Origin of the sequence: Nonomuraea salmonea, assembly GCF_042428605.1 — a bacterium.
Taxonomy (GTDB): Bacteria; Actinomycetota; Actinomycetes; order Streptosporangiales; family Streptosporangiaceae; genus Nonomuraea; species Nonomuraea salmonea.
Genome location: NZ_JBHMCF010000003.1, coordinates 224736 through 339477 on the forward strand (window position 1 = coordinate 224736; position 114742 = coordinate 339477).

The 114742-nt window shown below is 70.3% G+C and carries 103 protein-coding genes and 1 pseudogene (2 of these 104 only partly in view); 41 read left to right on the forward strand and 63 right to left on the reverse strand.

What is annotated here, in order from left to right; translation table 11 throughout:
• Both ACFFR3_RS02295 and ACFFR3_RS02300 read left to right on the forward strand, forming a co-directional pair.
• Nucleotides 1-664 carry the 3' portion of a DivIVA domain-containing protein gene (locus tag ACFFR3_RS02295; RefSeq protein ID WP_345397642.1) on the forward strand. 635 nt of this gene lie to the left of the window's left edge, so only the last 664 of its 1299 coding nucleotides appear in the window; its start codon lies beyond the left edge, outside the window; the stop codon is at nt 662-664.
• Nucleotides 665-807: 143 nt separating this feature from the next.
• Entirely contained in the window at nt 808-2046 is a 1239-nt protein-coding gene (locus ACFFR3_RS02300; RefSeq protein ID WP_345397639.1) for an AI-2E family transporter, read from the forward strand.
• A 45-nt stretch (nt 2047-2091) separates the two neighbouring features.
• Here the strand turns inward: ACFFR3_RS02300 and ACFFR3_RS02305 are convergent, their stop codons facing one another.
• The 7 genes from ACFFR3_RS02305 to ACFFR3_RS02335 form a co-directional block, all read right to left on the reverse strand.
• The gene (locus tag ACFFR3_RS02305) at nt 2092-2505 is read right to left on the reverse strand and encodes a VOC family protein (protein WP_345397636.1); all 414 of its coding nucleotides are present in this window, start codon (nt 2503-2505) and stop codon (nt 2092-2094) included.
• A gap of 5 nt (nt 2506-2510) precedes the next feature.
• On the reverse strand, nt 2511-2936 hold the full coding sequence (locus tag ACFFR3_RS02310; RefSeq protein ID WP_345397633.1) for a helix-turn-helix domain-containing protein: 426 nt from the start codon (nt 2934-2936) through the stop codon (nt 2511-2513).
• A gap of 413 nt (nt 2937-3349) precedes the next feature.
• The gene (locus tag ACFFR3_RS02315) at nt 3350-4093 is read right to left on the reverse strand and encodes an alpha/beta fold hydrolase (protein ID WP_345397630.1); all 744 of its coding nucleotides are present in this window, start codon (nt 4091-4093) and stop codon (nt 3350-3352) included.
• A gap of 379 nt (nt 4094-4472) precedes the next feature.
• Nucleotides 4473-7751 (reverse strand): LamG-like jellyroll fold domain-containing protein, encoded by a 3279-nt coding sequence (locus ACFFR3_RS02320; RefSeq protein ID WP_379482512.1) that lies wholly within the window; start codon nt 7749-7751, stop codon nt 4473-4475.
• Between the two features lie 172 nt (nt 7752-7923).
• Nucleotides 7924-8628, reverse strand: coding sequence for an alpha/beta hydrolase (locus ACFFR3_RS02325; RefSeq protein ID WP_345397615.1), 705 nt, complete (start codon nt 8626-8628; stop codon nt 7924-7926).
• 10 nt (nt 8629-8638) lie between these two features.
• The gene (locus ACFFR3_RS02330) at nt 8639-8929 is read right to left on the reverse strand and encodes an Rv1322 family protein (RefSeq protein ID WP_364378796.1); all 291 of its coding nucleotides are present in this window, start codon (nt 8927-8929) and stop codon (nt 8639-8641) included.
• Nucleotides 8926-10383, reverse strand: a complete 1458-nt coding sequence (locus ACFFR3_RS02335) for a 3-hydroxyacyl-CoA dehydrogenase family protein (protein ID WP_379482513.1) — start codon at nt 10381-10383, stop codon at nt 8926-8928. Before ACFFR3_RS02335 ends, ACFFR3_RS02330 begins: the two co-directional genes overlap by 4 nt.
• A gap of 36 nt (nt 10384-10419) precedes the next feature.
• On the opposite strand from ACFFR3_RS02335, the gene nucS reads away from it, so the two are divergent.
• The 3 genes from nucS to ACFFR3_RS02350 all read left to right on the forward strand — a co-directional run bounded on the left by nucS (nt 10420) and on the right by ACFFR3_RS02350 (nt 13385).
• Complete coding sequence (nucS, locus tag ACFFR3_RS02340; protein ID WP_345397609.1) at nt 10420-11082, forward strand: endonuclease NucS; 663 nt, start codon at nt 10420-10422, stop codon at nt 11080-11082.
• Nucleotides 11083-11225: 143 nt separating this feature from the next.
• Nucleotides 11226-12698: an aldehyde dehydrogenase family protein gene (locus tag ACFFR3_RS02345; RefSeq protein WP_364378802.1), complete on the forward strand. Its 1473-nt coding sequence runs from the start codon at nt 11226-11228 to the stop codon at nt 12696-12698.
• Between the two features lie 144 nt (nt 12699-12842).
• The gene (locus ACFFR3_RS02350) at nt 12843-13385 is read left to right on the forward strand and encodes a TetR/AcrR family transcriptional regulator (RefSeq protein ID WP_345397606.1); all 543 of its coding nucleotides are present in this window, start codon (nt 12843-12845) and stop codon (nt 13383-13385) included.
• Between the two features lie 118 nt (nt 13386-13503).
• Here the strand turns inward: ACFFR3_RS02350 and ACFFR3_RS02355 are convergent, their stop codons facing one another.
• From ACFFR3_RS02355 to ACFFR3_RS02370, 4 genes are all read right to left on the reverse strand, one after another.
• The gene (locus ACFFR3_RS02355; RefSeq protein WP_355429893.1) at nt 13504-13821 is read right to left on the reverse strand and encodes an STAS domain-containing protein; all 318 of its coding nucleotides are present in this window, start codon (nt 13819-13821) and stop codon (nt 13504-13506) included.
• A 78-nt stretch (nt 13822-13899) separates the two neighbouring features.
• The gene (locus tag ACFFR3_RS02360; RefSeq protein ID WP_345397600.1) at nt 13900-15066 is read right to left on the reverse strand and encodes a sensor histidine kinase; all 1167 of its coding nucleotides are present in this window, start codon (nt 15064-15066) and stop codon (nt 13900-13902) included.
• On the reverse strand, nt 15067-16176 hold the full coding sequence (locus ACFFR3_RS02365) for an ABC transporter permease (protein ID WP_345397597.1): 1110 nt from the start codon (nt 16174-16176) through the stop codon (nt 15067-15069).
• On the reverse strand, nt 16173-17069 hold the full coding sequence (locus ACFFR3_RS02370; RefSeq protein ID WP_345397594.1) for an ABC transporter ATP-binding protein: 897 nt from the start codon (nt 17067-17069) through the stop codon (nt 16173-16175). Before ACFFR3_RS02370 ends, ACFFR3_RS02365 begins: the two co-directional genes overlap by 4 nt.
• Before the next feature lie 127 nt (nt 17070-17196).
• On the opposite strand from ACFFR3_RS02370, the gene ACFFR3_RS02375 reads away from it, so the two are divergent.
• Nucleotides 17197-17787 carry a cob(I)yrinic acid a,c-diamide adenosyltransferase gene (locus ACFFR3_RS02375; protein WP_345397591.1) on the forward strand — a complete coding sequence of 197 codons (591 nt, stop codon included), beginning with the start codon at nt 17197-17199 and terminating at the stop codon, nt 17785-17787.
• Here ACFFR3_RS02375 and ACFFR3_RS02380 read toward each other — a convergent pair.
• The 22 genes from ACFFR3_RS02380 to thrC form a co-directional block, all read right to left on the reverse strand.
• Nucleotides 17784-18164: a DUF2550 domain-containing protein gene (locus tag ACFFR3_RS02380; protein ID WP_379482514.1), complete on the reverse strand. Its 381-nt coding sequence runs from the start codon at nt 18162-18164 to the stop codon at nt 17784-17786. The two genes, ACFFR3_RS02375 and ACFFR3_RS02380, sit on opposite strands and share 4 nt — an antisense overlap.
• Nucleotides 18165-18196: 32 nt before the next feature.
• On the reverse strand, nt 18197-18598 hold the full coding sequence (locus ACFFR3_RS02385; protein WP_344876149.1) for a F0F1 ATP synthase subunit epsilon: 402 nt from the start codon (nt 18596-18598) through the stop codon (nt 18197-18199).
• 66 nt (nt 18599-18664) lie between these two features.
• Nucleotides 18665-20113: a F0F1 ATP synthase subunit beta gene (gene atpD / locus ACFFR3_RS02390; protein ID WP_345397584.1), complete on the reverse strand. Its 1449-nt coding sequence runs from the start codon at nt 20111-20113 to the stop codon at nt 18665-18667.
• Nucleotide 20114: 1 nt separating this feature from the next.
• Nucleotides 20115-21017 carry a F0F1 ATP synthase subunit gamma gene (locus ACFFR3_RS02395; protein ID WP_345397581.1) on the reverse strand — a complete coding sequence of 301 codons (903 nt, stop codon included), beginning with the start codon at nt 21015-21017 and terminating at the stop codon, nt 20115-20117.
• A 3-nt stretch (nt 21018-21020) separates the two neighbouring features.
• Nucleotides 21021-22670 (reverse strand): F0F1 ATP synthase subunit alpha, encoded by a 1650-nt coding sequence (gene atpA, locus ACFFR3_RS02400; RefSeq protein WP_364378816.1) that lies wholly within the window; start codon nt 22668-22670, stop codon nt 21021-21023.
• Nucleotides 22671-22693: 23 nt separating this feature from the next.
• A complete protein-coding gene (locus tag ACFFR3_RS02405; RefSeq protein ID WP_345397578.1) occupies nt 22694-23503 on the reverse strand; it encodes a F0F1 ATP synthase subunit delta in 810 nt (269 codons plus the stop codon).
• Nucleotides 23504-23588: 85 nt separating this feature from the next.
• Nucleotides 23589-24137 (reverse strand): F0F1 ATP synthase subunit B, encoded by a 549-nt coding sequence (locus tag ACFFR3_RS02410; RefSeq protein WP_345397575.1) that lies wholly within the window; start codon nt 24135-24137, stop codon nt 23589-23591.
• 28 nt (nt 24138-24165) lie between these two features.
• On the reverse strand, nt 24166-24396 hold the full coding sequence (atpE, locus tag ACFFR3_RS02415) for an ATP synthase F0 subunit C (protein WP_138666586.1): 231 nt from the start codon (nt 24394-24396) through the stop codon (nt 24166-24168).
• A gap of 78 nt (nt 24397-24474) precedes the next feature.
• Complete coding sequence (gene atpB / locus ACFFR3_RS02420) at nt 24475-25272, reverse strand: F0F1 ATP synthase subunit A (protein WP_364378820.1); 798 nt, start codon at nt 25270-25272, stop codon at nt 24475-24477.
• A 67-nt stretch (nt 25273-25339) separates the two neighbouring features.
• On the reverse strand, nt 25340-25555 hold the full coding sequence (locus ACFFR3_RS02425; protein ID WP_242379410.1) for an AtpZ/AtpI family protein: 216 nt from the start codon (nt 25553-25555) through the stop codon (nt 25340-25342).
• Nucleotides 25556-25620: 65 nt separating this feature from the next.
• On the reverse strand, nt 25621-26043 hold the full coding sequence (locus ACFFR3_RS02430; RefSeq protein WP_345397555.1) for a Cg1360 family ATP-synthase-associated protein: 423 nt from the start codon (nt 26041-26043) through the stop codon (nt 25621-25623).
• 131 nt (nt 26044-26174) lie between these two features.
• Nucleotides 26175-27461, reverse strand: a complete 1287-nt coding sequence (locus tag ACFFR3_RS02435) for a glycosyltransferase family 4 protein (RefSeq protein ID WP_364378825.1) — start codon at nt 27459-27461, stop codon at nt 26175-26177.
• Nucleotides 27462-27518: 57 nt separating this feature from the next.
• Nucleotides 27519-28784, reverse strand: a complete 1266-nt coding sequence (glyA, locus tag ACFFR3_RS02440; protein WP_364378828.1) for a serine hydroxymethyltransferase — start codon at nt 28782-28784, stop codon at nt 27519-27521.
• A gap of 71 nt (nt 28785-28855) precedes the next feature.
• Nucleotides 28856-29233 carry a hypothetical protein gene (locus tag ACFFR3_RS02445; RefSeq protein WP_364378831.1) on the reverse strand — a complete coding sequence of 126 codons (378 nt, stop codon included), beginning with the start codon at nt 29231-29233 and terminating at the stop codon, nt 28856-28858.
• A complete protein-coding gene (locus tag ACFFR3_RS02450; protein WP_379482515.1) occupies nt 29233-32112 on the reverse strand; it encodes a hypothetical protein in 2880 nt (959 codons plus the stop codon). The genes ACFFR3_RS02445 and ACFFR3_RS02450 overlap by 1 nt, the downstream gene beginning before the upstream one ends.
• A gap of 109 nt (nt 32113-32221) precedes the next feature.
• Nucleotides 32222-32869 carry an L-threonylcarbamoyladenylate synthase gene (locus ACFFR3_RS02455; protein WP_364378837.1) on the reverse strand — a complete coding sequence of 216 codons (648 nt, stop codon included), beginning with the start codon at nt 32867-32869 and terminating at the stop codon, nt 32222-32224.
• Nucleotides 32870-32989: 120 nt separating this feature from the next.
• Nucleotides 32990-33844, reverse strand: a complete 855-nt coding sequence (gene prmC / locus ACFFR3_RS02460; RefSeq protein WP_345397538.1) for a peptide chain release factor N(5)-glutamine methyltransferase — start codon at nt 33842-33844, stop codon at nt 32990-32992.
• On the reverse strand, nt 33841-34893 hold the full coding sequence (prfA, locus tag ACFFR3_RS02465; protein ID WP_345397535.1) for a peptide chain release factor 1: 1053 nt from the start codon (nt 34891-34893) through the stop codon (nt 33841-33843). The genes prmC and prfA overlap by 4 nt, the downstream gene beginning before the upstream one ends.
• 89 nt (nt 34894-34982) lie before the next feature.
• Nucleotides 34983-35201, reverse strand: a complete 219-nt coding sequence (rpmE, locus tag ACFFR3_RS02470; protein WP_148033924.1) for a 50S ribosomal protein L31 — start codon at nt 35199-35201, stop codon at nt 34983-34985.
• Nucleotides 35202-35388: 187 nt separating this feature from the next.
• Nucleotides 35389-37440, reverse strand: a complete 2052-nt coding sequence (gene rho / locus ACFFR3_RS02475; RefSeq protein ID WP_379482516.1) for a transcription termination factor Rho — start codon at nt 37438-37440, stop codon at nt 35389-35391.
• Between the two features lie 457 nt (nt 37441-37897).
• Nucleotides 37898-38812, reverse strand: coding sequence for a homoserine kinase (thrB, locus tag ACFFR3_RS02480; protein ID WP_364378844.1), 915 nt, complete (start codon nt 38810-38812; stop codon nt 37898-37900).
• 28 nt (nt 38813-38840) lie between these two features.
• Entirely contained in the window at nt 38841-39899 is a 1059-nt protein-coding gene (gene thrC, locus ACFFR3_RS02485) for a threonine synthase (RefSeq protein WP_345397524.1), read from the reverse strand.
• A 210-nt stretch (nt 39900-40109) separates the two neighbouring features.
• Between thrC and ACFFR3_RS02490 the strand changes: the two genes are divergently transcribed.
• Nucleotides 40110-41549: a glycosyltransferase family 2 protein gene (locus tag ACFFR3_RS02490; protein WP_379482517.1), complete on the forward strand. Its 1440-nt coding sequence runs from the start codon at nt 40110-40112 to the stop codon at nt 41547-41549.
• A 646-nt stretch (nt 41550-42195) separates the two neighbouring features.
• Here ACFFR3_RS02490 and ACFFR3_RS02495 read toward each other — a convergent pair.
• From ACFFR3_RS02495 to ACFFR3_RS02520, 6 genes are all read right to left on the reverse strand, one after another.
• A complete protein-coding gene (locus ACFFR3_RS02495; RefSeq protein ID WP_379482518.1) occupies nt 42196-43926 on the reverse strand; it encodes a glycosyltransferase in 1731 nt (576 codons plus the stop codon).
• Entirely contained in the window at nt 43923-44996 is a 1074-nt protein-coding gene (locus ACFFR3_RS02500; RefSeq protein ID WP_364378856.1) for a glycosyltransferase family 2 protein, read from the reverse strand. Before ACFFR3_RS02500 ends, ACFFR3_RS02495 begins: the two co-directional genes overlap by 4 nt.
• Before the next feature lie 86 nt (nt 44997-45082).
• Nucleotides 45083-46378: a homoserine dehydrogenase gene (locus ACFFR3_RS02505; RefSeq protein WP_364378859.1), complete on the reverse strand. Its 1296-nt coding sequence runs from the start codon at nt 46376-46378 to the stop codon at nt 45083-45085.
• Nucleotides 46375-47757 (reverse strand): diaminopimelate decarboxylase, encoded by a 1383-nt coding sequence (gene lysA, locus ACFFR3_RS02510; protein WP_364378862.1) that lies wholly within the window; start codon nt 47755-47757, stop codon nt 46375-46377. Before lysA ends, ACFFR3_RS02505 begins: the two co-directional genes overlap by 4 nt.
• Nucleotides 47758-47877: 120 nt before the next feature.
• Nucleotides 47878-48486 (reverse strand): anticodon-binding protein, encoded by a 609-nt coding sequence (locus ACFFR3_RS02515; protein ID WP_364378865.1) that lies wholly within the window; start codon nt 48484-48486, stop codon nt 47878-47880.
• 62 nt (nt 48487-48548) lie between these two features.
• Complete coding sequence (locus ACFFR3_RS02520) at nt 48549-50396, reverse strand: hypothetical protein (RefSeq protein ID WP_379482519.1); 1848 nt, start codon at nt 50394-50396, stop codon at nt 48549-48551.
• Between the two features lie 71 nt (nt 50397-50467).
• On the opposite strand from ACFFR3_RS02520, the gene ACFFR3_RS02525 reads away from it, so the two are divergent.
• Both ACFFR3_RS02525 and treS read left to right on the forward strand, forming a co-directional pair.
• Nucleotides 50468-52105 carry an asparagine synthetase B family protein gene (locus tag ACFFR3_RS02525; protein WP_364378871.1) on the forward strand — a complete coding sequence of 546 codons (1638 nt, stop codon included), beginning with the start codon at nt 50468-50470 and terminating at the stop codon, nt 52103-52105.
• Between the two features lie 264 nt (nt 52106-52369).
• On the forward strand, nt 52370-54094 hold the full coding sequence (gene treS / locus ACFFR3_RS02530; RefSeq protein ID WP_364379024.1) for a maltose alpha-D-glucosyltransferase: 1725 nt from the start codon (nt 52370-52372) through the stop codon (nt 54092-54094).
• On the opposite strand, the gene ACFFR3_RS02535 is transcribed toward treS, so the two are convergent.
• The 3 genes from ACFFR3_RS02535 to ACFFR3_RS02545 are packed head-to-tail and all read right to left on the reverse strand — an operon-like array spanning nt 54081 to nt 57582.
• Nucleotides 54081-56348 carry an ABC transporter permease gene (locus ACFFR3_RS02535; protein ID WP_364378874.1) on the reverse strand — a complete coding sequence of 756 codons (2268 nt, stop codon included), beginning with the start codon at nt 56346-56348 and terminating at the stop codon, nt 54081-54083. The genes treS and ACFFR3_RS02535 overlap by 14 nt on opposite strands.
• A complete protein-coding gene (locus ACFFR3_RS02540; RefSeq protein WP_355411976.1) occupies nt 56345-57073 on the reverse strand; it encodes an ABC transporter ATP-binding protein in 729 nt (242 codons plus the stop codon). Before ACFFR3_RS02540 ends, ACFFR3_RS02535 begins: the two co-directional genes overlap by 4 nt.
• Nucleotides 57070-57582, reverse strand: a complete 513-nt coding sequence (locus ACFFR3_RS02545; RefSeq protein ID WP_364914519.1) for a PadR family transcriptional regulator — start codon at nt 57580-57582, stop codon at nt 57070-57072. Before ACFFR3_RS02545 ends, ACFFR3_RS02540 begins: the two co-directional genes overlap by 4 nt.
• Before the next feature lie 124 nt (nt 57583-57706).
• Between ACFFR3_RS02545 and ACFFR3_RS02550 the strand changes: the two genes are divergently transcribed.
• The 8 genes from ACFFR3_RS02550 to ACFFR3_RS02585 all read left to right on the forward strand — a co-directional run bounded on the left by ACFFR3_RS02550 (nt 57707) and on the right by ACFFR3_RS02585 (nt 65547).
• Nucleotides 57707-58954, forward strand: a complete 1248-nt coding sequence (locus ACFFR3_RS02550) for an ABC transporter substrate-binding protein (protein WP_364378880.1) — start codon at nt 57707-57709, stop codon at nt 58952-58954.
• A 7-nt stretch (nt 58955-58961) separates the two neighbouring features.
• On the forward strand, nt 58962-60284 hold the full coding sequence (locus tag ACFFR3_RS02555) for an ABC transporter substrate-binding protein (RefSeq protein WP_364378883.1): 1323 nt from the start codon (nt 58962-58964) through the stop codon (nt 60282-60284).
• Nucleotides 60285-60296: 12 nt separating this feature from the next.
• Nucleotides 60297-61673, forward strand: coding sequence for an ABC transporter permease (locus ACFFR3_RS02560; RefSeq protein WP_364378886.1), 1377 nt, complete (start codon nt 60297-60299; stop codon nt 61671-61673).
• Nucleotides 61670-62581 (forward strand): carbohydrate ABC transporter permease, encoded by a 912-nt coding sequence (locus tag ACFFR3_RS02565; protein WP_345397488.1) that lies wholly within the window; start codon nt 61670-61672, stop codon nt 62579-62581. The genes ACFFR3_RS02560 and ACFFR3_RS02565 overlap by 4 nt, the downstream gene beginning before the upstream one ends.
• 91 nt (nt 62582-62672) lie before the next feature.
• Nucleotides 62673-64049, forward strand: coding sequence for a M1 family metallopeptidase (locus ACFFR3_RS02570; RefSeq protein WP_379482520.1), 1377 nt, complete (start codon nt 62673-62675; stop codon nt 64047-64049).
• 70 nt (nt 64050-64119) lie between these two features.
• Nucleotides 64120-64797, forward strand: a complete 678-nt coding sequence (locus ACFFR3_RS02575; protein ID WP_379482521.1) for a uracil-DNA glycosylase — start codon at nt 64120-64122, stop codon at nt 64795-64797.
• 10 nt (nt 64798-64807) lie between these two features.
• On the forward strand, nt 64808-65134 hold the full coding sequence (locus tag ACFFR3_RS02580) for a hypothetical protein (protein ID WP_345397482.1): 327 nt from the start codon (nt 64808-64810) through the stop codon (nt 65132-65134).
• A 122-nt stretch (nt 65135-65256) separates the two neighbouring features.
• Nucleotides 65257-65547, forward strand: a complete 291-nt coding sequence (locus ACFFR3_RS02585) for an MTH1187 family thiamine-binding protein (RefSeq protein ID WP_364378896.1) — start codon at nt 65257-65259, stop codon at nt 65545-65547.
• 214 nt (nt 65548-65761) lie between these two features.
• On the opposite strand, the gene ACFFR3_RS02590 is transcribed toward ACFFR3_RS02585, so the two are convergent.
• Entirely contained in the window at nt 65762-66001 is a 240-nt protein-coding gene (locus tag ACFFR3_RS02590; protein WP_345397479.1) for a heavy-metal-associated domain-containing protein, read from the reverse strand.
• On the reverse strand, nt 65998-66558 hold the full coding sequence (locus ACFFR3_RS02595) for a nuclear transport factor 2 family protein (RefSeq protein ID WP_345397476.1): 561 nt from the start codon (nt 66556-66558) through the stop codon (nt 65998-66000). Before ACFFR3_RS02595 ends, ACFFR3_RS02590 begins: the two co-directional genes overlap by 4 nt.
• Nucleotides 66559-66636: 78 nt before the next feature.
• On the opposite strand from ACFFR3_RS02595, the gene ACFFR3_RS02600 reads away from it, so the two are divergent.
• Together ACFFR3_RS02600 and ACFFR3_RS02605 are read left to right on the forward strand one after the other, a co-directional pair.
• On the forward strand, nt 66637-67221 hold the full coding sequence (locus ACFFR3_RS02600; protein ID WP_345397473.1) for a TetR/AcrR family transcriptional regulator: 585 nt from the start codon (nt 66637-66639) through the stop codon (nt 67219-67221).
• A 250-nt stretch (nt 67222-67471) separates the two neighbouring features.
• Nucleotides 67472-69067 carry an FAD-dependent monooxygenase gene (locus ACFFR3_RS02605; protein ID WP_379482522.1) on the forward strand — a complete coding sequence of 532 codons (1596 nt, stop codon included), beginning with the start codon at nt 67472-67474 and terminating at the stop codon, nt 69065-69067.
• 62 nt (nt 69068-69129) lie between these two features.
• On the opposite strand, the gene ACFFR3_RS02610 is transcribed toward ACFFR3_RS02605, so the two are convergent.
• The 4 genes from ACFFR3_RS02610 to glgX all read right to left on the reverse strand — a co-directional run bounded on the left by ACFFR3_RS02610 (nt 69130) and on the right by glgX (nt 76411).
• Entirely contained in the window at nt 69130-70113 is a 984-nt protein-coding gene (locus ACFFR3_RS02610) for a hypothetical protein (RefSeq protein WP_345397467.1), read from the reverse strand.
• A 383-nt stretch (nt 70114-70496) separates the two neighbouring features.
• Complete coding sequence (gene treZ / locus ACFFR3_RS02615; RefSeq protein ID WP_364378911.1) at nt 70497-72206, reverse strand: malto-oligosyltrehalose trehalohydrolase; 1710 nt, start codon at nt 72204-72206, stop codon at nt 70497-70499.
• On the reverse strand, nt 72196-74325 hold the full coding sequence (gene treY, locus ACFFR3_RS02620) for a malto-oligosyltrehalose synthase (RefSeq protein WP_379482523.1): 2130 nt from the start codon (nt 74323-74325) through the stop codon (nt 72196-72198). The genes treZ and treY overlap by 11 nt, the downstream gene beginning before the upstream one ends.
• Nucleotides 74318-76411, reverse strand: coding sequence for a glycogen debranching protein GlgX (glgX, locus tag ACFFR3_RS02625; RefSeq protein ID WP_379482524.1), 2094 nt, complete (start codon nt 76409-76411; stop codon nt 74318-74320). Before glgX ends, treY begins: the two co-directional genes overlap by 8 nt.
• Before the next feature lie 210 nt (nt 76412-76621).
• Between glgX and mscL the strand changes: the two genes are divergently transcribed.
• The 3 genes from mscL to pip are packed head-to-tail and all read left to right on the forward strand — an operon-like array spanning nt 76622 to nt 78662.
• The gene (gene mscL / locus ACFFR3_RS02630) at nt 76622-77041 is read left to right on the forward strand and encodes a large conductance mechanosensitive channel protein MscL (RefSeq protein ID WP_364378920.1); all 420 of its coding nucleotides are present in this window, start codon (nt 76622-76624) and stop codon (nt 77039-77041) included.
• 39 nt (nt 77042-77080) lie between these two features.
• Nucleotides 77081-77656, forward strand: coding sequence for a hypothetical protein (locus ACFFR3_RS02635; RefSeq protein WP_345397455.1), 576 nt, complete (start codon nt 77081-77083; stop codon nt 77654-77656).
• A 40-nt stretch (nt 77657-77696) separates the two neighbouring features.
• Nucleotides 77697-78662 (forward strand): prolyl aminopeptidase, encoded by a 966-nt coding sequence (gene pip, locus ACFFR3_RS02640; RefSeq protein ID WP_345397452.1) that lies wholly within the window; start codon nt 77697-77699, stop codon nt 78660-78662.
• On the opposite strand, the gene ACFFR3_RS02645 is transcribed toward pip, so the two are convergent.
• Together ACFFR3_RS02645 and ACFFR3_RS02650 are read right to left on the reverse strand one after the other, a co-directional pair.
• Entirely contained in the window at nt 78593-79204 is a 612-nt protein-coding gene (locus ACFFR3_RS02645) for a phosphatase PAP2 family protein (RefSeq protein ID WP_364378929.1), read from the reverse strand. The two genes, pip and ACFFR3_RS02645, sit on opposite strands and share 70 nt — an antisense overlap.
• 83 nt (nt 79205-79287) lie before the next feature.
• Nucleotides 79288-79545, reverse strand: coding sequence for a hypothetical protein (locus ACFFR3_RS02650; RefSeq protein WP_345397446.1), 258 nt, complete (start codon nt 79543-79545; stop codon nt 79288-79290).
• A gap of 139 nt (nt 79546-79684) precedes the next feature.
• Between ACFFR3_RS02650 and ACFFR3_RS02655 the strand changes: the two genes are divergently transcribed.
• The gene (locus ACFFR3_RS02655; RefSeq protein WP_379482525.1) at nt 79685-80464 is read left to right on the forward strand and encodes a universal stress protein; all 780 of its coding nucleotides are present in this window, start codon (nt 79685-79687) and stop codon (nt 80462-80464) included.
• Here ACFFR3_RS02655 and ACFFR3_RS02660 read toward each other — a convergent pair.
• Nucleotides 80461-81579: a glycosyltransferase gene (locus ACFFR3_RS02660; protein WP_379482526.1), complete on the reverse strand. Its 1119-nt coding sequence runs from the start codon at nt 81577-81579 to the stop codon at nt 80461-80463. The genes ACFFR3_RS02655 and ACFFR3_RS02660 overlap by 4 nt on opposite strands.
• Nucleotides 81576-82550 (reverse strand): glucosyl-3-phosphoglycerate synthase, encoded by a 975-nt coding sequence (locus ACFFR3_RS02665; RefSeq protein WP_379482527.1) that lies wholly within the window; start codon nt 82548-82550, stop codon nt 81576-81578. The genes ACFFR3_RS02660 and ACFFR3_RS02665 overlap by 4 nt, the downstream gene beginning before the upstream one ends.
• Nucleotides 82551-82657: 107 nt before the next feature.
• On the opposite strand from ACFFR3_RS02665, the gene ACFFR3_RS02670 reads away from it, so the two are divergent.
• Both ACFFR3_RS02670 and ACFFR3_RS02675 read left to right on the forward strand, forming a co-directional pair.
• Entirely contained in the window at nt 82658-83602 is a 945-nt protein-coding gene (locus tag ACFFR3_RS02670) for a Gfo/Idh/MocA family protein (protein WP_364378939.1), read from the forward strand.
• Nucleotides 83592-84698, forward strand: a complete 1107-nt coding sequence (locus ACFFR3_RS02675) for a zinc-binding dehydrogenase (RefSeq protein WP_379482528.1) — start codon at nt 83592-83594, stop codon at nt 84696-84698. The genes ACFFR3_RS02670 and ACFFR3_RS02675 overlap by 11 nt, the downstream gene beginning before the upstream one ends.
• A 9-nt stretch (nt 84699-84707) precedes the next feature.
• Here the strand turns inward: ACFFR3_RS02675 and ACFFR3_RS02680 are convergent.
• The 3 genes and pseudogenes from ACFFR3_RS02680 to ACFFR3_RS02690 form a co-directional block, all read right to left on the reverse strand.
• Nucleotides 84708-85952: pseudogene (locus ACFFR3_RS02680) on the reverse strand (MGH1-like glycoside hydrolase domain-containing protein); the annotation flags it as partial.
• Nucleotides 85883-86668 carry a sugar phosphate isomerase/epimerase family protein gene (locus tag ACFFR3_RS02685; protein WP_379482529.1) on the reverse strand — a complete coding sequence of 262 codons (786 nt, stop codon included), beginning with the start codon at nt 86666-86668 and terminating at the stop codon, nt 85883-85885. The pseudogene ACFFR3_RS02680 and the gene ACFFR3_RS02685, both read right to left, overlap by 70 nt.
• 2 nt (nt 86669-86670) lie before the next feature.
• Complete coding sequence (locus tag ACFFR3_RS02690) at nt 86671-87699, reverse strand: zinc-dependent alcohol dehydrogenase (RefSeq protein WP_345397415.1); 1029 nt, start codon at nt 87697-87699, stop codon at nt 86671-86673.
• A 113-nt stretch (nt 87700-87812) separates the two neighbouring features.
• On the opposite strand from ACFFR3_RS02690, the gene ACFFR3_RS02695 reads away from it, so the two are divergent.
• Genes ACFFR3_RS02695 through ACFFR3_RS02715 form a run of 5 tightly spaced genes read left to right on the forward strand, consistent with a single transcriptional unit; the run spans nt 87813 to nt 93066 of the window.
• Nucleotides 87813-88700: a sugar phosphate isomerase/epimerase family protein gene (locus ACFFR3_RS02695; protein WP_345397412.1), complete on the forward strand. Its 888-nt coding sequence runs from the start codon at nt 87813-87815 to the stop codon at nt 88698-88700.
• A gap of 32 nt (nt 88701-88732) precedes the next feature.
• Nucleotides 88733-90103: an ABC transporter substrate-binding protein gene (locus ACFFR3_RS02700; protein WP_345397409.1), complete on the forward strand. Its 1371-nt coding sequence runs from the start codon at nt 88733-88735 to the stop codon at nt 90101-90103.
• Nucleotides 90100-91068, forward strand: a complete 969-nt coding sequence (locus ACFFR3_RS02705) for a carbohydrate ABC transporter permease (RefSeq protein WP_345397405.1) — start codon at nt 90100-90102, stop codon at nt 91066-91068. Before ACFFR3_RS02700 ends, ACFFR3_RS02705 begins: the two co-directional genes overlap by 4 nt.
• The gene (locus ACFFR3_RS02710; protein WP_364378950.1) at nt 91055-91900 is read left to right on the forward strand and encodes a carbohydrate ABC transporter permease; all 846 of its coding nucleotides are present in this window, start codon (nt 91055-91057) and stop codon (nt 91898-91900) included. Before ACFFR3_RS02705 ends, ACFFR3_RS02710 begins: the two co-directional genes overlap by 14 nt.
• Nucleotides 91901-91905: 5 nt before the next feature.
• Nucleotides 91906-93066 carry an ROK family transcriptional regulator gene (locus ACFFR3_RS02715; RefSeq protein ID WP_345397396.1) on the forward strand — a complete coding sequence of 387 codons (1161 nt, stop codon included), beginning with the start codon at nt 91906-91908 and terminating at the stop codon, nt 93064-93066.
• On the opposite strand, the gene ACFFR3_RS02720 is transcribed toward ACFFR3_RS02715, so the two are convergent.
• The gene (locus ACFFR3_RS02720; RefSeq protein ID WP_364378953.1) at nt 93059-93805 is read right to left on the reverse strand and encodes a helical backbone metal receptor; all 747 of its coding nucleotides are present in this window, start codon (nt 93803-93805) and stop codon (nt 93059-93061) included. The two genes, ACFFR3_RS02715 and ACFFR3_RS02720, sit on opposite strands and share 8 nt — an antisense overlap.
• 80 nt (nt 93806-93885) lie before the next feature.
• Between ACFFR3_RS02720 and ACFFR3_RS02725 the strand changes: the two genes are divergently transcribed.
• Both ACFFR3_RS02725 and ACFFR3_RS02730 read left to right on the forward strand, forming a co-directional pair.
• Nucleotides 93886-94710 (forward strand): SAM-dependent methyltransferase, encoded by an 825-nt coding sequence (locus ACFFR3_RS02725; RefSeq protein ID WP_364378956.1) that lies wholly within the window; start codon nt 93886-93888, stop codon nt 94708-94710.
• Between the two features lie 3 nt (nt 94711-94713).
• Complete coding sequence (locus ACFFR3_RS02730) at nt 94714-95619, forward strand: TIGR03619 family F420-dependent LLM class oxidoreductase (RefSeq protein ID WP_345397387.1); 906 nt, start codon at nt 94714-94716, stop codon at nt 95617-95619.
• A 4-nt stretch (nt 95620-95623) separates the two neighbouring features.
• Here the strand turns inward: ACFFR3_RS02730 and tpx are convergent, their stop codons facing one another.
• Nucleotides 95624-96124, reverse strand: coding sequence for a thiol peroxidase (gene tpx, locus ACFFR3_RS02735; RefSeq protein ID WP_345397384.1), 501 nt, complete (start codon nt 96122-96124; stop codon nt 95624-95626).
• Between the two features lie 92 nt (nt 96125-96216).
• Nucleotides 96217-99450, reverse strand: coding sequence for a fused isobutyryl-CoA mutase/GTPase IcmF (icmF, locus tag ACFFR3_RS02740; RefSeq protein ID WP_379482530.1), 3234 nt, complete (start codon nt 99448-99450; stop codon nt 96217-96219).
• Nucleotides 99451-99553: 103 nt separating this feature from the next.
• Between icmF and ACFFR3_RS02745 the strand changes: the two genes are divergently transcribed.
• Nucleotides 99554-100603, forward strand: coding sequence for a glucose 1-dehydrogenase (locus tag ACFFR3_RS02745; protein WP_345397381.1), 1050 nt, complete (start codon nt 99554-99556; stop codon nt 100601-100603).
• Here ACFFR3_RS02745 and ACFFR3_RS02750 read toward each other — a convergent pair.
• Together ACFFR3_RS02750 and ACFFR3_RS02755 are read right to left on the reverse strand one after the other, a co-directional pair.
• Nucleotides 100600-101505 carry a CHAP domain-containing protein gene (locus tag ACFFR3_RS02750; RefSeq protein WP_345397378.1) on the reverse strand — a complete coding sequence of 302 codons (906 nt, stop codon included), beginning with the start codon at nt 101503-101505 and terminating at the stop codon, nt 100600-100602. The genes ACFFR3_RS02745 and ACFFR3_RS02750 overlap by 4 nt on opposite strands.
• Before the next feature lie 181 nt (nt 101506-101686).
• Complete coding sequence (locus ACFFR3_RS02755) at nt 101687-102457, reverse strand: PP2C family protein-serine/threonine phosphatase (RefSeq protein WP_355411898.1); 771 nt, start codon at nt 102455-102457, stop codon at nt 101687-101689.
• A gap of 77 nt (nt 102458-102534) precedes the next feature.
• Here ACFFR3_RS02755 and ACFFR3_RS02760 point away from each other — a divergent pair, with 77 nt between their 5' ends.
• The 8 genes from ACFFR3_RS02760 (at nt 102535) to ACFFR3_RS02795 (ending at nt 111838) form a co-directional block, all read left to right on the forward strand.
• Entirely contained in the window at nt 102535-104343 is a 1809-nt protein-coding gene (locus ACFFR3_RS02760) for an N-6 DNA methylase (protein WP_379482531.1), read from the forward strand.
• A 40-nt stretch (nt 104344-104383) separates the two neighbouring features.
• Complete coding sequence (locus ACFFR3_RS02765; RefSeq protein WP_345397369.1) at nt 104384-105274, forward strand: serine/threonine-protein kinase; 891 nt, start codon at nt 104384-104386, stop codon at nt 105272-105274.
• 176 nt (nt 105275-105450) lie between these two features.
• Nucleotides 105451-106746 (forward strand): ABC transporter substrate-binding protein, encoded by a 1296-nt coding sequence (locus ACFFR3_RS02770; protein ID WP_379482532.1) that lies wholly within the window; start codon nt 105451-105453, stop codon nt 106744-106746.
• The gene (locus ACFFR3_RS02775) at nt 106743-107705 is read left to right on the forward strand and encodes a carbohydrate ABC transporter permease (protein WP_364378977.1); all 963 of its coding nucleotides are present in this window, start codon (nt 106743-106745) and stop codon (nt 107703-107705) included. Before ACFFR3_RS02770 ends, ACFFR3_RS02775 begins: the two co-directional genes overlap by 4 nt.
• Complete coding sequence (locus tag ACFFR3_RS02780; RefSeq protein WP_345397360.1) at nt 107702-108505, forward strand: carbohydrate ABC transporter permease; 804 nt, start codon at nt 107702-107704, stop codon at nt 108503-108505. The genes ACFFR3_RS02775 and ACFFR3_RS02780 overlap by 4 nt, the downstream gene beginning before the upstream one ends.
• Nucleotides 108502-109872, forward strand: a complete 1371-nt coding sequence (locus ACFFR3_RS02785; protein ID WP_379482533.1) for a GH1 family beta-glucosidase — start codon at nt 108502-108504, stop codon at nt 109870-109872. The genes ACFFR3_RS02780 and ACFFR3_RS02785 overlap by 4 nt, the downstream gene beginning before the upstream one ends.
• Before the next feature lie 32 nt (nt 109873-109904).
• Nucleotides 109905-110900 carry a LacI family DNA-binding transcriptional regulator gene (locus tag ACFFR3_RS02790; RefSeq protein WP_345409582.1) on the forward strand — a complete coding sequence of 332 codons (996 nt, stop codon included), beginning with the start codon at nt 109905-109907 and terminating at the stop codon, nt 110898-110900.
• A 56-nt stretch (nt 110901-110956) separates the two neighbouring features.
• Entirely contained in the window at nt 110957-111838 is an 882-nt protein-coding gene (locus ACFFR3_RS02795) for a phosphotransferase (RefSeq protein WP_345397354.1), read from the forward strand.
• A gap of 3 nt (nt 111839-111841) precedes the next feature.
• Here ACFFR3_RS02795 and ACFFR3_RS02800 read toward each other — a convergent pair whose 3' ends face one another.
• The 3 genes in view from ACFFR3_RS02800 to ACFFR3_RS02810 are tightly spaced (at most 26 nt apart) and all read right to left on the reverse strand, a layout consistent with a single transcriptional unit that may run on beyond the window.
• A complete protein-coding gene (locus tag ACFFR3_RS02800) occupies nt 111842-112369 on the reverse strand; it encodes a carboxymuconolactone decarboxylase family protein (RefSeq protein WP_345397351.1) in 528 nt (175 codons plus the stop codon).
• Nucleotides 112370-112395: 26 nt separating this feature from the next.
• Nucleotides 112396-113910 carry a glycoside hydrolase family 13 protein gene (locus tag ACFFR3_RS02805; RefSeq protein WP_379482534.1) on the reverse strand — a complete coding sequence of 505 codons (1515 nt, stop codon included), beginning with the start codon at nt 113908-113910 and terminating at the stop codon, nt 112396-112398.
• A gap of 4 nt (nt 113911-113914) precedes the next feature.
• A protein-coding gene (locus ACFFR3_RS02810) for a carbohydrate ABC transporter permease (protein WP_364378994.1) crosses the window boundary here: on the reverse strand, nt 113915-114742 show its 3' portion. 105 nt of this gene lie beyond the right edge of the window; only the last 828 of its 933 coding nucleotides appear in the window; the start codon falls outside the window, past its right edge; its stop codon occupies nt 113915-113917.

Consider the following 114742-nt stretch of genomic DNA (forward strand, 5'->3'; position numbering starts at 1 on the left):
CGACGAGGTGCTGACCACCGCCAAGCGGCAGGCCGACGAGATGCGCGCGCAGGCGCAGCGGGTGCTGGAGGAGTCCGAGGCCAAGCGGGCCCAGGACGAGGCCGAGTTCGAGATCCAGCTCGCCGCCCGCCGCGAGGAGGCCGAGCGCCAGGAGGCAGAGCGCCACGCCACCGCCCAGGCCGCCACACAGAAGCTGGTCGCCGAGGCCGAGCAGCGCGCCGCCACCGCCGAGTCGCGGGCCACGAAGGCCACGCAGCAGGCCGAGCAGACCCGCCGCGAGGCCGACCTGCACGCCAAGCAGCTGGTCGCCAACGCCCGCAAGAGCGCCGATACCATCGTGGCCGAGGCCAAGACGAGCGCCGAGACCATCGTCACCGAGGCGAAGAACGAGGCCGAGCGCACCCGCACCGCCATGCAGCGCCAGGTCGACGAGCTGACCCGCCAGCGTGACAGCATCACCAGCCACCTGGCCCAGCTCCGCCAGCTCCTCGGCGGCGCCGCGCTGCCGGGCATGGAGTCCTCCGAGGCCGCGGTCACCGCGGCTCCGCCGAAGCCCGCTCTCGCCGCCGCGGCACCGGCCGCCGAGCCGGCCGCTCCGGCGACGACGCCCGCTCCCAAGGCTGAGGCCAAGGCCGAGGACGACGCGGAGTGGTGGCAGGAGTAACGACCGCGCACGGGGGCTGAACGACGGCTGGGGAGAGCCTGGCGATCACACGGTCGCTAGGCTCTCTCTTTGCCGTCGGGCGTGTACGAACCGGTACGAGCCCGTCATGCTGCGTTGTCACCGAGCCTTTCTGGAGTTCCCCGTTGTCGGCAGACGCCGGACCCGCGACCGAGCGGGACGAAGCCCGCACCCCTTCGGCCGATCCCGTGCCCGACGCGGACGGCGGCTCCCGCGACGGCGGTTCCGGAGGCCCCTGGCACGAGGACTTCGAGCGCTCCCCAGCGCGGAAGCAGGCGCGGGAGCAGGCGCGGGAGCAGGGCGCCGACGGCGGCGAGACGCCGTACGGACTGCCGGGGAAGCCGCTGGCGCGCGGCCCGTTCCTGTTCGGGCTGGTCGGCGGGCTAGGCGTGCTGACGGCGCTCGCGCTCGCCCAGATGATCGTGGCCTCGCTGAGCACGATCATCCTGGTCGTCGTCGCGATGTTCCTGGCCGTCGGGCTCAACCCGGCGGTCGAGGCGCTCCAGCGCCGGGGCCTGGCCAGGCGGGGCGCGATCGCCATCGTGTTCATCGGCGTCATCGTGGCGTTCGTGCTGTTCGGGCTGGCGATCGTGCCGCCCGTCAGCAAGCAGCTCAGCGAGTTCGTCGACGCCGTGCCTGGTTACATCACCGAGCTGAGCAACCATCCGACGTTGCGGCAGCTCGACGCCGACTATCAGATACTCCCCCAGATCCGCACGTTCGTGACGGCCACACTGGGGCCGGCGCTGGCCAGCGGCATCATGGGCGCGGGGCTGGTGGTGCTCAACGGCGTCTTCACCACGGTGACGCTGCTGGTGCTCATGCTGTACTTCCTCGGCTCGCTGCACACGATCAAGGAGTATCTGCTCAAGCTCGTCCCGGCCTCGCGGCGGGCGCGTACGCGGGCGATGAGCGAGGAGATCCTCGGCGGCATCGGCGGTTACGTCGCGGGCAACGTGCTCATCTCCCTGATCGCCGGCGTGCTGGCCTGGATCTTCCTGTCGATCATCGGCGTCCAGTACGCGCTCGCGCTCGCCCTCGTCGTGGCGCTGACGGACCTGATCCCGCTGGTCGGCGCCACGATCGGCGCGGTGATCGTGACCGGGGTCGCGCTGCTCGACTCACTGCCCGCCGGCATCGCCTGCGCCATCTTCTTCGTGGTCTACCAGCAGGTCGAGAACTACTTCGTCTATCCCCGGGTGATGAAGCGCTCGGTCGACGTCACGCCCGCGGTGACCGTGATCGCCGCGTTGTTCGGCGGCGCGCTGCTCGGCATCGTCGGCGCGCTGGTGGCCATCCCGGTGGCGGCGGCCATCGCGCTGGTCATCAGGGAGGTCGTGGTGCCCCGCCAGGACCGCGCCTGACCGGACGGTCGTGGTGCCCCGCCAGGATCTGCCTGACCGGGCGCGCTACCTGGCCGCCTGGTTGATGCGCAGCAGGTTGCCCGCCGGGTCTCGGACGGCGAAGTCGCGCACGCCGTACGGCTGGTCCATCGGCTCCTGCAGCACGTCGCCGCCGGCGTCCCTGATGCGCTCGTACGTGGCGTCGCAGTCGTCGACCTCGAAGATGACCGCCCGCAGCAGGCCCTTGGCCAGCAGCTCCGCCATGGCCTGGCGGTCGGCGGGCGAGGCGTCGGGGTCGGCCAGCGGTGGCTCGAGGACGATGTTGACGTCGGGCTGGGACGGCGAGCCGAGGGTGATCCAGCGCATGCCCTCGAAGCCGACGTCGTTGCGTACCTCCAAGCCGAGGACGTCGCGGTAGAAGGCGAGCGCTTTGTCGTGGTCGTCGACCGCGATGAAGCAGGTGTTGAGTCGGATGTCCATGCCCGTCACGTTACGTGGCGGTCGGCGGTCTTGCCCGGATGACGGCGGACCGGCCGCAGGTAGATCTTCGCGTAGCAGGACGGGACGGCGGCCAGCTCGTGGTGGTCGCGGGCGCGGTAGGCGCTCGGGCTCTCGCCGACCAGCTCGGTGAAGCGCGAGCTGAACGAGCCCAGCGACGTACAGCCGACCGCGAAGCACACCTCGGTCACCGACATGTCGCCGCGCCGCAGCAGCGCCTTGGCCCGCTCGATGCGGCGCGTCATGAGATAGCTGTAGGGGGTCTCCCCGAAGGCCGCGCGGAAACTGCGCGAGAAGTGGCCTGGCGACATGAGGGCGACGCGCGCCAGCGCGGGCACGTCGAGCGGCTCGGCGTAGTCGCGGTTGATCACATCCCGCGCTCGCCGCAACCGAACCAGGTCCTCAAGCGTCACGCCGCCAGCATGCCACACCCCACCGACAACCCCCGGCCCCCGCACCCCGACGTCCTGGGAACAGACCCCGCCGCACAACTGCACGTCCTTCTTGGGGGTGGGCGGATGCACAGCTCCGCACCCGGCCGACGCCACCCACCCCACACCATCCCGCCCCAAAGGGCGATGGGGCAGAGCCCACCCAGGCAGGAGCCACCCGCCCCACAAGCGCACGTCCCGGTCGGGGGCGCGATTCCGCGCGCGGGCCAGGCCGCGCAGCCCCGTGCTCAGGCCAGGCTGCGCGGTTCTGTGCGCACGTCGGGTGGCGCGCAGCCCCGTGCGCGGGCCAGGTCGCGCGGTTCTGTGCGCACGTCGGGGGTGGGCGGAGCGTGACCGCGCAGGTTGGCGGAGATGGGCGGTGCGTATGCCTGGGGTCAGGGGCGGGGGGCGGGGAGTTCTGTGCGGAGGAATTCCGTGACCGCGGTGTTGAAGGCTTCTGGTTGTTCGACGGCGGTCAGGTGGCCGGCCTTCGGGATGATCTCCAAGCGGCCGTCAGGGACTGCCTTGGCCATGGCGGCGGCGTCGGACGGTGGTGAGAGCTCGTCTTCCTCGCCCACGATGACCAGCAGCGGCACCTTCAGCGCGGTCAGGGTGTCGGAGGAGTCGGGGCGGGCGGCCATCGCGCGCTGGGCCCAGGCGACCGCGCCGGGTGGCGCCGACTGGACGAGGCCCTTGACGCGGCCGAACACCATGGCACGGCGTTCCTTGGTCGTCGGCCCGATGAGCGCGGGCAGGACCTCGCTGACCAGCACCTCGCTGCCGGACTCAAGCACGGCCTGCGCGATGCGCTCGCGGTTGTCCCTGGCCGGGGGCGGGTCGGGGCTGGCCTTGGTGTCGGCCAGGATGACGCCGAGCACCCGGTCGGGATGCCGCCGGCAGAACGCCATGGTCACGTAGCCGCCCATCGACAGTCCGCCGATCACGGCCTTGTCGATGCCCTCCGCGTCGAGCAGGGCGGCGACGTCGTCGGCCATCAGGTCGAGTGACGGCTCGTCGTCGCCCAGCCGCGACCCGCCGAAGCCGCGCAGGTCAGGCGTGATGACGCGGCAGACCTTGGCCAGCCCTTCGCGCTGGGCCAGCCACATGGCGGACGAAAGCGGGAACGCGTGAAGCAGCACAAGCGGGATTCCGGTCCCGGCCGATCTCGTGTAGAGCTGCACGGACCTCACGGTAACGCGGTTCACGGCGACATTCACTCAATGGCCCATGCCAAATATCTCGCTAAATGCCGCACACAGCTAATGTCCGCCCTAAAAGTGACATTGCCCGCCGCATAAAACACCCGCACAATCCAGGCACGACCGTCCCGGGCCCCCCGAGGTGAAACCTGGCAGGAAAGCGTCCCGCCCTTCCCGACGCCACCAACGCCGGCCCACCAACGCCGGCTTCCTCCTCGACGCGCTGCACGCGGTCAACGCCCGCCGCGCCGAGGGCCCGGCGGCGTACGAGACGTACCTCGTCTTCGTCTTCGAGCCGCCGGGCCCTCAGATCAGCCGATCACTGGGCGGCGAGCGCGGCGATCTGCTCCGCGCTCAGCGCCCCGTCATACGCACGGACGTCGTCCACGGCCCCCGGCCAGTAGCCGGTGAAGGCGCCCGCCAGCTTCGTCCGCCCGAGTTGCACGGGCCCGGTGGCGTTCCACGTGCTCAGGTGGCTGGTGACGGTGGTGGAGGCCAGCCGCCCGTTGACGTAGACCCGCAGCTGACCGGCGAGCGCGTCGTACACGCCGGCCACGTGCGTCCACTCCATCGGGTTGGGGATGGCGTCGGAGCGCGTCCGTACGAGGGCGGCGGCGTCGGTGTCGGCGGCCGCCATGCCGAGCGTCCATCTGCCCTGCTCCTTGTCGAAGCCGAGCTGGAACCCGGCGGCCCTGCTGCCGGGCTGGGCCACGGCCGCGCTGTCGCGGGCAGGAAGGTAGTCGAGCTGGGTCCAGGCGGTGACGGTGAAGCTCGACCTGGTGTCCACCACGGGACCGCCGGTCTGGGCGTGCCCGTTGACGCCGTCGAGCGCGAGTGCCCCGTCCAGCCAGCCCGACGTCCACGAGGCGGCTCCGGACAGCGACGCGGCGGTCGCCCGGCCCGAGGAGTCGGCCGCCGACGAGCCGGACTCCTCGTCCAGCTTCCAGTGGCCGACCAGCGTGGCAGCGCTGTTGACCAGATCGGCGACCTCGTCGGCGAACAGCGCGCGGTCATAGACGCGCACCTCGTCGACGTCCCCGGGCCAGTGGCCCGAAGCCGCCCCGGCGACCTTTCCGCGGCCGATCGTCAGGGGGCCTGTGGCGTTCCATGCGGTGGTGACGGCGGCGGTGCCCTCCAGCCTGCCGTTCACGTAGAGCGAGATCCGGCCCGCCGCGGAGTCGTGGACGCCGGTCAGGTGGACCCATTCGTTGAGGCGTGGCGCGGCGGCCGACAGGGCACGGGCGGCGGGTGCGCCGTCCGTGTCGGAGCCGGGCGCGACCAGCGCCCAGCGGTTGTCGGCCGTGGCGTACTGCAGCGCGAACGCGCCCGTCCTCGTGCCCTCCTGGGTGAGGACGGTGGCGTCGCCGGCGGTGCCGGTCAGGCGGGCCCACGCGGCGACGGTGTAGTTGCGGGTGGTGTCGACGACCGGCCCTGACGCCTGGGCGTAGGCGCCGGCCAGCCGGAGCGCGCCGCCGGTGCGGCCCGAGGTCCAGGTGGCGCCGTACAGCGTGGCGGGGTGCGCCCCTGTGGCGTCGGCGGCGGCGCCGCCCTGGCCGTCGTCCATCGTCCAGTGGGCGGCGGGCGCCCGCCCAGGGTTGACGTTGAAGACGTAGATGCGGATGGGGCCGAGCTGGCCCGCGCGGTCCTTGCTGCGCACGGCCAGCACGTTGGGGCCGTCGTGCGACGGGGTGAGCCGGATCGTGGCCCGGCCGTCGGCGCCCGCCGCCACCTCGGTCTTCGGCGTGGTGTCCAGGCCGTAGACGTAGGCGACCACGTCGGTGACGCCGTCGGGGTCGAAGGTGAACGCGCCCGCCAGACCGGCGCCGTCGCTCCAGCCGTTCTCCGTGTAGTCCGTGGAGGTGACGACCGGCTCCCTGCCGGGGGCGGTGGCGTCTACGGTGGCCTCGCACCACGGGCTCCACGCGCTGTTGGCCTTGCCGTCCTCGGCCCGCACCCGCCAGCGGACGAGCGCGCCGTCGGCGAAGAGCGCCTGCGGGATCGTGGCGGAGAAGGCGGTGCCCGACGAGCCGGAGGGGGTGACGTACTCGCCGGTCTTGGTGCCGGCCTCGTCGTACCACTCGAAGCGGCCCTTGACCGAGTTGTCGGCGTCCTTCAGCCTGGCCCACAGCTTGGGCGTGGCGGTGCTGATGACCGGCCGGTCGTCACCGGAGACGCAGGGGCCGCCCGGGTCCGACCACACGTCGGCGGCCGCGGGGACGCCGGGGTAGGAGTTGTACTCGATGTTCAGGCTCGGGTTGTTCCTGAACTTCTTCCACGCGTAGACGTCGGTCTCGCTGGTGGCGCGCAGGCCGATCGTGACGTTCGCCCAGTTGTTCGCGGCGGCGTTGACGACCTGCGGCGTGACGTTGAACTCCACGCCGCCGGGCTTGCAGCTCGTGCCCCAGCCCTTGGCGACGTTCTTGGTGTCCAGCTTGGTCACCCAGGAGGGCTGCTTGTTCCAGGTGGTGGACTTGCTGATGGTGTTGGTGGCCCACGCCTCGACCTTGCGGGCGCTGCAGGAGTACGACCACGTCTCGTACGTGCGCAGCGTCGCCGAGATGATCTGCTTGCCGTGGATGGTCGAGCCGGTGTTCATCTGGAAGAACGAGCGGTTCTTCTGCGACTCGACGTGCCCCACGCGGGCGACGTCGCTGGAGTTGAGGTAGTTGGAGTTGGGCCAGTTGCTCCACACGGCCGTCCAGGCGTTGCGCGCGGCCGAGAAGTACGGGTCGAGGTAGATGGGGAACTTCGTGCCGGGATCGGTCATCATCCTGCGATCCGGCCGCAGCCGCAGCTTCTTGTCCTTCAGCTCCACGTCCATGACGGCCTCGCGGGCCTCGGGTGAGCGGCCCTCCTTGAACGCCTTCTGGTCGGGCAGGCCCTTCGAGTCCCACATCTTGGGGGTCGGCGCGATGAACAGCGTGCCGCCGTTGCCGTCGATCGCCTCCAGGTTGCCGGCCGCGTCGGTTTCCAGCTCCAGCCCTTGTGCGGCGAGCGGGTACGCCAGCTCGGTCAGGCTCTCGGCCGCGGCCCGCGACTTGACGACCAGCACGTGGGAGAAGCCGTCCACGTCGGCGGTGACCTGGAGGTCCACGCCGGGCCTGACCTCGGCGTAGGTGGCGGTGTCGCCGCTCAGCGTGGGGGTGGGCAGCGGGCCGGTCCAGCCCAGCTCCATCGACTTGCCGCCGCGCGAGAGGCGGGCGAGCGCGCTGTCGCCGCCGCCGGAGAACGTCAGCCCTACCGCTGCGGCGACCGGCTCGACCGCGCCGTCGGGGCGCAGGTGCAACGTGGTGTCCACGGGCACCCAGCGGTCGTCCTTGCGGACGCGGACCGGGCGCACGTTCAGCTCCATCTTCATGGTGCCGTCGGGCTGGGCGAAGACCGTACGGGTCTCGCTGCGCAGCGCCTCCACCTCGACCGGCAGCCCGTCACGGCGGGCCCGCGCGGCCGCGGCCCGCTCGGGGTCGGCCGGCTGCGGCGGAGCAGCCCGCCCAGCCGGGGGGCTGGGACTTGGTGCCTCTTCCGCCACCGAAGGTGGTGCCACCGCCAGAGTCGTGATCGATAACGCCGCCGCCACCAGCCCGTGCACTAATCGCATACGTGCCTCGCCCATGCTGAGCAGGGATGACGCGCGGACATGCGAACGCCCGGCGTCTCCACGATCTTCACGTGATGATCGGATTTTCACCCGCGTCGATCGCGAACACCAGAGTTCTGCTCATAATGCTCAAAATTCTCTTCAGCGCAGGCGGGCACGATGGAGAGAACCGTCATACCTCCGTGGGCAGCGGCGACGCGGCGGGGTTGACCCGCCGGACGATCTCGTCGAGCACGATCCGTACGTACGGCTCCCCCACCCACAGGTGCTTGGCCCCGTCGACGCCGATCACCTCGGCCTGCGGCACCCGCGCGAAGCGCGCCTTGGCCTCGTCGGGCCGCAGGTAGTCGTCGAACTCCGGCACCAGCGCCACCAGCGGCCGCCCGAACTCCGCCCACTTGTCGAGGTCGGCGTCGGTGGCCCTGTGCAGCGGCGGCGACAGCAGGATCGCCCCCTCGACCAGCGGGTCGTGCGCCCACTTCAGCGTCAGCTCGGTGCCGAACGACCAGCCGACGACCCAGACGCGGGGCAGGTCGTGGAACTCGGCGTATTCGAGGGCCGCCGCCACGTCGAACCGCTCGCCCTCGCCTCCGTCGAACGTGCCTTGTGAGGTGCCGCGCTCGGAGGAGGTGCCGCGCGTGTTGAAGCGCAGCACGGCCAGGTCGGCCAGCGCGGGCAGCCGGTTGGCCGCCTTCTTGTAGACGTGGCTGTCCATGAACCCGCCGTGGGTGGGCAGCGGGTGCAGGGTGACCAGCGTCGCCACCGGCGGCCGGTCGAGGGGCTGGGCCAGCTCGCCGACCAGGGTCAGGCCGTCGGCCGTGTGCAGCTCGATCGGCTCGCGCCGGGCGGGCAGCACGGTCGCCGCGCGAATCTCCACATCGATCCCTTCAGTAGCGGGTGCGGCCCGGGCCGCGGTCGAGTCTCTTACGCCAGCAGGCCTGGTGCCAGTGGCGGCGCTCCTCGTCGCCGCCCGGCCAGTTGGGCCAGGCCACCAGGTGCGGCTGCCCGCTGCGGATCTCCTGATCGCAGCCGGGACAGCGGTAGTTCTTCGTCGAGGAGGCGCCGGTGAGCACGCGGACCTTCCACTCGCCGTCGGGCCACTCCTCCACCTTGTCCAGCCCGGTCGGGAAGCCGAAGGGGCGGGTGGACTCCCTGCGGCGGGCGCGGCGGGGGCTCATGAGCGGGGGAACGTGCTCGCGCCGGCGACGACGAGCTGATCGAGCAGGGGGGCGGGGGCGAAGGCGGGCTCGCGGTACTCGGCGTAGAGGGCGCGCAGGCCGTCGCGTACGCGGGCGAGGCCCATGGTCTCCATGGTCGCGAAGGGCCCGGCGGGGTAGCCGCAGCCCAGGCGCATGGCGGTGTCGATGTCGGCGATGGAGGCGTAGCCGGCGTCGTACATGCGGACGGCGTCGTTGAGGTAGGGCAGCAGCAGCGCGTCGGCGACGAACCCGGCGCGGTCCTTGCACGGCACGGCCGCGAGGCCCAGCACCTTCATCAGGTCGCTCGCGGCGGCCACGGCGGCGGGCGAGGTGAGCGCGGTGACGGCCAGCTCGGCCGCCCGGTCGCCGTGCAACCGCACGCCGACCAGCTTGGCGGGGTCGCGCAGGCGTACGGCGTGCTCGACCACCGGCCGGTCGGCCAGCCGCAGCACGACGTCGGGATCGTCGCCCGACCGCTTGAACCCGGCCGCGCCGAGCCGCTCGGCCAGTTCGTCGGCCCCAGGCCCGGCCACCTCGAACGCCGTCACCCCCGGCCGCGACCCGCCGTCAGGGGCACGTGGCGGCTCGCCGGAGTAGAACCCGGCGCCCGACTTGCGGCCCAGCCGCCCGGCGGTGACCAGCTCGCGCAGCAGCGGCGACGGCGCGTGGCGCCGGTCGCGGGTCTCGTCGTGGAGCACTTCCATGATCTCGTACGCGGTGTCGAGCCCGATCAGGTCGAGCAGCGTGAACGGCCCCATGGGCAGCCCCGCGCCGAGCCGCATGACGGCGTCGATGTCGTCCCGGGTGGCCACGCCCAGCTCCAGCAGCACGGCGGCGTGGTTGAGGTAGGGCAGCAGGAGCCGGTTGACCACGAACCCGGCCCGGTCGCCCACGGTCACGGCGGTCTTGCCGAGCCGGCCCGCCAGCCCGGCGACCTCGTCGACGACGCCGGGCTCGCTCAGCACGGTGCGCACCACCTCGACCAGCCGCATGACCGGCGCGGGGTTGAAGAAGTGCAGGCCGACGACGCGGCCTGGCCGCCCGGTGGCGGCGGCGATCGCCGTCACGGACAGGGACGAGGTGTTGGTGGCGAGCACGGTCTCGGGCTTGCAGATGCGATCGAGGTCGGCGAAGAGCGCGAGCTTGAGGTCGAGGTGCTCGGGGATGGCCTCGATGACGAGATCGGCCTCGCGCAGGTCCTCCCTGGAGGTGGTCAGCGTGACCCGGCCCAGGATCGCGGCGCGTTCTTCCCCGGTGAGCCTGCCCTTGTCGAGCGCCCGCCCAGTGGAGCCCTCCAGCAGCGAGCGGCCGCGCGCGAGCGCCTCTGCGTCGGCCTCGACACCGAGCACGCGCAGCCCCGCCCGTGCGAACACCTCCGCGATGCCGGCCCCCATCGTGCCCAGGCCGACCACACCCACCCGTTCGAACGCCATGCCTTCAGTTTTCCAGAGGCACTAAGGTGGACGGTCATGCGGCTGGTCATCGCGCGCTGCAGCGTGGATTACATCGGACGGCTCACGGCTCACCTGCCGATGGCCCCAAGACTCGTGCTCATCAAGGCCGACGGCAGCGTGAGCATCCACGCCGACGACCGCGCCTTCAAGCCGCTCAACTGGATGAATCCGCCGTGCAAGCTCAAAGAGGACGGCGAGACCTGGACGGTCACCCACGGCAAGACCGGCGAGAAGCTGGTGCTGACGATGGCCGAGATCCTCCACGACTCCAGTCACGAGCTGGGCGTCGACCCGGGCCTGATCAAGGACGGCGTCGAGGCCCACCTGCAGGAGCTGCTCGCCGAGCACATCACGACGCTCGGCCCCGGCTACTCCCTCATCCGCCGCGAATACATGACGGCCATCGGTCCCGTCGACATCCTGTGCCGCGACGCCTCGGGCGCGACGGTGGCGGTGGAGATCAAGCGCCGGGGCGAGATCGACGGGGTCGAGCAGCTCACCCGCTATCTGGAGCTGCTCAACCGCGATCCGCTCCTGGCGCCCGTACGCGGGGTGTTCGCGGCCCAGGAGATCAAGCCGCAGGCCCGCGTCCTCGCCGCCGACCGCGGCATCGGCTGCGTCACCCTCGACTACGACGCCCTGCGCGGCATCGAGCCGGAGAACCCCACGCTGTTCTGAGCTCCCCTGCACGGCGCTGCACGCGCCCCTGCGGGCCGAACGCCCACCGGCCAGGCCCTCTACGGCGGCCCCGCCTTCAGCGGCCGCCACGGACGTCTCCGGACATTCTGGTAAGCGGTGGCTTACCGGATTATCGTGACGCCATGACGACCCTGACGTTCGACTCACTCAACCCGGCGACCGGCGCGGTCGTCGGGAGCCACCCGAAGGCCACTCCCGAGGCCGTGCACGAGGCCGTGGGCCGGGCGGAGACGGCCGCCGCGTGGTGGGCCGCGCTGGGCCACGCCGAGCGCAGGCGCCGGCTGCTCGACTACAAGGCGGTGCTCACCCAGCACATCAGGGAGCTGGCCGCGCTGGTGCACGAGGAGAACGGCAAGCCCGTCGGCGACGCCACGCTGGAGCTGGTCCTGGCCGTCACCCACCTCGACTGGGCGGCCCGCAACGCCGCCAAGGTGCTCGGCCGCCGCCGGGTCAACACCGGCATGATCGGCCTCAACCTGGCCGCCACCCTCGAATACCTGCCGCTCGGCGTCGTCGGCGTCATCGGCCCGTGGAACTACCCGGTCTTCACCCCCATGGGCTCCATCGCGTACGCGCTCGCGGCCGGCAACGCCGTCGTGTTCAAGCCCAGCGAGCTGACCCCCGGCATCGGGGTGCGCCTGGCCGAGCTGTTCAGGGAGTCGGTGCCGGAGCACGACGTCTTCCAGACCGTCACGGGCCTCGGCGAGACCGGCGCGGCGCTGGCCGGCGACCCCCGGGTGAAGAAGGTGGCCTTCACCGGCTCCACCGCGACGGCCAAGCGGGTGATGGCGGCCTGCGCCGAGAACCTCACCCCGATCGTCGCCGAGTGCGGAGGCAAGGACGCCTTCATCGTGGACGCCGACGCCGACCTCGCCGCCGCCGCCGACGCCTGCCTGTGGGGCGCCATGTCGAACGCCGGCCAGACCTGCGTGGGCGTCGAGCGGGTCTACGTGGTGGACGCGGTCTACGACGGCTTCATGCGCGAGCTGACCGGCCGGGCGGCCCGGCTGAAGGCGGGCGAGGACTACGGCCCGATCACCATGCCGGGCCAGGTGGACGTCATCAAGCGGCACATCGACGACGCGGTCAAGGCGGGCAGGACGGTCACCGGCGGCTCCGGCGCGGTCAGGGCGCCGTACGTGGATCCGGTGATCGTCGAGGACGTGCCCGAGGACTCCCCCGCCGTCCGCGAGGAGACCTTCGGCCCGACCATCACCGTCCGCCGCACCCGCGACGCGCAGGAGGCGCTGGAGCTGGCCAACGCCTCGGCGTACGGGCTGGGCGGCACCATCTTCAGCCGCAACGCCCGCCGCGCCACCGAGCTGGCCCGGCTGATGCGCAGCGGCATGACGGCCATCAACTCGGTCATCTCGTTCGCGGGAGTGCCCTCGCTGCCGTTCGGCGGAGTCGGCGACTCGGGGTTCGGCCGCATCCACGGCGCCGACGGATTGCGGGAATTCGCCAGGCCCAAAGCCATCTCGCGGCAGCGCTTCGCGATGCCGGGGATGAACATCACCTCGTTCAACAGGGGCCCCGCCGAACTTGAGCGACTGGTCAGGCTTGTCACGTTCTTGCATGGAAGACGTAAAAGGTAATCTTCTTACCCTTTCCCAGATCCGATCATCCGTCCATAATTGTGTGCTCTGGGGGCCACGATCATGTTGGACGGGTGGAATGTGAACCGGTCTTACCGGGGAATGTCGGCTGAGCAAAGGCTGGCAGACAGACGAGAGCGGCTGATGACGGCCGCGTACACGCTATACGCGAAGCCGGGTTTCGCGGCGACGACCATCGAAAGACTCTGCTCGGAGGCGCGGATCTCCAACAGGGCCTTCTACGAATGTTTCGGCGGCCGCGAAGAGTTGCTGCAGGCGTTGCACGAGCGCTGCGTGGACGAAAGCCTGGCCGTCGTCGCCAAGGCCGTTCAGGACGCGCCTGCCACGCTCGACGGCCGGGTGACGGCCGGCATTCGCGCGTATATCGAGTTCGCCACCGCCGACTGGCGGCGAGCGCGCATCATGCACGTCGAAGTACGCCGATCAGGCGACGTCCTGGCCCTGTCCCGCCAGCGTGCGATCGGCTCCTTCGCCAAGCTCGTCGAGGAGGCGTCCGCCGATTTCCCGCTCGCCGGCGGCCTCAATCGGCGGCTGGTCGCGCTGGGCGCCATAGGGGCCTTACAAGAGCTGCTCATCGAATGGCTGCTGGCCGACGATCAACCGGAGATCGACGAACTCGTCGAGGTCGCGGTGCACATCTTCAACCGCGCACTGGGCCCCACCTGATCGTCCGTTCAATACCATTGCACATTTGCAGCCGGAGTGACCCGGCCGAAATCGCCATTTAGTCAATGCAGAAAAAGAGCGGGCGACGGCTGATCGTCGCCCGCTCCGATATGTCACATCAGGCCACCGCGGCCTCGGGAACCTCCACGTTCAGCACCCGATTCAGCCGGGTCACCGCGAGGATCCGCATGATCCGCGGTGGCACCCCCCGAAGGACGAGGCGGCGTCGCACGCTGATCGCGCGCCGATGAGCGCCCACGAGCACACCGAGCCCGGTCGCGTCGATCATCTCCAGCTTGGAGAGATCGAGGATCAGGTCTCCTTCGCCGGAGTCGAGCGCCTCGTGCAGCCGCTCGCGCACCCCCGCCGACGTGCCGGCGTCGAGCCGGGCACCGATCCTCACCACCTGGGCCCGCGGATTGCCCCGGACGCGCATGCCACCTCCTCAGTCACGCACACGGCGTGGTCACAGCGCTGCGTACAGCGCATGACGAGGTAAAACCTCACCATCTCCCTACCCAGCTATCGGGAGTGACACGACCGCTCGTAGCAGGAAATGTCCGTCTCCTGTCGGCTGGGCGGTCATCGCGCCTCCCACGGCCGCCAGCCGCTCGCTCAGCCCCGCCAGGCCACTGCCCAGGTCGGCCGCCTTCCTGCGGGCCACACCGTCGTTGCGCACGGTCAGCTCGGCCTCGTCCGCAGTGAACCGGAAGGAGATGTCGCAGAAGGTCGCCGTGCTGTGCTTCAGCACGTTCGTCACCGCCTCGCGCACCGCGAACGCGAACACCGGCGCCACTCCGTCCGGTGACTCGCGGTGGGGCAGCGCCACCTCGCAGCGGACCCCCGCCGCTTCGAGCACACTCTTCACGCTATTCAGCTCAGCGGTCAAGTCAAGCTCGCGGTAGCCGCGCACGGCCTGCCGCAACTCCTTGAGCGCCTTCCTGGTCAGCGCGTTCACCTCGGCCATCTCGGCCTTGGCCGCGCCGGCGTCCACGTCCGACAGGCGTACCGCCAGCTCGGTCTTGACCGCGATGGCGGAGAGCTGATGTCCGACGAGGTCGTGCAGGTCGCGGGAGAAGCGCAGCCGCTCCTCGGCCAGCGCCAGCCTGGTGTGCGCCTCCTTGCCCCGGTGCGCCTCGACGGCCAGCCTCCAGATCCACATCCACACCCGGTTGGAGGGCGGGATGATCACACACAGCAGGCCGTACGCCATCGCGTCCAGCAACAACCGCTGGATCAGGGTCATGCCGGAGAACATCTCCGACAGCATCGTCCCGCCGCTGAGCGCCGACAGGCCCACCCCGGTCACCCACGTGCCGGCCGCCACCACGTACGACCAGCGCTTGGGGATCTCCAGCACGGCGATCGACAACCAGCACAGGAGCAGGAAACCCCACCCGACCGGCTCGGCCCCGCCCAGGGCTGCCGCGAGCACGGCGAGGACCGCCGCCATCCCCACCTTCCTGGTGGGGTAGCGGCGGTCCAGGAGCTCGTCCACCACCTGCCAGGCGACCCAGGTGAAGCCGGCCGCGGCGACCGCGCCCAGCGCCACCCGCCACCCGACGAACTGACCGTCGGCGAGTGCGCTCAAGACGGCCAGGCCGATCAGGATCCAGGAGGCGAGGAAGGCGAACCCGAGCACCCTCTTGGTGATCGCACGCGCCTGTTCGATCGTGTCCATCTACCGCGTACGGAGGACTTCGGTGAGCTTGAGCCGCGCCCCCGTCCGCAGCACGGCCCGGCGGTACACCGTCGCCCCGAAGGCCAGCACGCCGGCCACGCCCAGCATCATGAGCCCCATGGACGCGGCCACCTGCCACACCGGCACCTCGGTCGCGGCCATCCGCACCGGCATGATCATCGAGGAGAAGGGCGGGATGAACGACCCGACCGTGGCCAGCGTGCTCGTGGGCTCGTTGCCGGCGTAGAAGGCCACGAAGTACGTGCCCATGATGACCATGGTGAGCGGCGTCATCACGGTGTTGACCTCCTCCTGCCGGGAGACCAGCGAGCCGGAGGCCGCCGCCAGCGTGGCGAAGAAGGCGTAACCGAGCACGAACCAGAGCACGACCGCCACCACGAGCCCGGTCATGCCGGGCGGGAAGTCCGCGGCGAGGCCCGAGGCCGAGGCCGCGACCAGGCCGACGACCAGGATCGTCACCAAATTGATCAGACCGACCACGCCCAGGCCGAGGATCTTGCCGCCGAGCAGCTGCCACGGCCGCACCGAGGCCAGCAGGATCTCGACGATGCGGCTGCCCTTCTCCTCGACCACGCCCATGGCCACCATCACGACCTGACCGATGATCATGAAGAAGAGCACGAAGACGAGGACCGTCGCGATGCCCGTCCTGGCCGCCTCGTAACGCGTGTCCGCGCCCACCGACTGGACCTGCAGCGGCGGGATGTTCACCCCCGCGGCGCCGAGCTTGACCTCCCGGTTCACGCTCTGCATGAGCACGCCGAGCTCCTGGTCGATCTCGCCGTCCGTGAGCACCCTGGTGCCGTCGACCAGCACCGCGTCCACGTCGCCCGCCAGCACGGCGGTCTTGGCCGCCGCCTCGTCGGCGAACTGGCGCCACTCGAACGTGATGTCCGGCGCCGCCCGGTCCAGCGGCAGCTGCTCGGAGTTGACGGTGCCCACCGTGTAGGAGTCCCCGCCGTCGAACAGCTTGGGCGCGTACGACAGCAGCCCCACCAGCACCGCCGTGATGATCAGGCCGATCACGAACCCCTTGGTCCTGACCTGCGTGGTGATCTCACGCCCGGCGACCAGCATCAGTCCGTTCACGCCACGGCCTCCTTGAAGATCTCGGTGAGCGACGGGTGCTCGGCGCCGAAGCGCTCGACCGCGCCCGCCTTCATGGCGCGGCGCAGCAGCTCCTGGCCGTCACCCGTGTTCGTGCGAAGGATGTGCAGATCGCCGTCGACCGTGACCGTGCCGGGCAGGCCGTCGGCCCAGCCGGGCGCCGGGTCCCGGACGGCCACCACCGTCGTGCCGCCCTCGGCCGCGCGCAGCTCCTCCACCGTGCCGGTGGCCACCATGCGGCCGGACGAGACGATGCCCACGGAGTCGCACAGCCGCTCCACCAGCTCCAGCTGGTGGCTGGAGAAGATCACCGGCACGCCGCTCCTGCAGCGCTCCTGCAGCGCCGCGGCGAGCGCGTCCACCGCGATCGGGTCGAGCCCGGAGAACGGCTCGTCGAGGATCAGCACCTCGGGATCGTGCACCAGCGCCACCGCGAGCTGGACCCTTTGCTGGTTGCCCAGCGACAGCGCCTGCACGGCGTCGTTCCTGCGCTCGATCAGTCCCAGGCGCTGCAGCAGGTCGTCGGTGGCCTTCTTGGCGGCCGTGGCGCTCAGGCCGTGCAGCCGGCCGAAGTACTCGATCTGCTGGCCCACCCGCATCTTCTGGTACAGCCCGCGCTCTTCCGGCATGTAGCCGAAGCGCTGGCGGGCGTCGTAGCCGAGCGGCCTGCCCTGCCAGCTCACCGAGCCGGAGTCGGCCTGGAGCACGCCCATCACGATGCGCATCGTCGTGGTCTTGCCGGCGCCGTTCGCGCCGACGAAGCCGTACATCTCGCCCGGCCGTACGCTGAAGCTGACGCCGTCGAGGGCGAGCTTGCCGCCCGGGGCGCCGGGACCACCCGCGAAAGTCTTGCGCAGCTCGCTGATCTCGAGCATCAGGTCATCTCCTTCGTCATGCGTCCATGGTGGCGTTTGCCCCATTGGCCCGGCCAGTCGGAGAAATCACCGGCCCGAGGTGCATCCCGCGTCCGATCCCGATGACATTTGTCATTACGCTGTGCCCATGACGCGCGCCGACAAGGACAAACCGGTCGTACTCTCCCGCATCTACACCCGTACCGGTGACGACGGCACCACGTCGCTGGTCGATGGCAGCCGCACCCACAAGACCGACCCCCGGCTCGTCGCCTACGCCGACGTCGAGGAGGCCAACGCCCACCTGGGCGTCGCGCTGTCACACGGCACGCTGCCCGCCGAGCTGGCGGAGGTGCTGGTCAGGGTGCAGAACGAACTGTTCGACGTGGGGGCGGACCTCGCCACGCCGGTCGTGGCCGAGCCCGAGTTCCCGCCGCTGCGGGTCGAGGCGTCGTACATCGAGTGGCTGGAGGAGCAGTGCGATCGCTTCAACGCCGGCCTCAAGCCGCTGCGGAGCTTCATCCTGCCCGGCGGCGACCCCGCCACGGCCGCCCTGCACGTCGCCCGCGTCACCGTACGCCGTGCCGAGCGCTCGGCGTGGGCGGCCATGCGGGCGCACGACGACACCAACCCGCTGACCGCGAAATACCTCAACCGCCTGTCGGACCTGCTGTTCATCGCCTGCCGCGTCGCCCACGACGGCAGGGAGATCCTCTGGAAGCCAGGCGGCACCCGCTAGGCGACGTCCAGATAAGCGCTCGGCGGCGCCGACTCCAGCCAGGCCAGGAACCCGGTCATGGCGTCGGCGCTCATCGCCAGCGAGATGCCCCGGGTGCTGCCCGAGCAGTCGACCGCGAACAGGCCGCCGTCAACCTCCCTGCGGGCGGTTACGACAAGGCCGCGCCTCGCGATAGCGTGACGCGGCCTGAGTCGGACGCCCAGCAGCGGGATCCAGTGGAGCTCCCCGTCGGCGTAGCGGGCCACCCCGCTCTGCCATCCGCGCTCCCCCACGCGCAGCCGACACGGTACGCTCCCACGCGCGCGGGACAGCATGGCCCCCCGCACGACGATGAGGGCGGCAAGTAGCACTACGAGAATCACAACCGTCGCCACCATGCCGCCCCCCTGAGCCCGCTTGATAGGTGCTATTAAACCTCTTCGCCCGCCGCACGCAGGCGGGCCCTGGCACGCTTGGCCTCGACGGCCGCGTCGGCGTCCTCCTGGTTGGCCTCGATCGAGGCCTGGGCCCGGTCGAGAGCGTCACGAGCCGCCGCCACGTCGACCTCGGAGCCGAGCTCGGCCACCTCGGCCAGCACGGAGACCTCGTCGTCGGCGACGGAGATGAAGCCCCCGTGCACCGCCGCCACCAGCTCCGGCTCGCCTTCCCGCTTCACGCGCAGCACCCCGCCCTCGACGAGGACGCCGAGCACAGGTGCGTGTTGCGGCATAATACCGATCTCGCCGTCCACGGTCTTGGCAATCACCATGTCGGCCTCGCCCGACCAGATCTCACGCTCGGGTGAGACAACCCCTACGCGTAGCTTCGCCACTTGTGTAGGTTCCTTTCCGATCAGGTGGTGGCACGGCGCTCCTGCCGTACCACCACCGTGGGGCGATTAGCGACGCTCGAGTTCCTTGGCCTTGGCGATGGCCTGCTCGATGCCACCGACCATGAAGAACGCCTGCTCGGGCAGGTGGTCGTACTCGCCGGCGCACAGGCCCTTGAACGAGGCGATGGTCTCGTCCAGCGGCACGGTCTCGCCCGGCTGGCCGGTGAAGGCCTCGGCCGCGTACATCGGGTGCGACAGGAAGCGCTCGATGCGGCGAGCCCGCTGGACGGTGACCTTGTCCTCTTCGGACAGCTCGTCGATACCGAGGATCGCGATGATGTCCTGGAGCTCGCGGTACTTCTGCAGGATCCGCTTGGTCTCCTGGGCCACCGCGTAGTGCTCCTCGCCCACGATCTGCGGGTCGAGGATGCGGGAGGAGGAGTCGAGCGGGTCCACCGCGGGGTAGATGCCCTTCTCGGAGATGGGCCGCGAGAGCACGGTCTGCGCGTCGAGGTGCGCGAACGCGTTGTGCGGCGCCGGGTCGGTGATGTCGTCCGCGGGGACGTAGATCGCCTGCATGGAGGTGATCGAGTGACCACGCGTCGAGGTGATGCGCTCCTGGAGCACACCCATCTCGTCGGCCAGCGTGGGCTGGTAACCCACGGCGGACGGCATACGGCCGAGCAGCGTCGAGACCTCGGAACCGGCCTGCGTGAAGCGGAAGATGTTGTCGATGAACAGCAGCACGTCCTGCTTCTGCACATCGCGGAAGTACTCCGCCATCGTCAGCGCCGACAGGGCGACCCGCAGACGGGTGCCCGGCGGCTCGTCCATCTGGCCGAAGACGAGCGCGGTGTCCTTGAGGACGTCCGCCTCCTCCATCTCCAGCCAGAGGTCGTTGCCCTCACGGGTGCGCTCGCCGACACCGGCGAAGCACGACGTACCGCCGAAGTTACGGGCGACACGGCGGATCATCTCCTGGATGAGCACCGTCTTGCCCACGCCGGCACCGCCGAACAGGCCGATCTTCCCACCCTGCACGTAGGGGGTGAGCAGGTCGATGACCTTGATGCCGGTGACCAGCAGCTCGGTGCGGGACTCGAGCTGGTCGAAGGGGGGCGACGGCCGGTGGATCGGCCAGCGCTCCTCGACCTTCAGCGAGGAGGTCGGCACGTCGAGCGTCTCGCCCAGCGCGTTCCACACGTGGCCCTTGACGACGTCGCCGACCGGCACCGAGATCGGGGCGCCGGAGTCGCTCACCGCCTGGCCGCGGACCAGGCCGTCGGTGGGCTGCATGGAGATGGCGCGCACGAGGTTGTCGCCCAGGTGCTGGGCGACCTCGAGCGTCAGGGTCTTGGTCTCGCCACCGAGGGTCACCTCGACGTTGAGCGCGTTGTAGATGTCGGGCATCGCATCGACGGGGAACTCCACGTCGACGACGGCGCCGGTGACACGTGCCACGCGGCCAGTGCCGGCCGCGGGGGCTTCCACAGTTTCTACAGCCTCTGCAGTCATTTCACTCTTTCCCCGCTGCGGCGTCAGCGAGCGCGTTGGCGCCACCGACGATCTCGCTGATTTCCTGGGTGATCTCGGCCTGGCGAGCCTGGTTCATCTGCTGGGTGAGCACCCGCATCAGCTCGTTGGCGTTGTCGGTCGCCGACTTCATCGCGCGCCGCCGCGCGGCCTCCTCGGAGGCCGCGGACTGCAGCAGCGCCGTGAAGATGCGCGACTCCACGTAGCGCGGCAGCAGCGTCTCCAGCACGTCGCCCGCGGTCGGCTCGAACTCGAAGTACGGCGGGATCACGGTGGACTCCGTCGCCTCGGTCTCCTCGACCTCCAGCGGAAGGACGCGCTTGACCGCGACGTTCTGCGTCAGCATCGAGACGAACTCGGTCGAGACGATGTGGATCTCGTCGATGCCGTTGTCGTCCTTGAACGACTCGATCAGCGTGTTCGCGATCTCCTTGGCGTCGGCGTAGGCCGGCCGGCGGGTGAAGCCGGTCCAGCTGCCGCCCATCTCCCTGTTACGGAAGGTGTGCCAGGTGACGCCCTTGGTGCCGGTCACGAACGGCACGACGTCGAGGCCGCGGCCCTCCAGCAGGCCGCGCAGGGCCTCGGCCTCGCGCAGCACGTTGGCGTTGAAGCCGCCACAGAACCCGCTGTCGCTGGTGACGATGAGCACGCCCGCCTTGGCGGGGTTCTCCTTCGCCACGGTCAGCGGATGGTCGACGCTGGCCGCGTTGCTGACGACGCCGGTGACGGCGCGAGTGATCTCACGCTCGTACGGCAGCGCCGCCTGCATCCGCTGCTGCGCCTTCACGATCCGTGAAGAGGCGATGAGCTCCTGCGCGCGCGTGATCTTCGCGGTGGACTTCACCGAGGTGATCCGCCGGCGCAGCTGCCTTAGCTGGGCACCCATCTGCTACTTCTTCTCCGCCGGACGGACGACCTTCTTGATCTTCTCCTGGCCGACCTCGTCGGCACCCAGCGGAGCGACCGGCTCGTCCTTGACCAGCAGCTCACCCGAGGAGGTGGTGAAGCCCTTCTTGAACTCCGTGATGGCGTCCTTGAGAGCGGTCACCGTGTCGTCGGACATCTCGCGGGTCTCGCGGATGGTGTCGAGGATGCCCTTGTGCGAGGACTGCAGGTAGTCGAGGAACTCGCCCTCGAACCGGCGGATGTCCTCGACCGGCACCTCGTCCAGCTCGCCGCTCGTGCCGGACCACACCGACACGACCTGACGCTCGACGGGGAACGGCGCGTACTGGGGCTGCTTGAGCAGCTCGACCAGCCGCTGACCGCGCTCCAGCTGAGCGAGCGAGGCGGCGTCGAGGTCGGACGCGAACGCGGCGAACGCCTCGAGGTCGCGGTACTGCGACAGCGACAGCTTCAGCGTGCCGGAGACCTTGCGCATGGCCTTGACCTGCGCGGAGCCACCGACTCGGGACACCGAGATACCGACGTTGATCGCCGGGCGGACACCGGCGTTGAACAGGTCGGTCTCCAGGAAGCACTGACCGTCGGTGATGGAGATGACGTTGGTCGGGATGAACGCCGACACGTCGTTGCCCTTGGTCTCGATGACCGGCAGGCCCGTCATCGAGCCACCGCCCATGTCGGCGGAGAGCTTCGCGCAGCGCTCCAGCAGCCGGGAGTGGAGGTAGAAGACGTCGCCGGGGAAGGCCTCACGGCCCGGCGGGCGACGCAGCAGCAGGGACACGGCGCGGTAGGCGTCGGCCTGCTTGGTCAGGTCGTCGAAGACGATCAGAACGTGCTTGCCCTGGTACATCCAGTGCTGGCCGATGGCCGAGCCGGTGTAGGGGGCAAGGTACTTGTAACCGGCCGGGTCGGAGGCCGGGGCGGCGACGATGGTGGTGTACTCCATCGCGCCCGCCTCCTCCAGGCGGGCCTTGACCTGCGCGATCGTCGAGCCCTTCTGGCCGACGGCGACGTAGACGCAGCGGACCTGCTGCTCGGGGTCGCCCGACAGCCAGCCCTCACGCTGGTTGAGGATGGTGTCCACGGCGATCGCGGTCTTGCCGGTGCCACGGTCGCCGATGATCAGCTGGCGCTGGCCGCGGCCGATCGGCGTCATGGCGTCGATCGCCTTGATGCCGGTCTGCAGCGGCTGCTTCACCGGCTGCCTCTGGACGACCGAGGGGGCCTGCAGCTCAAGGGCACGGATGCCCTCGGCCTCGATGGCTCCCTTGCCGTCGAGCGGGTTGCCCAGGGGGTCGACCACGCGGCCGAGGAAGTTGTCGCCGACGGGCACGGACAGGACCTCGCCCGTCCTGCGGACCGTCTGGCCCTCCTCGATGCCGGCGAACTCGCCGAGGACCACGGCACCGATCTCACGGGTGTCGAGGTTGAGTGCCAGGCCGCGCGTACCGTTCTCGAACTCGAGCAGCTCGTTCGCCATCGCCGAGGGAAGGCCGGAGACATGGGCAATGCCGTCGCCGGCGTCGACGACGGTCCCGATCTCCTCGCGCGCGGCGCCTTCCGGTTCGTACGCCTGGACGAAGCGCTCAAGCGCGTCCCGGATCTCGTCCGGCCGGATCGTAAGCTCCGCCATCTCTACTCTGTCTCCCTATTCGCCTAGCCGGCCAACCGGCGGCGGACTTCTTCGATTCGTCCCACAATGGTGGTGTCGATGATCTCGTCGCCGATGCGGACCGAGAACCCACCGAGCACTCGCTTGTCCACCTCGACGTTCAGGTGCACATCACGCCCGTACGAGGAGCGCAGCCACGTGGCCAGGCGCTCCTTCTGCGCATCCGACAGCTCGACCGCGCTGCGCACCACCGCCACGAGGCGCTGGCGCTGCTGGGCCACGAGCTGGCCGACTTCTTCGAGACCGGCTTCCAGACTACGTCCTCGCGGATGCACGACGAGCTGCGTGACCAGGCGCAGGCTGGTCGGCGCGACCTTGCCGTCGAGCAGGTCGTGCAGCAGCGCGCGCTTGCCCTCCTCGGAGGCGCCCGCGTCGGTGAGCGCCCTGCGCAGGTCGGGGTTGGCGGCGACGATGCGGCCGAAGCGGAAGAGCTCGTCCTCCACCTCGTCGAGCCTGGACTGGCCCTCCGCCTCCGCCGCCGCGGCCACGACACCGAGCCGCTCCAGCACGTCGGCCAGGTCGCCCGTGCGCGACCAGCGGGCCGCGACCGCGGCCTCGGCCGTGGCCAGGGCGGCCTCGCCGACCTTGCCCTGCAGCAGCGAGCGCAGCACGCCCGACTTCTGCCCGGCCGGCCTCGCCGGATCGGACAGGGCGCGGCGCAGGCCGTGCTCGCGGTCGAGCAGATCCGCGACCGCGAACAGCTCGTCGGAGAGCGCGCCGAGCTCGGCGCTGCCCGCGACCGCGTTGAACCGCTCTTCGACCTCGGCCAGCGAGGCCCTGCTCAAACCCCTCATCGCGCGCTCACCCGCTCCTCGTTCGCCGCGCGGACGCGCACGCTCGCGTGTCCGCTCCGCTCACCGCGGGGGGTTCGCTCCAGCATCAGCGCACCGCCTGCGCGTTGCTGTTCTCCAGCTCGTCGAGGAACCGGTCCACGATGCGGCTCTGGCGCGCCTCGTCCTCCAGCGACTCGCCGACGATGCGGCCGGCCAGCTCGGTCGACAGGCGGCCGATCTCGGTGCGGAGCTGGGCGAACGCCGCCTGGCGGTCGGCCTCGATCTGGGCGTGCGCGGCCTCGACGAGACGGCGGGCCTCGGCCTGCGCCTCCTCGCGAAGCTCGGCCTTGATCTGCGCGGCCTGCTCACGGGCCTCCTCGCGCAGCCTGGCGGCGTCGCGACGGGCCTCTTCGAGCTGCTCGGAGAAGCGCTTCTGCAGGGCCTGCGCCTCGGCCTGCGCCTCCTCTGCCCGCTTGATGCCACCCTCGATGGCGTCGGTGCGCTCGGCCAGCGTCTTCTGGATGCGCGGGACGAGGATCTTGCCGACGACGAGGAAGACGACGAGGAACGCGAAGATACCGACGACGAGCTCGTACGTGTGCGGAATGAGCGGACTCGATTCCGCCGCAAGGAGCGTAGCTGCCTTGATGATCATATTGCAGCCTTCCGTCAGCTAGGGGCGATCAGATGCCCTGGAAGATGAACGGCGCCACCAGGCCGATCAGGGCGAGGGCCTCGGTGAGGACGAAGCCGAGGAGCATGTTCTGGCGGATCAGGCCGTACGCCTCCGGCTGGCGCGCGATGGCCTGCACGCCCTGACCGAAGATGATGCCGACGCCGATGCCGGGGCCGATGGCGGCGAGACCGTAACCGATGGCGGTGACGTTGCCGGAGACCTCAGCGAGAACGCTCATTGTTCGTATTCCTTTACTTAACGGCCGGTGGACTGGGTATCACCGGTCATGGACATTCCGTGAGTCGTGCGGTGGTTCTCAGTGCTCCGCGTGGAGCGAGTTGCCGATGTACATCGCCGCCAGCATCGCGAACAGGAAGGCCTGCAGGAACTGGATGAACATCTCGAAGCCGGTCAGGATGATCGTCATCACCACGCCGATCACGCCGACGGGCGCGCCCAGCGGGGTCAGCTTCTCGAACAGGAACCAGAAGCCGACCATGCTGAAGAAGGCCAGCAGCATGTGGCCCGCGAACATGTTCGCGAAGAGTCGTACCGCGTGCGTGAAGGGGGCGATGATCAGGTTCGACAGGAACTCGATCGGGGCCAGCAGGACGTAGATGAACTTGGGCAGGCCCGGGGGGAACATCATGTTCTTGAAGTAGCCGACCGCGCCCTGGTGCTTCATGCCGAGATAGATCTTCAGGATGTAGATGATCAGGGCGAGCACGGCGGGGAAGGCGATGTGGGAGGCCACCGGGAACTGCAGCACGGGGATGACGCCCATGAAGTTCCACAGCAGGACCACGAAGAAGATCGAGACGAGCAGACCCATCCACTGGTCGGCGTCCTTGCCCAGGAAGGGCCGGGCGACCTGGTCGCGGACGAACATGTAGCCGTACTCGACGACGTTCTGCAGGCCCCTGGGCACGATCTTCGGGTTACCGAAGGCGCCCCAGCACAGACCGATCACCACGAGCGAGGTGAGGATCGCGAGCAGGACCGGCTTGGTGAACCAGTCGACCCCCGCGATGATGGGGGGCAGATCGAACAGCTCTTCTGGCGTAGGCGCCCCGAACTGATCGCCAGGAGGAGCGAGGACCGTCAGCGCACTCACGCGGCGTTCCCTTCAACGTCGTAGTGGATCACAAGAGTTACCTCGGCGAAGTGATCGCTGCGCCGGGTTAGCGACTGAACTTCCGGTAGGCCAGGTAGCCGGCGAGCACAACCCCCAGAACCACGCCTATGGGGAAGAACGCGGACATGTCCAGCCACCGGTCCAGCAACCACCCGAGACCGCCGTAGATGGCCATCCCCGCGAGAAGATAGCTGGGGACTGACCACATGGCGTCGGCGAAGTCGCGACCGTCTTCTTCCGGTCGGCGTTCCTGTGCGCTCATCGCGGCCCCGACGATAGCAGGCGGACAGAGGGCTAGTCATATCGGGCCCCACCCGGCCACCGGCATCATGAGTCGCCTCTGCCGGGGACCCGGGCTTCGGGGTCGACGTACAGCATCTTGGTCTTCATGAAGGCGCGGACCTCGAAACCGGTCCACACGATGGTGCCGATCACCACCGACCAAGCGAAAGCAAGCGTGTTCCACGCCGTGGTGTCGCGGAACGCGTTGAGCACGAGCATGATGACGACGACCTTGACGAGGTAGCTCAGCATCGCCGCGATGGCCATCACCTGAGGGGAGACCCGGGCGGCGTAGGACACCGCCACCACGCTGATGCTGAAGAAGACCCCGACGAGCAAGGTGCCGAGTGCGGCTCCGAGCGCTCCCTTGCCACCCGCCAGCAGGAGGGACACGAGCACGGCGACCAGCCCGACCGCGAGGGTCGGAATCGCGGCGCTCTTGAGTACGCGCACGTCGTTGGCCTGCATCAATGCTCCATCGGCAAGTTATCAAGCGAGCGTTTGCTACCTCCAGAACCGGTACATCTGGAGGCCCCTGCTCGTGAAAGATATCACAAGCTCACGGAAGGCCGCTTTTACCTGCCGTTTCTAGTTCGCTGTCACGGACGGTGCGGAAATGCGGTGATGACCGGATTGCCCTCTGTGCTCGCGCGTTCGTGCGCGGCGCCGCCCGGCGGCGGCATCTGCCGCCTGACCTGCGGGTCCGGCAGGATCGGCGGCATCGGGCCGGTCGGCGGGCCGTCGTCGTCGGGCTCGTCACGCCGCGACGCCGGGCGCGAGCCGCCCCTGCCGCGCCAGCGCGGAGCCGCCATCAGCACCAGCACGGCCAGCGCCAGCACGATGAAGACCGGGAACAGCAGCACCGGCACACCCTGGCGGGACATCAGCACCACGACGAAGGCGAAAAGGAACGCCCACGCGTACATGATCAGGACCGAGCGGCGCTGCGAGTGGCCGATGTCGAGCAGCCGGTGGTGCAGGTGGCCGCGGTCGGGGGCGAACGGCGACAGGCCCTGCGACGTGCGCCGCACCACCGCGGTGATCAGGTCGACCAGCGGCAGCACCAGCACGGCGGCCGGCAGCATCAGCGGCAGCAGCACCCCGAACTTGTTCATGTCCTCGATGGCCGCCGGGTCGAGCGGCGTCACGGTGACGATCGAGGAGGCCAGCACCAGGCCGATCAGCATGGCGCCGGTGTCGCCCATGAAGATCTTCGCCGGATGGAAATTGTGCGGCAGGAAGCCCACGCACGTGCCGATGAGCACGGCCGCGATGGCGGCGGTCGTGGTGATGTTGCCGACGCTCATGCTCTGGGCGAGGAAGATCGAGTAGGCCCAGGTGGCCATGGCCGCGATGCCGACGATGCCGGCCGCGAGCCCGTCGAGGCCGTCGACGAAGTTGACCGCGTTGATGGTGACGACCACGACCATGATGGTGATGATCGTGCTGAGGGTGTAGTCGAGGCTGGTCGAGCCGCCCCAGTCCTTCGGCAGCGGGATGTAGAGCAGCCGCAGGTCGTAGGCGACCAGCACGCCCGCCGCCGCGATCTGCCCGCCGAGCTTGATGAAGGCGTCCATGCCCCACCAGTCGTCGAGGAAGCCCGTCACCGTGATGAGGCCGCCGGCCACGATGAGCGCCGTGACCGCGTTGGCGTCGGACTCCGACAGCGCCGCGCCGCTGTGGGGCAATCGGCTCGCGCACAGCAGGCCCACCACCAGGCCGCCGTACATCGCCAGGCCGCCGAGCCTCGGCGTCGGCGTGGTGTGCACGTCGCGCTCGCGAACCTCGGGCATGGCGCCGATGCGGATGGCGAAGCGGCGCACCAACGGCACCAGCAGGTAGGTCACCGCCGCTGAGATGAGCGCCATGAACAGGTATTCGCGCACGACCCTAGTTTCCCGGATACACCGGCCAGCTGTGACCGGAAAACGACACAGACCAGCTTAATATCTGCTGAGATATGGGCGATGGATGGCCAGAAGGGCCGCAACTCTTTCCCTGACCTCGGCCGATGCCTCCGGCCCGCGCACCGCCCTGGCCACCAACTTTCCCACTTCCGCCAGGTCCTCCTCGCCCATCCCCTGGGTCGTCACGCACGGCGTGCCCACCCTGATGCCCGACGTCACCGCCGGAGGTTCCGGATCGTACGGGACCGCGTTGCGGTTGAGCGTGATGCCCGCCGCCGCGCACCTGCGCTCCGCCTCGGCGCCCGACACCCCCACCTCGCGCAGGTCGATGAGCGCCAGATGCGTGTCCGTGCCACCCGACACGGGCCGCATCCCCTCCGCCGCCAGCGCCGCCGCCAGCGACCGCGCGTTCGCCACCACCCGGCGCGCGTAACCGGCGAACTCCGGCCGCATCGCCTCCCCGAACGCCACCGCCTTCGCCGCCACCACGTGCATCAGCGGGCCGCCCTGCACGAACGGGAACACCGCGCGGTCGATCCGCTTCGCCAGCTCCGACGTGCACAGGATGGCGCCGCCGCGCGGTCCCCTCAGCGCCTTGTGCGTGGTGAACGTCACGACGTCCGCGTACGGCACCGCCGACGGGATCGCGCCGCCCGCCATCAGCCCGATCGGATGCGCCACGTCCGCCATCAGCCACGCACCCACCTCGTCCGCGATGCCGCGGAAGACCCCGTAGTCGATCAGCCTCGGGTACGCCGTCGCCCCGCACACGATCAGCTTCGGCCGCCGGCGCAGGGCCAGGTCGCGCACCTCGTCGTAGTCGATCAGCTCGGTGTCGCGGCGCACGCCGTACGAGACCACGTCGAACCACCGGCCGGAGAAGTTGACCTTCGAGCCGTGCGTCAGGTGACCGCCGTGCGGCAACGCCATCGCCAGCATCGTGTCGCCCGGCTGGAGCAGGGCGGCATAGGCGGCCAGGTTCGCCGACGCGCCGGAATGCGGCTGCACGTTGGCGTGGTCCGCCCCGAACAACCTCCTGGCCCGCTCCACCGCCAGCCGCTCCGCCCGGTCCACGACCTCGCAGCCGCCGTAGTAGCGCCGGCCCGGGTAGCCCTCGGCGTACTTGTTGGTCAGGGTGGAGCCCAGGGCGGCCATGACGGCGGGCGAGGTGAAGTTCTCGCTGGCGATGAGCTGGATGCCGCCGCGTACCCGGTCCAGCTCGTCGAGCAGCACCTGCGCGATCTCGGGGTCACGCTCACGCAGCTGCCCGAAGTCAGGGCCGTAATAGGGCTCCGCACCCATTTCCCCACTGTACGACCGGATGTCCGTTTTTCCCATACACGATGGCTGCCCCGAAATCCGGCCTCATGACCTCACGACGGGTAGGCGTGCGGAGCGTTCGCCGTCGTCTGGACCCAGCGCGGGGTGTCGGCGGCCTCATCGCTGATCGACGTCAGGACGGCCTGCCGGTAAAGGGCCAGCCTGTTGCGCCACTCCCTGATGTCCTCCACGTACCGCTCGCCCACCGGGGCGTCCCACGTCTGCGGGCTCTTCGCCAGCGCGAACGCCTTGTCCAGCACCACCCTCAGGTCGTCGAGCTGCGGCTTGACCGTCTCCCATGCCGTGACCAGGCGTTCGTAGTCGGGATTGAAGCGCCAGGCGCGCTGCGGGTCCTCCAGCGGGCCCGTGGAGGTGATCGGGGGCGCCTCGTAACGGCCCTTCGCCCTGGGGGCCGGCGGGTCGACGTACATCACGCTCTCCTCTCCGGGGCCACCTCACCGGGCGGGCCGTCCGGCCTGATGTCCTCGGGCGCCCACTCCCCCTTGCCGTACTCGCCCGGCGGCACCTGCACGGACGGCATCTCCTGCGGACGGATGTCGCGGTGGTGCTCGATCACGGTCCCCATGGCCTCCAGGCTCGGCGGCCGCACCCCGGCCGACACGACGTCGTCACCGTCATTCGCCCACCTCCCGCTGTCGGAGCCGGGCGTCACCTCGTAGCCCGGCTCGACGTCGTACGCGATCAACACCTCGTACGCACCGGCCGCACTGACCTGCCGCTCCCCCGCCACCGCCCCAGGCGCATTACCGCCCGAGCCGTCGTGCCGCTCCCCCGCCACCGTCCCAGGCGCATTACCGCCCGAGCCGTCGTGCCGCTCCCCGGTTACCGTCCCGGGCGTGTTACCGCCCGAACCCTCGCGCCGCTCCCCGGCGATCGCCCCAGGTCCGCCACCGCCCGAGCCCTCGTGGCGCTCCCCGGCCACCGTGCCGGACCCACCGGCTCCAGGCTGGGCTCCCCGGTCGGAGCCGGCGGACCCGCCGGCTCCGGGCTGGGCTTCACGGCCGGAGCTCCCGCCGTCGCCCCCGTCGCCCGGAGCGCCGTACGCCGCCTCCGCTCCGTAACCGACCTCCTGCCCTGCGCCGAACGCGTAACCGGCCTCCTGAGCCACCACGGCGCCATTTCCGGCCCCTGGCGGGTTACCGGCCCCCGAGCCCTGTGACGCCCCGACAGGACCGGCACCTTGAGCTCCACCACCGGCGACCCGGTCAGGCGCTGTGGTCGGAGGGTCGGTGGCGGCGCCGTTGGGGGGATCGACGGACGGACTGGTCGGCGGAATCGTGACGGGCCTGCCCCGGCCATCCGCACTCTGGCCGTCGCTCCCGCCACCGGCACCTTGACCACCCGTACCGCCCTGTCCCCCGCCCCCACCGGCACCCTGACCCCCGCCACCACCCGCACCCCGATCCCCATTCCCACCGCCAACGCCACGCTCCCCGCCACCACCGGCCCCCTGCCCCCCTGACCCAGCACCACCCGTGCCCTGACCCCCATCGGACCGATCCCCGGCTCCCGAGCCGGCGTCGCAATCGCCACCTCCGGCGCCCTGACCCCCGGCCCCAGCACCACCGGAACCCTGGCCGCCCGCGCCCCGCTCCCCTGAACCGCTCCCGCCGGCACCTTGATCCCCGGCCCCGCTACCACCTGCACCACGCTCTCCCATGTCCTGGGGTGCGTCCTTGGAGGGTGGGCAGGGTCCGTCGGGTTGGTTGCCGGCACCTGGGTCTGACGGTGTGGCGCCTGTGCCGGGTGCGTCCGGGGTGTAGCCTCCCGCGATCGTGCCTGCGCTGCCCGCTGCGGCGCCGCTCGTCGATGTGACCTGGCCGTCTGTCGTCAGGCCGCCTGAGGTGGCGTCGATCGGTGGGAGGGTCTGGGTGATGCCGGTGATCGGGGCGCCGGGGGCGATCGAGCCGGTGGGGCCGTCGGGGCGGATGTCGCGTTCGGCCCACTGGCCCTGGCCGTATTCGCCGCGCGGGACCTCCACGCCCTGCATCTCCTGGGGGGCTACGTCCCGGTGGTTCTCGATGACCGTCTTGAGGGCGTCCAGGTCCGGTGGGCGGGCCTCGGCCGAGACGACGTCGCTGCCGTCGTTCGCGTAGCCGTTGACGTTCGCGTAGCCGTTGACGTTCGCGGTGCCGGTCGCGTTGGACGAGCCAGTGCCGTTCGGTGAGCCGGTGCCGTTCGGTGAGCCGGTGCCGTTCGGTGAGCCGGTGTCGTTGGTGTTCGGCGGGAGCGTGGCGTGGTCGGCGGGGAGTTTCGGCATGTCGGCCGGTTGGACCTTGTCGGGGTTCCGCAGCATCTCCTCGATGGCTGCGGCGGACGGCGGGTCCAGAGGGACCTGCAGCACCTTCACGCCATCGACCACCACGACCTGGGGCTTGGACGCGTCCTGACCGTCGCCCACAGGCGTTCCGGCCGTCCCGTTGTCCGAGGCTCCGGTGTCCGAGGCCCCGTTGTCCGTAGCGCCGGTGTCCGTGCCTCTGGTGTCGGCGTCGTTGCCGCGGTCGCGGCGGCTGTCCAGGTCGTCGTCCTTGGGCTGGCTCACAGGCTGGTCGCCGGCTCGATCACCGGTCCTGCCGTCGCCCCCGGTCCCGTTGTCCCGACCGGTCTCGTTCCCCTGGCCGGTCCCATTGTCCCGACCGGTTCCATTGTCCCGACCGGTCCCGTTGTCCCGACCCGTCTCGTTCCCCTGGCCGGTGCCCCGGTCGCGGTTGTTCCCGTTGTCCTGGTCGGGGCGGGGGTTCTTGTCGTCGCAGTTCTGGTCGCCCACATCCGGCTTGTCGCCGGTGCCGGTCTTTCCGGATGAGTCGGGTCGCTCGTTCGCGTCAGGCCGCCCGCCGCCGGGCTTGTCACCCACGTCGGGCTTGCCGTCGGAGCCGGGGTTCCCGCCGGTGCCGGTCTTTCCGCCGGTCTCGGCGCGCCCGTTCGACCCGGCCCTGTCGTCGGAACCAGAAGGGGAGCCGGGGCTGCGGGGGTTCTCGTACCGGTCCCGATCCCCACGGGACTCCTTCGGGGTGGAGTTCGCGTCCTCGCCGGCCGAACCCGAGCCCGCCTTCGGCGGCGGATCCACCCGCTTCTCCAGGGTGGCGAGCCGCTTGTCGACGTCGCGCACCATGACGTCCACCGCGTCGGCGACCTGCACGGGACGGTGGGTGCTCTGCAGGGGCAGCCCGGCCTGCTGCATGGCGAGGCGGACGCGCTCCTCCGTCGTACGCATCTGCGCAGCCGCCCGCTTGACCTCGGCCAGCAGGTCACGGACCAGCTTGGGGTCCATGCCGTCGTACTTGCCCATGCGCCACTCCCCGACGTCTAGCCGCTCCGCGCCCACGTAACCACGACGGGAGCGGCTTGGCAGCCGGAATAAGCAGCGGGTATACGACTAGTCGTCAGTCAGTCGTCGGTCAATCGTCGGTGGCGACGTAACCGATGATGCCGCGCAGCTTCTCCACGGGGATCGCGCCGCGCCGCAGCAGCCGCGGCACGGCGGTGGTGAGGTCGAGGATGGTGGACGGGGTGTTGTCGGTGGTCTTGCCCCCGTCGAGATAGACCTCGATGGCGTCGCCGAGCTGCTCTTCGGCCTCGTCCACGGTGGTGGCGGCGGGCGCGCCGGACCGGTTGGCACTGGAGACGGCCATGGGCCCGGTCTCCTTGAGCAGGTCGAGCGCGACGGGGTGGAGCGGCATGCGTACGGCGACCGTCCCCTTCGTGTCGCCCAGGTCCCACGACAGCGCCCTGTTGGCCTTGCAGACGAGTGTCAGCGGCCCGGGCCAGAAGGCGTCGATGAGGTCCTGCCCGTACGGCCCCAAGTCGTCCACCAGCGCGCTCGCCGCGCGTACGGTGCCCACCAGCACGGGCGGCGGCATCTCACGCCCGCGCCCCTTGGCTTCGAGCAGTTTGGTGACGGCTTCTGGTGTGAAGGCGTCGGCGCCGATGCCGTAGACCGTGTCGGTCGGCAGCACCAGGAGATCGCCACGGCGAGCGGCGGCCGCGGCCTCCATCAGCCCGATGGTCCGCTGGTCGGGGTCGGAGCAGTCGAAACGTCGTCCCACGATAGGTTGCCTCGTTCCGCTCAGCGGGTGAACGGCGCTGTCGAGGCCTCCTCCTTCCTCCAAGTACGGTCGCCGCGGCCCCCGGCGGTCAGGAGCAGGTAGCGCCGCTTCGCGTGCATCCTAATCCTGGCCCAGCCTGGCCGTGACGAAGCGGTCTCGTCTGGTGAGGTCTTGGCGCAGGCGTACGTCGCGCCAGCCGTTGTCCTCGGGGAACGTGAGGTAGACGGCCCTGCCCTGCTCGTCGGCGTGCTCGACGGCCACCCACCCGCCGGGCCGCAGCAGCCGGCGCGCGGTGCGCTCGACGGCCCGCACCTCGCCGAGCCCGTCGTCGCCCGAGCCGTAAAGAGCCCGGGTGGGGTCGTAGTCGCGCACCTCGGGGTCGCGCGGGATGGCGCCGGGCGGGATGTAGGGCGGGTTGGAGATGACGAGGTCGACCTTGCCGTTGAGCTCGGGCAGCGCCTCGGCGAGGTCTTCCGGGTGCAGGTGGGTGCGCCCCTGGCCGAGCTCGGAGATGTTGCGCTTGGCCCACGTGTACGCAGCGGGGTCGACCTCGACGGCGTGCACCTCGGCCAGCGCCACCTCCTGGGCGATGGACAGCGCGATGGCGCCGGAGCCGGTGCCGAGGTCGACGACGAGCGGCGCGGTGACGTCCATCTCGCGCAGGGTCTCGATGGCCCAGCCGGCCATCACCTCGGTCTCGGGCCGCGGCACGAACACGCCGGGCCCGACGGCCAGCTCGAGGTAGCGGAAGTAGGCGTGGCCGGTGATGTGCTGCAGCGGCTCGCGGGCCTCACGCCTGGCCACGCCCTCCCAGAAGAGCGCGTCGAAGTCGGAGTCCTTGACGGTGTGCAGCTCGCTTCTGCGCACGCCGTGGACGAAGGCCGCGATCTCCTCGGCGTCGGTGCGCGGCGAAGGAACGCCTGCCTCGGCCAGCCGGGCAGTGGCGAGCGCGATCTCGTCCAGCAGAAATGTCATGAGTGTTGTGCGAGCTTCTCCGCCATCTCGGCGTCGATGAGGGCCTGGGTGACGGCGTTGAGCTCGCCGTCGAGCACCTGGTCGAGGTTATACGCCTTGAAGCCGACGCGGTGGTCGGAGATGCGGTTTTCCGGGAAGTTGTAGGTGCGGACGCGCTCGGAGCGGTCGACGGTGCGGACCTGCGACTTGCGCTCCGCCTGGGCGGCGGCCTCGGCCTCCTCCTGCGCTATGGCCAGCAGCCGGGCGCGCAGGATGCGCAGGGCCGACTCCTTGTTCTGGAGCTGGCTCTTCTCGTTCTGGCAGGAGACGACGACGCCGGTGGGCAGGTGGGTGATGCGCACCGCGGAGTCGGTGGTGTTGACGCTCTGGCCGCCGGGGCCGCTGGAGCGGTAGACGTCGATGCGCAGGTCGTTGGGGTCGATCTGGACGTCGACCTCCTCCGCCTCCGGGTAGACGAGCACGCCCGCGGCGCTGGTGTGGATGCGGCCCTGCGACTCGGTGACGGGCACCCGCTGCACGCGGTGGACGCCGCCCTCGAACTTCAGCCGCGACCACACGCCCTCGTCGCCCTTGGCCCTGATGCCGACCGTGACGTCTTTGTAGCCGCCGAGGTCGGAGGGCTGGCTGTCGATGATCTCGGTCTTCCAGCCGAGCCGCTCGGCGTAGCGGAGGTACATCCGCAGCAGGTCGCCCGCGAACAGCGCGGACTCCTCGCCGCCCTCGCCCGCCTTGATCTCCATGATGATGTCCTTGTCATCGTTGGGATCGCGCGGGATGAGCAGGTGGCGCAGCCGCTCTTCGAGCTGCGGGATGCGGGCTTCCAGCTCGGCGGCCTCGGCCGCGAACGTCTCGTCCTCGCCGGCCAGCTCCTTGGCGGCCGTGAGGTCCTCGCGGACCGACTCGAGCTCGCGGTAGGTGCCGATGACGGGCGTGAGCTGGGAGTAGCGCTTGCCGAGCGTGCGGGCCCTGTTCTGGTTTGCGTGCACGGCGGGGTCGGCGAGCTGCGACTCCAGCTCGGAATACTCCTTGAGCAACTCGTCGAGATTCACCGTGGATCCTTTGTATCGAGAAGTACGGGCCGTTCACCAACAACGCCGACCCGGCGCACGCGTGTGCGTCCGGGCCGGCGTACGTGGAGCTACTTGCCCGAGGCCTTCTTGCCGAAGCGCTTCTCGAAGCGGGCCACCCGGCCGCCGGTGTCGAGGATCTTCTGCTTGCCCGTGTAGAACGGGTGGCAGGCCGAGCACACGTCGGCGTGGATCACGCCGTTCTTCGCGGTGCTGCGGGTGGTGAACGTGTTGCCGCAGGAGCAGGTCACCTGCGTCACGTGGTAGTCAGGGTGGATGTCGCGCTTCATCGCTGTCCTTTCGGGGTGCGGCCGCCGGGTCGCCTTCACGCATGGCGTGAACCGGAACCGCAAAATGGTCAGCTACCAGTGTGCCAGATCGTGAAACCATCCCAGGCCATCGCTCATTCCTCATGAGCCCGGCACGGGAACGCGTGAGGGGTGGCGGACGACACCGCCACCCCTCACGACGCAGCCGCTAGCCGCGGTCGTTGCTCACCGTGGTCGTCTGGACCTGCATGAGGAACTCCGCGTTGGACTTGGTCTCCTTCATCTTCTCCAGGAGCAGCTCCAGCGCCTGCTGCATGTCGAGTGCGTGCAGCACCCTGCGCAGCTTCCAGACGATCTGCAGCTCCTCCTTGGCCATGAGGATCTCTTCCTTACGCGTGCTGGACGCGTCGACGTCGACCGCCGGGAAGATCCGCTTGTCGGCCAGGGACCGGTTGAGCTTGAGCTCCATGTTGCCGGTGCCCTTGAACTCTTCGAAGATGACCTCGTCCATCTTCGACCCGGTCTCGACCAGGGCCGTGGCGAGGATCGTCAGCGAGCCGCCGTTCTCGATGTTGCGGGCGGCGCCGAAGAAGCGCTTGGGCGGGTAGAGCGCCGTGGAGTCGACACCACCCGACAGGATGCGCCCGGACGCGGGGGCCGCGAGGTTGTACGCGCGGCCGAGCCGGGTGATCGAGTCGAGCAGGACGACGACGTCGTGACCCAGCTCCACCAGGCGCTTGGCCCGCTCGATGGCGAGCTCGGCGACCGTGGTGTGGTCTTCGGCGGGACGGTCGAAGGTCGAGTGGATGACCTCGCCCTTGACCGACCGCTGCATGTCGGTGACCTCTTCAGGCCGCTCGTCCACGAGCACGACCATGAGGTGGCACTCGGGGTTGTTGCGGGTGAGCGCGTTGGCGATGGCCTGCAGCACCATCGTCTTACCCGCCTTCGGCGGCGAGACGATGAGACCGCGCTGGCCCTTGCCGATCGGCGAGACGAGATCGATGATCCGCGTGGTGAGGATGTTGGGCTCGGTCTCGAGGCGCAGGCGCTCCTGCGGGTAGAGCGGCGTCAGCTTGTTGAAGTCGGGCCTGTTGCGGGCCTGCTCCGGGTCCATGCCGTTGACGGTGTCGAGGCGGACCAGGGCGTTGAACTTCTCGCGCCGCTCACCCTCGCGCGGCTGCCGGACGGCGCCGGTGATGACGTCGCCCTTGCGCAGGCCGTTGCGGCGGATCTGGGCGAGCGAGACGTAGACGTCGTTGCTGCCGGGCAGGTAGCCGCTGGTCCTGACGAACGCGTAGTTGTCGAGGATGTCGAGGATGCCGGCGATCGGGATGAGCACGTCGTCGTCGCCGATGACGGGCTCGCCGCTGTCGAAGCGGTCGCGGCCACGGCCACGGTTGCGCTCCCTGAAGCGGCCCCTGCGGCTGCGTCCGCCGCGCTCGTCGTCGTCGCCGCCGCGCTGGTCGTTGCGCGGGTCGTTGCGCTGGTCGCCGCGCTGGTCGGAACGGCCGCCCGCGTCGGCTGCGACGCGCTCGCGCTGGTCGCCGCGACCCCCATCGCGACCGCCGTCACGACCACTGTCACGGCCACTGTCACGGCCGCCGTCGCGACCGCTGTCACGACCGCCGTCACTGATGCGGTCGCCACGGTCGCCACGGTCGCCACGGTCACCGCGGTCGCTGTTACGGTCGCTGCCCCGCTCGCCGCGCTCGCGGCGCTCGCCACGGCTGCGGCGCTCGCGCCTGCTCTCGCCGCGCTCGGAGCGCGACTCGCCCTGTCCGGCGTCCGCGGGCTGCGACTGCTGCTCCACGACCGGCTCCGCCACGGCGGCGGCGACCGGCTCAGGCGCTGCGGCCACGGGCTCGGGCGCGGCGGCGGCGGGCTGCTGCGCGGGCTCTTCCACGGTCTTGGCGCGGGAACGTTCCCTGCGTGTACGGGTGGGTCGCTCCGCCGCGGGCGCCGCCTCTGCGGGGGCGGCCGCGGGGGCCTCGGCCACCGGCGCGGCCGTCGCTGCGCCGTCTCCGGAACCGCCACCCTGCTTCTCCTGGATGGCCGCGATGAGCTGGCTCTTCCGCATGCGCCCGGTCCCGCTGATGCCCAGCTCCGCTGCCATCTTCTGCAGCTCGGGCAGCACCTTGGCGGACAGGCCGGTGCCGGAGCGACGCGCACGCGGCTTGGCCGCTGCGCGGGTGGGGGTGTCGCCGGACGCCGGCTCAGCGCCTGATGCGTCGGAGAGGAGTTCGGTGGTGTCGCTCAACTAAAAGGTCCTTCCCAGGGGTCGGGCGCCGGATTTGTTCTTCCGGGCGTCCCGGAGGTGCTTGCGATCCGGCGGGACAGACCGGGTCGGGGTGCACTTTGCGATCTTCGGCTGTCGCTTGAGACGGCCGCCACTCTTGGGGAGGGGTTCGTCCACGCCGCCGATGGCCCTTGGCGCGTGGCTGACACCCCCCAGATTGCTGTCGCCAACCAGATGTCGAGATGATTCGAACGCGCAGATCCCCGTCGTCGCCACCTCGCGTTGCGCCAACCGGGTGTGGGCCAACCGGAGGCAACGGATTCCGGGGAGACAGCCGCGCTGCTCACGCCTCGCGACGTGAAGCATGATGCAGCGATGTATGGCTGACAAGCACGCACCCACCAAGGGGGCATCTGGTGCGGCTATCAGCCTAACATCACCAGCGCACACGGCTATTCCCTGAAGGTCTAAAGAGGCATCAGCGTGTCTCGGGGAACTGAACGTTCGCACCAACCGGGTCGACGTCCATTTGCTGGATGTGCCAGTCATTACCCACTTCTGGCGCGATCAAATCCTGCGAATCCGATGTCGAAAACGCAAGAACCGTGGGACCCGCTCCCGAAACGACCGCGGGCACGCCCACTGCACGGAGACGTTCTACCAGATCCGCACTCTGCCGCATGGCAGGCGCGCGGTATTGCTGGTGGAGCCGATCTTCTGTGGCGGCGAGCAGGAGCCCCGGCTCTGGCCGCTGGGTCAGCGCCGCGATCAGCAGCGCGGCCCGGCCGGCGTTGAAGGAGGCGTCCTCGTGGGGCACGTCCTTCGGCAGCAGCCCCCGGGCGGCCTCCGTCGACAACCGCGTCGAAGGGACGCAGACGACCGGACGGATGCGCTGGTCGGGAACTAGTTTCAGCCTATGCGGCAGCCCGGTGTGGTCGGACCACGAGACCGTCAGCCCACCGGAAAGACAGGGCGCGACGTTGTCGGGATGGCCCTCCATCTCGGTGGCCAGCGCGTAGACGTCGTCGTCGCTCAGCGCGTTCTCCCCCGAGTCCGCGAGTGCGCGCGCGGCCAGAATGCCCGCGCACACCGCGGCCGACGACGACCCGAGCCCCCGTGCGTGCGGGATGCGGTTGCGGCAGTGCAGGTGTATGCCCTCCGGCTGGGGCACGCCCATGCGGTCGTACGCCACCCGCATGGCTTTGACGACCAGATGCCCCTCGCCGGGATCGACCTCCCCCGCCCCCTCGCCCTCCACGACGACGTGGACGCCGCGCTCCCCGGTGAGCGTGGCCGTGACCTCGTCGTGGAGGCTCAGCGCGAGCCCGAGCGCGTCGTAACCCGGCCCCAGGTTGGCCGACGTCGCGGGCACGCGAATGTCAACGGTCCTCATTCGTTCACTTTTCCCTCGTCACTCCCCGTCAGGCGAGGTTGAGCGCCGCAGCGGCGGCGTGGACGTCGATGGGGATGACCACCGGCGCGGGCGCCCCCGAGATCGCCCAGTCAGGGTCCTTCAGCCCGTTGCCCGTCACCGTGCACACGATGCGCTGCCCCGGATCAACCATGCCCTGCGCGTGGGCCTGCAGCAACCCCGCTACGCTGGCGGCGGAAGCGAGCTCGACGAACACGCCCTCCTCCTGCGCCAGCAACTTGTACGCCGCCGCGATCTGCCGGTCGGTCACCGCCTGGATCACGCCGCCCGACTCGTCGCGGGCCGCGGTGGCCAGCGACCACGACGCCGGGTTGCCGATGCGGATGGCCGTGGCGATCGTGTGCGGGTGGGTGACGGGCGCGCCCTGCACGATGGGCGCCGCGCCGCTGGCCTGGAAGCCGAACATGCGCGGCCGCTTCGTCGCCACCCCGTCGTCGGCGTATTCGCCGTAGCCCATCCAGTAGGCCGAGATGTTGCCGGCGTTGCCGACGGGGATGCAGTGGATGTCGGGGGCGTCGCCGAGCGCGTCGACGATCTCGAACGCGGCGGTCTTCTGGCCCTGCAACCTGTACGGGTTGACGGAGTTGACCAGCGCGATCGGATAGTTGGACGACAGCTTGCGCGTCATCTCCAGGCAGTCGTCGAACGACCCCTCGACCTGCAGCAGCGTGGCACCGTGCACGAGCGCCTGGGCCAGCTTGCCCATCGCGATCTTCCCCCGTGGCACCAGCACGGCGCAGGTCAGCCCGGCGCGTACGGCGTAGGCGGCGGCCGAGGCGGAGGTGTTGCCCGTGGAGGCGCAGATGACCGCCTTGGCGCCCTCTTCGACGGCCTTGCTGATGGCCATCGTCATGCCGCGGTCCTTGAAGCTGCCCGTCGGGTTGGCCCCCTCGACCTTCAGGTAGACCTCACACCCCGTGAGCGCCGAGACGCGGTGCGCGGGCACCAGCGGCGTGCCGCCTTCGAGCAGCGTGATGACGGGCGTCTTCGCGGTGACCGGAAGACGCTCGCGGTACTCCTCGATGAGGCCACGCCACGACCTGCTCATGATGACTCCCTACCTGCGCTGTTGGGCACAGAGTGTACGGGGTGCCGGGGACCGTCGCGGAGCGGCGTCCACGGGTCGGACACCCGCCGAACTCCTGCATTGGACAGGAGCACTATTCAGGAAATTCTCAGCATCTCCCGATAAGGTCTCGGCCAGGGGGTCACGACCATGAACGCGCGTCCTGCTCTGAGGCAGAACGACTATTCACCGGTGACGGCACCGCTGCTCGGCGCCTGGTCACCCGCCCTTTCCGTCAGCGTGGTGATACCCGCGCGCGGCGGGCAGGACAAGCTCGACCTGACGCTCGCGGCGCTGGCCGCGCAGACGTACCCGGAGCACCTCATGGAGGTCCTGGTCGTCGACGACGGCAGCGACCCGCCCATCCGCCTGCCCGAGATCCGGCCGTTCAACACCCGTCTCGTACGCGTGCGCGACGGCTGGGGCATCTCCAACGCGGTCAACACCGGGGCGAAGGCCGCCGACGGCGAGATCATCCAGCGGCTCGACTCCGACATGGTGGCCTGCAGGGAGCACATCGAGGCCCTGGCGCGCTGGCACCACCAGACCGACTACCTGGTCACGATCGGCATGAAGAAGTTCGTCGACGCGCCGCCCGTCACCCCCGAGCAGGTCTTCCTGGCGGGACACCTGGGAGAGCTGTTCGACCTGGAGACGGCGGTGGCCAGCTCGACGGAGGCGACGATCGCCAAGACCGACGGGCTGCGCAAGAGCCGCAATCCGTACCACGTGTGCACGGGGCCGACCTTCGCCCTTCCCAGGGAGGTCTTCCACGCCGTGGGCGGGCTCGACCCTACGGTCGCGCGTGGCGAGGACACCGAGTTCTCCTATCGGCTGGCCATGCACGGCGTGGTCTTCGTGCCCGACATGGACGCCCAGGCCGTCCACTTGGGGCTGCCCTCGCAGCATCGCGACAGGGAGCGGGCGGTGCGTGCCGTGGAGCCTTTCCTGGCCCATCGCATCCCGCTCCGCCGTGACCTGCGCAAGGACCGGGGGCGGCGGTGGCTGGTGCCGTACGTGGAGGTCGTCCTCGACGTCTCCGGCGCCTCCGAGACCGCTGTGCGGCAGGCGGTGGCGGCGGCGCTGGACGGCAAGGTGCAGGACGTCGTGGTGACGCTGGTCGGGCCGTGGTCGCGGCTGGCCGACGGGCGCCGCTACTCGCTGTCCGACCCGGACTTCGAGCTGCGGCTGCTGCGTGACCTGTTCGCGCACGACGAACGCATCCGCCTCATCGACGAGCCCGCGTCCACGCCGGCCCCGATCCCGTTCCGCTACCGGGGGCCCGTGGATGTGCCGCTGCACCGGGCGACGCTGGAGCGGATGATCGAATCGGTGCAGAAGGACCTGACGGGCGTGCTGGTGGTGAACCTCCCGGACGGACGCACGGCCCGCCTCGAACGCACCTCCGCGCTGGGCCGGGCCGTGCTGCTCACGGGCGCGGGCGATGACGTGGACGAGGTCATCGCGGCCACGCACGGCGTACGTCACGAGCCGCCCGACCGTTTCTGGCCCGCGCCCGCACAGCCGGACCCGGTCACGATCCCGGCCCCGCAGGCGACCGTGCAGGTCTCATCGGACCCGCCAGACAAAACCCTCCTACGCCGCCTCAAATCAGCCCTCCGCCCCAACTAACCCACCACACCAGCTGGGGGTCCTTTGGGAAAGGAACCCCACGCCGGCTGAGGTCTTTCGGGGAGAAGGGGGAACCCACGCCGGCTGAGGTCCTTCTGAGGAGGGGGAACCCACGCCGGCTGAGGCGCCTTTAGGGAGGAGGGAAACCAGCTACGCCCGCCCCCACCCCACACGGTGATGCCAGCGGCTACGGCGGAGAAGGTGGGTCGGCGGATCCGCCAGCGAAGAGCGCATCCGCTGCGCGCTGAAGGGCCGACTGAGCGTCCGGCCGCTGCCGCCTCGCACCCCGTGGGGTGAGTCACCGTTGAAGGGCTCGCTTGTGGCCCCGCCCCCACCCCCCCTCACACGGTGAGGCCGGCGGCTGCGGAGGAGGTGGGTCGGCGGTTCCGGCCGCGAAGAGCGCGTCCGCGCGCGCTGGAGGGTCGGCTGAGCGTTCGGCCGCTGTCGCCTCACCCGTGAATCTGGCGGTGCTCCCAACCGAGGGCCTGGCTGTGCCCCCAGCCTGTGGGCCCGGCAGTGCCCCCACCCCGTGGTGGCCGGCTGTACCCCCATCCTGTGGTGGCCGGCTTTATCCCCATCCCGTGGTGGCCGGCTTTATCCCCATCCCGTGGTGGCCGGCTGCACCCCCATCCCGCCCCGAGCGGGGTCAGCGGGTGCGGCGGAAGGCGCGTTTTACTGTTGTCGACACCAGCGAGCGGAGGTCTTGTTGGGGGCGGTTGGCGGCGGCTATGCGGCGGCGGAGGGTGCCTACCTCGCGGCGGAGTTCCACGGCCGACTTGCGCCAGGTGCCTGCTTCCTCGCGCCACTTGGCCACCTGGGCGCGCAGGCGTTCGGCCTCCTTGGCCAGCCGGGCCGCCTCCGCCTGCGCGGCCAGTTTCTCCTTGTACGCGCTGCGCCGCCCCTGCGGCGGCTCGGCCTCGGTGGTGAAGCCGTAGGTGGCGCCGTCGGCCCACAGCACGCCGGCGACCTCGTCCACCACGTCGTCCAGGTTCTCGCCAGCGGCGGCCACGATGCGGGCCCTGGCGAAGGCGGAGGCACGTTCGAGCCGGGCCGCCACGACGCCGCCTGAGCTCTCGTCCAGGAGCAGGTTCACCAGGCCGAGGCCCTCGTCGCGGGCCAGGTCGAGCAGGCGGGCGAGCGTGTCGTGGCCGGGGATCCAGCCGGCGGGCAGGTGCAGCGTGTACGGCACCGCCGGGTCGACCGAGGCTGAGGCAGAGACAGAGGCCGAGGCGGAGCCCGAGACAGAGGCAGAGCCCGAGGCGGAGGCGGAGGCGGAGGCGGAGGCGGAGGCGGAGGCCCAGCCCGAGGCGGAGGCCGAGGTCACCAGGTGTACCCGGCCCTCGTGCCGGTAGTGTCCCTCGATCAGCACCAGGTCGAGCGACGGGTCCTTCAGGGGCGCACGGCGGTCGTGGTCGAGGGTGTCCCAGGGGCCGACGAGCAGCACGGACACGTCGGGCACGGTGCCGGCCAGCAGCGCGTCGACGGTGGCCCGCACTTCGTCGTAGCCGGTGGTCGTCGCGGAGACGACGGCGGTGACGTACGGGACCTTCCACTGCCGCCCGGGATGCCCGCGCAGCCACCGGTAGGCCGGGATGCGGTCGGCGACGAACGCGTGGCTGACCCGGTCGATGGGCGCCTTGTCGCGCATGCGCATGGTCGGCCCGAGGTGGTAGCCGCGCGCGGCGGGCTCGGGGACGAAGACCGCGCCCGCCTGCCACAGCCGGTAGCCGAGCTCGGTGTCCTGCCCGAGCACCAGGTCGTCGTCCATGGGCCCGGCGGCTTTGATCAGGGCGGCGTTGACGGAGGTGGCGCCGCCCACGTGCAGGCTGAAGGGCCGCTGGGCGTTGTCGGTGAGCCCGTCGGTGCGCTCGACGAGGTCGACGAGCCAGGCGTGCGGCTCGGCGGGCTCGAAGGCGGCCTCCAGGTCGGACGGCAGCTCGGCGGGCACGGGCGCCTCGGTGAAGCGCAGGTAGCCGGTGACGACGAGGTAGGGGGCGGCGTGGTGCCAGCGCATGTGCGCCTCGATCGCGCCGGGGGTGAGCAGCACGTCGGAATCGAGCCAGTGGATCACTTCGCCGGTGGCGGCTCCCAGTCCGGCGTTGCGGGCGGCGGCGCGTCCTGGGCGCTCGCAGCGCACCAGCCGGGTCAGTTCGGGCCGTTCGGCGGGCAGGCGCAGCGGCGGCTCGCTGCCGTTGTCGACGACGATGACCTCGATGAGCTCGGCCGGGTACGTCTGCCTGGCCAGCGCGGCGAGCACCAGGTCCAGCTTGTCCTGGCCGCCGTACGCGGGCACGACGACGCTGACCGTGAGCCGGGGTTCGAAGGGCTCGCCGGAGGCGAGGACGCGGTAGTCGTTGCCGCGTACGCGGGCGGTCACGCGGCTTCCATCAGCAGGCTCGGGCGGAAGCCCCGCCACTGGTTGGCGGCCACCTTGAGGAAGTGGGCGAGCGGAAGCTGCCAGGTGTGCTCGCCGCTGAGCCCGCGGCGCAGGACGTAGCCGAGGCCGTGGGTGCGGTAGATGCGGGCGTCCGCGCTCTTGGCCGCCTTGAGGAACTCGAGATCGACGGCCCGTGGCAGCGCGGGATATCCGCCTATGTCGTGGAATTTCGACCGGGACACCATGATCGTGCCGCCCGCCACGTGATCGGCGTGGACCTCGCTCGGATAGCTCGCCCCGCTGGCGAACGTCGTGCGCCTGATCGTCGCCTCCAGCGGCTCCAGGTAGAAGAACTCGGCCGTGGTGCCCACCACGTCGGCCCCCGCGTACGTCAGCGCCATGAACAGGTCGGCCAGGTGGCGGGGGCCGTACCAGTCGTCGTCGTCCCACTTCGCCAGATAGTCGCACTCCGCCAGGGCTGCGGCCTGGTTGAGCACCTCGCCGAACGGCACCGAGGCGTCGGCCTCCACGTGGCGCACGGGCAGCGCGCAGGAGCCGACGGCCTCGCGTACCTCGTCGAAGGCCACCCCGTGCAGGCCGAGCAGCACCTCGGCGACGACGTCGCGCTGCCGCTCCATCTGCGCCAGCGCGGCGGGCACCATGGCGGGCCGTTTGGTGGCCATGACGATGCTGACGTGCGGGATGGCCGTGGGGTGGGCCAGGCGGCGCAGGCGTACGCTGTGCTCCTCGCGCCGCAGGTCGGCCAGCGAGCGCGCGGTGCCGTCGGCCGGGTGGGCGAGCCAGTCGCGGTCGGTGAGCAGCGCGGCGAGGCCGGCGGGCACCCACGCGGGCGCGTCGGCGGCGGTCAGCGGCACGCCGGCCGCGGCCAGCCGCATGAGCCCGTCGAGCGGCACCTCGCGCTCGGGCCACTCGACCTCCAGGCCGCGCAGCGGGCGCAGCTCTGGCACCTCGGGCGGCCCGCCCTCGACCGCCCATGCGCCGGTGTTCCAGTGGAGGCGGGCCAGCCCCTTCTCCGGCGTACGCGCGAAGCCACAGGGGGTCTCGGACATCGCAGGCTGCTCCTCGGGCGCAGGGACGGAATCGGCGGCGCCTACCTTACGCCCGTTTCGGGAGCGATCTGGCGATTACCGCCCCTTCAGCCGACCTCGTCGCCCTCCACGCGCATCACGCTGGCGACCGCGCGGACGATGTCGAGCTCGCGCAGCCCCTCCATGGTGGCCGAGAGCGCGGCGTCGGTGGCACGGTGGGTGACGATGACGAGCTGGGCGTCGTCGCCCCTGCCCTCCTGCCGGACGGTCTGGATGGACACGTCGTGCTTGGAGAACAGCTCGGCCACCCGGGCCAGCACGCCCGGCTTGTCGGCGACGTCGAGCGCCACGTGGCAGCGCGTGACGGTCTCGCCCATGGGGTGGACGGTCAGCTCGGCGTAGGTGGACTCCTCGGGGCCGCGGGTGCCGGCCAGGCGGTTGCGCCCGACGGCCACCAGGTCGCCGAGCACGGCGGACGCGGTGGGCGCGCCGCCCGCGCCCTTGCCGTAGAACATGAGCTGCCCCGCCGACTCGGCCTCCACGAAGACCGCGTTGTACGCCTCGCGCACCCCGGCCAGCGGGTGGCTGCGCGGGATCATCGCCGGGTGCACCCGCACGCCGAAGGAGCGGCCGTCGTCGGAGCGCGCGCAGATGGCCAGCAGCTTGATGACGTAGCCCATGGCCTTGGCGGAGGCGACGTCGGTGGCGGTGATCTCGGTGATGCCCTCGCGGTGCACCTCTTCGGCCCGTACCCGGCTGTGGAAGGCGAGCCCGGCGAGGATGGCGGCCTTGGCGGCGGCGTCGAAGCCCTCGACGTCGGCGGTCGGGTCGGCCTCGGCGTAGCCGAGCGTCTGGGCCTCCTCGAGCGCGTCGGTGAAGGAGGCGCCGGTGGAGTCCATCTTGTCGAGGATGTAGTTGGTGGTGCCGTTGACGATGCCGAGCACCCGCTTGACGTGGTCACCGGCCAGCGACTCGCGCAGGGGGCGCAGCAGCGGGATGGCGCCGGCGACGCTGGCCTCGAAGTAGAGGTCGCCGTTGCCGGCCCTGGCCGCCTCGTGGAGGGTGGCGCCGTCTTCGGCCAGCAGCGCCTTGTTGGCGGTGACCACGGACTTGCCCCTCGACAGGGCGGCCGTGATCAGCGAGCGGGCCGGCTCGATGCCGCCGATGACCTCGATGACGATGTCGATGTCGTCGCGGGTGACGAGCGACTCGGCGTCGGTGGTGAGCAGCGCGGGATCGACCTCGACGTCGCGCTTGCGGCCGAGCCTGCGCACGGCGACGCCGGCCAGCTCGAGCGGCGCGCCGACGCGGGCGGCGAGGTCGGGGGCCTGCTCGTGCATGAGCCTGATGACCTGGGAGCCGACCACGCCGCAGCCCAGCAGCGCCACTTTCAGCGGTTTCACAGCTGCCCCCTCAACAGGTCGTCCTCGGTCTCGCCCTGCACGATCACGCGGGAGGCGCCGCCCGAGACGGCGACCACGGCGGGTCTCGGCAGGTAGTTGTAGTTGCTGGCCAGCGAGCGGCAGTAGGCGCCGGTGGCGGCGACGGCGATGAGGTCGCCTGGCGCGAGGTCGCTCGGCAGGTGGAAGTCGCGCACGATGATGTCGCCGCTCTCGCAGTGCTTGCCGACCAGGCGGCTGAGCATGGGCTCCGCCTGGCTCGCGCGGCTGGCCAGGGCGGCGGAGTATTCGGCGCCGTAGAGGGCGGTGCGGACGTTGTCGCTCATGCCGCCGTCGACGCTGACGTAGGTGCGCAGGCCCTCGACGTCCTTGATGGTGCCGACCTCGTAGAGGGTGATGCCGCCGGGGCCGACGATGGTGCGTCCAGGCTCGATGGTGAGGCGGGGCACCGGCAGGCCGGCGTCGGTGCAGACCTTGGTGACGATCTCGCGCAGCCCGTCGGCCAGCTCCTTGATGTCGGGGGCGTCGTCGCCCTCGACGTAGGCGATGCCGTAGCCGCCGCCGAGGTCGAGCTCGGGCAGCACGACGCCGTGCTCCTCCTTGATCTCGACGAGCAGCCCGGCCAGGCGCCGCGCGGCGACCTCGAACCCGGCCGTGTCGACGATCTGGGAGCCGATGTGGGAGTGCAGCCCGACGAGCTGGAGCTGGGGCAGGGCCAGGATGCGGCGTACGGCCTCGGCCGCCGCACCCGAGTTGAGCGACAGCCCGAACTTCTGGTCGTCGTGGGCCGTGGCGATGAACTCGTGGGTGTGGGCCTCGACGCCGGTGGTCACCCGGATCATCACCTTGGGCCGCTTGCCGTGCTCCTGGGCGAGGTGGCCGAGCCGGGCGATCTCGTCGAAGGAGTCGACCACGATGTGGCCGACGCCGGCCTCCAGCGCCCTGCGCAGCTCGGCGGTGGACTTGTTGTTGCCGTGCATGGTGATGCGCTCGGCGGGGAAGCCGACGCTGAGCGCGACGGCCAGCTCGCCGCCGCTGGCGACGTCGAGGCCGAGGCCCTCGTCGAGCAGCCAGCGCACGATCTCCTTGCACAGGAACGCCTTGCCGGCGTAGTGGACCTCGGAGCCGGCGAAGGCCGTGGCGTAGTCGCGCATGCGCGAGCGCACGTCGTCCTCGTCGATGACGTAGAGCGGGGTGCCGTGCTCGCGGGCCAGGTCGCGTACGTCCACCCCGCCCACGGTCAGCGCCCCGTCGGCCCGGCTCGACGTTCGAGGCCAGATCGCGGGGTTGATCCGGTTGAGGTCGGCGGGCGCCTGCGGCGGGCGCTCGTGGGGCAGCATCTCGGCGTGCCGGTCCCCGGCGGGATGGGCGAATCGACTCACCCGATCGAGGCTATCGGAAGCGCAAGTAAGCCATGACCCTGTGACCACGTATCGAGACGCGATCAAGGTCTGGCAGGGTAATTTTTACTCTTTTTCGCCGTTTCACCGGATATTTTCTGCTCACAGCCGGTCTGGGCCGGGAAGCACCGTACGTACCACATCGGCCACCCGCACGCGGGCCGCGTGCGCCGGCGACGGCTCCTCGTCGCCCGCCGGAACGGCGGGCGCCCGCTCGTGCGCGTCGTGGTAGGCCAGCGCCAGCCGCACCAGGTACGCCTCCCACCCGGGGTCCCTGCTCGACCGGCGTCCCGGGAGCTCGGCCAGGACCCTGAGCACGTGCCGGTGCGCCGCGTCGTCGGGCAGGCCCGCCGGGCCGGGCACCCCGAGGTCCGCCGCCCACCTCAGCACGGCGCAGGCGCGCGCGTGCGCGTAGCGCACGACGAAGCCGGGGTTGTCCCAGGTGCGCGGGAAGTCGGGCCAGGACGGCTCGTACGGCACCGGCGCCGCCTCGATGAGCAGGAAGGGGTCGTCCACGACGATCCGCAGGAACCCGGCCCCCGCCACCTCGGCGCGGACCACGCCCCCGAGCGCGCGCACCCGCTCGGCCAGCTCACCGGGCGGGATCCGGCGCCGCAGGGCCGCCGCGGAGACGTAGCGGATCTCGTGCTCCCACGTGCCGTCGGGCACGGGCGGCTCCCCCAGCACGGCGACCAGCTCATCGGACGTCACTCCGAAGACCTTATGCGCATGGCACCCGGCTCGTTCCTCCCCGACGAGCGGACGGGGGCGGCTCAGATGAGCGCGTGGGGCTCGGCGGAGCCGTACTCGACGAGCTGGGCCGCGCCGAGCAGCCAGCGGTCCTCGTCGCGCACCCGTACGTAGCCGAACCGGTCGGCGGAGAAGACCTTGACGCCGTCGGTACGGCACTGCCGCATGAGCACCTCGTCCCAGCCCTCGGTGAGGTCGGCGAAGCCCAGCTCGCGCAGCGCGTTGCGGCGGGCGAGCAGGGTGCCGCCGGCGATCTCGGGCAGGTAGCCGTACTCGGCCTCCGGCTGCTTGAGCAGCGTGGCCTGCGGCTTGCGCAGGTGGGCGTAGAAGGCGGCCTTGCCGACGATGTCGGCGGTGCTGAACAGGAACGCCCTGCGCAGGTCGGACAGGTAGTGGGGGCCGTAGACGTCGCGCGGGTCCATGACCGCGACCAAGTCGGCCTCGCACAGGTCGATGCCGGCGTTGAGCATCGCGCCGACGGTCATGGACGGCGCCGGCCGCCGGTGGATGACCTCGACGTCGGGCAGCACGTCGCGAGCCCGCAGCTCGGCTTCCGGCGGCCCGATGACGATGACCTGGTCGACGCCCGACTGCCGGGCGACCTGCGCCAGCGCGTGCTCCATCGTGTAGGGGTCGACGATGGGCAGCAGCACGGAGGTGTTGAGCGTGGGCCGCGCGCTGGGCAGGCCGATCGCGTCGAGCATCTCGTCGATGCGCTCGCTCATCGTGCCCATCGCGTACGCCCGCCGCAGCGCCACGTGCGCCCGCCGCGAGTCGGCCTCGGTGCCGATGGGCGTGCCGCAGGCGGCGATCTCGGCGAGACGCCACTGCGGGGTGCCCGGCGGGCAGTCGGCGGCGGCCGGCCAGCGGTAGGAGGTCAGCACGTCGGGGTAGGTCAGGTGCTCGGGCAGGAGCTGGTCGAGGGTGAGCACGCGGTCGATGCGGCCACCGGACAGCGGCAGCGGGTTGTGCACCCGGGGCTGCACCCCGAACTGCAGGCGCGGCCACGCCACGGTCAGGTCGGCGGTGAAGCGGTGCTCGAACAGGTCGGCGGCCTGCGCGTACGCGGAGACGTCGCCCTTGGTGTGCCAGAAGACCGTGCGGATGCCGCGCTCGGCGCACCACGCGAGCAGCGACTTCAGCCCTTCGCCCGGCTCGCCGATGATCTCCTCGGCCCACGGGCCCTGCGTGACGGACTCCACGACCAGCAGGTGGGGCACCTCCAGCGGGAGCACCCTGGCGAAGTCGCGGGGCGTGAAGCCGGTGGTCTGCCGCCACTCGTAGCGCAGCAGCGCCTCGGCGTGCGGGTCGGCGATGACGGCGGCGGTCAGGTGCGGCCTGGTGTTGGGGCCGGTGGGCACCCGGAAGGGCTTGAGCTTGAACTGGGCGCCGCCCAGCGTCCTGGTGCTGGTGGTGGCCTGGAAGGCGGCGCCAGGGCGCTCGTCCTGGGCCTTGTTCGCGGTGGCGACGGGCTTGCGCTTGGGCGCCGTGGGGCGCTTGACCGGCTTGGCGGCGCCCTTGAGGCCCCGGGCCAGGCGTACCGGGTTGCTCTTGCCGCTCTTGATGGCGTCGCCCAGCCGGTTCCAGCGGGCGACCTTGATCGACGAGAGCTTCCAGTTGGCCACCTCGGCCTGGAAGCGCTGCTCGGCCAGCTCCTTGCGCAGCTTGTCCGCGGCGGCCTGCTCGGCGGCCAGCCGTTCCTCGGTCTCGCTGAGCTGCTCCGCGAGCGCCTTCGCCTCCTCGGCGCGCTGCTCGGCCTCGGCCAGCCTGGCCTGGGCGGCGTCCAGCAGCCTGGCCAGCTCGGCGGCACGCTCGGCCTGCGCGACGGCGTCACGCAGCGCTCTCCGCGTACTCTCTAGCTCAGTCGACAAACCGGACCTCCACTCTCTCAGCCCGGCAAAGGATACTCTTTTGCGGAAGCGTCTCGAAGGGATGAGATCCGGTGCAGTTCAACGTAAGGCCCTACGTCTGCGGCGCTCTCGGCCGGATCGATACCGCACTGCTCGGCAAGCTCACCGCCGCGGGACCGAAGGTCTGGCCCGCGCTGCAGTCGGCCGACGCGGCGCTGTTCAGCTCCACGCCGCTGCCGCCCTACCACCGCTCCGGTGACGCGTACGCGTTCGCCTGGGGCGAGCGCCGGCCCAAGGCGGCCGAGGACGAGTGGATCACGGTCGCGGAGACGTACGAGACCCCCGGGCTGATCGGCGACGGCGGGCGGGTGGCGCTGCACACGGGCGCGCTCGGCCTGGTGGACGTCTACTACGTGCGGGTGGACGACGCGGTCTACTTCTCGTCGCTGATCCAGCCGCTGCTCACCCTGGTGCCCGTCGCGATCGACTGGTCGGCGTGGGCCTCGATCCTGCAGGTGACGTTCCCGCTGGGCGAGGCGACGCCGTACACGGAGGTGAAACGGCTGCCGGGGGCGAGCGCGCTGGTGTGGGAGCACGGCAGGCTCACCACCGAGCGCCGGTTGCCGCGCTGGCTGCGCACGGAGCCGTACGAGGCGTGGATCAGCCCTCAGGAGATCGTCGAGCTGCTCGACCACGTCTACGCCGACTACGAAGGCCGCCCGCTGCTCGTGCCGGTCAGCGGCGGCTACGACTCCCGGCTGCTGGCCGGCGTGGCCAAGGCCAGGGGCGCGGACGTCGAGTCGTGGACGACCAGCCCCGACGACGGCACCGACACCGACATCGCGTTCGCCAGGGCGATCACCAGGGAGCTGGGCATCCCGCACCGGGTGGTCCCGCAGGACGCCGCCTCCTACCCGGCCGACGCCATGGAGGTGGCGCGCAGGCTGGAGTACCTGACGCCGCACCACGCCTGGTACGCCCCCTTCGCCAAGGAGGTGCACGGCGCGGGCCGGATCCTGGTGGACGGCCTGGCGGGCGGGCCGCTGCTGAAGAACTTCATGGTCAGCGGGGCCGCGCTGGAGGCCAGGACGCAGGCCGAGCGCTCGGCGGCGGTGCTGGGCTCGCTGTCACTGGGGCAGCCGTCGCAGCCGTTCCTGTCGAAGGCGGCCGCGCAGTGGATGGAGGAGACCGTACGCGAGCAGTTCCTCGCGGCCACCTCCATGTTCCACGGCCACCGGGCCGAGCTGCCGCTGTCGGTGCTGCACACCAGGACCGTGCGGGGCATCGCGCGCTCGGCGGTGAACCTGGTGGGCCCCGAGGCGTCGTTCCTGGCGCCGTTCATCCATCCGGAGTTCTTCGACGCGGCGCTGTCGGTCGGGGTGGCCCGCAAGCACCAGGGCCGCTTCTACCGCGAGGTGCTGCACGCGGCCAATCCGAGGGTGGCCGCTCTGCCCTCGACGAACGTGGTCAAGCAGCCGCTCATGAGGGTCCCGCTGCGCTCGACCGCGGCTCCTGCCCGAAATTATGCGCACCGGATGCTGGAGGTCGTGGTGAGCCGGGTGCCGGGGCTGCTGTCGGATGAGCTGCACGAGGTGGTGGCCGGCGGCCCCGATGCTCTGACCAGGTTCAACGGCTGGAACGACCGCTTCTGGGTGCGCGGTCTCGTGCTGTTCGGGCTGTGGCTGAACGACTTCGAGAACGACCTCTCGGACGTCGCTCCACCTTTTTAGTGAACTCTGGGTAACAGGGCGATTACATACGGATCTCTCGGGTATTAACCGTCGCACAGCAGAAGCGGGTTCCGGAAAGCCAACGGGCTGGTAGTGTTCGGCCCGTAAGCGCCGCACAAACGGGCACCAGATCACAAATCCGGTCTCGTTCGAGGGCAGTGGAGTTCGCAGGGATGACGACTCCACGCGGCGCGGTCACCAGATAGTAACGCCGGGGCAACCGGTGACTTCGTCCTGCCCACATCTCTTCCTGTGAGCGACATCATGATCAACGCATCCCCAACGCCGGAGCCGATCTCCGAGGCCTTCGTCTCGGAAGACCCAGCCTGGTACAAGCGGGCGGTGTTTTACGAGGTTCTCGTCCGGGGGTTCAAGGACTCCAACGGCGACGGCACCGGCGACCTACGTGGTCTCATCGAGAAGCTCGGCTACCTCGAGTGGCTCGGTGTCGACTGCCTGTGGTTGCTGCCGTTGTACGAGTCGCCGCTGCGCGACGGCGGGTATGACATCTCGGACTATATGAAGATCCTTCCCGACTTCGGGGACTTGGGGGACTTCGTCCAGCTGATCGAGGCCGCCCACGAACGCGGCCTGCGGATCATCACCGACCTCGTGATGAACCACACCAGCGATCGGCACCCCTGGTTCCAGGCGTCCCGGCACGACCCCGAGGGGCCGTACGGCGACTTCTACGTGTGGTCAGACCATCCCGGCGGCTACCCCGACGCACCGATCATCTTCATCGGCGCCGAGGAGTCCAACTGGACGTACGACCCGGTGCGCAAGCAGTACTACTGGCACCGTTTCTTCCACCACCAGCCGGACCTGAACTATGACAACCCGGCGGTGCAGGAGGCCATGCTGGAGGTGCTGCGGTTCTGGCTGGACCTCGGCATCGACGGTTTCCGTCTTGACGCGGTGCCCTACCTGTTCGAGCGCGAGGGCACGGCCTGCGCCGGGCTGCCCGAGACGCACTCGTACCTGAAGAAGATCAGGGCCGAGGTCGACCGCCTCTACCCCGACCGCGTGCTGCTCGCCGAGGCCAACGGCTGGCCCGAGGACGTCGTCGAATACTTCGGCGACCCCACCACGGGCGGCGACGAGTGCCACATGGCCTTCCACTTCCCGCTGATGCCGCGCATCTACATGGCGGTGAAGAAGGAGACCCGCGAGCCGATCTCCGAGATCATGTCACTCACGCCCAAGCTGCCTGAGCACGCGCAGTGGGGCATCTTCCTGCGGAACCACGACGAGCTGACGCTCGAGACGGTCACCGAGGAAGAGCGCGACTACATGCACAAGGAGTACGCCAAGGACCCGCGCATGCGGGCCTACCTCGGCATCAGGCGGCGCCTGGCCCCGCTGCTCGACAACGACCGTGACCGCATCGAGCTGTTCACGGCGCTGCTGCTGTCGCTGCCCGGCTCGCCGATCATCTACTACGGCGACGAGATCGGCATGGGCGACAACATCTGGCTGGAGGACCGCGACTCGGTCCGCACGCCGATGCAGTGGAGCCCCGACCGCAACGCCGGCTTCTCCTCGGCCGACCCCGGCCGCCTCTACCTGCCCGCCGTCATGGACCCGATCTACGGCTACCAGGCGGTCAACGTGGAGGCCCAGCAGCGCCACGAGGGGTCGCTGCTGCACTTCACCCGCAAGATGCTGGAGATCAGGCGCAAGCACCCGGTGTTCGGCGTCGGGGCGTACACCGAAATGTGGTCGTCCAACCCGTCCGTGCTGACGTACGTGCGCGAGGACGGCGACGACGTGATGCTGTGCGTCAACAACCTGTCGAAGTTCCCGCAGCCGGTGGAGCTCGACCTGCGCCGCTTCGAGGGCATGATCCCGGTCGAGGCGCGCGGCGGCGTGCAGTTCCCGCCCATCGGGGAGCTGCCCTACCTGCTGACGCTGCCCGGCCACGGCTTCTACTGGTTCGCCCTGAAGAAGGACGAGCAGAGCGAGCGCAAGGCGATCAGCGAGACGTGACCGGCACCTGGGCACGGGCCGCGCGGCGCGCTGGGATCAGCGCGACCGCGAGGGCCGTGCCCACGGCTATGAGCACGGTCACCGTCAGGGTCACCGGCGACGGCGCGCGGCCGATGCCCGCGCCGACGCCGCTGGTGTGACCCTGCAGGTCGATCAGGCCGGTGACCACGCTGACCCCCGCCACGGCGCCCACGCCCACACCGAGCACGACCAGCAGGCCCGTGCCGGTCACCAGCGTGGCCATGACCTGACGCGGGGTCAGCCCCATGGCCTTGAGCACGGCCAGGTCGAAGGCGTGGTCGCGCAGGCCGAGCGCGCTGGCGGTGAGCAGGTTGGCCAGGCCGATGAGGGCCAGCACGGCGATCATCGCCACGATCACCACTCTGATGATCGACAGCCGGTCGGCCGGGTTCACCGCGGCCTGCACGTCGAGGCTCTCGCCCGACTCCGCGAGCAGCCTGCCCCGCACCTCGCCGGGGTCCGCGCCCGGCTTGAGCGCCACCGCGTAATACTCCGGCGGCACGGAGTCCTTCGCCGCCAGGCTGTCGATGCCGACCGAGAGCACCTCGCCGTCCTGCTCCGGCTCGACGGTCCTGCCGACGATCCGGACGATCAGCGGGGTGCCGCCCACCGTGAGCCGCACCCGGTCGCCGATCTTCACCCCCAGCAGGTCGAGCAGGCCCTGCCCGGCCACGGCCTCGCCCTGGCGGGTGTACATGCGGCCCTCGACCACCGGGAACGGGTAGGGGTCCGTCGAGCTGCCGATCGCCCGCACCCTCACCGAGCGGGCCTCGCCCGGAGCCAGCGCGTTGACGTCGGTGCCCGCGTAGACGGCTTTGACGTCGCGGTCTCGGCCGGCCAGCTTCTCGGCGGCGGCCGCTTCCAGTTTGCCGGGACGTACGTAGAGGGCGGCGTGCTGGCCGACCTGCTCCGGGTGGGCCAGGAAGTTGTCCAGCGTGGCCCAGACACCGAGCCCGATGGTGATCATCATCATCGGCACGGCCAGGCCGAACGCCGTCAGGAACGCGGGCACCCTGCGAGTGAAGGCGTCGCGGGTGCCGAGCACGAGGGCGGGCGGCAGGCGTACGAGGAGGGCCAGGCGGGCCAGCCTGGACAGGCGGCCACTCGGCGGCGCCGCGGGCGCGGCCGGGATCGGCGGCGTGCGCCCGCCCCGCCAGGCCGGCACCCCGACGGCGGCCAGCACCAGCAGGGCCGTGCCCGCCACGATGGCCAGCACCGGGATGGGCGCCACGGACGTCGGGCCGAGCACGGCCGCCATCACGCCCCAGCCCGCCACCGTACCGATGGCCACGCCCAGCAGGCCGAGCGCGCCGTGCTCGACGAGGAGCAGCAGCGCGAGCTGGCCCCTGGTGAAGCCCATCGACTTGAGGGTGGCGAGGTCGCGCAGCTGCCCCAGCACCCGGCCGCCGGCCGCGTTGGCCAGCGCGAGCGCGGCGGCCACGATGCCGACCACGCCGAACAGCGCGAGCAGCGTGCCCAGCAGCCGGTTGTCCAGCTCCATGGCCGCCCTGACCTCGCGCCAGGTGTAGACGCGCTGCAGGCGGTCCTCCAGCATGACCACGACGCGCTGGGAGACCACCTGGGAGGCCTCGGCGTCGGTCAGGCGCAGCCCGGTCACCCACTCGCTGCGGCCCAGCATGGGCTCGATGCGGTCGAGCATGAGGGGCAGCACGTACGCCAGGCCGGGCGTCCACTCGGGGTAGAAGCCCTGCTCGGCGGAGTCGGCGATGCCGCGTACGTAGAGGGTGTGGCGCTGGCCGCTGAGCGCGATGATCGAGAAGGGCGCGCCGATGCGCAGCCCCAAGGAGTCGGCGAACGACCGCTCGACCACCACCCCGTCGGGCTGGGACGGGTCGAGCCACCTGCCCTCGGCCACCACGGGGTGTGCCACGGCCGGCGGCGTGGCCGGCATGGCGCGCAGCGCGGCCGGCTCCTTCTTGCCGTTCTGAGCCACGGTGACGGGCGCCGAGCGGTAGGGGCCGGCGGTCTGGGTGACGCCCTCGATGCCGCCTAAGGCGACCTGAGGGCTGTCCTTGGTGTAGAGCCAGACGTGGGCGCCGTCGGTCTGGGCGAACAGGCTGCGCCACGGGTTGGTGCCGTCCTCCAGCAGGGTCGCCGCGGTGATCAGCGCGGCGACGATGCCGGCCACGGCCAGCACGGTCAGCGCGGCCTGGCCCCTCCTGGCGCGGAGGTCGGCCCTGATCCACCGGCTGCCGGCCAGAGACGTGCTCATCGGAGGTCGATCACCTCGCCCGCCGTGCGGGTGCGGCGGCGGGCGATGCGGCCGTCGTCGACGATCTCGCCGTCGAACAGCGACACCAGCCGGTCGGCCAGGCTCGCCACGCGGGCGTCGTGGGTGACCATGACGATGGTCTGTCCCTCCTTGTGCACCTTGCTGAGCAGGTTGAGCACGTCGCGGGTGTTGCGGCTGTCGAGGTTGCCGGTGGGCTCGTCGGCCAGCAGCAGGCTGGGCTGGTTGGCCAGCGCCCTGGCCAGCGCGACCCGCTGCTGCTCGCCGCCGGAGAGCTGGGCGGGGGCCGCCTCTGCCCGGTCGGTGAGGTTGAGCGCCTCCAGCAGGCTCTCGCGGCGCTCGCGGGCCACCTTGGGCGAGGCGCCGCTCAGCAGCGCGGGCAGCTCGACGTTGTCGCCGACGGTCATGTTGGCGACCAGGTTGAAGAACTGGAAGACGAAGCCGATCTTCTTGCGCCGCAGCAGCGCCCAGGCGCTCTCCGACAGGGTGTCGACGCGCTTGCCGTCGAGCCAGATCTCCCCGCTCGTCCGCGCGTCGAGCCCGCCCAGCATGTGGACGAGCGTGGACTTCCCCGAGCCGGAAGGACCCATGATCGCGACGAACTCGCCCGGCTCGACCTGGAGATCCACCCCGCGCACGGCGGGCACCGGCACCGCGCCATCCTGGTAGATTTTGACCAGATTGACCGTTTTCACAACCGAGCTCATGCCAGATCCTCCTGGCAGCGCTCGAGCCAGTCAAGATCAGCCTGGAGATGCAGCATGGCTCCTTCGATGAGCAGCATCGCCACGCGGTCCGTCGGCGGGGTGGCGGCCAGGAGTTCGTTGAGATCGCTCATGAGTGACAAGTAGTGGCGGCGCTGACGGCTGATCAGCACCATGCGGTCGGCGATGCCGGTCAGCGGGGCGAGCACGAGCTTCATGAAGAACTCGTCGCGCACCCGGGGACCCTCGGTCGGCTCGTCGACCCAGTCCTCCAGCACCTCCCGGCCCTTGGCGGTCAGATAGTAGACCTTTTTGTTGGGCCGGTTGGACTGCTCGACGTCGACCACCCGGATGAGGCCGTCCTTCTCCAGCCTGCCGAGCGTGACGTAGACCTGCCCGATGTTGGGCGATGGATAGGCACTGCCGAAGGTCTGCTCCAGTGCCTGTTTCAGCTCGTAGCCGTGAGCCGGCTCTTTGGCCAGGAGCGCCAGCAGGTGAAGCCGCACCGCCACCTCCCCGCGTCCTGTTACGTATGCGTTACAGAGCAATCCGTTGACCTACAGATTACAGGTGTGCATAACATGAATGCATCTACCTAACACGTATGTAAAACACTCTGAACACGGAGGAAACAGGGTGCTTCGCTCGCTGCCGCTGCTCCTGGCCGTGACTCTCGCGGCCGGTTGTGCGGCGACGGGCAACGAGGGCGGAGGCGAGACGGGAACGGGCGGAACAGGCCCGATCACGTTCGCCACCGGACGCGACACCACGGCGTACCTGCAACCCCTGCTGGATCGCTGGAACGAGGCCCACCCGGCCGAGAAGGTGACGCTGCTGGAACTGCCCGAGGCCGCCGACGAGCAACGTGCTCAGATGGCGGCCAACCTCCAGGCCCAGAGCAGCCGGTACGACGTGCTCGGGCTTGACGTCTTCTGGACTGCCGAATTCGCGGAGAACGGCTGGATCATCCCCCTGGAGCGCGGGTTGTTCCCGCTCGACAGGTTCCTGCCGCCCGTCGTGGAGACGGCCGTCTACAAGGACAAGCTCTGGGCCGTCCCGTACACCAGTAATGCGGGGCTGCTCTACTACCGGGCCGACCTGGTCAAGAAGCCGCCCAGGACGTGGGCCGAGCTTCGCGCCGAGTCACGCCGAATCACGAAAAAGCACAACATAGGAGGCTATGCCGGGCAGTTCCTGGCCTACGAGGGGCTCACGGTCAACTTCTCAGAAGCCGTGCACTCGGCCGGCGGCGAGATCGTCAGCCGCGACGGCACCGAGGTGACCCTCGACCCGGCCAAGGGCGCGACCGCGATCGAATTCATGCTCCAGGGACTTCGCGAGGGCTGGATCCCGCACGAGTCGCTGAGCTACAAGGAGGAGGAGTCCCGCCTGGCCTTCCAGGAGGGACGGCTGGCCTTCGCCCGCAACTGGCCGCACGCGTACGGACCGGCCAAGGCCAAGCTGGGCAAGAAGCTGGGCGTGACCCGGCTGCCCGGCCTGGACGGCCCCGGCTCCAGCACGCTGGGCGGCGCGAACCTGGCGATCAGCGCCTACTCCAAGCACCAGCAGACCGCGCAGGAGTTCATCCGCTACTTCACGAGCCTGGAGAACGAGCGCCGGGTCCTCACCGAAGGCTCGTTCCCGCCCGTGTGGACCGAGCTCTACGACGATCCCGAGCTGATCAAACGCTTCCCCTACCTGCCCGTGCTCAAAGAGAGCATTCTGGCCGCCCACCCTCGGCCGGTGAGCGCCAACTACACCCAGCTGAGCCTGGTGATCGCGAGTTCGGTCGCCAAGGCGCTCAGCAACCCCTCCCCCGGGGCCGCGCAGGACGTGGCGGCCTCCATGAAGTCCGAACTCCAAGAGATCATCAGAACCCAGTGAGGCAGCCATGCGAAAAGGCAGAGCAGCAGCGATCCTGGCCGGGCTCGCGGTAGCCGTCGCCGCCTGCGGTAACGCGCCGACGACCACCGAGCCCACGGCGTCGGAGTCGGCTCCCGCGTCCGACGGCGCCAAGACGCTCCAGGGCGTGAAGCTCGAAGTCGCCGCCAAGTGGACCGGGGCGGAGCAGAAGAACTTCGAGCAGGTGCTCAAGGCTTTCTCCGACAAGACCGGCGCCGAGGTCACCTACGCCTCCACCGGTGAGGACACCGGCGCCTACCTCGGCCCGCGCATCCAGGGCGGCAGCCCGCCCGACGTGGCCATCCTGCCGCAGCCGGGTCTGGTGCAGCAGTACGCCGAGCAGAACGCGCTCAAGCCGCTGAACGACGACGTGGTCAAGGAGATCGACGCCAACTACACGCCGTACTGGAAGGAGCTCGGCTCCGTCGACGGCAAGGTGTACGGCGTGCTGGTCAAGGCCGCCCACAAGTCGCTGGTCTGGTACCGCTCGCAGGCGTTCGAGGACGCCGGCGTGCAGCCGCCCACCAACTGGGACGAGATGGTCAAGGCCGCTCAGACCATCGCCGACTCCGGCACCCCGCCGTTCTCCTTCTGCGGCGCCTCGGGCTGGACGCTGACCGACCTGTTCGAGAACGTCTACCTGTCCACCGCCGGCCCGGAGAACTACGACAAGCTCTCCAAGCACGAGATCCCGTGGACCGACGACACCGTCAAGGCGGCGCTGGAGAAGATCCAGCAGATCGTCTCCAAGAGCGAGTTCCTGGTCGACGGCACCTCCGGCACCATGCAGACGGACTTCCCGACCTGCGTGAGCAAGGTCTACGGCACCGACAAGGCGGCCATGGTCATCGAGGCCGACTTCGTGGCCGTCGAGGCCGACCAGTCGGGCGCCAAGCTGGGCGAGGAGGCCAAGTACTTCCCGTTCCCCTCGGCCGGTGACACCGCCCCCGTCGTGCTCGGCGGCGACGTCGCCGTGGCGATGAAGGACAACCCCGGCGCGATGGCGCTCGTGCAGTTCCTCGCCTCCAAGGAGGGCGGCGAGGTCTGGGCCAAGCTCCCCGGCTACCTGTCGCCCAACAAGAACGTCTCCCCCGACAACTACCCCGACCCGCTGACGAAGCAGCTCGGCCAGACGATCGTCTCCGCCGGTGACGCGGTCCGCTACGACATGTCCGACCTGGCCCCCAGCGCGTTCGGCGGCACGGACGGCAAGGGCGAGTGGAAGGTCCTGCAGGACTTCCTGCGCGACCCCAGCGATGTCAAGGGCACCCAGGAGGCGCTCGAAGCCGAGGCCAAGAAGGCCTGGAAGTAAAGAGGTAAGGCCGTGACCGAACGGTTGGACGGCCGGCAGGACTCGCCCGCGGCCACCGCGGGCGAGCCCCCCACCGGACCGGCTGAAACCCCCCGTACGAGAAAACGCCTCGGCCCCTCGCCGGCGGTCGCCATCGCCTTCCTCCTCCCAGCCGCGTTGCTGCTGGGCATCTGGGTGGTCTATCCGATCGTCTACTCGATTTTCCGGAGCCTGTTCGACGCGGCGGGCACCGGATTCGTGGGCCTGGGCAACTACGCCACGATCTTCAGTGATCAGGGCATGCTCACCACCATCCGCAACAACCTCATCTGGGTCGTCGTCGCACCGATCATCGTCACCACCCTGGGACTGATCTTCGCGGTGCTGACCGAGCGCATCAGGTGGGCGACCGCGTTCAAGCTGATCGTGTTCATGCCGATGGCCGTCTCCCTGATGGCGGCGGGCGTCATCTTCCGCCTCGTCTACGAGGAGAACCCCGACAAGGGCCTGGCCAACGCCGTCCTCACCACCGTGAGCGACACGTTCTCCTCCTCGCAGGGCTACCCCGAGGCCAGGCCGCGCGAGGGCGACCAGTCGCCCGTGGCCGACGAGGCCGGCTCGGTCGTCACCAAGCAGCCCGTGCAGAGCGGGCAGCCGGTGCTGATCCCGATCGTCGGCGTCAAGCCGGACGTGCTGCCCTCCGGCGCCCAGCCCGCCAAGGCCGCCACCGGTCCTGGACTGTCGGGCACGGTGTGGTTCGACTTCACGCCGGGCGGCGGCGGCCAGAGCGGCGCCGTGGACGGCACGGAGAAGGGCCTGCCCGGCATGACCGTCGAGGCCGTGCAGCAGAACGGCGAGGTCGCGGCCACCACCACGACCGCCGCCGACGGCACGTTCCGCTTCGACGGGCTGGCCGACGGGACCTACACCGTACGGCTGCCGAAGGACAACTTCGAGGCCTCCTACAACGGCCTGACCTGGCTCGGCCCGACCCTCATCACCCCGGCGATCATCGGAGCGTTCGTCTGGGTGTGGGCAGGTTTCGCCATGGTGCTGATCGCGGCGGGCCTCGCGGCCATCCCGCGTGACTCGCTGGAGGCCGCCCGCATCGACGGCGCCACGGAGTGGCAGGTGTTCCGCAGGATCACCGTGCCGCTGCTGTCGCCGGTCCTGCTCGTCGTCTTCGTGACGATGATCATCAATACCTTGAAGGTGTTCGACCTGGTGTTCATCATCGCCCCCGCCTCGGTGCAACCCCAGGCGAACGTGGTCGCGCTGGAGATGTGGCGCGTCTCCTTCGGCGGCGGGAACAACCAGGGGCTGGGCAGTGCGCTGGCCATCTTCCTGCTGATCCTGGTCCTTCCCTTCATGATCATGAACATCCGACGGTTCCGGAGGGGAGACTCATGACCACCGCGACCGCCACCGCATCCTCCGGCGCCTCGTCGGGGCTGGAGTCGGGCACGCCGCGCAGGAGCGTGGTCGGCAAGATCGTCGATCGCGTGGGCGGCGGCGCCGTCCAGGTCGTCATGGTGGTGCTGGGCCTGTTCTGGCTGGTGCCTACCCTGGGCCTGCTGGTCGTCTCCATGCGTACGACGCAGGTCAACAACGCCGAGGGCTGGTGGACCGTCTTCACCAAGCCGGCCGAGCTGACCCTGCAGAACTACGCCAACCTGCTCGGCAGCGGGTTCACCGCCTCGTTCTGGAACACCGTGGCCATCACGGTGCCCACCACGGTCCTGGTGATCGGCATCGCGGCCATGGCGGCGTACGCGTTCGCCTGGATGGACTTCCCCGGCCGTGACGTCAGCTTCCTCGTCGTGGTCGGCCTGCTCATCGTGCCGATCCAGATCGCGCTGATCCCCATCGCGTCCTTCTACGGGTCCACCGGCATCTTCGGCTCGATCCCCGGCGTGGTGCTGTTCCACGTGGCGTTCGGCCTGCCGTTCGCGATCTTCCTGCTGCGGAACTTCTTCGTGGGCATCCCCGCCTCGCTGCTGGAGGCCGCCCGCATGGACGGCGCATCGGAGTGGAAGATCTTCATGTCGGTGGTCTTCCCGCTGGGCAAGCCCGCCATCGCGTCGCTGGGCATCTTCCAGTTCCTGTGGGTGTGGAACGACATGCTCATCGCGCTGGTCTTCGCCAACACCGGCAACCAGCCGATGACCAAGTACCTGCAGTCGCAGATGCGGCAGTTCGGGTCGAACGTCGACATCCTGTCGTCGGGCGCGTTCATGTCGCTGATCATCCCGCTGGTCCTGTTCTTCGCCTTCCAGCGGTACTTCGTCCAGGGCATGATGGCCGGCTCCGTGAAGTGACCGGCCTGATCTGACGGGCGCCCGTTCACCCGAGGGGGTGGGCGGGCGCTCGCCCGCGTAACGGCGGCCGCCGCCGTCCCGATGTGCGTCCATGAAGCGTCTCCTCGCTCTCACCGCAGCGGCCTTCATCACGCTCCCCCTCACCCCGGCGGCCGCCTCCCCCGTGCACGGCGCCCGTCCCGGCGCGCCGGGCGCCGGCGACCCGTACTTCCCCGAGCAGGGCAACGGCGGCTACGACGCCGCCCACTACGACCTCACGCTCGACTACGACCCCGCCACGGGACGCCTGCAGGGCCTCGCCCGCATCACCGCCCGTGCCACGCAGGCGCTCAGCCGCTTCAACCTCGACCTCGTCGACACGCTCACCGTCCGGTCCGTGACCGTGGACGGCCGGGCCGCCGCCCACGCGCAGAGCGGCTCCGAACTCGTCGTCACGCCCGCACGTGCACTCCCCCGCGGCCGCGCCTTCACCACCGCCATCCGGTACGACGGCGAGCCCGTCCACGTCGTGGACCCCGACGGCTCCATGGACGGCTGGATCAAGACCTCCGACGGCGTCTACAACGCCAACGAACCCCAAGGCGCCAAGAGCTGGTTCCCCGGCAACCACCACATGACCGACAAGGCCACCCACCGGTTCACCGTGACCGTGCCGAGCACCCGGGTCGCCGTCGCCAACGGCGACCTCGTACGGCGGACGTCGAGAGCCGGGCGCACCACCTACGTGTGGAACTCCTGCGAGCCCATGGCCAACTACCTCGCCACCGTGACCATCGGCGCGTTCTCCCTCACCGACACCAGGATCGGCCGCTACCGGGTCACCACGGCCGTCGACCCCCAGCAGTCCGCGCCGGGCTTCGCCGAGCGGCACCCGCCGGTGCTCGACTACTTCAGCGGACTGTTCGGGCCGTACCCGTACTCCTCGACCGGGGGCATCGTCGACCACGCGCCCGAGGTCGGCTACGCGCTGGAGACCCAGACCAGGCCCGTCTACCCCGGCGCGCCCGGCGAGTCGCTGCTCGCGCACGAGCTGGCGCACCAGTGGTTCGGCAACTCGGTGACGCCGACCTCATGGCGCGACATCTGGCTCAACGAGGGCTTCGCCACGTACGCCGAATGGCTGTGGTCCGACAAGCTCGGCACCAGGACCGTGCAGGAGTCGTTCGACGAGGCGTACGCGCGGCCCGCCGACGACGACTTCTGGCAAACCCCGACCGCAGACCCCGGCGGCCCCCAGAACCTCTTCCACGCCCCCGTCTACGACCGCGGCGCCATGACCCTGCACGCCCTGCGCGGCACGGTCGGCGACCGCACGTTCTTCGCCATCCTGCGGGCCTGGGCCCGCGAGCACCGCTACGGCAACGCCGACACCGCCGCCTTCGCCTCCCTCGCGGAACGCGTCGCCGGCCGGCGACTCGGCGCTCTCTTCGACGCCTGGCTCCACCAGCCCGGCAAGCCGTCCCTGTGATCATTCTGGTACGGCTCGTCCCCGACGTTTCGGCGGCAAGCCGTACCAGACCTGACTAAGCTCAACACCCATGGCCGGTCGTCCCCTGAACGAAGTCGTCGAAGCCGGATGGGCACGCGCGCTCGAGCCCGTCACCGAGCAGATCTCCCACATGGGCGAGTTCCTGCGCAAGGAGATCTCCGAAGGCAGGCAATACCTGCCCGCGGGCGCGAACGTCCTGCGCGCCTTCAACCAGCCCTTTGACGACGTCAAGGTGCTGATCGTGGGCCAGGACCCCTATCCCACCCCCGGCCACCCGGTCGGGCTGTCGTTCTCCGTCGCCCCCGACGTGCGGCCGCTGCCCGGCAGCCTGGTCAACATCTACAAGGAGATGGAGACCGATCTCGGCCTGCCCCGCCCCTCCAACGGCGACCTCACCCCGTGGGCCGAGCAGGGCGTCCTGCTGCTCAACAGGGTGCTCACCGTCATGCCGGGCAAGCCCGCCTCCCACCGGGGCAAGGGCTGGGAACAGGTCACCGAGCAGGCCATCCGCGCCCTCGTCGCGCGCCAGAAGCCCATGGTCGCCATCCTGTGGGGCCGCGACGCCCGCAACCTCGCCCCCATGCTCGGCGACATCCCGCGCATCGAGTCCGCCCACCCCTCCCCCCTCTCCGCACGCAGCGGTTTCTTCGGCTCGCGGCCCTTCAGCCGCGCCAATGAGCTGCTCGTCCAGCAAGGCGCCGCGCCTGTCGAGTGGAAGCTGCCCTAGCATCGTCGCCATGACTGATGAAGAACCGAAGTTCCTGCGTCTCACGGTCGAGCTGACCGTCGAGGTGCTCGACATGGACGCCCTACAGGCGGCGGCGCTGCGTGAGATCAGGCACCCCGACGCCGACCTGACCGACGAGGAGCGCACGGAGCAGGCCGAACTGGTCGCCTCCGACGACAGCGGCGCCTCCGCCCTGCAGTGGCTGATCGAACCCGACCACGTGCTGCAGCTCGTCGACCACATCGACGAGATCGAACCCCGGGAGGCCGTCCTCGGCGTCGAGCCGTCCGAGGGGCCCAGCGAGGAAGAGGACGAGGAAGAGCACGACCACGCGTGACCCGTACGGCGTCAGCCACGACGTCACCGAACGTCGTGGCTCTCCGCCCTCACCCAACCCCCCATCCCCCCACACCCGCATCTAGGGTCTCTCCACCGCCGACTTCCCAAAGAGGGAACCTCATGATCGTCGCATTCTCCATCACCCCGCTGGGCGTCGGCGAAGGAGTCGCCGAACCCGTCGCCCGCGCCGTCAAGGTCGTCCGCGAAAGCGGCCTCCCGAACCGCACGGACGCCATGTTCACCACCATCGAGGGCGAGTGGGACGAGGTCATGGACGTGGTGAAGCGCGCTGTGGACGCGGTGGCGGAGGTCGCCCCCAGAGTCAGCCTCGTCCTGAAGGCCGACATCAGGGAAGGCGTAACAGACGGCATGACCTCAAAACTCGAATCCCTGGAAAGCCACCTCACCTGACCCTGGGACGTCGCGGCCAGACCACCCAGACCACGCAAGCGACGGCCCGCTCAGCCCACTTCCCTGGGCCAGCACCTCAGCGCCCGGTCGCCAAACCGCTAACAGAAGTGCTCAGCCCTGCGCTCAAGTGGACTGCTCAGACCGGAGACCGCCCCCTGCGTCCAAGGCCGATGGCCGAGACCGAACGTCCACATCAGCTGGCTGGACCGCCTTCTCAGACCGCCTCGTCAGCCCCTTGCTCAGGGCCGGGGTCGGTGAGCTCGTAGCCTGCCTCCTCGACGGCGGCCCGCACCCGCGCAAGATCCAGCTCCCGATCGCTGGTCACCGTGACCCGATCCGCCTCGACGTCCACCCGCACGGCAGTGACGCCGGGGACACGTTCGAGCTCTTCGGTGACGGCGTCCGCACAGTGCCCACACGCCATACCGCTCACCACGTACGTACTGGTGCTCACGCCGGCACCTCCCCACCGGCGCCTCCACCGAAGCGCTCCCCAGAACGATCCTCAGAACGATCCTTTGAACGATCGCCGTAGGGCCCATCCGAGCGCTCACCTGAATCCCCGCCAGGACGCTCGCCGAGCTTTTCGCCGGCCACCCGTGTCACCGAACCGCCCTTCCTCTCCTCGTCAGGAACCGTGCGTGTGAGCATGTGCGCCTCGCGCATCCGCCCATCGCTCGCGAACCGCCCGAAGAAGTACACCTCCATGGCGAACTCCTTCTTCCGCTGCTCCACGTGCATCGTGTAGCGGGCGGCGAGCCGATCTCCATCGGCCACCGCCTCGTGCACCTCCAGGCGGCTGACGGGCCGGTTCTTGCGCACAGGGCGGGTGTGCGCGATCAGCTTCTCCCGATCCATCCGGTGACCGTCGGCTGTCTCGACGATGTCCGCCGTGTGGTAGCGATCCACGATCACCGCCGGATCCTCGTCGTCCCGCAGGAGATCCTCTGTGAAGGAGGCGAAGAACTCGGTGATGAACTCTTTGGGGTCGCTGTCGCTGAGTGGACGCATGCTCACTCCGGTCCGCTGTAGTAACTTTGACAGTACGTCAAAGATACATACGTACTCAACTTTGGCAAGGTGTAAGAATTGAGCTCCCCACCGGCCCGCGCTCGTCGCGCCGACGCCCGACGCAGCCGTGCGGCCATCCTCGACGCCGCGATCAAGCTGCTCGACGCCCGGCCGGACGCCAGCGTCGACGCCATCGCCACCGCGGCAGGCGTGACCCGCCAGACCGTCTACGCCCACTTCCCCTCACGCCAACGGTTGCTGACGGCAGTGCTCGACCGACTCACGGAAGAGGCAGTGGCGGAGATGGACGCCGCCGACCTCGACACCGGCCCAGCCGCCGACGCCCTGCTGCGCCTGATCGACGCCGGCGCCAGAGCCGCCGGCCGCCACACCAAGCTGATGCAACACCTCAGCACTCTGCCCGTCCCTCCGGACGAGGACCAGACCCGCCACACCCCGGTAGCCGACCGGCTGAGACGCGTCATCGAACGCGGCCGACAAGCAGGCGAGTTCGACAACCACCTCCCGGTGGACTGGCTGATCGCAGCCGTCATCACACTGAGCCACACCGCCGGCGAAGAACGCATGGCCGGCCGCCTCCCCGCCGCCGAGGCCGACGAAGCCCTCCGGATCAGCCTCCTCCGCCTCCTCCACCCGTCCTGACCACCCTCCCGCACCAGCGACCGCTTGACCACGCTCCCCCACCAGCGACGATCACCACACCCCGCCGGGACAACATCCCGCCCCGCCTCCGTTGTCGTCGCCGAGAGGCCGGTGTGCGGGCCCATAAGGGTGGTGCTGGGGGCGGCGTGTCCTGAGGGTGGATTTCGAGATATATCTTGACCCGCCCTTAGACGCGACATATCTTGTTGCGTTGTAGACGCGATAGTACGCGACTCGGGAGGTGGGGGCAATGGAGCAGGAGCGGGTGCCGGTTCTTGTTGTTGGTGGGGGGTATGCGGGGCTCAGTGCGGCGGCGCTGCTGGCTTGGCGGGAGGTGCCGGTCATACTGGTTGAGCGGCATGCCAGTACGTCCGTGCAGCCCAAGGCGTTCGGGGTCGGGCCCCAAGCTCTGGAGATGCTGCGGTCCGTGCCCGGCGTCGAGGAGGAGCTGACTGCCATCTGGGCGGGCATCGGGGAGAACATGCGGATCGCGATCGCCGGTAGCCTGGCCGATCCTCAGCCGCGCATGATCGTGCACGATGAGCAGGAGGAGTTCGCCTTCATGGCTGAGCTCACGCCTGTGCCTGCGGTGGGGGCGCCGCAGGCGGAGATCGAGCGGATTCTGCGTACCAAAGCCGAGGATCTGGGCGCTGATCTGCGCTTCTCCACTGAGCTGGTCTCTCTGGAGCAGGACGCCGCCGGGGTCAGTGCGGTGATCAGGGACAAAGATGGTGAGCGGCTCGTACGGGCGGAGTACGTGATCGCCGCCGATGGGTATCGCAGCCCGCTGCGGGCGGCGCTGGACGTTCCTACCTCCGGTAAGGGGTCGCTGGGCGAGCTGTGCTCGATCATGTTCGACGCCGATCTGTCGGGGCTGGTCAGGGAGCGGGAGGTCACTCTCTGGTATCTGCAGAACGACGTCTTCACCGGCGTGATCGTCACCGGCACCGGGACCGGGAGTCACGTGCTCGGCGTCAATCTCAAAGAGGGTGAGAGCGAGGCCGACTTCACCGAGGAGCGCTGTGTCGAACTCGTACGGCTGGCCACTGGGCGGCCTGAGCTCGACGTACGGGTGCTCGACCGGCCCCTGGTCGGGATCTCCCATGTGCTGGCCGACACCTACCGTGCTGGACGGGTGTTCTTCGCCGGGGACGCCGCTCACACCATGCCGCCTACCGGTGGGCAGGGCGGGAGCACCGCGCTCGAGGATGGATGTGAACTGGCGTGGCGGTTGTGGCTCGTGCTCAGCGGCCAGGCAGGGCCGGCCTTCCTCGACACCTACGATGCCGAGCGCCGGCCCATCGGCAGGCTGATGGCCGACTCGCAGCTCGCCAACCTCGGTGTACGCATGCCGCCCGCCGCCCGTGTCGGGTATCCCGAGCCTCTTGAGGATCCGATCGGTGTGCTGCTCGGGCGCCGGTATCACTCCTCCGCCATCATCGATGAGCCCGGCGATGACGGGTCGATCCTGGAAGACCCGCGTGTCCCTACTGGGCGGCCCGGCAGTCGGGCCCCGCACGTCGTTCTCGACTGGGACGGGCAGCTCATCTCCGCCATCGACCTGTTCGGCACAGGGTTCGTCCTGCTGGCCGCCAAGCCCGGTGGTCAGGTGTGGATGGACGCCGGGCGGCTGGTCAAGGATCGGCTCGGGATCCGGCTCACTCGGCTGCTGGTGGGTGACGAGCTTGTCGATGTGGAGGGACGCTTCATGGAGCGGTACGGCGTGCGCGAGGGCGGCGCCGTTCTGGTGCGGCCCGATGGGTACGTCGCCTGGCGGTCCCCCGACGCCGACCCGGACCCGCTGGGGACGCTCGAACGTGTCCTCCGCCGGATCCTCAGCCGCTGACGGCCTACGGGGGCCGGCGGCTGAGCCACGGTGAGGGCAGGCGGTGATCTGCGGGGTGATGGTCATGCGGCCATCCGGGTGGTTTCAAGGGCTCCAAGGTCCCGGGCTCCGAGGCCCGGGGTGGTGTGGCGGGGGGCTTGGGTGGCGCAGAGCCAGCTGTTGAGGGAGCCGGTGAAGCCTGAGGGCGGGCCCACCTTGAGGCAGGTGACCACTCCTGCGCCTGGGGTGGGGCCGATTTTGAGTCGCCGGATGCTGCCCGTGCGGCCCAGCTCGCCGGCGTCCGCGTCGTACGGGGTCAGCTGGACGGCGAACGGGAGGCCGCCGTCGGGCTGGTCGGAGGGGTGGATGCGGAGGAAGTCGTCGATCTTGCGGGTGGCGGCTCCCGGGTGGGCGTTGAGGTAGGACAGGTGGTCGGTCACCAGGCGGTTGGCGACCGTGCGGAGGAGGTTGGTCGCGCAGAGGTTGTGGGCGCAGGCGGCGCCGTCGAGGGTGATTTCGGGGAGGGCGAAGCGGCGCAGGCCCCTCGACGTGACGCGCAGGCAGTCGCAGGCGCCCATGTCGGCAGGGTCCCAAGGTGGGCAGGTGGCGGCGTCGTGGACCTGGACGTCCCAGGACAGCCAGTCGTCGGTGAGGCGGAAGTGGGTGGGCTCGCCCGAGCAGCGGCCGCAGGTGAGGATGGTGGAGGCGGTCAGCGGGTCGATCAGCAGGCCGTCGCACTCCTTGGCCATGGCTCTGGCGGCGGCCCTCGCCACTTGGGCGGCGGTGGGCAGCCGGTGCGGGGGTGCCGCCGAGGTGACCACCAGGTGCTGTTTGGTGCGGCGCAGGCGGCGTCTCTCGTCGTCGGTGAGGCCGGCGCCCGCGGGTCTCCACTGGGTGGTGTGGTGGGTGACCGCCAGCATGCCGGCGGCCGCTGCGCTGATCGCCGCCCGCCTGTAGGGGGAGCCGATGCGCCAGGGAATGAAGGACGTGGGGTCGAACGGCAGGTGTTCCATGGCGACGATGAAGCGGGAGGTCGTGGTGGCCGGCAGGGGGAGGGTGATCTTCATGGGTCGGGGCCTTCGCGGAACTGGGGGTGGATGTTGGCTGCGGCGATCCGGTGAAGCGATGGATCAGGCGGCAACCAGGATGAGCGAAGGCGGGTCGGGTTCGGGGATTGGAATGCGGTTCTGTGGATGGGGGGATCCACGGCGTGCCGGTCTGTGGATAACCTCGCGTGACCGAAGCACAGAGGGCTGAAAGGGCCGGGGGCCGAGAGGCCAAGGGAAGGCCAGGGGGCCGCGGCCTGAAGGCCCAAAGGGCGGCGGGCCGAGGGTGAGGGCTGGAGCCGGGGGCCAGGAACCGAAGGCTAGGGGTCGGAGCCGGGGGCCAGGAACCGAAGGCCAGGAGGTGGGAGCTGGGGGCGCCGGAAGCTCGGCGCCCCCATGAGAGGTCAGGCGGGGCGGGTGATGACCATGGATTGGGCCGGTAGGCGGAGGCCGTCCGTGTCGGTCGATATGGGCTCGTCCGACGCCAGCAGCACCGTTCCCTTGCCCACCGGCACCGTCACCGTCTCCTGCGCGAAGTTCACCGCCACGGCCAGCTCCCCCCTCCACATCACCAGCCACCGCGCCAGCGGATCGACCTCCACCCGCACCCGGTCGAGTCGCGGGTCGGACAGTTCGGGCAGGGCTTTGCGGAGGGCGATCAGGTCGCGGTACCAGCACAGCAGCGACCAGTGCGCCTCCTCCTTGACCTCGCTCCAGTCCAGCTTCGACCGCAGGAACGTCTCCTCATCGGACGGGTCGGGCGCGTCCCAGCGGTAGCCGTACCCGACGAACTCGCGGGCGCGCCGCGTCCCCTCGCTCCCCCGCAGTTCCTGGTCGACGTGGTCGGAGAAGAACAGGAACGGCGAGCGCGACCCCCACTCCTCCCCCATGAACAGCATCGGCGTGAACGGCGAGGTGAGCAGCAGCCCGGCGCCGAGCTTGAGTGCGGGCAGCGGGAGGCGGTCGCCGAGCGGGCGGTTGCCGATCTGGTCGTGGTTCTGCAGGCAGGCGACGAGCCGGTGTCCCGGCACGCCGGCGAAGGAGTGGCCGTGGGAGCGGGCGCGGAAGCTGGAGTACGTCCCGTCGTGCACGACCCCGTGCGTGAGCACCTTGGCCAGCGCGGAGAGGTCGGCGAAGTCCTGGTAGTAGCCGTGGCTCTCGCCGCTGACCGCGCAGTGCAGGGCGTGGTGGACGTCGTCGTTCCACTGCGCGGTCATGCCGAGGCCGCCCGCGTCGAGCGAGCGGACCATGCGCGGGTCGTTCAGGTCGGACTCGGCGATCAGCGACAGGGGACGCCCGACGGCGCAGGCGAGCACGTCCACCTCGGCGGCGAGCTCGGCCAGCAGGTGGGTGGCGCGCCGGTCGTGCAGCGCGTGGACGGCGTCGAGGCGCAGGCCGTCGATGTGGTAGTCGCGCAACCACTGCAGGGCGTTGCCGATGAAGTAGCGGCGTACCTCGTCGGAGTCGGGCCCGTCGAGGTTGACCGCCTCGCCCCAGTAGCTGCCCTCGAAGCCGGCGAAGTACGGGCCGAAGGGCCGCAGGAAGTTCCCCGACGGCCCGAGGTGGTTGTAGACGACGTCGAGGATGACGCCGATCCCGGCCCGGTGGCAGGCGTCCACGAACGACTTGAGCCCGTCGGGCCCTCCGTACGTCTCGTTCACGGCGTACAGATCGACGCCGTCGTACCCCCAGTTGCGCATGCCGGGAACGGGCGCGACCGGCATGATCTCGACGAAGTCCACGCACAGCTCGATGAGGTGCGGCAGCTTCTCGATGGCGGCCGAGAACGTCCCCTCCTGGGTGAAGGTGCCGATGTGCAGCTCGTAGACGACGCCGCCGCGCAGGTCACGGCCCTTCCAGTCGTGGTCTGCCCAGGTGAAGCGGTCGTGCTCGTAGACGGCGCTCGGCCCGAAGATGCCCTCGGGCTGCCGCCGGGAGCGCGGGTCGGGGTAGGGTCCTTCGCCGTCCACCGTGAAGGCGTACCGCGTGCCGTGACCGGCCTCCGCGACCTCCTGCGACCACCACCCTCCGTCGCCGCGTGTCATCGCCCGGCGGGAGCCCATGGTGTCGACCTCGACCGCCGTCGCCTTCGGTGCCCAGACCTCAAAGATCATGTCTCTCCAGGAGTGCGACCGGGTACTGACCGAGCAGGTGTGCGAGGGGGATGCGGCCGCTGTGGCGGCCGCCGGTGAGCAGGTCACGCCAGTTGCCGGGGGGCAGCGTGAGCGTGGTGGCGCCCCAGCCGGTGGCGGCCAGGCGTACGGGCAGCCGGGTCGCGACGGCCACGGCCTGCGGGCGGTCGCCGCGGGCGAAGGCGATCACGTGGCCGGCGCGCTCGCCCTCGGCCCGCAGCGGCAGGTACGCCGCGTCGCCGTCGAGCCGCCGCCGCAGCCGCAGCGCCTGGGTGGTGACGAGCAGCTTGGCGGAGTCCCAAGCGGTCTCCGGTTTGCGTGGGTACGTCACCGGCCGCCGGTTGTCGGGATCGACCAGCGAGAAGTCGGTGGTCTCGTTGCCCTGGTAGACGTCGGGCACCCCGGGCATCATGAGCTGCACCAGCTTGGCGCCGAGCGAGTTCGCCATCGCGTACGGGTCGATGCGCTCGGTGAACCCGCCCACCGGCAGCCGCACGGCGGCCTCGGCGAAGGCCCGCAGCCGCCGCTCGTAGGCGGGGTCGGGGTCGACCCAGGAGATCGCGGTCTTGGCCTCGCGCGCCGCCTTCAGCAGGTAGTCGGTGAACCGCTCGGCGGAGATGGGCCAGGCCGCCATGAGGTTCTGCCAGGCCAGGTAGTCGAGGTGCGGGTCGAAGCTGACCTGCGCCGACCACTCGGCCACGGCCGCCGCCCACTCCCCCGGCATCTCCGCCAGCACCGACAGCCGCGCCCGCACGTCCTCGGAGCGTTTGGTGTCGTGGGTGGACAGCGTGGTCATCGTGTACGGCCACATCCGCCCGCAGAAGTCGTGGAACTCCTCCACCGGGATCCCGAACACGTCCGGCTCGCCGCCCACCTCGTTGAGGCAGGCCAGCGGGAACCACCGGTAGAGCGCCGTGTCCTCGACGCCCTTGGCCATGACGGCACCGCACGCCTGCTGGAAACGCACGATCGACTCGGCGGAGCCGTACAGGACCTCCTGCACGAGCGGCCGGACGGCGGGAGAGCAGGTCGCGGCGGCCCGCTCGACGATCTCGACCGACTCGGGCGGCGGCGGCTCGCCCGGCACCACGTACGCGCGATAGACCGGCATCGCGGCGAGCAGCTCGCGCACGGCGTCAGGCGCGCACGAGGTGATCCTGGCCAGCCGGTCCACCTCGGCGCCGAAGAACAGGTCGAGCACCTCCCGCTTGGCCCGCGCCATCACCGGCCGGTAGTCGGCGGGCTGCCCGGTCAGCCGGGTGAACAGCTCGACCAGCGGCTCCTTGCCTTGGGGGTCGACGAACAGGCCGTTGACCCGGTTGAGCACGTCGTAGCCGGTCGTGCCGTCGCAGGCCCAGTCGGCGGGCAGCCGCTCGGGCCCGATGAGGATCTTCTCGACCACCGTCCAGGCGCCGCCCGTGCGCTCGCGCAGCCGTTCGAGGTAGCCGCGCGGGTCGGCCAGGCCGTCGGGGTGATCGACGCGCAGCCCGTCGACCAGCCCTTCGTCCAGCAGCCAGAAGATCACCTCGTGGGTGGCGAACATCACCGCCTCGTCCTCGACGCGCAGCCCGATCAGCGACGAGACGTCGAAGAAGCGCCGGTAGCCGGGCCCCTCGCGCCAGTCGACCAGGCGGTAGTGGCCGGGGTGGGGGTAGGCGTGCTCGTGGTAGCGCAGCACGTCGCCGTCCACGACGGGCCGCACGTCGTCGCCGATCACGGGCAGCGCGACCGTGCCGTCGGTCCAGTCGATGTCGAACCAGCTCGCGTACCGCGACTCCGGCCCGTCCTTCAGCACCGACCAGAACGCGGCGTTCACGGTGTTCATGTGGTTGGGCACGATGTCGAGCACGATGCCGAGGTCGTGCGCCGCGAGCTGCTGCGCCATCTCCCTGAACCCGGTCGCGCCGCCGAACTCCTCCCTGATCCTGGAGTGGTCGGTGACGTCGTAGCCGTGCCGCGACTCGGGCGTGGCCTGCAGGACCGGCGACAGGTAGACGTGGCTGACGCCGAGGTCGCGGAGCTGGCCCGCGATCTCGGCCACCTCCGCGAAACCGAAGTCGGGGGTGAGCTGCACCCGGTAGGTCGAGGTGGGCCTAGACACGGCGCAGCACCCGTACGCTGCGGCCCGGCACCTCGATGGCGTCCCCCGCCTTCACCATGCGCGCGTCGAGCCTGATCGGCATGGCCGTGTCGATCTCGGTGTGCCACATCTCGCCGTAGTCCTTGGGGATCGTGAAGGTGATCGTGTCGTGGTGGGCGTTGAACAGCAGCAGGAACGAGTCGTCCCTGATCGGCCGGCCGCGCCGGTCGGGCTCGGTGATGGCGTCGCCGTTGAGGAAGACGGCCAGCGACTTCGCGTAGCCGACGTTCCAGTCGCCGTCCGTCATCTCCTCCCCTGACGGGGTGAGCCAGGCGATGTCGTTCAGGCCGCGTACCGGCTTGCCGTAGAAGAAGCGGCGCCGCCGGAAGACCGGATGTTTCTTGCGCAGCTCCGCCAGCGTCTGGGTGAACTCGAGCAGCAGCCAGTTCTCCCTGACGTCGGACCAGTCCACCCAGGTGATCTCGTTGTCCTGGCAGTAGCCGTTGTTGTTGCCGCGCTGCGTGCGGCCCAGCTCGTCGCCGTGGGAGAGCATCGGCACGCCCTGCGACAGGAACAGCGTGGTGAGGAAGTTGCGCTTCTGCTGCTCGCGCAGCGACTCGACGGCGATGCCCGCGGGCCCCTCCTCGCCACAGTTCCAGGACCGGTTGTCGTCGGTGCCGTCGCGGTTGCCCTCCTTGTTCGCCTCGTTGTGCTTGTTGTTGTACGACACCAGATCCTGCAGCGTGAACCCGTCGTGACAGGTCACGAAGTTGATCGAGGCGGCTGGGCGGCGGCTGTCGTCCTTGTAGAGGTCGCTCGATCCGGTGAAGCGGGAGCCGAACTCCGGCAGCGTGGCCGCCTGCCCCCGCCACAGGTCGCGGATGGTGTCGCGGTAGCGGCCGTTCCACTCCGTCCAGCGCGAGGGGAAGTTGCCGACCTGGTAGCCGCCGGGCCCGACGTCCCACGGCTCGGCGATGAGCTTGACCTGCGACAGCACCGGGTCCTGCTGCACCAGGTCGAAGAACGCGCTCAGCCGGTCGACCTCGTGCAGCTCCCTGGCCAGCGTCGAGGCCAGGTCGAACCTGAACCCGTCCACGTGCATCTCGATGACCCAGTAGCGGAGCGAGTCCATGATCATCTGCAGGACGTGCGGCGAGCGCATGAGCAGGCTGTTGCCGGTGCCCGTGGTGTCGACGTAGTAGCGCTTGTCGTTCTCGACCAGCCGGTAGTAGTTGACGTTGTCGATGCCCCTGAAGCCCAGCGTGGGCCCCAGGTGGTTGCCCTCGGCCGTGTGGTTGTAGACGACGTCGAGGATCACCTCGATGCCCGCCTCGTGCAGCGAGCGCACCATCGCCTTGAACTCCAGCACCTGCCCGCCGCGCTGCCCCTGGCTGGAGTAGCGGTTGTGCGGGGCGAAGAAGCCGATCGAGTTGTAGCCCCAGTAGTTGGCCAGGCCGCGCTGCTCAAGGATGTGGTCGGTGACGAACTGGTGCACCGGCATCAGCTCCAGCGCCGTCACGCCGAGCTTGGTGAGGTGGTCGAGGATCTCCGGGTGGCCGAGCGCCGCGTACGTGCCGCGCAGGTGCTTCGGGATCTTGGGATGGCCGATCGTCAGGCCCCGCACGTGGGCCTCGTAGATCACCGTGTCGTGGTACGGCGTCGCCGGCGGCCGGTCGTGGCCCCACCCGAAGAACGGGTTGATCACGATCGAGCGCGGCACGTAAGGGGCCGAGTCGGCGTCGTTCCTGCTGTCGGGCTGGCCGAAGCGGTAGCCGTAGACCGCCTCGTTCCAGTCGACCCCGCCCTCGATGGCCATCGCGTACGGGTCGAGCAGCAGCTTGGCCGGGTTGCAGCGCAGCCCGCTCGCCGGGTCGTTGGGCCCGTGCACCCGGTAGCCGTAGCGCTGGCCTGGCCCGATGCCCGGCAGGTAGCCGTGCCAGATGAACCCGTCGACCTCCGTCAGCGGCACCCGGGACTCGACGTTGTCATCGTCGAACAGGCACAGCTCGACCTTGTCCGCGACCTCGGTGTAGAGCGAGAAGTTCGTGCCGGCCCCGTCGTACGTCGCCCCGAGCGGGTAGGGGTCTCCCGGCCAGATCTCGATCATCGAGGCTCCCTTGCGGTCTTTCCCCATGTTCCGTTCCCCCGCTCCACGCGACAACCCCGCCCCCTGACCACCCTGTTCCTTCCCACGCCACGCCCGTAGTTACTCCGGCCGAGGTCAAAGGGGTGGGCCGTCCCCGACGGCGCGGTATCGGAGACGGCCCACGTCTCCAGCATCGTTTGCCACCGCCTGTTCGGGCTACATGCTGATGTCATGGGCGGTTTCAGACAGTTCTTACTGCGCGGCAACATCGTCGAACTGGCGGTCGCGGTCATCATCGGCGCCACGTTCAGCGGCCTCGTCGAGGCCCTCGTCACCGACCTCGTCACGCCGCTGATCGGCGCCGTGACCGGCGGCCGGCAACCCGACTTCGCCGACTACTCCTTCACGATCAACGGCAGTCGTTTCCTGTACGGCGACTTCCTCAACCACCTGGTCACCTTCCTGATCATCGCGGCCGTCGTCTACTGGCTGATCGTGGCTCCGATGACCCGGCTCGTGAAGCTGTTCGAGCGGGACAAGGCGGCCACCACCAAGCAGTGCCCCGAGTGCCTGTCGGAAATCCCCGCCGAGGCGCGCCGGTGCGCCCACTGCACCGCCCACCTGGTGCCGGATTCGGAAAAACCCAGGTAGTGACGCACGGCACGGGTGCGGGTCCGTCAAGATGGACCGATGAGCGTTGAGTTGATGGTCTGGGACGAACCGGTGCCGATCAGCAGGGACCAGGCGCGCGCGACGTACCTGGCGGTCAAGCGGACCGAGCCCGGCGACGGCCCCACACCCGACGTCGCCAAGGAGCTGCCGGGAGAGGTCACGCTCTATCCCGGCCACGTGCTGGTGACGATGGACCTCGACACCATGGACGAGGTCTCCGCGCAGGTGTTCACGGTGGCCCGCGCGCACGGCATGGTCTGCTACGACCCGCAGCGCGACCTGGTGCACAACGTGGCGCCGCTCGGGGTCTACGAGGGCATGCAGCTCCACACCGGAGACGGCATGACCGTCAACGACCCCGACCTGGGCCTCGTGCACGACGTCCTGGCCACGATGTCCCCGCAGAACCCGTTCGTCGCCCTGGTCAACTTCGGCCGGCACTTCCTCCAGGTGTCGCCGGGGTACGAGCTGGAGTACAAGGAGGGCACGCTGATCCGCACGATGGTCGAGGACCTGTCAGAGGTCCAGCAGTCCTTCCACGACTACGCGACCGGCGACCGCGCCTTCCTCAACCGGCACACCTGGTCTCAGTAGACGACGACTCGCCGGGAGGAATGCGGCAGGATCAGGTCGCATGAGAACTCTGTACCCGCCCATCGACCCGTACGACTCCGGCCTGCTCGACGTGGGAGACGGCAACCAGATCTACTACGAGGTCTGCGGCAACCCCGAGGGCAAGCCCGCGGTCATGCTGCACGGCGGGCCGGGCGGCGGGTGCAACGCCGGGCACCGCCGCCAGTGGGACCCGGAGCGGTACCGGATCGTGCTGTTCGACCAGCGCAACTGCGGCCGCAGCCGCCCGCACGCCTCGGACCCGGCGACCGACCTGAGCACGAACACGACCTGGCACCTGGTCGCCGACATGGAGCGGCTGCGCGAGCACCTGGGCGTCGAGCGGTGGCAGGTGTTCGGCGGGTCGTGGGGCAGCTCGCTGGCCCTCGCGTACGCCCAGACGCACCCGGACAGGACGTCCGAGCTGATCCTGCGCGGCATCTTCACGCTGCGCCCGCAGGAGCTGCGCTGGTTCTACCAGGAGGGCACCTCGTTCCTCTTCCCCGACCTGTGGGAGACGTTCGTGGCGCCGATCCCCGAGGACGAGCGGGACGACCTCATCGGCGCCTTCAGGAAGCGGCTTGAGGGCGACGACGACGCGGCCCGGCTGGCGGCGGCCCGCGCGTGGGCGCAGTGGGAGGGCGGCACGGTCACGCTGATGCCGGACCCCAAGCTGGTCGAGCACTTCGGCGAGGCGGAGACGGCGGTCGCGTTCGCCAGGATCGAGAACCACTACTTCACCCACGGCGGCTGGTTCGAGCCCGACCAGCTCATCAGGAACGCGGACCGGATCCGGCACATCCCGGGCGTGATCGTCCAGGGCCGCCATGACCTCTGTACGCCCATGGCCACGGCCTGGGACCTGCACAAGGCGTGGCCCGAGGCGGAGTTCCACGTCATCCCGGGGGCCGGGCACGCCTACTCGGAGCCGGGCATCCTCGACCGGTTGATCGCCGCCACGGACGGGTTCGCGGACTCGGGGAAGTAGCGCGGCAGGCGGGCGCGCAGCAGCCGTACGGCGGGGGTGATCGCCCCCACCAGGAGCAGCGCGAACAGCGGCGCCAGGGCGAGGCCGAACAGGAAGCCGCCGGCCACGTCGTGCGGGTAGTGCACGCCCACGAACACCCGCGAGAACGCCATGAGCGCGGCCAGCGGGAACACCGCCCAGGCCAGGGCACGCCAGCACAGCACGAGGGTGGCCGCCGCGCCGGCCGCGATCACGGAGTGGTTGCTGGGGAAGGACCAGTCGTCGAGGGGCGGGCACGCGGCGATCGTCGCGATCCCGCCCCGGCACGGCCGGTCCTCCTTCACGAGCACCTTGACGACCTCGCTCAGCACGTACGCGAGCACGATCCCGGCCGGCCCGGCGACGACGAGCGCCAGGTCGCGCGCGGGACCGCGCCAGGCCCGCACCGCCGCCACCACGAAGAGCAGCGCGAACAGGAAGAGCCCCGCGTCCGTGCCGACCTCGGCGACGGTGTGCAGCCATGCGGGTGTGCTGAGAGCGAAGTCGACGATGTCGTGGTACACGCCTGTCCAATCGATGAATGTCCGATGGACAGAACCTTACGAACAGGAAGCCTCTGGCGCCTCCACCATAAGGCGGAAAGTCATCAGGTCAGGAGCTGACGCGCCAATGCGGCCTGTTTCGACTCCAGCTCGGCGCGGGTGATCAGCCCGCGGTCGAACGCCTCGGTGGTGGCGTCGCGCTCGGCGACGTAGTAGGCGGCCATGATCTCGCTGCGCAGCGGGGTGAAGCCGCGCTCGACGCAGTCGGCGAAGACGGTCACCTTCTGCTCCAGGGCGTCGGCGGCGACCGTACAGGCGAGATCCCGTGCCCTGAGCTGCTGAACCGCTTCACGAAGGGTCACGGGGCCGAGAGACCCGTGGAAACGGGTATCAAGAGTGATCTTCACGTTCTTTACGCCTCCGCACGTTGACAACGTTCGGATCAAAGCGGCGTATTCCCTGGTGAGAGTGGGTAAGAGGGCCGTCGTGATCGGAGCGCACGTGATCGTCGGATATGCGAACGACCCAGGCGGGCGGGACGCGCTCGCCCTCGCCGCCGTGATCACCCGTGTCACCGGCGGCGAGCTGACGGTCGCCACGATCTACCCTCCGGGCAGCCCAGGGCTGGCGGTCGAGGCGCAGGCCAACCTCGCGCACGCGGCCGAGGAGCTGGGACCGGTGCCGGCCGAATACCTCACGTTCGAGAGCAGGGGAACGGGACGCGGGCTGTCGGTGCTGGCCAGCCGGATCAAGGCCGATCTGATCGTGGTCGGCTCGGGCGGTGGCGGGCAGCACGGCCGCATCTCCATCGGCGCCACCGCCGACCACCTGCTGCACATGTCACCCGAGGCGGTCATGCTGGCGCCGACCGACTACGTCCCGCCCGACGAGCTGACCAGGCTCACGCTGGCCTACGTGCACCGGCCCCAGTGCGACGCCGCGGTCGAGCAGGTGGCGCAGGCCGCGCTGCGCTTCGGCGTGCCGCTGCGGCTGCTCACGTTCGACCTGCGCACCGAGGACCAGGGCAGGCTCCGCGACGACCTCGCGCTCGCCGTGCGCCTGGCCTGGGAGAGCACCGGCATCGAGGCGGAGGCCGAGGTCGCCGAGGGCCACGACGTCGCCGCCGCGCTCGGCGACGTCGAGTGGCTGGACGGCGAGCTGCTGGTCTGCGCGGCCAGCGAGGACGCGCAGCCGCACCGGGTGTTCCTCGGCGAGCTGGCCATGAAGGTGCTGCGCGCGTCCCCGCGTCCCGTCACCGTGCTGCCGCGCGGCTTCGGCTAACGCCGCTTGATCACCTGCTCGTACAGCTCCAGGTAGCGGTCGGCCATCACCGACGGTGAGAAGCGGCGGCGCGCCTCGCGGCGGCACTCCTCGGGGTCGATCTCGTCGGCCCGCAGCACCCACTCGGCCAGCTCCTCCTCGCTGTCGGCGAGGAAGCCGGTACGTCCGTGGTCGATGATCTCCGGCAGGCAGCCCCTGCGCAGCCCGATCGGGGGCACCCCGAGCGCCAGGGCCTCGACGACGGCGGTGCCGCCCGGCTCGTCCCACTGGATGGGGAACAGGGCGGCGCGGGCGGAGCCGTACAGGTCGTCGCGCTCCTGGCCGCCGACCGCCCCGACCCACTTCACGACCTCGCCGTCGAGGTAGGGGGCCACGTGGTCGAGGTGGTAGCGGACGTCGGGATGGCTGTGCAGCGGGTGGTAGGGGTTCTGGGCGACGATGTCCAGCTCGGCCTGCGAGTCGCGGGCGCTCACCGGACCGGCCAGCACCAGCGGCAGGCCCAGCTTCTGGCAGATCCTGGCGGCCACGTGCTGGCCCTTGAGCCCGCAGATGCGGCCCATCACCACCAGGTGCTCGCCGCGCGGCACCCGCACGTCGCGGGCGGCCAGCGGGGTCGCCAGGTGGATCGCGCCCAGGGAGGCGGCACGCAGCGCCCCGGGGGCGCGGGCGAGCTGCGACTCCGACACGCCGTTGACCGCGATCTCGCCGGGGAAGGCGCCGTAGAAGGCCGGATGCTTGCGCAGGTCCCAGTGCAGGGTGTGCAGGACGGGCGGGCCGCCGTACGCCGAGAGCACCGCGGGGCCGACCACCTCCACGTGGTCGTGCACGAGGTCGATGTCGTCGCGCCGCCGCAGCTCGGCCACGACCCGGGCGAGATGGGCGTGGGTGATGCCCATGACCTGGTTGTACGGCTTCTGCAGCTCGCTGAAGCAGCCCTCGTCGTACGCGGAGACCAGCTCGTCCACCTCCAGCGTGCTGGAGCCGACGGAGGCCAGCACCACGCTCACCCCGCGCTCGCGCAGCGCGGGCACCAGCGTGGCCACCACGTTCTCGATCCCGCCGTAGCCCGCCGGCGGCACCTCCAGCCACGGCCCCGCGTTCATCAGGACTCTCATGCCAGATCCTCCTCCAGGACGAGGGAGGCCAGTGGGGGACGCTCCGCCACGGCCACGTCCACCAGGCCCGCCTGTCCTTCGAGCCCGAACTGCAGCAGCGTGTGCCCCGGAGGCTCCGGGGCGAGCACGCGGCCCTGACGCTCCAGCCGCGACCAGGCGGTCTGCATGATCTGCCCGGCCATCCTGCCGAGCGCGGCCATCGACTGGTGGGTGTGGGTGCGGTGTCCCAGGTCCACCTGGGCCATCGCGTCAAGACCGACGAGGTGCAGCAGGTCGACGAGCAGGCCGAACTCGACGCCGTACTCGGTGACGTAAGGGACCTGCTCCAGCACCTCGCGCCGGGCGGCGTACTCGCCGCCGAGCGGCTGGGAGAAGCCGGCCAGCTCGGGCCAGAACATGTTGAGCAGCGGCCGCGCGACCAGCTCGGTGACCCGCCCGCCGCCGCCGCGCTGGACGACCCCGTCGGCCCCGGTGTAGGGCCGCTCGTACGTCGCCTTGACGAAGTGCGTGTGGGCGTCGACCAGCAACGGGCCGACTAAGCCCGACACGTAGTGGGGGCCGAAGCTGCGCAGGTCCGCGTCGATGTACACGACGATGTCGCCCTTCGAGGCGGCGAGCCCCTTCCACAGGGCCTCGCCCTTGCCGGTGAGCGGTTCGAGGTGGGGCAGCACCTCGTTCTGTGCGACGACGCGGGCGCCCGCCTCGCGTGCGCGCTGGGCGGTCGCGTCGGTGGAGTTGGAGTCGACGACGAGGATCTCGTCGACGAGCGGCACGCGCTCGACGAGGTGGCGGCGGATGGCGGTGACGATGCCGCCCACCGTGCTCTCCTCGTCGCGGGCGGGCAGCACCACGCTCACCGTGGTGTTCCCCTTGGCCATCAGCAGGGCGTCGACCGGCCATTCGGCCGCCGTACTCGAATGCGGTCCGTACCATTCACGGACTCTGGCCAAGGCTCGCAGATCTTTTTCCATGTATCAGCCCCGATCTATAGAGGTCCCGACCTCTGCCCGATCTATAGGCGCTTGAACATGTTTGTTTGATTAAGCCCACAAGTGGCATATGCCGGGTTGTGTCCCCAATGACCCGTGTCGGCATCATAGGTGCCGGAAATGTCGCCGCTCGCCATGCAGATGTCCTGTCCGGCTTCCCCGATGTGACCATCGCCGGGATCGCCGACACCGATCCCCACAGGGCCGAGGCTCTGGCCTCGAAGCACGACTCCCCCGCCTATGGCGGCCACGCCGACCTGCTCAGCGCCGGCGGCTTGGACGCTGTCTACGTCTGTGTGCCTCCTTTCGCGCACGGTAACCCGGAACAGGACGTTCTGTCGTGTAATCTCCCGATTTTCGTGGAAAAGCCACTGTCTCTTGACCTCCAGACCGCAGAAAACATCGCATCCGAAATCGAACGGAGATCTCTGCCCTCAGCAGTCGGACATCACTGGCGATATCTAGACATTGTCCGACAGGCGCATGACCTGCTCGCCGGCCGTCCCGTCCACCTCGCGCTCGGCCACTGGCTGGACAAGGTGCCGCCGGTCGCCTGGTGGCTCGACCCCAGCAGGTCGGGCGGCCAGATCGTCGAGCAGGCCGTGCACGTGCTGGACCTGGCGCGGGTGCTGGTGGGCGAGGTGTCCATGGTGCACGCGGTGCCCGGCGGGACCCCCGTGGACGGCGAGATCGACCGGGCCACCTCCGCCGTGCTGCGCTTCTCCGGCGGCGCGGCCGGGCTGCTCGCCACCTCCTGCCTGCTCACCCGCAAGCACCGGGTGGGGCTGGAGGTGTGCGCCGACGGGATCGCGCTGGAGCTGAGCGAGACCCGGCTGCTCGTGGACGGGCACCGCGCCATCGAGGACGACGGGCGGGCGAAGACGCGGGTGGATCGCGAGTTCATCAACGCGGTGCAGGGCAAGGCGGCCGACGTGCGCGTACCGTACGGGGAGGCGCTGCGGACCCACCGCCTGGCGCTGGCACTCGCCCGATCCGCAGCCGAGCAGAGGCCGGTGATGCTCGATGACCAGTGAGACCCTCAGCATCGAGGCGCCTGGGGAGGTGTGCCTGGTCGAGGAGAAGCTGCCCGACCTGCCCGACGGCGGGTTCATGGTCGCCACCGCTCACAGCGGCGTCTCGGCCGGCACCGAGCTGACCTACGTCAAGGGCACCAACCCCTACCTCGGCGCGAGCTGGGACCCGGCGCTCGGGCTGTTCCTCGACGGCGCGCCGTCGGTGGCGTACCCTGTGCGCGGCATCGGCTACATGCAGGTGGGGCTGGTGGTCGAGACGCGGACGCGGGCCGTGCGCGAGGGCGCGCTGGTGGCGATGGCGTACGGGCACCGCACGGCGTACGTGGCCGACCCGATGACCGACCGCTTCGTGGAGCTGCCCGACGACCTCGACCCGCTGCTCGGCATCTACGTCGCCCACATGGGCCCGATCTGCGCCAACGGCCTGCTGCACGCCGCCCATGACCTGCACGGCCCGGCGGTGCGCGACCTGGGCGACGGCGTGCGCGGCCGGCGGGTCGCGGTGGTCGGCGCCGGCGTGGTGGGGCTGCTGACGGCCTGCTTCGCGATGTACGCGGGAGCGGCCGAGGTCGTGGTGGTGGACGAGACGCCGTCCCGGCTGGAGATCGCCGCCGCGCTGGGCGCCGGCACCATGGACGCCGCGCAGGACCCGGCGGTGGAGCTCAAGCGGCGCTGGCGGCACGGGCCCAACGACCGCGGCGCCGACGTCGTCTTCCAGTGCCGCGGCCAGGCCAGGGCGCTGGCGCTCGGCCTGCGCCTGCTGCGCCCCCAGGGCACGCTGATCGACCTGGCCTTCTACACCGGCGGCGCCCCCGAGGTGCGGCTCGGGGAGGAGTTCCACCACAACGGGCTCACCGTGCGCTGCGCCCAGATCGGCCGGGTGCCGCGCGGTCTCGCGCACGCCTGGGACAGGGAGCGCCTGTCGCACGAGACCATCGCGCTGCTGCGGCGGCACGGCCCGGCACTACGCCGGCACGTGGTCACCGATCTGGTCGGATTCGGCGAAGCGCCACGTCTCATGACAGAGCTCGCGGCCGGACGGCTGCAGTGCGTTCAGGCCGTACTCTGCGACGAGGTCGAGGATGAGGGCGGCTGACCAGCTGAAGTCGCGCGAGCCGTGGCCGCGCAGGCTGACCGGGTCGAAATACTCACGAAAGCCCGACCTGCACACCGCGCGCCGCATGGAGTCGGCGAGGTCGGCGGCGAGGTCGGGCCGGCGGTCCTTGAGCCCGTGCCAGACCAGCCAGCCGACGTTGATCCAGCTCGGGCCGCGCCAGTAGCGGGCGGGGTCGAACTCCGCGGCGTCGATGGCGTAGCTGGGCAGCGGCAGCTCCTTGAGCCCGAACCGGTCGAGCGCGGTCCTGACCAGCGTGTCGGCCACCTCGTCCGGCAGCCCCGGCAGCACGAGCGGGGTCAGCCCGGCCGCGCTCGCGGACTCGGTCGGCTTGCCGGTGCGCACGTCGCGGGCCTGGAAGAGCGCGCCGTCCCACAGGTGCTCGACCATGGCTCGGGTGACGGCCGCCGCCTCGCGCTCGTGCGGCTCGGGGTCGAGCCCGAGCGTCCGCGCGATGTCCGCCAGCGTCGACTCGGCCAGCCCGTACGCGGCGTTGAACAGCGGATCCTCGACCTGGAACGCGCCCGGCGCGGTGTAGCCGGACTCGCGGTAGGCCTCGGCCAGCGCGATGTAGAGCTGGTAGTCGCGGTCGGTGGGCCGCTCGTCGGCACTGACGCTCTGCAGATCCCTGCGGACGAACCCGCCGGGCGCCGCCTCGACCGCGGCCAGCGGCACGTCCCAGGCGGGGCTGTTGTCCATGCCCGACTCCCAGGGGTGCACGATCGCGATCAGCCCTTCGGGCGAGCGCCGCTGGGCCCGCAGGAACTCCTGCTGCGCCACCAGCCGGGGGTAGACGCGGTCGAGGAACCCGAGATCGGGCTCGGCGAGGTACGTCTTCCACGCGGCCAGCGCGTGCACGGGCGGCTGGACGATGCCGGAGGTGCGCACGCCCGACGGCGCCCGCGCGGCCCAGAAGGCCGGCCCGGGGAAGTAGGCGCCCTCGGCCACCTCGGGATTGAACACGATGTGCGGCACCCGGCCGTCGCTCCACTGCGCACCGAACAGGGTCAGCAACTCCGACCTGGCCCTTCGCGGCGACAGGCGGGCGTTGCCGATCGCCACGAAGGCGGAGTCCCAGCTCCACTGGTGGGGGTAGAGGCGACGGGAGGGGACCGTGTAGCTGCCGTCCCAGTTGCTCACCAGAACGCGCACGGCGTCGCGAAGGATCATAGATATTTCCTGACGAAGGCGGCGGTCTGGGGGAGGACGATCTCGGGCTCGCCGCGCAGGCGGCATTCGAGGGCGAGATAGCCGTCGTAGCCCACGGCGTCGAGGGTGGCGAGCTGGGCGCCCCAGTCGAGGTGGCCGGTGCCGGGCTGGTGTCTGTTGGACTCGCTGATCTGCATGTGGGCGAGGTAGGGGGCCGCCGCGATGAGGGCGCGGCAGGGGTCGTCCTCCTCGATGTTCATGTGGTAGGTGTCGCCGACGATCCTGATGGAGTCCATCGAGCAGTACGAGACGGCCTCGGCCAGCGTGTTGACCATGTGGTTCTCGTACCGGTTGAGAGGCTCCAGCATGATCAGCACCCCGTTGCGGTGGGCGTGCTCGCCGAGGATGCCGAGCGCCTCGGCCAGCACCTCGCGGTCCTCCTCCGGGCTGCGCGGCGGCTCGAACGGGGGCAGCCGGCGGGAGAACTGACCCCAGGAGGCGGGGGTCATGACGCCGATGCCGCCGAGCTCGCCGATCACGGTGAGCTGCGATCGGAGCTGCTGGATCGCGTCCTTGCGTTTGGCCGGGTCGAAGTCGCCGATGAAGTGGGGCATGTCCACGCAGACCGTCGGCATGACGACGCCGTCGGCCCGCGCGCGCTTGAGCTCCGTGAGCCGGCCCGCGAAGTGGAAATCGCCCTTGCCGCGAAGCTCGATGGCGTCGAAGCCGGCGTCGAGTGCGAAGGCGAACTTCTCCTGCAGGCTGCGGCCAGGCAGCAGCTGCTCCTGTACGGCGAGCTTCACTGTCACTCCTTGAATTCGAAGACGAGCTGAAGCACCTCGGACTGGTGCTTGTCGAGCAGGTCGAAGGCTTCAGGGGCCCGGTCGACGGGCACGACGTGGCTGATGAGAGCGCGCGCGTCGACCTCGCCGCGGTGCACGAGCTCCATGAACGTGCGCTGCAGCCGCTCGACGTCCCAGCGGTGCGCCAGCCACGAGGCGACGCCGCCGATCTGCGAGGAGACGAGCTGGACCTGGTTGTGGTGGAACTCCTCGCCGAGCCGCAGGCCGACGCCGTCGCCCTGGTAGAACCCGGCGGCGACCACCCGGCCGCCCCTGCGCACGGTCCTGATCGCCTCGTGCAGGCCGGCGTTGCTGCCGCTCAGCTCGATGACGCCGTCGGCGCCCTCGACGCGCTTGCGCATGAACTCGGCCACCGAGCCCGAGGCGATGTCGAAGGTCTCGGCGGCGCCGAAGCGCCTGGCCAGCTCCAGCCGGTCGGCGATGGCGTCGGCGGCGACCACGCGGGCGCCGCTGAGCACGGCCATCCGGGTGGCGAGCAGCCCGATGACGCCCTGGCCGAAGACGGCGATCTGGTCACCGAGGTGCACGTCGGCGGCGTGCACGGCGTTGAGCGCGATGGCGCCCACGCGGGCGAAGACACCGGTCAGCGGGTCGGCGCCGGGCGGCAGCACGTGGCCCTCCAGCTTGGCGGCCGGGACGACCGCCTCGGCGCGGTGACCCCAGATGCCCCAGACCAGGCTGCCGAGCGGCGGGTCGGCCACGTCGGGCGCGGCCTCGATGACCTCGCCGACCTCCTGGTAGCCCCACCCGGCCAGCGGGTAGGCATGCGTCTGCCCCTCGACGAAGAGCCGGCGCTCGGTGTCCCATCTGCGATTGAGGTACGGATTGGTGCCGCGGTAGGCGGTGAGTTCGGTGCCCGCTGAGACTCCTGAATAGAGAGTGCGTACGCGCACTGTGCCCGGGACGAGATCGGCGGGCGACTCCAGGCCGACGCGGACATGGCCTGGCTCTTCGAAGGTGATGACGCGCATTCTCCACACTTACGCTTAATGATCAAACAGAAGTCAAAGATTTAGTGATTCTTGGTACGCAGTAGTGGCGTTCGTAACACGCTTAAGTCTACGACTTCTGTCGGAGGTGACTGATGAAATTGGGGTTTCTGACAGCGTGTCTTCCGGAAAGCGACCTTACCGACATTGCCCGGTGGGCCGCGAACCAGGGCTACGAGGCTCTCGAAGTCGCGGGTTGGCCGGCTCCGGATGACCGAAATCACATCAAGGTAGATTGTTTCGACGAGGCAGAAAACGCCCGAGTCCGGCGAATCTTCACGGAGACCGGACTGACGCTTTCCTCGATCGCCTATTACGAGAACAATCTTCACCCTGAGCAAGGACCGCAGGTGAACGCGCACGTGATGCGCTGCGTGGACGCCGCCGCCGCGCTCGGCTGCCCGACGGTCGGCACGTTCATCGGCCGCGACCCGGGGCTGCCGGTCCGCGACAACCTCAAGCGCGCCGAGGACGTCTTCGGCCCGCTCGTCGAGTACGCCACCGCCCGCGGGGTCGAGCTGGTCATCGAGAACTGCGTGATGAAGAGCTGGCACCCCGACGGCTATCCCGGCAACCTCGCCTACTCCCCCGAGCTGTGGGAGTGGATGTTCACGCTCGGGCTCAAGCTCAACTACGACCCGTCCCACCTGGTGGCGCTCGGCATCGACCCGGTGGCCGCGCTCCGGCCGTACATCTCGAACGTCGCGCACGTGCAGGCCAAGGACACCCAGATCCTGCCCGGCGCGATCGACCGGCACGGCTTCTACGGCCCGATCAGCGGCGAGAAGGGCTGGTACCGCTTCCGCGTGCCGGGGCTCGGCCAGGTGGACTGGACGCGGGTGATCGACACGCTGTACGAGGGCGGCTACGACGGGGTGGTCTCCGTCGAGCACGAGGACCCGGTGTGGAGCGGAAGCACGGAGAGGGTACGGACCGGTCTCGGTATCGCCTACCGCACGTTGCGCCATCTCGTGCAGGGGTAAGTGCGGCGTATCCCCAATCGGAGGAGCGTGCCATGCCGACGAAGGTAACCGCCGTCCTCTCCGTCGCCCTGCTGGCCGCCGTCTCGCTGGCGGCCTGCGGCGACGACGGTGGCGAGCAGTCAGCGAACAACGAGATCACGGTCTGGACCGAGGAGAACCTCGAGGACCGGATGGCCGTGCAGAACGCGATCGTCACCGAGTTCACCCAGAAGACCGGGATCAAGGTGAAGCTGGTCGGCGTGGCCGAGGACCAGTTCAGCCAGACCATCACGGCCGCGGCGGCGGCCGACGACCTGCCCGACGTGATCGGGGCGCTGCCGCTGTCGGCCGTCCGCGAGCTGGAGGCCAACGACCTGCTCGACACCGAGACGCCGGGGAAGATCGTCGACGGGCTCGGCCGCGACACGTTCTCGCCGCGCGCTCTGGAGCTCGACAGCTCGGGCGGGACGCTGCTCGCGGTGCCCAGCGACGGATGGGCACAGCTGATCCTCTACCGCAAGGACCTGTTCGACAAGGCCGGGCTGCGCCCGCCGGACACGTACGAGGCGCTGCAGGAGGCCGCCACCAAGCTCAACACCGGCGGCGTCGCCGGCATCACGCTCGCCATCGCGCCGAAGGACTCCTTCACCGCGCAGAGCTTCGAGCACATCGCCCAGGCCAACGGCTGCCAGCTCGTGGACGGCTCGGGCAACGTCACACTGGACTCGCCGCAGTGCGTCAAGGCGTTCGAGTTCTACGCGAACCTGGCCAAGAACCTGTCCGTCAAGGGCAAGCAGGACGTCGACTCGACCAGGGCCACCTACTTCTCAGGCAAGGCGGCCATGACGATCTGGTCGTCGTTCATCCTCGACGAGCTGGCCGGGCTGCGTAAGGACGCGCTGCCGAGCTGCGCGCAGTGCCGCGAGAACCCCGAGTGGCTGGCCGGGAACACCGGTGTGGTCACCGCGCTCAAGGGCCCTGACGGCGCCGCGCCCGCCCAGTACGGCGAGATCGTCTCCTGGGTGATCACCCGCGACGCCGCCAAGGACCCGGCCAGCACATTCGTGTCGTACATGATGAACGAGGGCTACGAGCGCTGGATCGGGATGGCGCCCGAGGGCAAGTTCCCGACCCGCAAGGGCTTCGAGGCGAAGTGGGACGCGCTGCCCGCCGGCGTCGACACCAAGAAGCCGCTCGCCGACGTCTACCCCGCCGACGTGCTCGACGCGCTGCGCAAGAGCCCCGACACCTTCGCCCGCTGGGGCATCCCGCAGGGCCAGGGCAAGCTGGTCGGCGCCACGATGGGCGAGCTGCCCGTGCCCAAGGCGCTCAGCATGGTCGTGGACGGGTCGCTGACCCCGCAGGCCGCCGCCGCGCAGGCCAAGGCCGACGTCGAGAGCATCAAGCGCGGGATCAGGCAGTGACCGCCACCGGCACAGGGGAGCCGCGCACACCGGCCGGCTCCCCGCCCCGCCGGCGGCGCATGGGCACGCTGCGGCAGCAAGAGGGCCGCGCCGGGCTCGTGCTCATCTCGCCGACGCTGATCATCACGCTGGTCGTGGTGGTGCTGCCGCTGCTGTGGGCGATCATGCTGGCGTTCCAGGACGCGCGGCTGATCAACATCAGGCGGGTGGGCGTCTTCGGGCACTACACGCTGGAGAACTTCACGTACGTGATCTCCGAGCCCGGCTTCTGGTCGTCGCTGGTCAACACGCTCGTCTACACCGTCGCGGGGACGGCGCTGTCGATCGCGATCGGGCTGGTGACGGCGCTCGCGCTGCGCGACAGGTTCAAGGGCCGCACGCTGGTCAGGGCCTCGATCCTGATCCCGTACGTGGCCCCGGTGGTGGCTGTGGCGTTCCTGTGGGAGACGATGCTCAACCCGCAGTACGGCATCGTCAACACCTGGCTGGACGAGCCGATCGCGTTCCTCACCCAGGCCAAGGGCGAGATCCTCGGCGTGCAGGTGCCGGTCGCGCTGCTCACCGTGATCGCGTTCGAGGCGTGGCGGTACTTCCCGTTCGCGTTCCTGTTCATCCTGGCCCGGCTGCAGGCGCTGCCAAAAGAGCTGGACGAGGCCGCCGTGGTGGACGGCGCCACGCCCACCCAGCGCTTCCGCTACGTGATCATGCCGCAGCTGTGGCGCATCATCGCGCTGCTGTCGGTGCTGCGCTTCGTCTTCACCTTCACCAAGTTCGACGACGTCTACCTGCTGACCGGCGGCGGCGCCGGCACGGAGGTGGTCAGCGTGCGCGTCTACAACTTCCTGACCTCGCGCGACGACATCGGGGCGGCCGCCGCCCAGGCGATCGTGCTGGCCGTCTTCCTGGTCGTCTTCCTGGCGATCTACCTCAGGTTCTTCGCGGGAGGCGAGCGTGAGCAGGGATAGGTTCGAGCGGGGCCTGTTCAGGGTCCTCAGGCCGCTGGTGATCGCGTTCCTCTTCCTGATCACCGCGTTCCCGTTCCTCTACATGGTGATGCTGTCCGTACGCGACATCCAGGAGCTCATCCTCGACCCAGGCTCGCTGTGGCCGTCGGCGTTCACCCTCGACACGTACGTGAACGTGCTGACCAGGCAGGGCTTCCTGACCTTCCTCAGGAACAGCGCGATCATCGCGGTCGCGTCGGTGGCGGTGACGCTGCTGATCTCGATCCCGGGCGCGTACGCGGTGGCCAGACTGCGCTTCTTCGGCCGCCGCCAGGTGCACTTCCTCTTCCTCGCGGTGTACCTGTTCCCGGCGATCGTGCTGGCCATCCCCCTGTTCGTGCTGTTCACCATGATCGGCCTGCGCGGATCTCTTGTGGGCCTGATCCTCGTCTATATCGCGCAGACGGTGCCGGTCACGGTATACATGCTCCGCAACTACTTCGAGACCGTGCCGCAAAGCGTGGAGGAAGCGGCCGCGATCGACGGGTGCACGAGGTTGTCGACCATCTGGCGGGTGGTGCTGCCGCTCTCCAAACCCGCCCTGATGGCCACCGGCCTCTACGCGTTCATGATCGCGTGGAACGAGTTCCTGTTCGCCCTGCTCTTCCTCGTGGAACGGCGGGAGAGCTGGACGGTGTCCCTGGGGCTCTCGCAGCTCGCGGGGAGCATCGAGATTCCGACGACGGTCCTGATGGCAGGGTCGGTGGTGCTCACGCTGCCCATCGTGATCGTGTTCTTCGCCAGTGAGCGACTGCTGACGGAGGGCCTCACCGCAGGAGCGGAGAAGGGATAGACCCCATGCTGACGGCAGGGCAGATCCTCCAGCTCATCCGCCATGGCTCCTGCCGTACCCGTAAAGAGCTCATCGAGCACACCGGCCTGTCCCGCTCGACCATCACCGAGCGGGTCGACCGGCTGATCGCCGCCGGATACATCCACGAGTCCGGCGTCGGCGCGTCCGGGGGCGGGCGGCCGCCCTCGGTGCTCGACGTGCACGCCGCCAGGCGGCTGATCCTGGTGGCCGACCTGGGCGCCGCCCACGCCAGGGTGGCGCTCACCGACCTCGCCGCCCGCTCCATGGCGGAAGAGCGCACCGAGATGCGCATCGAGCTGGGCCCCGACGCGGTGCTCTCGTGGGTGCGCGAGGCGTTCCAGCGCATGCTGGACCGGGCCGGGCGGCCCGCCGCCGACGTGTGCGGCATCGGGCTCGACGTGCCCGGCTCGGTCGATCACGTCACCGGGCACGTCATCAGGTCGTTCCTCATGCCCGGCTGGGACGACCATCCCGTGCGCGAGGCCATCAGGGCGTCCTACGACGTGCCCATCCTGGTCGAGAACGACGCCAACGCGATGGCGCTCGGCGAGTGGTGGTCGTCGTGGCGCGGCACCGACTCGCTCGTCCTGGTCAAGGTCTCCACCGGCATCGGCACCGGCATCGTGCTCGACGGGCAGGTCTACCGCGGCGTCGAGGACGCGGCGGGCAACATCGGCCACGTACGCCTGCGCGAGACCGACGACCGGGTCTGCACCTGCGGCTCGCGCGGCTGCGTGGCCTCGCTGGCGAGCGGCCACGCGCTGGCCTCCGACCTCGGCGTGTCCTCCAGCCGCGAGGTCGTCAGGCTCGTGCAGAGCGGCGACGCCGCCGCCATCGCCAAGGTGCAGGAGGCGGGGCGCACGCTCGGCGTCGTCCTCGCCACCGCGGTCAGCCTGCTCAACCCCGGCGTGCTGGTGCTGGCCGGCGACATGGCGCGCACCAGGGAGCACTACCTGACCGGCATCAGGGAGACCGTCTACCGGCGCAGCCTGCCGTACACGACCCGCAACCTCGAGATCGTCACCAGCTCGCTCGGCGACCGGGCCGGCATCGTGGGCATGGCGGTGATCGTCATGGAGCGCGTGCTGTCGGCGGCCGCCGTCGACACCGCGCTGGCCGAGGCCAGGCGCGACAAGGTCAGCTGAGCGCCCGGCGCAGCTCGCCGGCCGCTTCCGCCAGCGAAGGGCCGTACCACGTGAGCAGCCGGCCGCTGACGAGCACGCAGCGCAGGCCGGGGAACGCCTCGGGGCCGTCGGTCGCGCTGAAGGCGTAGGGCTCGTCAGGCAGCACCACGAGGTCGGGGCGGCGGCCGGCCAGCTCGTCGAGCGGGATCTTGGGGTAGCGCTCGGGGTGGCCGGCGTACAGGTTGTCGACGCCGAGGCGCCTGAGCACGTCGCCGGTGAAGGTGTCGCGGCCCACGACCATCCAGGGCCGCCGCCAGATCGGGATGATCGCCGTACGCCTCGGGCCCTCCCACGGCGTGCTCCACGCCGCGCGGGCCTCGGCCAGCCACCCAGGCGGGTCCGTACGGCAGGCGTGCGTGAACATCCGCTCCAGCGACGCGAACGCCTCCTCCAGCGTCGCGATCCTGGTCACCCAGACGGCGACGCCTGACCTGCGCAGCGCCTCGATGTCGGACGGGCGGTTCTCCTCGGCGTTGGCGAGCACCACGTCGGGCCGCAGCCGCAGGATCGCGCCGAGGTCGGGGTTCTTGGTGCCGCGCACCCTCGCCACGTCGAGATCGGCCGGATGCGAGCACCACTTCGTGGCCCCGACCAGCGCGTGCGGCACGGTGGCCGCCACCGACTCGGTCAGCGACGGCACCAGCGACACGATCCGCCGCACCTCGCCGGGAATCTTTACGGTCGTCCCGGTGTCATCCACATTGACAGCCTAGATCGACGGCTCGATGATCTCTTTTGTCGGCGCCGGGCCGTAGACTCCAGGCAAAGATCGTTACCTCGATGATCGGGAGAAGACGGTTGGAGCAGGAGTCACTCGGTTTCGACCCCAACACCCCCAGCGTGGCCCGGCTCTACGACTACTACCTCGGCGGGAAGGACCACTTCCCCGCCGATCGCGAGGCGGCCGAGCAGATCCTGAAGGTCGCCCCCGAGCTGCGGGCCGCCGCCAGGGCCAATCGCGCCTTCCTGGGCCGCGCGGTGCGTCACCTGGCCGAGACCGGCATCACGCAGTTCCTCGACATCGGCACCGGGCTGCCCACCCAGGGCAACGTGCACGAGGTGGCCAAGAAGGTCGTGCCCGACGCCAAGGTGGTCTACGTCGACCGCGACCCCGTGGTGCTGGTGCACGCCAGGGCGCTGCTGGCCGACCAGGGCGGCGACACCACCGTGATCGAGGCCGACGTGCGCGACCCCGCGGCCATCCTCGCCCATCCCGAGGTGACGCGGACCATCGACTTCAGCAAGCCCGTGGGGCTGCTGCTGGTCGCGATCCTGCACTTCATCACCGAGGCCGAGCGGCCCGACGAGATTCTCGCCACCCTGCGCGACGCGCTCGCGCCCGGCAGCTACCTCGTGCTGTCCCACGGCACCAGCGACGCCAGGGCCGCCGCCGTCGATCGCGGCACCCAGGTCTACCAGAGCGCCAGCGCCCCGCTCACGCTGCGCGGCAGAGAGCGCGTCCGCGAGCTGTTCGAAGGGTTCACGCTCATCGACCCCGGGCTGGTGTGGCTGCCCGAGTGGCGGCCCGAGCAGGCCGACGTCATCGACTTCGTCGACGACCCCGCCTCCTCGCTCATCCTGTGCGGCGTCGGCAGGAAGGGCTGAGCCATGCGCGTCGGGCTGGCCGTCCCGCAGTACGGCAGGTTCGCCTCGCTCGCCAGCGTGCTGGAGGTGGCGCGGGCGGCCGAGAAGATGGGCTTCCACAGCCTGTGGGCCGGTGACCGGCTGCTGACCCCGCTGCGGCCGAAGGACCGCTACCCCGGCGGCGACGGCTCCATCCCCGAGGCCCACCGGGTCTTCCTCGACCCGTTCGCGGTGCTGTCGGTCGCCGCGTCCGTCACCACGTCCGTACGCCTCGGCACCAGCGCACTCAACGCCTGCTGGTACGCCCCCGCCGTGCTGGCCCGCTCGCTCACCACCATCGACCACCTCAGCGGCGGCCGGCTCGACGCGGGCCTCGGGCTCGGCTGGTCGTCCGACGAATACACCGCCGCCGGTTTGCCGTGGCAGGACCGGGCCCGGCGCTACGACGCCACGCTCGACGCGCTCGAGGCCATCTGGACCACCGACCCCGTCTCGTTCGAGCACGAGCTGTGGACGATCCCGCCCAGCCACATCGAGCCCAAGCCGGCCCGACGGCCGCCGCTCTACCTCGCGGGTTTCGCCGAGCCCGCGCTGCGCCGCATCGGTCGGCGTGGCGACGGCTGGCTGACGGCCACGCTGCCCATCCCCATGCTGACGGCGATGTGGCAGACCGTCTGCCGGGCCGCGGAAGAGGCCGGGCGCGACCCCGGCGCGCTGCGCATGATCCTGCGCGCCAACCCGATCGTCACCGGCGACGGCCGGCCGCCGAGGAGCGGCACCGTCGCCGAGATCAGCGCCTACCTCGCCGAGGCGGTGGAGGCCGGGGCGCACGAGCTGATCCTCGACCTCCAGCACACCGCCACCGACGACCGCCACCTGCTCGACCTCGCCGCGTCCTTCCAGGACGAGCTGACCGCCCGCCTCGGCTGACCGCTTACTTGAGGGCCGCGAGGGCGGCGTCGTAGTCGGGCTCCTGGGTGATCTCCGGCACCAGCTGCGAGTAGACGACCTTGTTGTCGCCGTCGAGCACGACCACCGCGCGGGCGGCGAGCCCGGCCAGCGGGCCCGACTCCTGCGCCACGCCGTAGTCGGCGAGGAACTCGCGGCCGCGCATCATCGACAGCGTGGTGACGTTCTCCAGGCCCTCGGCGCCGCAGAAGCGGCCCTGCGCGAAGGGCAGGTCGGCCGAGATGCAGAGCACGGCCACATCGGGGTGCTCACCGGCGATCTCGTTGAAGCGGCGCACCGAGGCGGCGCACACGCCGGTGTCGAGGCTCGGGAAGATGTTGAGCACCTTGGTCTTCTGGCCGAAGTCGTCGAGCGTGCGCTCGGCGAGGTCGCTGCCCACCAGCCGGAACGCGGGAGCGGTGTCGCCGGCCTTGGGGAAGGTGCCGGCGACGGTGATGGGGTTGCCCTTGAACGTGACGTCGGACATGAAAAGCCTCCTGATGACGATGGTCCCCTGATCTTGCCCAGCAGCGCGATCCTATCGACGCCGGCCCGCCGCCCCGGCCCACCGGGTCGTGCTCAGACGTTGCGCCGGTACTGTCCGCCGGCCTCGAACAGGGCGTCGGTGATCTGGCCGAGCGAGCAGTGCCTGGCCGCCTCCATCAGCACCTCGAAGGCGTTCCCGTCGGACATGGCGGCCTCGCGCAGCCGGGCGAGCTGGGCGGACGCCTCGGAGCGGTGCCGCTCGTGGAAGGCGCGCAGCCGGTCGAGCTGCGACTGCTTCTCCTCCTCCGTGCCCCTCGCGAGCTCCAGCTTGTGCGGGTCGGCGTCGTCGGAGTGCGCGGGGTTGCGGAAGGTGTTGACCCCGATGATGGGCAGCGAGCCGTCGTGCTTGCGCGTCTCGTACAGCATCGACTCGTCCTGGATGCGGCCGCGCTGGTAGCCGGTCTCCATCGCGCCGAGCACGCCGCCGCGGTCCGACAGCCGCTCGAACTCGGCCAGCACCGCCTCCTCGACCAGGTCGGTCAGCTCCTCGATGATGAACGCGCCCTGCAGCGGGTTCTCGTTCTTGGCCAGGCCCCACTCGCGGTTGATGATGAGCTGGATGGCCATGGCCCGGCGCACCGAGTCGGCCGAGGGCGTGGTGACGGCCTCGTCGTAGGCGTTGGTGTGCAGGCTGTTGCAGTTGTCGTAAATGGCGATGAGCGCCTGCAGCGTGGTGCGGATGTCGTTGAAGTGCATCTCCTGGGCGTGCAGCGAGCGCCCAGAGGTCTGGATGTGGTACTTCAGCTTCTGCGAGCGCTCCCCCGCGCCGTAGCGCTCGCGCATGGCGACCGCCCAGATGCGGCGGGCCACCCGGCCGAGCACGCTGTACTCGGGGTCCATGCCGTTGGAGAAGAAGAACGACAGGTTGGGCGCGAAGTCGTCCACCTTCATGCCCCTGGCCAGGTACGCCTCCACGTACGTGAACCCGTTGGCCAGCGTGAACGCGAGCTGGCTGATCGGGTTGGCCCCCGCCTCGGCGATGTGGTAGCCGGAGATGGAGACCGAGTAGAAGTTCCTGACCCCGTGCTGGATGAACCACTCCTGGATGTCGGCCATCATCCGCAGCGAGAACTCGGTGGAGAAGATGCAGGTGTTCTGCCCCTGGTCCTCCTTGAGGATGTCGGCCTGCACGGTGCCCCTGACGGTGGCCAGCGTGCGGGCGCACAGCTCGCGGTCCTCCTGCTCGCCGGGGTCGCGGCCGTGCTCGGCGCGGAAACGGTCCCTCGCCTGGTCGACGGCGGCGTTGAGGTAGAAGGCCAGGATCGTCGGGGCGGGCCCGTTGATCGTCATCGACACCGACGTGTTGGGCGCCGCCAGGTCGAAGCCGTCGTAGAGGACCTTCATGTCGTCGAGCGTGGCGATGGAGACGCCGGAGGTGCCGACCTTGCCGTAGATGTCGGGCCTGGGGTCGGGGTCGTGGCCGTACAGGGTGACGGAGTCGAACGCGGTGGACAGCCGGGTCGCGGGCTGGCCCTCCGAGAGCAGCTTGAAGCGCCTGTTGGTGCGGAACGGGTCGCCCTCGCCGGCGAACATCCTCGTCGGATCCTCGTCGTCACGCTTGAACGGGAACACCCCGGCGGTGAACGGGAACATGCCGGGCAGGTTCTCGCTCCGCAGGAACCGCAGCAGGTCGCCGTGGTCGGTGTAGCGGGGCAGCGCGACCCTGGGGATGCGGTTGCCGGAGAGCGTCTCGCGCCACAGCGGCGTGCGGATCTCGCGGTCGCGGATCCTCACCACCAGCTCGTCGGCGCGGTAGCGCTCCTTGAGCGCGGGCCAGGCGTCGAGCAGCGCGCGGCTCTCGTCGCTCAGCTCCCGCTCGGCCTGCTCGGTCAGCTCGGCGAGCCGCGCCGGCTCCGTGCCCTCCCCTGTGCCCTCCCTCGGGCCCTCCCCCAGCAGGTCGCGTACGGCGGCCAGTTGCTGCCTGCGCCTGGCCACCTCCGCCTGGGCCAGCGTCTCGGCGTGGTAGCCGCGCACGGTCTCGGCGATCTCGGCCAGGTAGCGGGCCCTCGCGGGCGGCACGATGGCCGCCGACACCTTCGACGTCCGCCCCTCGACCGGCGCCAGCAGCCCAGGACCCGTCGTGCCGGTGAACAGCAGCGGCTTGAGGTGGTGGTAGAGGGCGGTGACGCCGCTGTCGTTGTAGCGGGCGGCGATGGTGCCGAAGACCGGCATGTCCTCGGGTGCGACGCCGAACGCCTCGCGGTTGCGTACGAGCTGGCGGCGCACGTCGCGCAGGGCGTCCTCGGCGCCGCGCCGCTCGTACTTGTTGATCACCACGGCCTCGGCGAAGTCGAGCATGTCGATCTTCTCCAGCTGCGAGGCCGCGCCGAACTCGGGCGTCATGACGTAGATCGGCACGTCCACGTGCGGCACGATGCCCGCGTCGCCCTGGCCGATGCCGGGCGTCTCGACGATCACCAGGTCGTAGCCGGCGGCCCGGCAGGCGGCGATGACGTCGTCGAGGCAGGCGGGCACCTCGTTGGGCGCGCCCCTGGTGGCCAGGGAGCGGAAGTAGGTCTGCGGGCTCAGGCTGTTCATCCTGATGCGGTCGCCGAGCAGCGCGCCGCCGCCGCGCCTGCGGGTGGGGTCGATGGCGATGACGGCGATGCGCAGCTTGTCGTCGTGGTCCACGCGGAAGCGTCTGACCAGCTCGTCGGTGAGCGAGGACTTGCCCGAGCCGCCCGTACCGGTGATGCCGAGGACGGGCGCGCGCCGGTCGGTGGCGTTCTTCAAGCCGTCCAGCAGGTCGGCGGGGGCTCTGCCGCCCTCGATGAGGGTGATCGCGCGGGCCAGCGCCGCCTGGTCACCGGCAAGCACGGCCTCGGCGGGGGGCGGGTCGCCCAGCTCGACGTCGCACTCCTGGACGAGCTGGTTGATCATGCCGGGCAGGCCGTAGCGCTGGCCGTCCTCGGGCGAGAAGATGCGCGCGACGCCGCGCGAGTGCAGCAGCTCGATCTCCTCGGGGACGATCACGCCTCCGCCGCCGCCGTACACCTTGACGTGGCCCGCACCGCGCTCGCGCAGCAGGTCGACCAGGTAGCTGAAGAACTCGACGTGCCCGCCCTGGTAGGAGCTGATCGCCACGCCCTGGACGTCCTCCTGGATGGCGGCCGTGACGATCTCGTCGACCGAGCGGTTGTGCCCGAGATGGATGACCTCGGCTCCCTGGGACTGGAGGATGCGCCGCATGATGTTGATCGCCGCGTCGTGCCCGTCGAACAGGGCCGCGGCGGTCACGAAGCGGACGGGGTGTACCGGGACGTGCACGCCTGATCACTCCTTCGTGGAGGCTTCACTTACGAAGATACTAGGACGTCCTACTATTTCCCAAGGGACTCCGGGGTAGGGGCCGTGGCGAGGAGGTGAGGCGATGCGCGCGCTCACGTTCGTGCCGGGCGGCAAGGGCACGCTGGAGGTGCGGGAGGTGCCCGACCCCGAGCCGCGCCAGGGCGAGCTGCTCGTCCAGGGGCTCGCTCTGGGGATCTGCGGGACCGACAGGGAGCTGGAGCAGGGCGACTACGGCTGGCCGCCACCTGGCGAGGAGCGACTGATCATCGGGCACGAGTCGCTCGGCCGGGTGCTGCGGGCCCCCGACGGCTCCGCGTTCTCGCCCGGTGACCTGGTGGTGGGCGTCGTCCGCCGGCCCGACCCCGAGCCGTGCGGCGCGTGCCGGCGCGGCGAGTTCGACATGTGCCGCAACGGCCGCTACACCGAGCGGGGCATCAAGGAGCTGGACGGCTTCGGCAGCGAGCGGTGGACGATCGAGGCCGCCTACGCCGTCCGCGTCGATCCCGCGCTGGACACCCTCGGCGTGCTGGTGGAGCCCGCCTCCGTGGTCGCCAAGGCATGGGAGCAGATCGAGCGCATCGGCGCCAGGGCGTGGTTCGAGCCGCGCACGCTGCTGGTGACGGGCGCCGGGCCGATCGGGCTGCTGGCGGCGCTGTTCGGCCGGCAGCGCGGGCTGGAGACGCACGTGCTCGACCGGTCACCGCCGGGGCTCAAGTCGAGCCTCGTGGAGGAGCTGGGAGGCATCTACCATTCGTCCTCGACGCTGGAGGACTTCCAGCAGGCCAAGCCGGACATCATCATCGAGTGCACGGGCGCGGGGCAGCTCGTCATCGACTCGCTCACGACCACCGCGGCGGTGGGCATCGTGTGCCTGTGCGGGCTGGCTCCCGGCGGGCGCGCGCACCGCGTGGACGCGGGCGTCATCAACCGGGACATCGTGCTGGAGAACGACGTGGTCTTCGGAACGGTCAACGCGAACCTGCGGCACTTCCGCGCGGCGGCCGAGGCGCTGGCGCGGGCCGACCGGGGGTGGCTGGAGCGGCTCATCACCCGGCGGGTGCCGCTGACGCGGGCGCTGGAGGCGTTCGAGCCGGCCAAGGACGTCAAGGCGGTGATCGACCTGACGGCCTAGCCCTCGTCGTACGGCCTGCGCCGCCTCGGGGCGTGCTCGGCGGCGGAACCGGAACCGGCGGGCACCCGCGGACGCGCGGGACGCGCGGGCGCCGCGCCCTGCGCCTTGGCGGGCTGGGGCCGGGCGGGCTTGGAAGGTGCGGGCTGGGAAGGAGCGGGCCTGGGTTGCGGCCTGGCGGGCTTGCGCTCGGCGCCCTTGGCGGCTCCCTCGCCCGCGAACGGGTTCCTGGGAGACGGGACGCGCTGGATGTCAGGGGCGCTGGAAGGGCGGCGGCCGAGCCACGGCCACACGAGGCGGCGATGCGTGCCGCGGCGGCGGGTGACGCGCAGCGAGAGGATGATCGTCGTCAGCACCATCACGGCCAGTAACGCGGGCGGCGTGCCTAAGATGTCGAAGGGCGAGCCGTGCCCGGTCTGCGTCCGCGGCGGCGAGACGAAGGGCTGCTCGGTCGAGCGGATCTCCTCCTCGTCGGCCTTGGCCTTGACCAGGCGCGGGATGCCGTAGCCCACGACCTTGTCGGTCTCTCTGGTCTTGCGTTTGAGCCAGACGCGATCGACGTTCGCCTCGATGGTGTGGATCTTCTTGCCGGCCACCCGCTCGACGACGCCGACGTGGTCGATGCCCTTGTAGCTCTTGCCGCCGCGCCAGTCGAAGAAGACCAGCGCGCCCGGCTCAGGACGCTGGCTCCACGCGTCCTTCTGGATGAACCAGGCCGCGTGAGAGGGCGTCCAGGCGAACTCCCCGACGTAGTCGGAGACGCCGGCCTTGTCCGCGGCCCAGGCGAGGAACATGTCGCACCACGGCGCGTCGCGGTATTGGGTGTCCTGGACACGATCGGCGTACCACTGGCCGAACTTGGTGAACTGGCCGCTCTTCTCCTTGTATCCGAGTTCCTGTCGCACCGTCTTCAGCAGCTTGTCGGCGATCGGGTCCAGCGTGACTCCTCCAAGAAAACCGGCGAATCACGATGGACTGTAGTAGCGCCATCGAGAATGCGCGCGGGTCACCTCGAAAGTGTCACCCTATGAGCCGAAATTTCGGTTGTGTTACTGCTGATGCTGATGAGACGGGCTACTACGTGATTTAGGAGCCGGCGCCCACACGGTAGACGGTCACGTCCCCCGCGCCCGGCGCCACGACGTCGGCCACGATCACGGTGACGTTGTCGGGCGAGCCGCCCTCGTTGGCGAGGTCGATGAGCCGCTGGACGGCCGCCGCCGGGTCTGCCACATTGGTCAGCACCTCGTGCAGGACCTCGGGCCCGAGCACGGTCGTGAGCCCGTCGGAGCAGAGGAGGTAGCGGTCATCAGGCTCGGCTTCGCGCAGCGCCATGTCGGGCTCCGCCCGTCCCTCGCTGCCCAGCACGCGCAGCACCATCGACCGCCGGGGGTGCACGGCGGCCTGGTCCTCCGTGATGCGCCCTTCGTCCACCATCGACTGCACAAGTGTGTGATCCTTGGTCATCTGGTAGAGAGCGCCATCGCGAAGCAGATATCCGCGGGAGTCACCGAGATGAGCCAGGGCGAAGCGGTAGCCGTCCCAGAGCATGGCGGTCACCGTGGTCCCCATCCCCCTGCGAGCGGGGTCGATGTCGGCCAGCTCGACCAGCCTGCGTGCCGCCTCGTGCACGGCGCCCTCCAGGGCTGCCTCGAGGTCGGCGCCCGTCTCGGGAAGCGTGGCATCCAGCTCGCGCATGACGGCGATCGCCGCCGAGCTCGCCAGCTCGCCGGCCGCGTGTCCACCCATCCCGTCAGCCACCACGAGCAACCGGCCGCTCGCGTAGCCAGAATCCTCGTTCTGCTCCCTGCGGCGGCCCACATCTGATCCGGCGGCATAGCGGATGTTGTGCTTCATACCCTGCAGTAAATCATTGGTTGAAAGACTTCACAAGCAGATGCGCTGAAGACTCGTTGTGAACTACTGTGGGCTCCATGAGCCACGACCCGACCGTCAACGCCGGGGACATCGCCCGGCTCGCCGGCGTCGGGCGGGCCGCGGTGAGCAACTGGCGCCGTCGCCACGACGACTTCCCCCAGCCCATCGGCGGCACCGCCAACCAGCCGCTGTTCTCGCTGCGGCAGGTCGAGTCATGGCTGCGTCGCTATGGGAAGTCCTACCAGGTCTCCCTGGGAGATCGGGCGTGGCAACGCCTGAAAGCCGCCGGAGATTTGCGGCTGGGCGAGCTGGTGGCCCGCGCGGGAGCGCTGCTGACCGGCGCGGCCCACGCCGCCGGCGACGGCCGGACTGACGCCCCCGGCCAGGAAACCGCAGGTCATCCGGGGGCGCTCGATCCCGAGCTGACCGGGCTCATCCTGGAGCTGGGTAAGGAGCTGGGGCCGCTGCGTGCGTACGAGTTCCTCTGCGAGCGTTATCTCGAGGCCCACTCGCGCCAGCTCTCGGTCACCCGCGACGACGTCGCCGCGCTCATGGTCCGGCTGGCCGGCGCCGACGGCGCCACCGTGCTCGACCCCGCGTGCGGCGTCGGCACGCTGCTGCTGGCCTCCAGCCGCGCGGGCCGCATCCTCGGCCAGGAGCTCAGCGAGACCTCCGCCGCCATCGCCGCCTCCCGGCTGCGGCTGCGCGGCGTCGAGGCCACGATCGTGGCCGGCGACTCCATGCGGCGCGACGGCTTCGCCGGCGAGCGCGCCGACGCGGTGGTGTGCGACCCGCCGTTCAACGAGCGGGCCTGGGGTTATGAGGAGCTGACCGGCGACCCCCGCTGGGAGTACGGCCTGCCGCCCAGGGGCGAGCCCGAGCTGGCCTGGGTTCAGCACTGCCTCACCCACGTCAAGCCGCGCGGACTGGTGGCCATCCTGATGCCGCCGGCCGCCGCCAGCCGCAAGGCGGGCCGCCGCATCAGGGCCAACCTGCTGCGCGCGGGCGCCCTGCGGGCCGTCGTGGCGCTGCCCGGCAGCGACCTGTGGCTGTTGCGCCGCCCGGCCGCCGGTGAGCGCCCGCCGTCGGAGGTGCTGATCCTCGACGCCACGGCCGACCTGTCGGCGGTGGAGCCGGCCTGGCAGGCGTACGTGGAGGACCGTTCCGACCAGACCGTCCGCATCATCGACCTGCTGGCCGACGAGGTCGACATGACCCCGGCCAGGCACCAGCGGCGCGACGACGTGGGCCGGGCCTTCGCCGAGGCCCGCGACCGCTTCCTGGCCGCCACGGCGGTCCCGCCGGACCTGAAGGTGCTGGAGCAGCCGCTCGACCAGCCCGCCACGACGCTCGGCGACCTCATCAAGGAGGGCCTGGTCACCACCTCGCAGGCGCCGCCCAAAATGGCCGCCGACGGGGGCGACATCCCGGTGCTGACCTCCGACGACCTGCTCAACGGCGGCTCGCCGTCCGGCTCGACCACGATGCAGCAGGGCCTGGTGCCGATCAGGGCGGGCGACGTCGTGGCCTCCTACTCCGCCGTCCGCGTGATCGCCGACGGCGGGGCGGTGCTCGGACCGCACCTGACGCTCTATCGCGTGGACGGGCGCCGGCTCGACCCCGACTTCCTCGCCGGGTTCCTGCGGGCCGCGGGCGGGCGGGTGACGACCGGCTCCAGCAGGTTCGACGTGCGCCGCACCCGGCTGCCCCGGCTGTCGCTGAAGGAGCAGAAGGCGTACGGCGCGGCGTTCCGTCAGCTGGCCGTGCTGGAGGACGCCATCCGCGAGACCTCGACGCTGGGGCAGACGCTGATCCGGCTGGGCCTCGACGGCCTCGCCGACGGCCACCTGCACCCGCAGTCCTGACGGTGTAGTTTTCTCCGGAAGGCTGCGGGAGAGGGGGTTTATGGTCATCGGTGACCGCTACGAGCTCGACGACCTCCCTCTCGGGCAAGGCGGCATGGGCGCCGTCTACGCGGGCCATGACCGCCACCTCGACCGCAGGGTGGCGGTGAAGCTGCTGCGCCTGCCCAGCGGCCCCGATCACGAGCTGGAGCGCCGCTTCATCAGGGAGGCGCGGATCCTCGCCAGGCTGGAGCATCCCGGCGCTCCCGTGCTCTACGACTTCGGCACCCACGAACAGCGGCTCTACCAGGTGATGCAGTTCATCGAGGGCGTCACCGTGGCCGATCTGGTGCACGAGCACGGGCCGCTGCCGGTGCCGTGGGCGGCGGCGATCGCGGCGCAGGCGTGCGCGGTGCTGTCGGCGGCCCACGCGCTGTCGATCTGCCATCGCGACCTCAAGCCGACCAACCTCATGCTCTGCCCCGACGGCAGCGTGAAGGTGCTGGACTTCGGCCTGGCGATGCTCAGGGAGTCCGATGTGACGACGTTCACCAGGATCGGGCAGATCCTGGGCACACCGGCGTACATGGCGCCCGAGCAGATCCAGCACGGCGTCACCGAGCCGCGCAGCGACCTCTACTCCCTCGGCTGCGTGCTGCACGAGATGCTCTCGGGACGACAGCTCTTCACCGGGCCGACCGACTACGTCGTCTTCGAGAAGCAGGTCAAGGAGCGCCCGCCGGACATCCCCGGGCTGCCCGAGCCGCTGGGCGCGCTGCTGGCGCAGCTGCTGGAGAAGCAGCCCGCCGACCGCCCCGCCGACGCCGACGAACTGTACGAGCGCCTCGACCCCTTCGCGGTGGCGCTGCCCATGCTGCCCGGCTTCCTCACCACGGCGCCGAGCCCCGGCCGCATGTACGCCCGCATGGCCGGCCGCGCGCTCACCGGCTGAACCGGTTCCTCTTCCGCACCACCTCGGGAAACAGCCTCTGATCACGTGAGATCGCGCTCTCACGGATAACGCATTCGTTATGTAACTCCCGTTGACAGAGCCCTGTGAGCACCGCGAATCTTCTGAGAGAGCGCTCTCTCACCCAACCCCTTTGCAAGAGACCCAGGAGGGTTTCGATGGCCCCTCGCATCCATCGGCTCGGCCTGCCCCTGCTCACCGCGTCCGTCCTCGCCCTGGCGACGGCCTGTGGCGGAGGCGGCGACGGCACCGCGGCCGAGTCGAGCGCCAAGCCCGGCGAGAAGATCAAGCTGACCGTCGACCTGTTCGGCGACTTCGGCTTCCAGCCGCTCTACGAGGAATACAAGAAGACGCACCCGAACATCGAGATCGTCGAGAACGTCACCCAGTTCAACGACCACCACAGCAACCTGGTCAAGCGGCTGGCGACCAACGCGGGCGCGGGAGACGTCGCCGCGGTCGAGGTCGGCTACATCAGCACCTTCACCGCCCAGCCCGGCAAGTTCGTCGACCTCAAGCAGTACGGCCTCGACAAGCGCCAGCCGGAGTACCTCGGCTGGAAGTGGCAGCAGGGCCTGTCCAAGGACGGCTCGCAGGTCCTCGGCCTCGGCACCGACGTCGGCGGCCTGGCCATGTGCTACCGCAAGGACCTGTTCAAGAAGGCCGGGCTGCCCGACGACCGCGAGAAGGTCTCGGCGCTCTGGCCGACCTGGGAGGAGTACATCGCGACCGGTAAGAAGTTCGCCGCGGCGAACGTGGCCGGCGCCAAGTTCGTGGACTCGCCGGGTGAGATCTTCCGTGCGATGGTCAACCAGGCCCCCGTCGGCCTGTACGACGACCAGGACACCATCATTGTCGAGTCCAACCCCGACGTGAAGAAGGCCTGGGACCTGTCGAACCAGATCACCCAGGAGGGCCTGACCGCCAAGCTGGCCGCCTTCTCCCCGCCGTGGAACACCGGCTTCGCCAAGGGCTCGTTCGCCACGATCATCTGCCCGGCCTGGATGACCGGCTTCATCCAGGAGCAGGCCAAGGACTCGGCCGGCAAGTGGGACATCGCGGCGGTGCCGGGCGGTTCGGGCAACAGCGGCGGCTCGCACCTCATGGTGCCGAAGCAGAGCAAGCACCCGAAGGAGGCGGCCGAGCTGATCGACTTCCTCACCTCCAAGGAGAACCAGGCCAAGGTCTTCAAGGAGGAGGGCACGTTCCCGTCGATCCCCTCGCTGTACGACGACCCGTCGATCCAGACCTTCACCAAGCCGTTCTTCGGTGACGCCCCCATCGGCAAGATCTACTCCGACGCCGCCAAGGCGCTCAAGCCGCAGCACCTCGGCCCGAAGGAGGCCGACGTGCGCACCGCCATCGGCAACGGGCTCGGCCGCGTCGAGCAGGGCAAGCAGACGCCGGACGAGGCGTGGGCGCAGGTGCTCGAGGACGTCAAGAAGATCAAATGAGCTCCCTTCCTCTCGCGGTCACGCAGAGGCGTAGGCGCAGCGTGCGGCACACCCTCGACGTGAGGGTGTCGCCGTACGCCTACGTGGCCCCCTTCTTCCTGCTGTTCTGCGCCTTCGGGCTCTTCCCGCTGGTCTACACGGCCTGGGTGAGCCTGCACGAGTGGACGTTGCTGTCGGAGACGCAGGAGTTCATCGGCCTCGGCAACTATTCGACGCTGCTGGCCGACTCCTACTTCTGGAACGCCACCTTCAACACCCTGTCCATCGGGATCCTGTCCACCGTGCCGCAGCTCGCGCTGGCCATCTGGCTCGCGCACCTGCTGAACCGGCGGCTGCGGTTGCAGACGTTGTTCAGGGTCGCGCTGCTGCTGCCGAACGTCACCAGCGTGGTCGCGGTGGTCGTGATCTTCAGCCAGCTTTTCGGCCGCGACTTCGGCATGATCAACTGGATCCTGTCCTGGTTCGGGGTCGGCCAGATCGACTGGGCGGCGGGCACGGCCAGCTCGCACGTCGCACTCTCGGTGATGATCATGTGGCGCTGGACCGGGTACAACGCGCTGATCTTCCTCGCGGCCATGCAGGCCGTACCGCGCGATCTGTACGAGGCCGCCACCCTCGACGGCGCGAGCAGCTTCACCCAGCTCCGCCGCATCACCATCCCCATGATCCGGCCGACGATCATCTTCGTGGTCATCGTCTCGACGATCGGCGCGATGCAGATCATCGCCGAGCCGATGCTGTTCGGGCAGAGCAGCGGCGGCGGTGGCGGCATCGCCACGGGCGGGCCCGACCGGCAGTTCCAGACGCTGGCGCTGTTCGTCTACGAGCAGGGCTTCGCGAACGCGACGTTCGACTTCGGGTACGCCTCCGCGGCCTCCTGGCTGATGTTCGTGGCCGTGGTGGTCGTCGCCGGCATCAACTTCCTCCTCACCCGTCGCGTGAAGGGCGGTCTGCTGTGAGGCTGCGTTACCTGACCCTGATCGCGGTGGCCTTCTTCTCCGCCTTCCCGCTCTACTACAGCGTCGTGGTGGCCTCCCGGCACAACTCGGCGCTGGCCGAGGTGCCGCCGCCGCTGCTGCCCGGCGGCAACTTCTTCGCCAACGTGGCGCGCGTCTTCGACACCGTGCCGTTCGGGCTGGCGCTGCTCAACTCGGTGATCGTGGCCGGCTCGATCTCGATCGCGGTGATGTTCTTCTCGACGCTGGCCGGGTTCGCCTTCGCCAAGCTGAGTTTCAGGGGCAGGAACATCATGCTGGTGATCACGGTCGCGACCATGATGGTCCCGGCGCAGCTCGGCATCATCCCGCTCTACATGCTCATGGTGAAGCTGGAGTGGACCGGCACGAACTACGCGCTCATCGTGCCCGCGCTGGTCAACGCGTTCGGCGTGTTCTTCATGACGCAGTACCTCCAGCGCGCCCTGCCCACCGAGCTGCTGGAGGCCGGGCGGGTGGACGGCTGCACGACGTGGCGGCTGTTCTGGCACGTCGTGCTGCCCACCGCGCGGCCGGCGGCGGCGGTGCTGGGCATGCTGACGTTCATGTCGGCCTGGAACGACTACTTCTGGCCGCTGGTCGTGCTCACCCCGGACAACCCGACCGTCCAGGTGGCGCTGTCGACCCTGGCCAGCGGTTACGTCAACGACTATGTGCTCGGCCTGGCGGGCACCGCGATCGGCACGCTGCCGCTCGTGGCGGTCTTCGCCCTGTTCGGCAAGCAAATCATCGGCGGAATCATGCAAGGAGCTGTTAAGGGATGATCTTTCCCGAGGACTTCGTCTGGGGAGCCGCCACGGCCTCCTATCAGATCGAGGGGGCGGTCAAGGAGGACGGACGGGGCCAGTCGATCTGGGACATCTTCTCCCACACCCCCGGGAAGGTGGCCGACGGCGACACCGGCGACGTGGCCTGCGATCACTATCACCGCTATCGCGACGACATCGCCCTGATGCGCGAGCTGCGGCTGGCGGCCTACCGGTTCTCGGTGGCCTGGCCGCGCATCCAGCCCGACGGCGAGGGCGAGATCAACCCGCGCGGCCTGGCCTTCTACGACAGGCTCGTGGACGAGCTGCTCACCTCCGGCATTTCGCCTTATGTCACGCTTTATCACTGGGATCTCCCCCAAGCCCTGGAGGACCGGGGCGGCTGGACGAACCGCGACACCGCGTACCGGTTCGCCGACTACGCCCAGGCCGTCCACGACAAGCTCGGCGACCGCGTCACCGACTGGGCCACGCTCAACGAGCCCTGGGTGGCCGCGTTCCTCGGCTACGGCAACGGCGTGCACGCCCCGGGCCGCCGCGATCCTGGCGAGGCGCTGCGCTCGGCCCACCACCTGCTGCTCGGCCACGGCCTCGCGGCCAGGCGGCTGCGCGAGTCCGGCGCGGGCAGCATCATGCTCGTCGTCAACTCCGCGCCCGTGCTCACCCCGGCCCAGGTCAACGACCCGTCGGCGGTGGCGGGCGAGGCCGACGCGGCGGCGGCCCGGCGCATCCACGCGCTGCTGACCCGGCAGTTCCTCGACCCGGCGGTGTACGGGACGTACCCGGAGGAGGTGCTCGCGGCGGCGGAGCGCAACGGCGGCACCGCGCACATCCAGGACGGCGACCTGGAGCTGATCAACGCGCCGCTCGACCTGATCGGCATCAACTACTACAACCCGTGCGTCGTGGAGGCGGGCCCCGGGCTGCCGGCCGACGCCGCCTGGCCGGGCTCGGAGGGCGTCAGGTTCGCCCCCGCCGACGCGCCCACCACCGCCATGGGCTGGCCGATCGTCCCCGACGGCCTGTCCCGCCTGCTGGTCCGGCTCTCCAAGGACTATCCGCAGGTCGGCCTCATGGTCACCGAGAACGGCGCGGCCTTCGACGACGTCGTCGAGGACGGCAGGGTGCACGACGACGACCGGGTGGCGTACCTGGACGGGCACCTGCGCGAGGTGCACCGGGCCATCGAGGCGGGCGCCGACCTGCGCGGATACCTGGTGTGGTCGCTGCTCGACAACTTCGAGTGGGCCGAGGGCTACCGGCGGCGCTTCGGCATCGTGCACGTGGACTACGCGACGCAGGAGCGGATGCCCAAGGACAGCGCGCTCTGGTACAGGGACGTCATCGTCAGGAACGGCCTGTAGATTTTTACCGTGCTCTCCCTTCGTGTGCAGTCATGAGACGCCCGACCCTGGAGGCGGTCGCCGCCCGGGCGGGTGTCTCGCGGGCCACCGCCTCCCGCGTCGTCAACGGGCAGACCACGGTCGCGCCCGACATCCGCGACGCCGTGCTGCGCGCGATCGACGAGCTGGGCTACGTCCCCAACTCGGCCGCGCGCAGCCTCGTCACCCAGCGCACCGACTCGGTCGCCCTGGTCGTGAGCGAGCCCGGCAACCGGGTCTTCTCCGAGGACCCGATGTTCTCCACCGCCATCAGGTCGGCCTCGGTGGAGCTGGAGGCGGTCAACAAGCAGGTCGTGCTCATGCTGGTGTCCTCGCCCAAAAGCCACGCCCGGGTGGAGCGCTACATCTCCGGCGGCCACGTCGACGGCGTGATGCTGCTGTCCATGCACGGCGCCGACCCGCTGCCGTCGGCCCTGTCGCGGCTGCGGGTGCCGGTGGTCTCCTACGGGCGGCCCGCCGTGCCGGTCGAGATCCCGTTCGTCGACAACGACAACGTCGGCGGGGCTGAGTCGGGGGTGCGCCACCTGGTCGAGACCGGGCGGCGCAGGATCGCCACCATCGCGGGGCCGCAGGACATGATCGCCGGGCAGGATCGGCTGACCGGCTACCGCAACGTGCTGCGCGACTCCGACCGGCGCTCCATCGTCGCGGTCGGCGACTTCACCCGCGAGTCGGGGGCCATCGCGATGCGGCAGCTCCTGCGCGACGACCCCGCGCTCGATGCGGTGTTCGTCGCCAACGACCTGATGGCGGTGGGCGCGCTGCAGTCGCTGCGCCAGGCCGGGCGGCGGGTGCCCGACGACGTGGCGGTGGTCGGGTTCGACGACATCGAGGCGGCCAAATACACCGAACCGCCGCTGACCACGCTGCGCCACCCGATCGCGGAGCAGGCGGCGGCCATGGTGCGGCTGCTGCTCAACCTGTTCGAGGGCGGCCCCACCGCCCCGGTCATCCTGCCCACGGAGCTGGTCGTCCGGGAGTCGGCCTGACGTGGGCGGACCCGAGGTCCTGCACGGGATCTCTTGTGCACCCGCCGGAGGCTGACGTGGCCGCGCCGGTGTCCGCCCGTGCGGCCGTGGCGGCGGCCGTCGCGGTGGCCGAGGAGCACGGGGTGCGGGTGCGGGAGCCGGTGGTGCTCAACGACTCGTTCAACGTGCGCGTCCATCTGCGGCCTGCGCCCGTCGTGGCGCGGGTGCCCACGGTCACCGCGCTCGGGCGGGCGCGGCCGGAGAAGGCGCTGGCGCGCGAGCTCGACGTCGTGTCGTTCCTCGCCGGGGCGGGCGCGCCGGTGGTGCCGCCCAGTGACCTGCTGCCGGCCGGGCCGCACGTACGCGACGGGGTGACGCTGTCCTTCTGGGCGTACGCCGAGCACGAGCCGGACCACGTGCCGACGCCCGCCACGTTCGGCGGGATGCTGGCCGAGCTGCACGCCGCCCTGCGCACTCACCCCGGCGGGCTGCCGCTGCTCGGGCCCGTGCTGGACGAGCCGCTGCGGCTGCTCGACCTGCTCGCGGGCACGGTCGAGCCCGACGTCCTGGCCCGGCTGCGCGAGGCGCACGCCGACCTGGCGCGGCGGCTGGACGGCGTGGCGGCGACCGCGCAGGCCGTGCACGGCGACGCGCATCCCGGCAACCTGCTGGCCACGCCGGACGGCCTGCGGTGGAACGACTTCGAGGAGTGCATGGCCGGGCCCGTCGGCTGGGACCTGGCGTGCCTGCTGCGGACGACGCGGATGGACGGCAGGGCCGCCGTCCGCGCCTACGGCGCCGACCCCGGCGATCCCGTGCTGCGGACGTGCCTGGCTGCCCGCGGCCTGCAGGGCACGCTGTGGGTGCTGGTCAGGGCCTTGCGCTTCCCCGAACGCGCGGGCGCGGCCCGCGCGGCGCTGGACGCCTGGCTGGCCGACCCGACCGGCGCCACCCGCTGACCGTCAGACGCGGAAGACGCGGAGCTGGAGTGCCAGGGTCGTGTAGTAGCCGACCAGGGTGGTCAGCTCGAACAGCTCGCGTTCCCCCAGCACCGCGTACTCCTCGTCGTCCAGGTCGCCCTTGGTGACCAGGGCGCGGGCGACGCGGAGCACGGCCCGCTCCCCCGGGTCGTCCAGCTCGGGGGTGTCGCCGGCGCGCAGGGCGGCCAGTTGCTCCTCGGCGAAGCCCAGGTCGCGGGCGATCGGCTCGTGGGCGGACTGCTCGAACGCGCTGTCCTGGTGCCCGGCCACCACCAGGATCGCCAGCTCCCTGGCCCGGTCGGTGAGCGTGGAGCGGTAGCGGATGGCCGCCCCGAGCCGCTGCAGCGGGTCGCCGACCGGCGGGCTGAGCAGCATGGCGTTGAACGGCCCGGTGAGCCCGCCGTGCTCGTCCACCATGAACCGGCCGCGCGGCCCCGAGGTGATGCCGTCGTAGAGCGTCTTCGCCTCGGGGTCGAGTTCGTGCGGTGGGGTGCGTCGCAGGCGTGCCATGCCGCGATCGTAACGGGCCCCTTCGGTCAGGAGGGGGTCACCCAGACCGTGGTGTCGGCGGGCAGCAGGCCGTCGTCCAGCGGGCCGCTGGACAGCAGCACGCGGCCCTCGGGAAGCGGCACCGGGGCGGCGCTCAGGTTCGTGACGCTGGTCAGGCCCGAGTCGCGGGTGAAGGCCAGCACCTCCTCCCCCATCGGCAGCCAGGTCAGCGTCCCGTCACCGAGCAGCTCGCGGCGGATGCCGAGCGCCGAACGGTAGAGGTTGAGCATCGAGCCGAGGTCCGTACGCTGCGCCTCGGCGGTCAGCTTGCGCCAGCTCTCCGGCTGCGGCAGCCACGGCGTGCCCGTGCCGAACCCGAACGGCGGCTCGTCCCCCGACCAGGGCAGCGGGATGCGGCAGCCGTCGCGGCCCGGGTTCGTGCCGCCCGAGCGGGCGTACATCGGGTCCTGGCGCACCTCGTCCGGCAGGTACTCCACCTCGGGCAGCCCCAGCTCCTCGCCCTGGTAGACGTAGACGGAGCCGGGCAGCGCCATCGCGAGCAGCGCGGCGGCGCGGGCGCGGCGGTAGCCGAGCTCCAGGTCCGTCGGGCTGCCGTGCAGGGCGCCGCCGTGGGCGAACGAGGTGTCGGCGCGGCCGTACCTGGTGACCGGCCTGGTCACGTCGTGGTTGGAGAGCACCCACGTCGGCGGGGCGCCGATCGGGGTGTGCGTGGCCAGCGTCAGGTCGATGGACCTGCGCAGGTCGCGCGGGTCCCACGCGCAGGACAGGAAGTCGAAGTTGAAGGCGGTGTGCAGCTCGTCGGGGCGCAGGTAGCGGGCGAAGCGCTCCTGGTCGGGCAGCCAGACCTCGCCGATGAGGATGCGTTCGCCGTACTCGTCGGCCACCTCGCGCCAGCGGCGGTAGACGTCGTGGACCTCGTCGAGATCCTCGTACGCCGTGTCCGACTTGATGAGCAGCGCCGCCGAGTCGATGCGGAAGCCGTCCACCCCGCGCTCGAACCAGAACCGCAGCACGTCCTCGAACTCCCGGTGTACCTCGGGGTTCGTCCAGTTGAGGTCGGGCTGCTCGGGGGCGAACAGGTGCAAATACCACTGCCCGTCGGGCACCTGCGTCCAGGCCGGGCCGCCGAAGATCGACTGCCAGTCGTTGAGCGGCTCGTCGGCGAACCAGAACCGGTCGCGCGCCGCCGGGTCCGCCAGCGCCTCCTTGAACCAGGCGCTCTCGGTCGAGCTGTGGTTGGGCACCACGTCGATGATGACCTTGATGTCGAGGTCGTGCGCCTCCTCGATGAACCGTTCGGCCTCGTCCAGCGTCCCGAAGACCGGCTCGATGTCGCGGTAGTCGGCAACGTCGTAGCCGCCGTCGGCCATCGGCGACGGATACCACGGGTTGAGCCAGATGGCGTCGATCCCGAGCTCTTTCAGGTACGGCAGGCGGGAGCGCAGGCCGGCGAGATCGCCGACGCCGTCACCGTTCCCGTCGGCGAAACTCCGCAGGTAGACCTGGTAGATCGCGGCCCCCCGCCACCACGTTTGCGACATGCGCTCATCCCTTGATGCTTCCGGCGGTCAGGCCCGCCATGATGTGCCGTTGGAAGATGAAGAAAACGATGACCATGGGGATGCTGGTGATCAGCAGTCCTCCCATGACCTGGTTCTGGGTGACGGCTCCGGCCGTCTGCGACAGGCCCACGCTGATCGTCATCTTGTCGCTGTCCGTCATGACCAGCAGCGGCCAGACGAAGTCCTTGAACGAGGTGACGATCGTGAAGATGGAGACCACACCCAGGATGGGCCGGGAGACCGGCAGGACCACAGAACGCAGGATCCGCACCGCCCCCGCCCCGTCGATCTGCGCCGCCTCGATCAGCTCCCTGGGGATCGAGTCGAAGAAGCGCTTGAGCAGGAAGATGTTGAAGCCGTTGGCGGCGGCCGGCAGCCACAGCGCCCACGGGTTGTTGAGCAGGCCGAGGTCGACGACCGTGACGTACAGCGGGATCAGCACCACCATCGCCGGGATCATCAGCGTGGCGAGCATCATGCCGAGGATGACGTTGCCGAACATCGGCCGCAGCTTCGACAGCGCGTACGCCGCCGACACGTCCACGGCCATGCAGACCACCCAGCCGCCGAGCGAGTAGTAGGCGGTGTTGGCCAGGAGCGTCCCGATGTCGAACAGGTCCCACGCCTCGAAGAACGCCTCGGGCGACGGGTCGGCGGGGAAGAGCGTGGGCGGCATCTGCGCCAGTTCCTCGGGCGTCTTCAGCGCGCCGGTCGCCATCCAGTACAGCGGGAAGACGAACGCCAGCGTGAACAGCACGAGCACCGCGACCAGCACCAGCCAGTAGATGCGCCGGCCCCACCTGCTGTTGAG

Coding starts and splice junctions, on each gene's coding strand:
- ACFFR3_RS02305 (WP_345397636.1), bottom strand. CDS start 2,505: ATGGACATCCGACTCAACACCTGCTTCATCGCGGTCGACGACCACGAC.
- ACFFR3_RS02320 (WP_379482512.1), bottom strand. CDS start 7,751: ATGCGATTAGTGCACGGGCTGGTGGCGGCGGCGTTATCGATCACGACT.
- ACFFR3_RS02330 (WP_364378796.1), bottom strand. CDS start 8,929: ATGAGCCCCCGCCGCGCCCGCCGCAGGGAGTCCACCCGCCCCTTCGGC.
- ACFFR3_RS02335 (WP_379482513.1), bottom strand. CDS start 10,383: ATGGCGTTCGAACGGGTGGGTGTGGTCGGCCTGGGCACGATGGGGGCC.
- nucS (WP_345397609.1), top strand. CDS start 10,420: ATGCGGCTGGTCATCGCGCGCTGCAGCGTGGATTACATCGGACGGCTC.
- ACFFR3_RS02345 (WP_364378802.1), top strand. CDS start 11,226: ATGACGACCCTGACGTTCGACTCACTCAACCCGGCGACCGGCGCGGTC.
- ACFFR3_RS02350 (WP_345397606.1), top strand. CDS start 12,843: ATGACGGCCGCGTACACGCTATACGCGAAGCCGGGTTTCGCGGCGACG.
- ACFFR3_RS02355 (WP_355429893.1), bottom strand. CDS start 13,821: ATGCGCGTCCGGGGCAATCCGCGGGCCCAGGTGGTGAGGATCGGTGCC.
- ACFFR3_RS02360 (WP_345397600.1), bottom strand. CDS start 15,066: ATGGACACGATCGAACAGGCGCGTGCGATCACCAAGAGGGTGCTCGGG.
- ACFFR3_RS02370 (WP_345397594.1), bottom strand. CDS start 17,069: ATGCTCGAGATCAGCGAGCTGCGCAAGACTTTCGCGGGTGGTCCCGGC.
- ACFFR3_RS02375 (WP_345397591.1), top strand. CDS start 17,197: ATGACGCGCGCCGACAAGGACAAACCGGTCGTACTCTCCCGCATCTAC.
- ACFFR3_RS02380 (WP_379482514.1), bottom strand. CDS start 18,164: ATGGTGGCGACGGTTGTGATTCTCGTAGTGCTACTTGCCGCCCTCATC.
- atpD (WP_345397584.1), bottom strand. CDS start 20,113: ATGACTGCAGAGGCTGTAGAAACTGTGGAAGCCCCCGCGGCCGGCACT.
- ACFFR3_RS02395 (WP_345397581.1), bottom strand. CDS start 21,017: ATGGGTGCCCAGCTAAGGCAGCTGCGCCGGCGGATCACCTCGGTGAAG.
- atpA (WP_364378816.1), bottom strand. CDS start 22,670: ATGGCGGAGCTTACGATCCGGCCGGACGAGATCCGGGACGCGCTTGAG.
- ACFFR3_RS02405 (WP_345397578.1), bottom strand. CDS start 23,503: ATGAGGGGTTTGAGCAGGGCCTCGCTGGCCGAGGTCGAAGAGCGGTTC.
- ACFFR3_RS02410 (WP_345397575.1), bottom strand. CDS start 24,137: ATGATCATCAAGGCAGCTACGCTCCTTGCGGCGGAATCGAGTCCGCTC.
- atpE (WP_138666586.1), bottom strand. CDS start 24,396: ATGAGCGTTCTCGCTGAGGTCTCCGGCAACGTCACCGCCATCGGTTAC.
- ACFFR3_RS02425 (WP_242379410.1), bottom strand. CDS start 25,555: ATGAGCGCACAGGAACGCCGACCGGAAGAAGACGGTCGCGACTTCGCC.
- ACFFR3_RS02430 (WP_345397555.1), bottom strand. CDS start 26,043: ATGCAGGCCAACGACGTGCGCGTACTCAAGAGCGCCGCGATTCCGACC.
- glyA (WP_364378828.1), bottom strand. CDS start 28,784: ATGGGTGCGGAGCCCTATTACGGCCCTGACTTCGGGCAGCTGCGTGAG.
- ACFFR3_RS02445 (WP_364378831.1), bottom strand. CDS start 29,233: ATGTACGTCGACCCGCCGGCCCCCAGGGCGAAGGGCCGTTACGAGGCG.
- ACFFR3_RS02450 (WP_379482515.1), bottom strand. CDS start 32,112: ATGGGCAAGTACGACGGCATGGACCCCAAGCTGGTCCGTGACCTGCTG.
- prmC (WP_345397538.1), bottom strand. CDS start 33,844: ATGACATTTCTGCTGGACGAGATCGCGCTCGCCACTGCCCGGCTGGCC.
- rpmE (WP_148033924.1), bottom strand. CDS start 35,201: ATGAAGCGCGACATCCACCCTGACTACCACGTGACGCAGGTGACCTGC.
- thrB (WP_364378844.1), bottom strand. CDS start 38,812: ATGAGGACCGTTGACATTCGCGTGCCCGCGACGTCGGCCAACCTGGGG.
- thrC (WP_345397524.1), bottom strand. CDS start 39,899: ATGAGCAGGTCGTGGCGTGGCCTCATCGAGGAGTACCGCGAGCGTCTT.
- ACFFR3_RS02500 (WP_364378856.1), bottom strand. CDS start 44,996: ATGTCCGAGACCCCCTGTGGCTTCGCGCGTACGCCGGAGAAGGGGCTG.
- treS (WP_364379024.1), top strand. CDS start 52,370: ATGATCAACGCATCCCCAACGCCGGAGCCGATCTCCGAGGCCTTCGTC.
- ACFFR3_RS02535 (WP_364378874.1), bottom strand. CDS start 56,348: ATGAGCACGTCTCTGGCCGGCAGCCGGTGGATCAGGGCCGACCTCCGC.
- ACFFR3_RS02540 (WP_355411976.1), bottom strand. CDS start 57,073: ATGAGCTCGGTTGTGAAAACGGTCAATCTGGTCAAAATCTACCAGGAT.
- ACFFR3_RS02555 (WP_364378883.1), top strand. CDS start 58,962: ATGCGAAAAGGCAGAGCAGCAGCGATCCTGGCCGGGCTCGCGGTAGCC.
- ACFFR3_RS02565 (WP_345397488.1), top strand. CDS start 61,670: ATGACCACCGCGACCGCCACCGCATCCTCCGGCGCCTCGTCGGGGCTG.
- ACFFR3_RS02570 (WP_379482520.1), top strand. CDS start 62,673: ATGAAGCGTCTCCTCGCTCTCACCGCAGCGGCCTTCATCACGCTCCCC.
- ACFFR3_RS02575 (WP_379482521.1), top strand. CDS start 64,120: ATGGCCGGTCGTCCCCTGAACGAAGTCGTCGAAGCCGGATGGGCACGC.
- ACFFR3_RS02580 (WP_345397482.1), top strand. CDS start 64,808: ATGACTGATGAAGAACCGAAGTTCCTGCGTCTCACGGTCGAGCTGACC.
- ACFFR3_RS02585 (WP_364378896.1), top strand. CDS start 65,257: ATGATCGTCGCATTCTCCATCACCCCGCTGGGCGTCGGCGAAGGAGTC.
- ACFFR3_RS02595 (WP_345397476.1), bottom strand. CDS start 66,558: ATGCGTCCACTCAGCGACAGCGACCCCAAAGAGTTCATCACCGAGTTC.
- ACFFR3_RS02605 (WP_379482522.1), top strand. CDS start 67,472: ATGGAGCAGGAGCGGGTGCCGGTTCTTGTTGTTGGTGGGGGGTATGCG.
- ACFFR3_RS02610 (WP_345397467.1), bottom strand. CDS start 70,113: ATGAAGATCACCCTCCCCCTGCCGGCCACCACGACCTCCCGCTTCATC.
- treZ (WP_364378911.1), bottom strand. CDS start 72,206: ATGATCTTTGAGGTCTGGGCACCGAAGGCGACGGCGGTCGAGGTCGAC.
- glgX (WP_379482524.1), bottom strand. CDS start 76,411: ATGATCGAGATCTGGCCGGGAGACCCCTACCCGCTCGGGGCGACGTAC.
- mscL (WP_364378920.1), top strand. CDS start 76,622: ATGGGCGGTTTCAGACAGTTCTTACTGCGCGGCAACATCGTCGAACTG.
- ACFFR3_RS02635 (WP_345397455.1), top strand. CDS start 77,081: ATGAGCGTTGAGTTGATGGTCTGGGACGAACCGGTGCCGATCAGCAGG.
- pip (WP_345397452.1), top strand. CDS start 77,697: ATGAGAACTCTGTACCCGCCCATCGACCCGTACGACTCCGGCCTGCTC.
- ACFFR3_RS02660 (WP_379482526.1), bottom strand. CDS start 81,579: ATGAGAGTCCTGATGAACGCGGGGCCGTGGCTGGAGGTGCCGCCGGCG.
- ACFFR3_RS02665 (WP_379482527.1), bottom strand. CDS start 82,550: ATGGAAAAAGATCTGCGAGCCTTGGCCAGAGTCCGTGAATGGTACGGA.
- ACFFR3_RS02670 (WP_364378939.1), top strand. CDS start 82,658: ATGACCCGTGTCGGCATCATAGGTGCCGGAAATGTCGCCGCTCGCCAT.
- ACFFR3_RS02675 (WP_379482528.1), top strand. CDS start 83,592: ATGACCAGTGAGACCCTCAGCATCGAGGCGCCTGGGGAGGTGTGCCTG.
- ACFFR3_RS02690 (WP_345397415.1), bottom strand. CDS start 87,699: ATGCGCGTCATCACCTTCGAAGAGCCAGGCCATGTCCGCGTCGGCCTG.
- ACFFR3_RS02695 (WP_345397412.1), top strand. CDS start 87,813: ATGAAATTGGGGTTTCTGACAGCGTGTCTTCCGGAAAGCGACCTTACC.
- ACFFR3_RS02700 (WP_345397409.1), top strand. CDS start 88,733: ATGCCGACGAAGGTAACCGCCGTCCTCTCCGTCGCCCTGCTGGCCGCC.
- ACFFR3_RS02715 (WP_345397396.1), top strand. CDS start 91,906: ATGCTGACGGCAGGGCAGATCCTCCAGCTCATCCGCCATGGCTCCTGC.
- ACFFR3_RS02725 (WP_364378956.1), top strand. CDS start 93,886: ATGATCGGGAGAAGACGGTTGGAGCAGGAGTCACTCGGTTTCGACCCC.
- ACFFR3_RS02730 (WP_345397387.1), top strand. CDS start 94,714: ATGCGCGTCGGGCTGGCCGTCCCGCAGTACGGCAGGTTCGCCTCGCTC.
- tpx (WP_345397384.1), bottom strand. CDS start 96,124: ATGTCCGACGTCACGTTCAAGGGCAACCCCATCACCGTCGCCGGCACC.
- ACFFR3_RS02745 (WP_345397381.1), top strand. CDS start 99,554: ATGCGCGCGCTCACGTTCGTGCCGGGCGGCAAGGGCACGCTGGAGGTG.
- ACFFR3_RS02755 (WP_355411898.1), bottom strand. CDS start 102,457: ATGAAGCACAACATCCGCTATGCCGCCGGATCAGATGTGGGCCGCCGC.
- ACFFR3_RS02760 (WP_379482531.1), top strand. CDS start 102,535: ATGAGCCACGACCCGACCGTCAACGCCGGGGACATCGCCCGGCTCGCC.
- ACFFR3_RS02765 (WP_345397369.1), top strand. CDS start 104,384: ATGGTCATCGGTGACCGCTACGAGCTCGACGACCTCCCTCTCGGGCAA.
- ACFFR3_RS02770 (WP_379482532.1), top strand. CDS start 105,451: ATGGCCCCTCGCATCCATCGGCTCGGCCTGCCCCTGCTCACCGCGTCC.
- ACFFR3_RS02775 (WP_364378977.1), top strand. CDS start 106,743: ATGAGCTCCCTTCCTCTCGCGGTCACGCAGAGGCGTAGGCGCAGCGTG.
- ACFFR3_RS02785 (WP_379482533.1), top strand. CDS start 108,502: ATGATCTTTCCCGAGGACTTCGTCTGGGGAGCCGCCACGGCCTCCTAT.
- ACFFR3_RS02790 (WP_345409582.1), top strand. CDS start 109,905: ATGAGACGCCCGACCCTGGAGGCGGTCGCCGCCCGGGCGGGTGTCTCG.
- ACFFR3_RS02800 (WP_345397351.1), bottom strand. CDS start 112,369: ATGGCACGCCTGCGACGCACCCCACCGCACGAACTCGACCCCGAGGCG.
- ACFFR3_RS02805 (WP_379482534.1), bottom strand. CDS start 113,910: ATGTCGCAAACGTGGTGGCGGGGGGCCGCGATCTACCAGGTCTACCTG.